The organism is Rathayibacter sp. VKM Ac-2754, from assembly GCF_009807095.1.
Taxonomy (GTDB): domain Bacteria; phylum Actinomycetota; class Actinomycetes; order Actinomycetales; family Microbacteriaceae; genus Rathayibacter.
Map to the genome: position 1 here is coordinate 1 of NZ_WUCC01000008.1, position 115343 is coordinate 115343.

A 115343-nucleotide genomic window follows, 5' to 3' on the forward strand; every position below is an offset into this window, starting at 1 on the left:
GCTCGCCGCGCGGCCGGCGGGACGACGACGCCGTCGGTCGCCACCGAGACCGCGGCGCGGGGCCGGGCGACGAGGTACCCCTCCCCCACCAGCTGATCGACCGCGGCGACGACGGAGCCGCGCGAGACGCCGAGCTGCTCGGCGAGCACACGGCTCGACGGGATCGGATCGCCGGCCCGGTAGCGCCCGTCGAGGACCGCGGCCCGCAGCGCCTCCGCGAGCGTCGCCCGGACCCTGCCTCGCGCGGCCGGCCCGTGCAGCAGCGGACTCTCGAGATCTCCCGACGCCACCAACTCCCCCGATCTGGACCACTCGAATAGTCCTCCGCTGGCATTCTGACAGATCCAGAGCGCCCCGCACCATGGACACCCTCCCCCTCACCGACCGCACCCGCGTCACCCGCCTCCGCGACCGCCAGAGCACCGACCGCGCAGCTCTCGACGCGATCCTCGACGAGGCGCTCGTCGCCCACGTCGCCGTCGTGCGCGACGGGGCCGCGATCGTCCTGCCGATCCTCTTCGCCCGCGACGGCGACCGGCTCCTCCTGCACGGCTCGAGCGGCGGCGGCCTCCTGCGGGCCGCCGCGCGCGGCGCTCAGCTGACCGTCTCGGTGACGCTGGTCGACGGGCTGGTCGTCGCCCGGTCGACCTTCGACAGCTCGATGAACTACCGCTCCGCGATGATCCTGGGCACGGCCGAGACCCTCGAGGGCGACGAGAAGGCGCGGGCGCTCGAGCTGCTCTCGGCCCGCCTGCTCCCGGGTAGGAACGAGGAGGTCCGCCCCAGCACGGCCCGCGAGATCGCAGCGACCCTCGTGCTGCGGATGCCGCTGGGCGAGGCGAGCGTCAAGGTGCGCGCGGCGGGTCCGTCCGACGACGACGCCCAGACCGACGGGGTCTGGGCCGGGGTCGTCCCCGTGGTCACCCGCACGCTGCCGCCGGTCGCGGCGCCCGGCTCCGACGCCCGGGTCCCCGCGTCGGTGACGGCCTTCGTCGACGCCGTCGACTCCGCCGCTCCCGCTTTCCGGTGAGCCGCTACTTCGCGTCCTGACGCGGGAAGACCACCTTCTGCACGACGATGATGACGGAGGCGGCGACCGGGATCGCGACGAGCGCCCCGAGGACGCCCGCGATCGTGCCGCCCGCGACGGCCGCGATGACGACGACCGCGCCGGGCACCGAGACCGCGCGGTTCATGATCCGCGGGCTCAGGAGGTAGGCCTCGACCTGCATGTAGACGAGGTAGTAGATCGCGGCGACCAGCGCGGTGAGCGGCGAGGCCAGCAGGCAGGCGAGCGAGATGATCACGGCGCCCGAGATGGTGCCGACCAGCGGGATCAGCGACCCGAGGAACGCGACGCACGCCAGCAGCGCGGGGACCGGCCCGCCGATGCTCAGCAGCAGGATGAAGGTCAGGATGCCGTTGACGCCCGCGAGCGACACCTGCCCGACGACGTAGCGCCCGACGGCTCCGGTGATCTCGTCGCCGACCTCGTGCGCCTTCGCGCGGTGCGACGCCGGCGCGAAGCGGTACGCGACCGACTTCATCGAGCGCAGCGACGCGAGGAAGTACAGGGTCAGGATGAGCACGATGATCGACCCGGTGACACCGCTCGCGATGCCGGTGCCGACCGCGAGCAGCCCGCCTCCGAGCGAGAGCAGGTTGTTGGGGTCGCCGATGAAGCTCTGCACGCTGCTGATCAGCTGATCGACCTCGACGACGCCCCGCAGCTGCTCCTCGAGATCGAGCACCCACTGCTGTGAGGCGATGTCGGTCACGATCCTGGGCGCGCTGGTCACGAACAGGGTCAGCTGCTCGATCAGGATCGGGATGATGTAGAGCAGGAGCCCGGCGAACAGCAGCACCACCGCAGCGAAGACCAGGGTGATCGCGAGGGGCCGCGGGATCTTCCGCTCGAGCCACGAGACGAGGGGGTCGAGGCCGAGCGCGAAGAACATCGCGACGAAGATGTAGGTGAGCACCGTGCCGAGCTCGACGACGAGACCGCCGAGCACGAGCGCCACGAGCACCCCGAGGCCGCCGAACAGACCGATGCGGAACGAGCGGATCGTGAAGACCGGCTTGTCCGGGTCGGTCGACACCACGATGTCGGGCTCGACAGGAGGCGGGCCGGCCGCCGTCCTGCGCCGGCGGGAGCGGGCGAAGGCGCGCGGGGTCATCATGCGTCGAGCGTAGCGGGACGCGGAGGAGGGCTCTGCGGCGCCGCCCGGGCCTTGACGACGTCCCGGCTCAGGCCTCAGGATCCCTGTCGTCGACCGCGGGATCGTCGCGGTGCAGCGCCGCGTGGTGCTCCCACTCGGCGAGCAGCGTCTCGATCGCGGCGTGGAAGCGGGCCGTCGCCGCCCCGGGTGTCGTGTCGCCGAAGTAGTGGGTCACCCAGCGATCGAGCCGCGCGGCCGACGACTCGTCGTGCTCGACGGCGCCGATCCGGTCGGCGATGGCGGAGGCGTCCTCGGCGCGCAGCCACTCCGCGCCGCCCAGGTACCCGGTCTCGTCGACCTCGGCATCGGGACTCGTCGGCCGGGTGACCATCAGCGGTCGCCCCGTCGCGAGTCGGTCGTAGACCATTGCCGAGACGTCGAGGATCGCGACGTCGGCCGCGGCCAGCTGCCAGCCGAGCTCGGCCCCGGTGTCGTGCACGTGGTGCGCCGACGGATCCGCGGCGTTGGCGGCCGCCAGGAGAGCCACGATGCGGCGGTCGGCAGCGCCGTACTGCGGATCGACGGCACCGCTGCGGGGGTGCGGCCGGTAGATCAGCCGGAACCGCCGGTCGGCGAGCAGGGCCTCGGCGAGCGCCACCCCGTGACTCCGGATCGAGCCGTAGCCGGCCGCGGGCCGGTCGCCCTCCCAGGTCGGCGCGTACAGCACGACCTGGCGCTCGTCGGGCGCGAAGGGCGTGCGCCCGGCGAAATGGTCGGCCTGCGGGCGGCCGATCGCGAGGGTGCGCTTGTCGAAGTCGAAGTCCCAGAGCACCCGGTGCAGCCGGGCCAGGGCCGCGTCCCCCGCGATGAGGCTGTAGTCGTACGCCTTGTACTGATTGGTCGTCATGTACATCTTGTCGCTCTCGCCGTGGTTGACGAAGACGTGCCACCGGCGGCCGTACCGCATCATCTGGAAGTTGCGGGAGTTCTGGTTGACGTAGAGCACGATCCGCAGCGGCTGCGAGGCGATGGTGCTCTCGAGATCTGCGACGGAGCGCACGTAGGCGACGGGCACGGGGCTCTCGCGCAGCAGCACCTCGGCGGCGCTCGCGTTGCGCGAGAGCAGGACGACCGGATGCGTCCGGGCCAGCTCCTGGAGCGGCCGGTACCACTGCCGCACCTGGTAGAGGTTGATGTCGGCGTCGGCGAAGTACACGCCGATCTCGAAGCGGTCGGCCGGCAGCGGTCCCCGGGTCGCGAGCAGGCCCGCGACGGCGTGCCGGGCGCGCCGAGCGGCGAGGAGATCGCGCAGGATCCCGCGCGCGAGACCCGCGTCCGTCCGGAGGCGGTCGAGGACGTCGCGGAGAGCCGGCATCGGAACAGGCTACCCGGGGCGCGGATCAGGCGGGCGTCACCCGGAGCCAGACGAACTGGAGCGGAGCGAGCCGGAACCCCTCGCGGAGGTCGACCGTGATCTCGGTGACGAGGTCGAGGGCCCAGGCGTCGAAGCCGCCGAAGCGCTCCGGATCGATCTCCTGGACGTCGTCCGACACGTTCGCGAGCACGAGGACCGACTCGCCGTCTCCGGGCCGCTGGTAGCCCAGCACGTGGCGGTTGACCGGGTCGAACACCGTGAGCGCGGTGCCGGCGAAGAGCGGCACGGCCTTGCGGACGGCGATCAGGTGCAGGAGTCCGCCGAAGATCTCGCCCGCGTCGGTGCCGGGCGTCTCGCGCTCGGCGTAGCGCTCGGTGGGCCGACGCGGCCGGTTCACCCAGCGCGAGTCGCCCGCGGTCGTCGGGTCGTCGACGTAGCCGTAGTCGTTCAGCTGCCCGACCTCGTCGCCGAGGTAGAGCAGCGGCAGCCCGCCGGTGCTGAGGGCGATCGAGTGGGCCAGGAGCACCCGGTCGATCCCGTAGGCGTCGCCCGCCTCCACTCCGGCGAGGGACGCCGTCGTCCCCGACACCCGGCGGTCGCCGGTGCGGGGGTTCTCCTGGAACGGCACGCCGCGGGCGAAGGTGCCCTCGAAGCGGTCGGTGTAGAAATCGTTGAGGAACCGCCGGTGCCCCGCGGCGTCGATGCCGAGCTCGGCCGCGTCCTCATCGGCGAAGGTCCAGCCGATGTCGTCGTGCCCGCGCACGTAGTTGACCCACGCCGTCCCCTCCGGGAGGGCGTGGCGGCGCTCGAGCGCCTGCGAGAGGAGGCGGACGTCGCGCGTCGCGAGAGCCTCCCAGGTCAGCGCCATCTGCAGCGGGTTGTACGAGAGCTGGCACTCCTCGAGGTCGATGTACTCGACGACCTCGTCCGGGTGCACGATCGCCTCCGACTTGAACAGCAGCGACGGGGCGGCGAGGCGGCAGACCTCGTTGAACGCGCGCAGCAGCAGGTGCGCCTCGGGCTGCGACTCGCTCGTGGTGCCGAGCTTCTTCGCGATGAAGGCGACGGCGTCCATCCGCAGCGCGTCGACCCCCTGGTTCGCCAGGAAGAGCATCTCGCCCGCCATCGCGCGGAACACCTCGGGGTTGGAGTAGTTGAGGTCCCACTGGTAGCGGTGGAAGGTGGCCCACACCCACCGGCCGTCCTCGAGCTGCACGAACGAGCCGGGGTGGTCGTCGGGGAAGATCTCGCGCGTGGTGCGCTCGAAGGCGTCGGGCTGCTCGCGGTCGGGGAAGATCCAGTAGTAGTCCTCGAAGCGCTGCTCGCCCGCGAGTGCCCGGCGGGCCCACTCGTGCTCGTTCGAGGTGTGGTTGAAGACGAAGTCGACGACGAGCGCGATCCCGTGCTCGCGCAGCTCGGAGGCGAGGCGGCGCAGCCCCTCCATGTCGCCGAGGTCCGGCCGGACGCGCCGGTAGCTCGACACCGCGTAACCGCCGTCCGACTCGCCCTCCGGCGCGTCGAAGATCGGCATCAGGTGCAGGTAGTTCAGCCCGATCTCGCGGAAGTACGGGATCTCGGCACGAAGTCCGTCGAGGTCGCCGGCGAAGCGGTCGACGTAGCAGACGCCGCCGAGCGCCTTGTTCGAGAGGTACCAGTCCGGATGCTGCTGCCGCACGGCGTCGAGGGCGCGCAGGTCGGCGGGGCGCTCCTCCCACGACGAGGCGGCGAGCTCGACCAGGGCGACCAGCTGGTCGGCGAGGTCGTCGCGGCCGGCGTAGACCTCCGACAAGAGCTCGACGAGCCGCGGGAGGTGGGCGTCGAGGCGGGCCTGGAACTCGGGGTCCCCAGCCGCGCCCGGGGAGTCGTCGATCCGGCCCCGCACCGTCCGCAGGAGTTCCTGGGGTGTGAGCGCGCCGGAGAGCAGCTGCGTCGAATCGAACACCGTCGTCCTTTCGGGAGCCTCCCGCCCGGCCGGGGGGCGGTTGCCCCGATGCTAGACGATCGGGGGACGCCCGGCGAACGCCATGCGGAGCACCGTCCGCCACGACAGGACGCGCCGCTCTCCCGGGTCCGCTCGCCAGCCCTCCCGCCAGCCGGCGAACCACGCGCCGAGCGCGGCGCGGTCGCGGGCCCAGCGGAGGCACTGGATCGCGGTCCAGGAGCCGACGTAGGCGACGGCGAGCGGCGCAGGAAGGTTCCGCCGCGCGAGCCAGACGCGGTTGCGCGCGTTCAGCCGGTAGTAGTCGGCGTGCCGCGTCGGCTGGATCACCGGGTGCTCGGCGACCAGCTCGCCGGCGTACCAGGTGGTGCGCCCGGTGTCCCACACCCGCCAGGCGAGCTCGATCCCCTCGTGCGCGTAGAAGAAGGGCTCGGCCCAGCCGCCGGTCTGCTCGAAGACGTCGCGGCGCAGCACGACCGCCCCCTCCCACACCGAGAACACGGGGCCGGAGCGGCGCGGGTCGCCCTTGAGGATCCGCGGGATCCAGCGCGTCGGGGCCGGAGTCCCGTCGGTGCTGTCGACACGGGGCTGGACCAGGCCGATCCGCCGGGGTGAGCGCAGGAGCGCGACGGCGTCGGCGAGGAAGGCCGGCGACGGGATGCGCGCGTCGTCGTCGAGGAAGAAGAGGTACTCCCCCGACACCCTCGGGACGCCGGCGTTCCGGCCCGCCGGGATCCCGAGGTTCTCGGGCAGGGCGACGCCGCGGACGCCGTCGGGCAGACCGGTCGGCTCCCAGCCGTTGCCGACGCAGACGACGTCGAGCACGACGCCCTCCTGCGCGAGCACGCTCGCGAGGCCGGCGGCGAGATCGTCGGGCCGGGTGCCCTGGGTCAGGACGACGACTCCGACGCGGGGCTCAGGAGCGGACACGCTTGGAGGCCATGATCGCGACGAAGTGCCCGATCAGGGCGAGGAACGCGAGCGGCAGCAGCGCCGAGACCAGGAAGCGGTCGGCCTCGGAGGCGCCGACGACCAGCCCGACGAGCGAGGCTGCGAAGGCGAGCATCGTCAGCTCGACCGAGTGGTACAGACGGTGGAACGGCACGAACCGCGCGGTGCGGCGGAGGCGGGCGAGCCCCGACGAGGACGGCACCGCCTCGCCCTTCGTGTCGGCCAGCTTCGTGAGCCCGGCGTTCGCGCGGGCCACGTGCACCATGTCGTTGAGCGCCTTGTTCAGCACGATGACGAGGGCGAGCGCCAGCCCGATGGTGGTCCACAGGTAGTCGGCCGGGGCGTCGAACGGCAGCCCGGCCGCGCGGAGGCCCAGCGCGATCGGGATGAGCGCCTCGGTCGTGTAGTGCCCGACCTTGTCGAGGAAGACCCCGGCGGGCGACGAGGTCCGGCGCCAGCGCGCGACCTCGCCGTCGCAGCAGTCGACGAGCATCTGCAGCTGACCGAGGAGGAGGGCCAGGGCGGCACCGGCGATGCCGGGGATCAGCAGGGCCGCGGCGGCGCTCCAGCCGACCAGGATCATCAGACCGGTCACGCCGTTCGCCGAGATCGACGTGCGGAGCAGGACCCAGGTCAGGTAGGGAGAGAACCGCCGCAGGTAGAGCGAGGCGGTCCAGTGCTCGGCGTTCCGGCGCCCGCGCACCTCGGGCGGCTGGGCCACCTCCCGGAGCTCCGCGATCGATCGGGGTCTGGTGGTCGCGGTCATGCGCCCCTCCCTGGGTCGGCCCGGGGCTGGTGGCGGTGGGCGGCGATGTTGCTGGTCAGCCCGGCGAACCCGAGGACGAACCCCGTGCCCCAGGCGACATGGATCGACGGGATCACGACGGCGAACCACAGCATCGCGCGGATCCCATCGGGGCGCGCGACGACGATTGTCGCGGCGGCGACCAGGAGGAGGTAGCCGACGGGCACCGCGAGACCGACCAGCAGCCACGGTGCGGCGCCGACCAGGGCCTGGACGACTCCGCCGAGGCCCGAGAGCAGGCCGAGCGCGAGGAGGGCGACCAGGACGGGCGGGGCGAAGTAGCGCAGGGAGCGGGAGGCGGGGAACAGGCGGGTCAGCTCGCCGCGCCACATCCCGGTCGAGAGGAACTGCCGCAGCAGCGCCCGCATCGACGGGCGGGGGCGGTAGGTGACCGTCAGGCGCGGAGTGAACCAGACGACACCGCCGCCCTCGCGGATGCGGCGGTTCAGCTCCCAGTCCTGGCCGCGCTTGAAGCGTTCGTCGAAGAGCCCCGCCCGCTCGAGCGCGCTGCGGCGGAAGACGCCCAGGTAGACGGTCTCGGCCGGGCCCTCCTGGCCGCCGACGTGGTGGGGGGTGCCGCCGAGGCCGATGCGCGAGCCGTAGGCCCGGGCGACCGCGCGCTGGAACGGGGTGAGGCCCTCCGCCGCCATGACGCCGCCGACGTTGTCGGCCCCGGAGCGCTGCAGCGCCGCGACGGCCTCGCGCGCGTAGTCGGCCGGCAGCACCGAGTGCGCGTCGACGCGCACCACGACCGGGTGCCGCGAGGCGCGGATGGCGGCGTTCAGCCCGGCGGGCGTGGACCCGACGGCGTTCGGCACCACGTGGATCCGCGGGTCGGCCGCGCTCAGCTGGGCCACCAGCTCCTCGGTGCCGTCGATGCTCGGAGCGACAGCGAGGACGATGTCGAACGGCCCGGAGTAGTCCTGGGCCAGCAGGGAGTCGACCGCCGCCCTGACGTGGGTGACCTCGTTCAGCACCGGCATGACGTACGAGACGCCGGGCAGATGGGAGAGGTCGTCCGTCGGTGTCTCGGGCTGCATGGGTCCAGTTCGTGAGGCGGGAGCCCAACCCTAGCAGCCCCCGAGGACACGTCCTCGGGGGCTGCGGTGGCGCTCGGAAGGGGTCAGCTGGTGGCCATCTCGCCCAGCGTCACGTCGACCTCGTAGCTCTGCCCACCCCGGACGTAGGTCAGCTGGACGTCGGCGCCGGCGGCCTGCGCGCGCACCTGGGCGGTGAGGTCGGAGGCGCTCGTGATGGGCGTTCCCGACACCTCCGTCACGATGTCCCCGGCGGCGAGTCCGGCGGCCTGCGCCGCTCCCCCGCTGGTGACCTCCTGGATCGACGCGCCGAGCACGTCGGCCGTCGAGTCGGTGACGCTCGCGCCGAGGAGTCCGTGCGTGGCGGAGCCGTTCGCGATGATCTCCTTCGCGACGCGCTCGGCGATCGCGCTCGGGATCGCGAAGCCGACTCCGATGTTGCCCGACTGCTCGCTCGAGCCCGACGACTGACCGGCGCTGGCGATCGCGACGTTGACGCCGATGAGCTCGCCGTCGCTGTCCAGCAGCGCTCCGCCGGAGTTGCCGGGGTTGATCGCCGCGTCGGTCTGGATGACCGGCAGCGAGATCGTGCTCGTGGCCTGGGTCTGCTCGTTCTGGCCCGGGATGTCGAAGTTGAACGGGCTGTCGGTGCTGCCGCTCGAGCTGTCGCCGGAGTCGTCGGGAGCGGCGGAGGACGCGACCTGGATGCTGCGGTTCAGCGCGCTCACGATGCCGTCGGTGACGGTGCCCGAGAGGCCGAGCGGCGCTCCGATCGCGACGGCGGTGTCGCCGACGTTGATCTCCGACGAGTCGGCGAAGGTGATCGGAGTGAGATCGCTCGCGTCCGTGAGCTTGATCACGGCGAGGTCGAGAGTCGGGTCGGTGCCCACGATCGTCGCGTCGAAGATCCAGCCGTCGCTGGTCGTGACGGTGACGGCGGCGTCCGCGGCCGCACCGTCGAGGGTCACGACGTGCGTGTTGGTCAGGACGTAGCCGTCGTCCGAGAGGACGATGCCGGAGCCCGTTCCCGCTGAGGAACCGCCGCTCACCGAGATGGTCACGACGCTCGGAGTGGCCTTGGCCGCGACCGCGGTCGCCGTCGTGGCGTCCTCGGCGTTGTTGACGGTGATGGTCTGCGAGCCGCCGGAGGAGACGACGCGGGTGGCCGAGCCGTTGGAGGCCGACCAGAGACCGAACACACCGGCGCCCGCCACTCCGCCGACGACGGCGCCGATGGCGAGGGCCGCGACGACGCTGACACCCGCGCGGCGGCGGGGCGCCGACGGGGTCTGCGCGGCCGGCGGCTCACCGGCGGGGCCGAAGGCGCTCGAGCTCGGCGGCTCCTCGGAGCTGTGCACGGTGTGCGGGGCGGGCGGCGCGTACTGGGCGGCCGCCGGGGCGTACTGGCCGTACCGGGGCGAGGGCTGCTCGGGTCGCGCCTGGTTGCCGGCGTCGGAGTTCGGCGTGTAGGGCGGCTGCGGAGTGGTCGCCTCGCGGATCGGCTCGGTGGGCCCGGTCGTCGACGAGGACGCTCCCCCGCGGTCGCCGGACTCTGACGGCGTGGTGGGTTCCTCCGGCTGACGAGGACCCTCGTGACTCTCGGTCATGGGTGCTGCTCCTTCCAAGCGGGGATAGCTTGGCCATCGAACCTGGGCGTTTCTTATGACGGGCCTGCAAGCAGGACATCAATGCGGGAGGTGCACACTGAGAGGGTGAGCATCCATGGATCCTGGACCCGCGCCGCGGCCGGCGCCGGACTTCTCGGCCCCGGCGGCGAGGTCGCCGCCACCGTCTTCAGCGAGATGAGCGCCCTCGCGGCCCGCACCGGGGCGATCAACCTCGGCCAGGGCTTCCCCGACGAGGACGGACCGCGCGAGGTGCTCGAGACGGCGCGGGAGGCGATCGCCTCCGGACTGAACCAGTACCCGCCCGGCCCCGGCTTCCCCGTGCTGCGCACCGCGATCTCGGCGCACCAGCGCCGCTTCTACGGCCTCGAGGTCGATCCCGACGGCGAGGTCCTGGTGACCACCGGCGCGACGGAGGCCCTCGCGGCCACCATGCTCGCCCTCCTCGAGCCCGGCGACGAGGTGGTGACCTTCACCCCGCACTACGACGCCTACGGAGCCCTCATCGCGCTGGCCGGAGGCGTGCACCGCACGGTCGCCCTGCGCGGTCCCACCTTCACCGTCGACCACGACGAGCTGGAGCGCGCCGTCACCGACCGCACGCGCGTGATCCTCGTCAACGACCCGCACAACCCGACGGGCTCCGTCCTCCCCGCCGACACACGCGAGCTGATCGTCCGGCTCGCCGAGCGGCACGACGCGCTGATCGTGACCGACGAGGTCTACGAGCACCTCCGCTTCGACGGCGCGCACGTGCCGATCGCGACGCTGCCCGGTGCGTTCGAGCGCACGCTCACGATCTCGTCCGCCGGCAAGACGTTCAGCACCACGGGCTGGAAGATCGGCTGGATCACCGGGCCGCGCGAGCTCGTCACCGCCGTGCTCGCGGTCAAGCAGTTCCTCACCTACGTCAGCGGGTCGCCGTTCCAGGGCGCGGTGGCGCGGGGGCTCGGGCTCGACGACGTCTTCTTCACGGGGATCGCCGCGACCCTGGAGCGCAAGCGGGACATCCTCTCGGCCGGCCTCTCGGCGGCCGGATTCTCGGTGTCGCCGTCGGCGGGCAGCTACTTCGTGGTGGCCGACGCGGCACCGCTCGGGTTCGAGGACTCCGTCGCCTTCTGCGGCGCGCTGCCCGAGCTGGCCGGCGTCGTGGCGGTGCCGGTCTCGGCCTTCTGCCGGGCCGAGGACGCGGCACCCTACCGCTCGCTGGTGCGCTTCGCCTTCTGCAAGCGCTTCGAGGTGCTCGACAGCGCGGCGGAGCGGCTCGCCGCGATGCGGCCGAGGGGCTGACCGGGCTCGGGGCCGATCGGACTCAGATCGGCTCGACGCGGAAGCGCCGCAGCGCCAGCGCCGGGTTCTTCGTGCGGGCGGCGTCGATCCGCTCGCGCGAGATCCAGGCGACCGCGACGTCCTCGGCCTCGCCGAGGGTCGCGATCTCGACGCCCATCGGGTCGACGATCATGCTCGTGCCCACGCCGATCGGAGGCGTCTGGTCGGCCGCCAGGAGGTAGATCGTGTTCTCGAGAGCGCGAGCAGTGACGAGGACGCGCCAGTGCGCCTCCTTCAGCGGGCCGCGCACCCACTCGGCCGGGGCTGCGACGACCTCGGCGCCCGCGTCGACGAGCCAGCGCGTCACCTCGGGGAAGCGCAGGTCGTAGCAGGTCTGCAGGCCGACGACGAGGCCGCCGACCTCGAAGGTCTGCGGCGCCTCGATGCCGCCCGCGGCGACCCACTCGGACTCGGTCTGACCGAAGGCGTCGTAGAGGTGGAGCTTGCGGTACCGCGCGACGAGGGCACCCTGCTGATCGAGCGCGATCAGGGTGTTCGCGATGCGCCGCTCGCCGTCGACGGCCTCGACCATGCCGGCTACGAGGTGGACGCCCAGATCGCGGGCGATCTCACCGAGGCCGGAGGCGAACGGGCCGTCGAGCGCCTCGCCGGCGGCGACGAGCTCGGGGCCGAGCGGGTCGACGAAGAACGAGCTGTACTCGGGGAGGACGACGAGGCTCGCGCCGCGACCCGCCGCCACCGTCGCGAGACGGCGGATCGTGGCGAGGTTGGCGGCGCGGTCGGCGGTCGGCGCGAACTGAGCGACCGCGACGCCGACGGCCCGGGCGTCGGCCGCCATCAGCTCGGCGGGTAGAGGAAGAGCGGGACGCTCGAGGCGGGGATCGTCCGCGTGTGGTACGCGTGGTCGTTGCCCCAGTTGTACTCCTCGAGCGAGACGCTGCCGTCGGAGTTGACCGACTGCACGTACGCGACGTGGTTGCCGTTGAACCACGCGACGCTGCCGGGGACGGGCGTGGTGCTGGTCACCCAGCCGTGCGACGCCCACTGACCCGCCCAGGCGTAGGCGCTGCCGCCGCCGGGCGTCAGGTTGCCCCAGGTCCACTTGAAGGGGGCGCCGGTGGAGCCCTGATCGCGGTTGAGGCGCCACGCGACGAAGTCGACGCACTCGCGGTAGTAGTAGCGCAGCGGCGAGAGGCCGCCGCCCTGGTCGTCGGTCAGCGCGTCGCGCCACGGATAGTCGTCGCCCTCTTCGCGCGGGGTGACCGAGGTGCTCGAGCCGCTGGAGCCCGTGGCGGAGCTCGTCGCCCCGCCGGTCGTCCTGGCCTCCTCGGCGGCGGCAGCGGCCTCCTCGGCCTCGCGCGCCGCCTTCTCGGCCGCGGCGGCGAGCGCGCGGGCCTGTGCCGCGGCCTCGTCGAGCTGGGCCTGGGTGGGCGCGGTGAAGGAGTCGCGGATCACCTGCTCCTGCACGGCGGCGCCCGACACGGTGAGCTTCTGGTTGCCGAGCGCCTGCACGCGGGCGGCCGCCTCGATGGCGGCCTGCGAGTCGGGTGCCGGGTCGAACGAGTAGGCGGGGAGGGCCATCACCGCGACCATCCCGGCGATCGCGGCGACGGCGACGGTGCTCAGCGCGGCGCGGAGGCCCCGGCGGGAGCGGCGCCGCACGGGGGCGACGGCGGCCAGGACGGGCGCCTTCACGGGTGCGGGTGCGGGCCGGACGACGGGGACCGGGCGGGTGGCGGACTCCGCGTCCCGGCGGCTGCGCCGGGAGGGGTGGACGGTCGACCCGTCCGATCCTCCGGGGGTCGGTACCGAGCTGTCGTCCACCTGTTCGTCCGTCACGCCTGAACCCTTCGCATCCCGACGAGGATACCGTGCGGCTCGCCGCGACACACCAGGCCGAGGCGCGTCATGACGCGCGGAGGGGGTGCGCGAGCTCGTCCGGGCCGAGTCGTGCGAGGACGAGCGTCAGCACCGCGGCCGCCGCGGCGAGGGCTCCGACGACCGCGAAAGTCGGCGCGATGCCGAACGCCTCCCCCACCGGGCCTGCGACGGCCATCGAGACGGGCATCAGGGCGAGCGAGACGAAGAAGTCGAGGCTCGACACGCGACCGAGCAGGGCGGGCGGCACCCGCTGCTGCAGGAGCGTGCCCCAGAGCACCTGTGCCGCGGCTCCGGTGACCCCGTCGACGAAGAGGATCGCGGCGATCAGCCACAGCTGGTCGACGACGCCGAGGAACACGAACGGCAGCACGCCGAATCCCCACAGCAGGACCATCGTCGTGAGGTAGCGCCGCGGGATCGGCCGCGACGAGATCACCAGCGAGCCGATCACGCCTCCGCAGCCGTACGCCGTGAGAGCGAGCGCGTAGCCGGAGGCGCCGGCTCCGGTCTGGTCGCGCACGGCGAAGGGCACGAGCACCTCGATCGGCCCGACCACGAGGAAGACGAGGACGACGGCGAACAGGAGCGTCGCGAGGAGCCACCGGGTGCGCAGCATGTAGCCGAAGCCCTCGCGCAGGTCGCGGAGGGCCGAGCGGATCGGGCCGGTCCCCTCCTCCGTCGTGCGCTGGAAGGGCACGGGACCCATCAGCACCAGCGCGATGAGGGCGAGCGCGTAGCCCCCGGCCGTCACGGCGAAGGCCGCCGACGGCGCGGCGACCGCGATGACCAGCCCGGCGAGGGCGGGGCCGGCCGCACTCTGCGCGACGGGGCGCAGCGCCCCCTCCACTCCGTTGGCCGCGAGGAGCTGCGCCTCGGGCAGCAGCCTCGGGAGGATCACCGAGTAGGCGGGGAAGAAGAAGGCCTCGCCGACGCCGAGCACGAACGCCAGCACGGTGAGCTGCCAGAGGGCCAGCACTCCGGAGGCGTCGAGCGCGACGGCCGCGAGGACGGCGACGATGCGCACCGCCTCGACACCGAGGAGGAGCCGGCGCTGCGGGACGCGGTCGGCCGCGACTCCGCCGAGCAGGACGGCGAGGACGAGGCCGAGCGCCGACGCCGCGGCCACGACCGAGACGTCGCTCGGGCCGCCGCCGAGGGCGATCACCTGCCAGACGAGGGCGACGAGCCAGACTCCGCTCGCCAGCAGCGACGCGGCGAGCGAGAGGGCGAGGAAGCGGTAGGCGCGGGTCTCGAACGGGCGCAGCGCGCGCGGGAGAGCCCTGGCCATGCCTAGCTCCCTCCGCACCCGTGACGCGGGCAGCCGACCAGAGTAGCGTCCGGGGCGAGGCGCAGGCGACGGAGCCGCGCGGAGAGAGGTGCGGCCGTGGTCACGAGCGAGCGGGTCTTCAGCGGGTTCAGCGTCGACAGTGTCGAGGAGGCGGAGCGCTTCTACGGCGGGACGCTCGGCTTCGACGTCTCCGTGAACGGGATGGGGATCCTCGACATCACCCTGCCGGGCGGCGGTCACGCGATCGCCTACCCCAAGCCGACGCATGTGCCGGCGACGTTCACGATCCTGAATCTCGAGGTCGCCGACGTCGACGCCGCTGTCGCCGAGCTGAATCGCGCGAATGTCGCCACGAAGATCTACGACGACGCCGAGACTCCGACCGACGCGACCGGAGTGATGCGCGGCCACGGCCCGACGATCGCGTGGTTCCGCGACCCTGCGGGCAACGTGCTCAGCGTGATCGCCGCGGACTGACGGGAGCCTCCGCGACACCCGTCGAGCTCGGCGGTCCCGGACCCGTCGCCGGTGCCGCTACGCCCTGCAGGGCCCGGCGTTAACGACGAAAGCCGGCCCTTCTCAGGACCGGCTTCCGTCTTCTTGTTGCGGGGGCAGGATTTGAACCTACGACCTCTGGGTTATGAGCCCAGCGAGCTACCGAACTGCTCCACCCCGCGGCACAAGAGAAAACACTACAGGCGCTTTCCGAGAAGTGCAAATCGAGGACGGAGCCGACCGGGGCGGGGTGCGTCAAGGTGGGGACTCAGACGCGCTTGGTCGCGACGATCGACTCGTCGTCGGCGGGCGGGCCGACCTCGAGGCCCGCGCGCTCGAGGGCCTCGGCGAGGCTGCGCAGGGAGTGGTCGACTCGACGGACGTCGGCGTCGACGACGCCCTCGCCCGCGTCGGGATCGAGGACGAACGAGCCGCCCGGCTCGACGAACCACTCGATGATCCGGGCCCACTCGTCGAGGTCGGGCAGCCATGAGACGGCGCTCCGGCTCGTCACGACGAGGCCGAAGGAGTCGGGCTCCGGCAGCATGTGCCGCAGCTCGTAGACGTTCGCGCAGAGGAAGCGCGAGCGATCGGACAGCCCGAGATCCTCCGCGAGGGCGCGGGCGCGTCGGACCACCGGCATCGAGAAGTCGACGCCGATGACCTCCGCGCCGCGCCGCGCGTGGACGAGGCTCCGGGAGCCGTCACCGCTCTGGAGGTGCAGGACGCGGACGCCCGCCTCCTCGTCGGAGGCGGGCGTCGCAGCCAGGAGCGGATCGGGCGAGCCCGGCTCCCTGGACTCCCAGTGCGCGCGGTTCAGGTTGAGCCACTCCCCCGAGCTCAGGTGCTCGCCGCGGTCGACCTGAACCACGGTGCTACTGCGCTTCCTCGGCGGCGAGTGCGCGCTGCAGCGCCTCGGTGAGCTTCTCGTCGGCGGCCGCGAAGGCCGTCAGGTCACCGGCGGTGAGAGCGGCCTGGCGCTCGGCCAGAGCGGCGCTGGCATCGCTCAGTGCCGCCTGCAGCTCCGTCTGGTCGGTCGTACCCGTTCCCGTGTCGGCCGGATCGGTCTCGGTGCCGGTGTCCGTGCCGGGATCGACGGGCGGGGCGGTGCTCGTGTCGACCGGCGTGCCGGTGTCTCCCGCGTCGGCACCGGAGTCGCCGCCGAAGAGGCTGTCGAGCGCCGCGTCGAGCGTGTCCTCGAAGGCGATGTCGTCACCGAATGCGACGAGCACCTTCTGCAGCAGCGGGAAGCTCGTGTTGCCGTTGGAGCTGACGTAGATCGGCTGGACGTACAGCAGACCGCCGCCGACCGGCAGGGTGAGCAGGTTCCCTCGCGTCACCGTCGTGTCACCGCGCTGGAGCAGCGCCAGCTGGTTGGCGACCGTCGGGTCGGTGTTGAACGCGTTCTGCACCTGGCCGGGGCCGGGGACCGTGTCGTCGCTCGGCAGCTCGAGCAGCCGGAGCGTGCCGTAGCCGTCCGCGATCGCGCCCGCGTCGGAGCCCGCATCGGAGTCGGCGACGAGGTAGCCCGTCAGGACGTTGCGGCTGGCCGCACTGCCCGGGACGCTGGCGGGGATGTACGTCGAGTAGAGCGAGTACGAGGGCGTCTCGACGTCGGGCGTCTGCAGCGTCAGGTAGTAGGGCGGCTGCAGGGCGTCGCCGCCCACGCCGGCCGCCGTCGTCGTCGAGTTGCCGCTGGTCGGGTCGTCCGGAGTCGACCAGGCCGCCTCGCGGGAGTAGAACGATCCGGCGTCGGTCACGTGGTACGTGCCGAGCACGGCACGCTGCACCTTGAAGAGGTCCTCGGGGTAGCGGACGTGGCTGAGCAGGTCGGCCGACATGTCGCTGATCGGCTCGACGGTGCTCGGGAAGATCTTCTGCCAGGTCTGCAGCACCGGGTCCTCGGTGTCCCACGCGTAGAGCGTCACCTTGCCGTCGTAGGCGTCGACCGTGGCCTTGACGCTGTTGCGGATGTAGTTGACGTCGTCGGTCGGGAACTGCTGCTGCGTGCTCGTGTCGGCGATCGCCTGCGAGAGGCTCTGCACCTCCGAGTACGGGTACTCGGACGAGGTCGTGTAGCCGTCGACGATCCAGACGACACGGCCGTCGACGACGCTCGGGTAGGCGTCGGAGTCGAGCGTGAGGTAGGGCGCGACCTTCTGGACGCGGTCGACGGGGTTGCGGTCGTAGAGGATCTGCGACTGGTCGTTCACTCCGTCGGACAGGAAGATCTGCTCGGACTGGAACTTGATCGCGTAGACGAGCTTCTTGAAGACGTTGTCGAGCGAAGGGCCGCCCTCGCCGTCGAAGGTCGTGTAGGTCTGCTGCTCGCCCTCGGTGCCCGACGGGTAGTCGAGCTCGATGTTGCGATCGCCCTCGCCGCCGACGATGGAGTAGGCGGGCGAGTTCTCGCCGAAGTAGATCCGCGGCTCGTAGTCGCCGAGCTCGCCGACCGTGGGGACCTGCGACTCGATGAAGACCGGCTCGCCGTCGGCCGAGCGCTGGTTGCCGTAGGCGGCGACCAGGCCGTAGCCGTGGGTGTAGACGAGGGTCTGGTTGTACCAGGTCTGGTTCGTGCCGAGGCCCGCGAGGTTCAGCTCGCGGACGCCGACCACGGCGTCCTGCGTCGCTCCGTCGATCGAGTAGCGGTCTACGTCGAGCGCGTTCTGCTGGTCGCCGAACGAGTAGTACTGGCGGAACTGCTGCAGCTGCGAGAACGCGTCGGTCACGACGGCGGGGTCGAGGATGCGGATGTTGGCCGTCGTCTCGGCGTCGGAGCGCAGGGCGCCCGGCTCGGCGTCGGTCGTCGCGTCGTACGGGATGACCTGCACGTCGTCGACTCCGTAGGCCTGACGGGTCATGTCGATGTTGCGCTGGATGTAGTCCTCTTCGAGCGTGCGCTCGTTCGGCACGACCTGGAACGTCTGGACGACCCAGGGGTAGAGGGAGCCGACGAGCAGGCTCGAGACGATGAGGAGCGCGGTGCCGATGACAGGGAGGCGCCAGCGGCCGATGAAGGCGGTGACGACGAAGAGCACGGCGACCAGGGCCGCGACTCCCGCGAGGATCTGCAGACCGGGGATGACCGCGTTGACGGTCGAGTAGGTCGCTCCGGTGATGCGCGCGCCCTGGTCGGTGAGCGTCGCGTACTGGTCGAGCCACAGGCTGACGGCCTGCACGAGCAGGTAGAGGGCCGCGATGACCGCGAGCTGGATGCGCGAGGACTTCGAGATCCGCACCTCGCGGCCGTTCACGCGGATCGCACCGTAGAGGTACCCGGTGGCCAGAGCGGCGAGACCCGAGATGAGCAGGACGGCCGAGGCGAAGCCGACGAGGCTCTGGTAGAAGGGCAGCTCGAAGAGGTAGAAGGACGTGTCCAGCCCGAACTGAGGGTCGGTGACGCCGGAGGGCGTGCGGTTCCAGAAGGTCAGGCTGGTCTGCCAGCGGGTGGCCGAGGAGACGCCGGCGAAGAGGCCGAGCACCGCGGGGATCCCGAAGGTGGCCAGGCGGCGCAGCGGCTCGACGACCTGCTGGTAGCGGTCGATCTGCGAGTTCAGCTTGGCGTAGACGGGGCGCAGGCGGTACGCGAGCATCAGGCTGATGAAGACCGGCACCGCCATCGCGACGAACCCGATGGCGAACAGCCCGCCGGCCGCCGCCCACTGGGTGGTCAGCACCGACAGGAAGCCCAGCTGGTCGTACCAGAGGATGTCGGTGTAGAGACCGGCGAAGACGAAGAACGCCACCACCAGAACGGCCACCACCACGACTGTGACGGCGAGAACGCTCCGTCTCTTCCGCGGCGGGGTTTCGGTTGCTGTGGAACTCACGGATGCGCCTCTGCTGTCGAGTTGTGAGGGGGGCCTCCCATGCTAGGCGACGCTCGACGGCGCGACCTGAGCGTCGACCCCGATCGCCGTTCGCTCACCGCGGACCGCATCCGCCCCGGTCAGTCGATCGGAGTCGCGCCGTCGCAGGTCGGGAGGCCGGAGACGTCCCCGGCGGCGATGCCCTCCAGCGCCGTCAGCGCCTCGTCGAGGGTCGACACGCTCAGCACGTCGAGCCCGTCGGGCACGTGCCCGACGACCTCGCCGCAGTTCTGGCTCGGCGCCAGGAAGTAGGAGGCGCCGGCGTCGACCGCCCCGAACATCTTCTGGCGGATGCCGCCGATCGGCCCGACCTCGCCCGCCGCGTCGATCGTCCCCGTCCCCGCGACCTGCTCGCCTCCGTTGAGGGAGCCCTCGGTGAGCTTGTCGATGATCCCGAGCGCGAACATCATCCCGGCGCTCGGTCCGCCGACGTCGTCGAGCTGGATGTCGACGTCGAAGGGGAAGTCGAAGGTCGCGCCGGCGACGATGCCGATCACCGCGGTCCCCTCGTTGTCGACGGGGGTGACCTGCACGTCCTGCTGGGCCCCGTCGCGCTCGATCGTCAGGGTGACGGGGGCGGTGGTGCCCGACTTCTGGACCGCATCCCGCAGCGCGGCGACGTCGGCGACGGCCGCACCGTCCACCGCGACGACCTCGTCGCCGGGCTCGAGCACGCCTGTCGAGGGCGAGCCGTCGGGCAGCTGGGCGACCGAGACCCTCTGCCCCACGGGATAGCCGAGATCGGTGAGCGCCGCCGCGATCGCCTCCTGCTGCGAGTCGGTCATCTCGGCCTGGTTGGCCTCGTCGCGCTCCTCGACTGTCGTCGCCGCGGGGAAGATCTGCTCCACGGGCACGACGGCCTTGGTGCGGTCGAACCAGGCGCTCGCGACCTCGACCCAGTTGGGCAGGCTCTCGGGGTTGCCGACGACCGAGACGGTGAGCATGTCGAGCGTGCCCGTCGTGGGGTAGGTGGTCTCGTCGGGGATGGAGATGAGGGGCACGTCGTCGCCGCTCGTGCCGAGGGTGTCGAAGACGGGGCCCGGCTGCTCGATCACGTAGGGCGCCGGAGCGACGCCGAGGGCGACGACCAGGGCGACTCCCGAGAAGAGGACGGCCGGTCCGACCCAGGCGCGTCGACCGCGCGGGGCGGAGGAGCGCGGGTCGTCGGAGAAGAGCGACACGGGGGCCTTCCTGACGGCGATTGCTGAGCGGCTCCGCCGGGATGTTCGCGGCGGGCGGAAGCGGTTCGGGCGGGGACGGTCGTCTTCACGCCGTCGCCCAGGACGCTCGGGCTAACGTAGCCTGCACGACTGGGAGTCGCGTCACCATCGAGGCACGACCCTCCGTCCAGGCCCGTGACGGGCCGTTCGATCCGAACGACGGAAGGGCTGATCCCCATGGCCGAAGGCGACAGCGCAGACCGGATGGGCGGCGGCTCCGAGGACGAGTTCCGCGAGATGCTCCGGCAGTTCCTCTCGGGCAACGGCCCGATCGACCCCTCGCAGCTCGCCGGGGCGGCGGGACTCCCGAACGACCCGGTCGCCCTGCAGAACCTGCTCTCGCAGCTGCAGAGCGCGATGCAGCAGAGCGGCGACGGCGGCATCAACTGGTCGCTCGCTCTCGAGCAGGCGAAGCAGATCGCCCGGGCCGACTCGACCCCCGTCTCCGACAGCGTCCGCGGGCCGATCGACGGGGCCTTCGGAGTCGCGGCCCTGTGGCTCGACGAGGTCGCCTACGTCTCGGAGCTGACCCGTCCGCCGCGCTCGCTCAGCCGGCTCGAGTGGATCGCCCTGACCATGCCCGTCTGGACGCAGCTCGCCGAGCCGGTCGCCCTGAGCATCTCGGACGCCCTCACCGGCGTGATGCGCGACCAGGCCCCGGAGGAGATGCGGGAGATGATCGCGGGCGCCGAGAACATGATGCGGGGCATCGGCGGCACGCTCTTCGCGCTCCAGCTCGGCCAGGTCGTCGGACAGCTCGCGGCCGAGGTCGTCTCGGGCGGCGACATCGGCATCCCGCTGCTCGAGGAGAACGACGCCGCGATCCTCCCGCAGAACGTCGCGGCCTTCGGCGAGGGACTCGACATCCCGGTCGACCAGGTGCAGATCTACCTCGCGGTCCGCGAGCTCGCTCACGCCCGCCTCTTCCGGCACGGCAAGTGGCTCCGGCTCGCGCTCATCTCGCAGATCACCGACTTCGCCCGCGGGATCAGCATCGACACCACCCGCCTCGAGGAGCTCGCCGAGAACTTCGACCCCTCGAACCCCGAGGAGCTGCGCGACGCGATGACCAGCGGCGCGCTCATCCCGCCGAAGACCGAGGAGCAGCTCGCTGCGCACGGACGGCTCGAGACCGTGCTCGCGCTGATCGAGGGCTGGGTCGACGTCGTGACCGCCGCCGCGACCACGCGGCTGCCGAGCGCGGGTGCGATCGCCGAGACGGTGCGCCGCCGCCGCGCCGCCGGCGGCCCCGCCGAGTCGGCGTTCGCGACGCTCGTCGGTCTGGAGCTGCGCCCGCGGCGCCTCCGCGAGGCCGCCGCGATGTGGCAGGCCGTGACCGACGCGGTCGGACCGGAGGCGCGCGACGCCCTGTGGTCGCACCCCGACCTGCTGCCGGGATCGGACGACCTCGACGACCCGGCCGCGCTCGTCGCGCGGCTGACCGCCGAGGCTCGCGGCGAGACTCCGGAGCCCGACGAGATGGACATCGCCCTCGAGGAGCTGCTGAACGGCACGACTCCCCCGGCCGACGGCGACGAGCAGGGGCCGACGGGCGACCGCCCGGTCTGAGCCGGTCCGCTCGGCCTGAGCTCTTCCGCTCGGGCCGGTCGACTCCGCGGGCCTGTGGACAACTCGAGCGGAGGATCGCGCGCCTGGGCCATGATCGCCCGATGGTCCTCCGGCTCGATCCCCGCTACCCGCTCCTCTGGCGCTCGGCGACCGCGATGCAGGTCGGACTCGACCATCCGCACGTCGTCCTCGAGGGGATCGGCTACGCCGAGGAGCTGCTGCTGCACGCCCTGCGTCTCGGGACCAGCGCGGGGACGGCGCGGCTGATCGCGCGGCGGGCCGGCGCCTCCGAGGCCCGGATCGAGCACGTGCTCGCAGCGCTGCGCCCGGTGCTGCTGCGGAGCATCGACCCGGAACCGCCGGTGTCGCCGCGGATCGTCGTCGAGGGAGTCGGAGCCGCGGCCGACGCGCTCCGGACCCTCCTGCGCGGCGAGGGCTGCGATCTGGTGCCCGAGGACGCGGTGCCGGACCTGGCCGTGCTCGTCGCCGACTTCGCCGTGGCTCCAGCGCGAGCGGCGCACTGGCTCGCGGCCGACGTGCCGCACCTCCCGCTGGTCTTCGGCGACGAGTCGGTGCGACTAGGCCCCCTGGTCGAGCCGGGGCGAGGCCCGTGCCTGCACTGCGCCGACCGCGATCGCATCGACCTCGACCCGGACTGGCCGAGGCTGATCATCCAGGTGCTCGGGAGGACGGCCCCGACGCGGACTCCGCTGGCGAGTGCCGCACTGGCGGTCGCAGCGGCCGACGCCGCGCTGCGCCGAGTGCTCGCCGGCTGGACCGGGCTGAGCCGCTCGGTCAGGACCTACTCCGACGCGTCGGGGGCGTTCAGCGAGCGCCCGCTGGAGCCGCACCGCGACTGCGCGTGCCGGAGTCTCGGGGGCCCGCCTCGCGAGAGATCGCCGGTCGGGGGCCGATCTCGGCGAGGAACCGCGACGGCTCCCTCCGCGTGACCCGCCCGACCGTCGAGGCCGACCACGAGAGCCGCAGCCGGCGCCGGGCGCGGGTGATGCCGACGTAGAGGAGGCGGCGCTCCTCGTCGATCGCCTCGAGGCCGTTCGCGTACGAGATGGGGACGAGCCCCTCCGCGAGCCCCATCAGATGCACGGAGTCCCACTCGAGGCCCTTGGCCGAGTGGAAGGTCGCAAGCGTCACCGCCGCGCGATCGGGCTCGTGGTGCCCCTGCTGCCGGGCGAGCAGGTCGTCGGTGAACTGCTTGAAGGTCCACTCGGCCGGGGCCTCGTCGACGAGACGGGCGAGGGTGTCGAGCGACTCCCAGCGATCGCGGACCGCCCCGGGGGCGCTCGGAGGCTCCGCGCTCCAGCCGAGCGAGCGCAGCACGTCGCTCACCGACTTGAACAGCGGCTCCCCCGCGATCGACACCGAGGCGGCGCGCAGCTGCATGACGGCCTGCTTCACCTCGGGCAGGTCGAAGAAGCGCTTGCCCCCGCGCATGTGGGCGCTGACTCCCCGCTCGCCGAGGGCGTGCTCGATCACCGCCGACTGCGAGTTGGTGCGGAAGAGGACGGCGATGTCGGAGGGGCGGATGCCCGCCTCGATGTCCGCGGCCACGCGCGCGGCGATGCCCCGAGCCTCCGCGATGTCGTCGGGGTACGCGTCGACGCTCGGCTCCGGCGCCTCGGCGGGCTGGACGGAGTGCAGGACGAGCGCGCCCGGGCGCCCGCGCATCAGCCGGTTCGCGGTCTGCACGATCGGAGGCGCCGAGCGGTAGTTCTCCTCGAGCCGCACCACGGTGGCCGCGGGCCAGCGCGACGCGAAGTCGAGGAGGTAGTCGGCCTTCGCGCCCGCGAACGAGTAGATCGTCTGGCTGGCATCGCCGACGACGCACAGATCGCTCCGATCGCCGAGCCAGAGCTCGAGCAGCCGCTGCTGCAGCGGCGAGACGTCCTGGTACTCGTCGACGACGAAGAAGCGGTACTGCTCGCGGACCTGCATCGCCATCGCCGGCTCCGACTCGAGCATCCCCGCCGTGACGAGGAGGACGTCCTCGAAGTCGATCTGGCGGCGCTGGTCCTTGAGTCCCTCGTACTCCTCGACCAGCGCGATCGTCTGGTCGAGGGTCAGCCGCCCGGGCTGCGCGCGGGTGCGCGCGGCGACCGCGTACTGCTCGAGCGAGAGCGCCGAGACCTTGCGCCACTCGATCTCGGCCGAGAGGTCGCGGAGGGTCGCGGTGTCGAGCTTGAGGCGGAGCCGCTCGGCCGCGTGCCCCAGCATCCGGGCCTTGTTGTCGAGCAGCTGCGGCATCGTGCCGCCGACGAACTGCGGCCAGAAGTAGCTCAGCTGCGAGAGCGCGGCCGCGTGGAACGTGCGGGCCTGGACGCCTCCGGCGCCGAGCACCCGGAGTCGGGTGCGCAGCTCGGCGGCCGAGCGGCTGGTGAAGGTCAGCGCCATCACCCGGCCGGGCGTGTAGACGCCGGTCGCGACGCCGTGCGCGATCCGGTGCGTGATGGTGCGGGTCTTGCCCGTGCCCGCGCCCGCGAGGACGCAGACCGGGCCGAGCAGCGCCTCCGCCGCCTCGCGCTGCCCCTCGTCGAGCCCGTCGAGGAGGCTCACGCGAGGATCGGACCGTTCTCCAGCTCGCCCCCGTACCAGTCCTCGATCATCGCGCGGGCGATGGAGGAGCGGCCGGGCAGCAGCACCGACTCGAGCGAGTCGTGCAGCTGCTGGCGGGTGAACCAGCGCAGATCGACGATCTCCTCGCCGTCGGGCTTCAACGCGGCGGGCGCCTGGTCGGGCGCGAGTCTGGCGGTGAAGCCGATCATCAGCGAGGCAGGGAACGGCCAGGGCTGCGAGCCGAGGTACTGCGGGTCGACCACGCGCATCCCCGACTCCTCGAAGATCTCGCGGACGACGGCCGCCTCGAGCGACTCGCCCGGCTCGACGAAGCCGGCGAGGAGCGAGAACCGGTCGGCGCCCCACATCGCGTTCGAGCCCAGCAGGAGGCGGTCGTCGTCGTCGAGGACGCAGACGATGATCGCGGGGTCGGTCCGCGGGAAGACCTGGCTGCCATCGGTGGGCGAGCGGCGCACCCAGCCGCCCTGCTCGACGACGGTGGGGTCGCCGTTGCGGGGCGAGTAGCCGTGGGAGGCGTGCCAGTTGACGATCGCGAGCGCCTCGGTGAAGAGACCCGCATCGCGGTCGCTGAGCTTCTCGGCGATCGGGCGCAGCCCGCTCCAGCGCTCCTCGTCGGGCTCGAGCTCGGCGGCCGCCGCGTCGGTGAGCACCGTCGCGATGACGGGAGTGCCGGCGGGCTCCCCCTCGGCGTCGACGGTGGTGCGGCCGAGGTAGACGCGGAGCGTGCCCGCCGTGACGTCCTGGACGCTGCGGAGCACGAGCCGGTCGCCGTCGACCAGGGCCCTGTCCTTCCAGAGCGGCAGCACCCGCGTCGTCTCGTCCCCGAGGAGCTCGTCGTAGAGCGCGGGACGCGCCCGGGTCAGGTAGTCGCGATCGGCGGCCTGGCGCGAGAGCGGGAGGCGATCGGCGAAGGACAGCGGCATGCGTGGCTCTTTTCCAGGGGATGACGTCAGGGGTGCGACGGCGCAGTCCGGGGCTCCGGCCACCGCCTCCGCGACCGCCGGCATCGGCGGGAGTGCGCGTGGCGATCGGGGTGGTCGGGCGTCGAGCGACCTAACCTAGAACCCATGGCCAGATCCCACCTCACTCTAGCCGCGCTGGCCACTTCGGCCGTCGAGGGCCTCGACGTCCGCACCGCGCGCCCGTTCACCCACTCGACGCACGGCGACTTCGACTCCGCCCTCCTGACCACACGCGACGGCGCCCGGCTGGTCGTGCGGGTCCCCACCTCCGCTCTGGCCGAGCAGGAGCAGCTCGGCGACCTCGTCGCCCTGCGCGCGCTCACCGCCGGCATCCGCAGCCGGCTGCCTTTCGATCTGCAGGCGAGCGTCGGCCAGACCACGTTCGACGGCACTCGCGCCGTCGTCTACGAGTACCTCGACGGCGACCGCGTCCTGATCGACGACGTCGCCCCCTCGAGCGGGCTCGCCGACTCCGTGGGCCGGGCGATCGGAGCGATCCACTCGCTGCCGGCCTCGTTCGTTCAGGAGGCGGGACTGCCCGTCTCGTCCGCCCGAGACAGCGTGAACGAGACGGTCGCCGTCATCGAGCGCGCGGCCGACACCGGCCACGTGCCCGCCGCTCTGGTCGCCCGTTGGGAGTCCGCCTCGTCGGACGACTCCCTGTGGCAGTTCGATCCGACGGTCGTGAACGGCTCGATGACCTCCGACTCCTTCCTCCGCTCCGGCGAGGTCGTCACAGGCGTGCTCGGCTGGGCGGCGCTGCGGGTGGGCGATCCCGCGCGCGATCTGCACTGGCTCCTCAGCGCGCCCGACTCGGGCACGGCCCTGTCGGCGTACGCCCGGATGCGGGCCGGCGCCGTCGACCGCGCGGTCCGTCAGCGCGCTCAGCTCTACGCCGAGCTCGAGCTCGCGCGCTGGCTGCTGCACGGCACCGAGACCGGCGACGCCACGATCGTCGACGACGCGGTCGGCATGCTCGACACGCTCGTCGACAGCGTGCTCGGCGACCTGTCGGCTCCGCTCTCGACCGACACCGGCCCGGTGCTCGAGGTGTCGGAGGTGGAGGAGCTGCTGAACCGCACGCCGGGCGCCCGCACCGACTCCTCCGCTCACGGCCGCGGGCTGGCCCCCGTGGCCGAGGAGAGCGACTCCGCGAGCTCCCGCTCCGAGTAGAACCGCTCGGGGCGCAGCACGAGGTCGTCGGCGATGAAGTAGAACACGGCGTCGACGCTCTCGAGCGGGACGCCGCGCCACCGCGCGAAGGCCAGGCGGTAGAGCGCCAGCTGGAACTGCTTGAGCTCGAGATCGGCGGCGTCCTTCGGGGCGCGTCCGGTCTTCCAGTCGACGATCTGGTGGCCGTCCGCCGTCGGGTACACCGCGTCGAGCTTGCAGACGACGACGTGACCCGCGAGCTGCAGGTGGATCTCGATCTCGACGGCCTCCGGTCGCCGGTCGGCCCACTCCGAGCGCTCGAAGGTCTCGATGAGCGCGGCGAGCTGCTCGTGCTCGATGCTCGTGCCGCCGGTGCCGTCGAGCTCGTCGGGGAAGGTGTCGACCGCCTCCGCGCCGCCCTGGACCCCGAAGCGATTCTCGACCCAGGAGTGGAAGGTCGTGCCGAGGCGCGTCTGCCGGTAGGGCCGCTCGGGCATGGGCCGGCGCAGCTGCGCGGTGACCTCGGCGGGGGTGCTCACGATGTCCTTGAAGCGCGACGCGGGGATGCGGGTGGGGAGGGCGACGCGCTCGCCGCCGCTCAGGCGCACCGCCCGCTCGGCGAGGAGGAGGCGGATGTCGTTCCCGCGCGCGCCGACGAGAGCGGGCTCGGCGAGGCGGACGCGCTCGGCGGCGGCGCGGACGCGGTCGCCGCGGGCTCCGAGCGGGTCGTGGGGCCAGCGGAAGGTGCGCGGCGCCTGCTCGAGCGGGTTCTCGAGGTTCTGCGGCTCGGGCGGGAGCTCGGGGATCGTGTCGGCGTCCGCGAGGTCGCGGAGGAACACCCCGGGACCGCGGGGCTTCGACTGGCCGGCCCACCACGACCCGCTGAGCAGCAGGCGGTGCCGTGCGCGGGTGACGGCGACGTAGGCGAGGCGGCGCTCCTCCGACTCGTTGCGCTCGCGCAGGGTGTCGCCGAACGCGGTCATCGCGTCGACCACCTCCTTCTGCGTCGCGCAGCCGCGCCAGGCGAGATCGGGCAGCTCGGCGGCGTCGCCCCGGAAGGCGTAGGGCATCGCTCCGAGCCGCACCCAGCCGCGGAAGCCCTCGATCGGCGTACCCGGGAGCTCGCCGTCGACGAGTCGGGGCACCGCAACGAGATCCCACTCGAGGCCCTTCGACCCGTGGATCGTGAGCAGCTGCACGGTGCCGGGCTCCGGATCCTCGGGGCGCGGGGCCAGGCCGTCGCGCTTGTCGGCGAGGACCAGCCAGCGGAGGAAGCCGCGCAGCGAGGATCCGGTGCCGGCGCCGCGGTCGTCGGTCTGCAGGTAGCCCGCCGCCGCCTCGCGGAACGCCTCGAGGTTGGCGCGGCCGTCGCCGCGGGTCTCGTTCGCCTCGACCTCGATGTCGAGACCGAGCTCCTGCTCGACCAGGGTCACGAAGTCGAGCAGGTCGAGCCCGGCGCGGGCGCGGAGGCGGGCGAAGAGGCTCCCCGCGTCGTGCAGGCGCCGGAGCCCCTCCTCGCTGAAGGCGCTCAGGGCGGAGTGGTCGAGCCGGCCGTCCTCTCCCGGGCGCCGCGCGGCGATGAAGTCGAGCGCCTCGACGATCGAGCCGCCCTCGCCCTCGGTGACGGAGGCGCGCATCCGCTCGCGGACCTCCTCGGGCAGCAGGCGGTGCGCGTGGTCGCGGGAGGCGAGCCAGGAGGCGAGGTCGCGCAGCGCCTTCAGGTCGCGGACGCCGAGGCGCCAGCGGGCCCCGGCGAGCAGGCGCACGAGCTCGCTGCCGGCCGCCGGATCGTCGACGACCGTCAGCGCGGCGACGAGGTCGGCGATCTCGGGCTGCCGCAGCAGGCCGCCGATGCCGAGGATGTGGTAGCGGACGCCGTGCCGCGAGAGTGCCGCGGCGAAGCGGTCCATGTGGGCGCGCACCCGGAACAGCGCCGCCGCCGACGGTGGCTCGGGAGTCTCGGCCAGGCGTCCGGCGAACCACCGCGCGACGTCGTCGGCCTCCTCGTCGATCGTCTCGGGGAACGTCAGCTCGACCGGGTGACCGCTCGCGCCGGGGCCCGCGGCCAGCCGGTCGACGGGCACCGCGCTCCCGGCGGCGAGGGGCGCGACGATCGCGTTCGCGGCGGCGAGCACTCCGTGGCCGTTCCGCCAGCTGGTCGAGAGGGAGAAGCGGTGCGCCGAGCCGAAGTCGGCGGCGAAGCGCCCGAGGCCCTCCGCGCTGGCCCCCCGCCAGCCGTAGATCGACTGGTGCGGATCGCCGACGGCCATCACACTCTGCTCGGCGAACAGCCGGGCGAGCAGGCGGGTCTGCAGCACGGAGGTGTCCTGGTACTCGTCGAGGAGCACGACGCGGTAGCGGGCGCGGTGCTCGTCGATGATCCGGGGGACGCGCTCGGTGATGCGCAGGGCGAGGGCGACCTGGTCCGAGAACTCGACGAAGCCCCGGTCGGCCTTCGCCTCCTGGAAGCGCTCGGCGAGTGCCGTCAGCACGGGCAGCGCCCCGACCGCTTGCAGGGCGCGCTCGAGCTCGCGGTACATCCCGCTGCCGCTCGAGCCGCGGGGCAGCTCTCCGAGCCGGAGGAAGTCCTCGGCGAAGGCGGCGACCTCGCCGGGGTCGGCGAGGTTGTCGGCGAGGTCGTGGGCGAGCGAGACCACGAGATCGGTCAGCCGGTCGAGGCTCGCCTCGACCTCGAGGATCCGCGGGTCGACCGTGTCGGCGACGACGCCGCGGGCGAGGTGCCAGGCCGACGCCTCGGACAGGACCGTCGCGTCGCCCTCGCGGCCGATCAGCGCGGCGTTGTCTCGGAAGATCGTGTTGGCGAAGGCGTTGTAGGTCGAGACCGTCGCCGCCTCGAACGGATCGGGCGCGGTCTGCCCTGGGGCGAGCGGCAATAGGCCCGCCGCGCCGAGCTGGTCGATGCGACGGCCGATCCGCTCGCCGAGCTCGGCGGCGGCCTTGCGGGTGAAGGTCAGCCCGAGGACGTCGGACGGCGCCGCCAGCCCGTTGGCCAGCAGCCACAGCACGCGGTTCGCCATCGTCTCGGTCTTGCCGCTGCCCGCTCCGGCGACCACGAGGGCCGGCGCGAGCGGCGCCTCGATGACGGCGCGCTGCTCGGCGGTGGGCGGGCGCAGGTCGAGGCGCTCGGCGATGGTCAGGGCGTCGATCACGGCTGCTCCTCCTCCTCGTCGTGGGGCTCGTCGTCGTGGGGCTCGTCGTCGTCGGGCTGGTCGTCGTCCCGGTCGACGCGGAGGAGCTTGTCTCCCGACACCTCCGGCACCGCGTGGATCCGGTAGCGCAGCGCATCGCCGGGTGAGAAGGGCACGGCGTCGAGCAGGCCCGAGAACTCGGCCGCCGCCATGCCGACCGCCGCGGCCACGACGCGCTCGCGCAGGCGGGCGAGCTCCTCCTCGCCGAAGCGCGGCTGCTCGACCTCGCGGTAGGTCTTCCCGCGGACCCCCTTGGCGACGAAGAGCAGCTTGGCACCGCCCTCGGCCGCCGAGCCCGCCGCCTCGATCGCTCCGCTCGCGACCGCGAGCTGGTAGCTGCCGAGCTGAGCGTGATCGGCGATGTCGGCCTGCCGGGGCGTGCTGCGCCCGGTCTTGAGGTCGACGATCGTCACCGCGCCGTCGCGATCGCGCTCGACCCGGTCGATCGAGCCGCGCACCCGCGCCGGCGGCACTTCGATCTCGAACTGCTGCTCGCGGCCGAGCACCTCGCCACCGGCGCGCTCGAAGTCGGCGAGGTAGTCGGCGAGCCCCTCGACCAGTCGCCGGGTGAGGCGCTTCTGCCGCTCCCCCAGCCACGGCGACTCGAACACGAGCTCGGGCCAGCGCGCCTCGAGGGCCGACCACAGCGCCTCGGTGTCGGGCTCCTCGGCGTTCTCGAGCACCCAGTGCACGAGCGTGCCGACGCCCATCGCGGTGCTCGTCGTCGAGCCGGAGACGGCATCGACGAACCAGTCGAGCGGCGACTTCTCGAAGGCCTCGAGGCGGCTGGGCGACACCGAGACGGGACGCTCGGGATCGTCGAGGTCGAACAGCGGCTCGCTCGTCGAGGGCTCGAGCACGCCGTACCAGGAGGAGGGGTCGGCCCCCGCGACCTCAGCGAGCGCGAGGGCGCGCAGCCCGCGGATCGCCGAGGGCGCCTCGGCGGAGTTCGGGGTGGTCGCCGTCCGGCGGAGCCCCGCGACGGCCCCCCGCAGCGTCAGCGGCACGGCGGACGCGGCATCCAGGCGCGGCGCGTCGGGAGGGGTGAGCCGGAAGAAGAGGGACGGAGTCTCGTCCTCGCCCGCGACCGCGCTCAGCACGAGCTGGCGCCGGGCGCGGGAGGCGGCGAGGACGAACATCCGCAGCTCGTCGTCGAGCGTCGCCTTGCGGGCGTCGAGCGGCAGGGCGCCCTCGCCCCGCGAGGCGCGGACGAGGCCGTCGGGGTCGAGGAGCGAGCCGCGCTGCCGGAGGTTCGGCCACACGCCGTCCTGGAGCCGCGCGATCACGATCACGTCGAACTCGAGGCCGACGACCGAGGAGGGCGTGCCGATGAGCACGGCGTCCTCGAGCGAGCGGGGGGCGAGCGAGTCCTCCGGCACCTCTGCCTCGAGGATCTCGGTGACGAATCCGGCCGCGGAGTCGCCCGCCGCGCGCTCGACGAAGCGGCGCGCGGCGCTGAACAGAGCGACGACCCCGTCGAGGTTGCGGTTCGCCTCGGCAGCGGTGAGCCCCGTGCCGAGCGAGAGCTCGCGCCAGGACGACGCGACTCGGCTCGACTCCCAGGCCGACCACAGCAGCTCCTCGATCGATCCGCCCTCGTCGTGGAGGCGGCGCACCCTGTCGATCGAGACGGCCAGGCGCTCGGCCTGCCGGGCGGGCGCGGAGTCGATGGTGGCGAAGCGACCGGGGGCCGACAGCGCCTCGACGAGGAGCGGATCGCTCGCGCGGATCCCGTCGCCCGCGAGCTCCTCGGCACGCAGTGCGAGCCGGAGGCGCCGCAGCCCGAGGCGGTCGACGCCGCCGAAGGGCCCGAGCAGCAGCTCCGCGGCGAGCTCGGCGTCGAGCGGACGCTCGCCGATCGCCACGCCGACGAGCACGAGCAGCGAGCGTGCAGCGTGGTCGTCGCGGAGCGCCCGGCCGGCCAGCACCGAGCGGGTCGGCACCTCGGCGACCGCGAGCGCCTTCACGAGCGGCTGCACCGCCGCTCCGGAGCGGACGACGACGGCCATCCGCCGCCACGGCACCGCGTCTCGCAGCCGCCGCTCGCGCAGGAGCCGCGCGATCGTGGCCGCCTCGCGCGCGGGCGTCGGCGCGTGCAGGACGAGGACCGGCTGCGGGGCGCCGTCGGGATCGGGTTCGGCCACCGCTGCCCGCTGCCGCCCGGCGGCGGCGGTGCCGATCCGCTCGGTCGCCGCGGTCACGAGGGAGCGCAGCGCCGCCGAGTGGCGGTGCACGCGGTCGAGGACGAGCGTCTCGGCGTCGCGCACGCCGAGGGTGCTCGCGAAGCGGCCGAGCGTGTCGGAGGCGGCGCCGCGGTAGGCGCTCGTGGCCACGTCGGGGTCGCCGAACGCGATCACCGTCACCCCTCGCTCGGCGAGCGCCCGGAGCAGGACGACCGTCGACTCGCTCGCCTCCTGCATGTCGTCGACCACCACGAGACGGAGCGCGCTGATCCGCTCGCCCCCGCCGCCGTCGCGGATCGCCTCGGCCGCGAACGCCGCGAACTCGGCCGCGTCGAGGCGGGTGCCGGCCTCGGGCGCCATCCAGTCGACGACGTCGCGGAGCTCGTCGAGGACCGCCGCCGCCGCAGTCCACTCGCCGCGGTCGGCGTCCACCGCCAACCGGCGGACGGCGGCCGAGTCGAGACCGTGCTCGGTCGCCCGCATGCCGAACTCGCGCAGCTCGGTGCGGAAGGTGCGGAGGCGCAGCACCTCGGGACTGAACTCGTCGGGCCATCGCGGGCCCGTCCCGTCGACGAGGTGCCCCTCGAGCAGCTCGGAGAGCAGGGCGTCCTGCTCTCCGCCCGTCAGGAGCGTCGGCCGCTCGACCCCCCGCTCCTTCGCGGAGGCGGTCACCGCCTCGAACGCCAGCGACGTCGCCGTCCGCGCCAGGGGGCCCCTGGTCGGCACGTCGAGGCGCAGCGCCAGGACATCCCGGAGCGCCGTGGCCGCCGTCCGGCTGGCGGCCAGCACCACGACAGCCTCGGGCGCGTACCCGCGCTCGAGCACCCTCTCGGCCACGAGCTCGACGATCGTCGTCGTCTTGCCGGACCCCGGCGCCCCGAGGACCGCGGCGCTGCGCCCCTCCGGCAGCTCGAGCACCGCACGCTGCGACGCGTCGAGCGGCCCCGGCGCGGTGCCCGCGAGGGGCGGCGCGGAGGGGGCGATCGGAGATCCGGGAGCAGTCACGCGACCACGCTAACGAACACCTCCGACACCGGCGCCGAGCCCGCGGGGCGGCTGATCCGCTCCGCGCCCGACTCGTCCCGCGGCCGCCTGCGCGACACCGATCCGCTCAGCGCGAAACCCGCGTCGGCGCCCTCGCGCGGTGCCGTATCGTGACAGCACGTCCCCTCCCGAAAGGCACTGCTGGTGGAAATCCGTATCGGAATCGTCAACACCCCGCGCGAGCTCAACTTCGAGTCCTCGATGTCCGTGACCGAGGTCGAGAAGACGGTGACCACCGCCCTCGAGGCCGGCACCAAGGTCCTCCGCCTGCGCGACGAGAAGGGCAAGATCTACATCATCCCGACCGAGACCATCGCCTTCGTCGAGGTCGGCTCCGAGGAGTCCCGCCGCGTCGGCTTCGTCGCCTAGCCCCGCGCACCGCGGCGAGCCATGGAACTCCTCTTCGTCACCCTGGGCGGCGTCCTCCTCGGACTCGCCGCGCGCTACGCGCTCCCCCACCGCCACCTGCACGGCTCCGTCGTGGTCCCGGCGGTCGGCGGGATCGTCGCGGCGGTCGTCTGGGTCGCGCTGACCTGGGCGGGGCTCGCATGGGACGGCGGGCTCATCTGGGTGATCACCCTGGTGGCGGCCGCCCTCGCCGTCGTGCTCGTCGATGTGCGCCTCGGGCGAGCCCGCGAGCGCCACGACGAAGCCGCGCTCGAGGCGATGCTCGCGGGCAGGGTCGCGCCCTAGGGCGGAGCCGCCGCAGAAGAGGGACGGGCCGTCGAGATCCTCGACGGCCCGTCCCTCTTCTGCGTCAGGCGGTCAGGCCGAGCGCATCCATCCGTCGCGTGTGCGAGGCGATGAGCTCGGTGAACACCGGCTCGATGCGCGACTCGTCCGAGTCGTGGTTGCCCGATCCCATCAGGGCCGAGCGCGCCACCAGCAGGGTGTCGCCCACGAGGCGCCGCCCCCACACGGCCAGCCGCGAACCGAGCCGGTCGTCTGCGGCGATCTCACGGCGGAGGATCGCGATCAGCCCGTCGATGCCGGTCTCGGCTCCGAGGGTCTGGGCGATCCTCGGGCCCACGTCGTTCGGCAGACCGCCGGTGAGGCGGATGAAGAAGTCGTCCAGCAGCCCCGCGGTGATGTACGCCGACAGCAGCGTCTCGTGCAGGTCGGCGCCGCGCGTCAGGCGCTCGAACGTGTCGATGGCGGGACGGAACGGGGCCATCGCCTCCCCCGGCTCGACCTCGCGGCGGCGCAGCTCGGCGACCACGGCGTGGTGCTTCGCGAGCGCGGTGCCGGCGGCGGCCGAGATGGCCTCCTTGTCGGCGAGGTCCTCCGTCGAGGCGACGGCGCGGGCCAGAGCCTCGAAGATGGCGAGCTGGAGGTACGCCACCTGCCCGAGGTAGGGCACGACCTCGGGGGTCAGATCGGCGAGGTCGACGCGGTCGCGCCGGGTCGAGGACTCCCCGCGCGGAGTGAGGCGAGGGAGGTCGCCGGCGGGACGTCGACGTCGGAACCAGGCTGCCATCCGATCAGTGTAGAGCGCGTCGGCGACGCCTTCCGGGCCCCCGGAGGCGGGTGCCGGTAGACTCGCCGGGACGTCACCGGCGCTGGATCGGTGACCTAAGCGCCCGGAGTCGTACAGGGCGTGGACCGTACAAGACGTAAGGCGCTTCGCTCCGTGACATTCTCCGATCTGAACATCGACGACGACATCGTCGCCGCCCTCGCCTCGAAGGGCATCCTCGAGCCGTTCCCCATCCAGGAGCAGACGATCCCCCTGGCCCTGCAGAAGCAGGACATCATCGGGCAGGCCAAGACCGGCACCGGCAAGACGTTCGGATTCGGCCTGCCGCTGATCCAGGCGCTCGGCACCGACCCCGAGCCCGGCGTCAAGGCGCTCATCGTCGTCCCCACGCGCGAGCTCGCCGTCCAGGTGACCGAGGACATCGAGCTCGCCGCCTCGAACCGGCCGACCAAGATCGTCTCGATCTACGGCGGCAAGGCGTACGAGGGCCAGATCGAGCAGCTCAAGGCCGGCGCCCAGATCGTCGTCGGCACGCCGGGGCGCCTCCTCGACCTCGCCGGTCAGCGCCTGCTGTCGCTCGCGAGCGTCCAGGTGATGGTGCTCGACGAGGCCGACAAGATGCTCGACCTCGGCTTCCTCAGCGACATCGAGAAGCTGTTCGCGCAGACCCCCGCCACCCGCCACACCATGCTGTTCTCGGCGACGATGCCGGGCGCGATCGTGGCTCTGGCCCGCCGCTTCATGAACCGGCCGATCCACATCCGCGCGACCGACCCCGACGAGGGCATCACGCAGGCCAACATCAAGCACATCGTCTACCGGGCGCACTCGCTCGACAAGGACGAGGTCATCGCGCGCATCCTGCAGTCGGAGGGTCGCGGCAAGACCGTCATCTTCACCCGCACCAAGCGCGCGGCCGCCCGCATCGTCGAGGAGCTGAACGACCGGGGCTTCAACGCCGCGGCCGTGCACGGCGACCTCAACCAGGAGCAGCGCGAGAGGGCGATGGCGGCGTTCAAGGCCGGCAAGAAGGACATCCTCATCGCGACCGACGTCGCGGCGCGCGGCATCGACGTGAACGACGTCACCCACGTGATCAACCACACGATCCCCGACGACGACCAGACCTACCTGCACCGCGTCGGGCGCACCGGCCGCGCGGGCAAGACCGGCATCGCCGTGACCTTCGTCGACTGGGAGGACCTGCACAAGTGGGCCCTCATCAACCGCGCCCTCGAGTTCGGCCAGCCCGACCCGGTCGAGACCTACTCGTCGTCGCCGCACCTCTACACCGACCTCGACATCCCCGTCGGGACGAAGGGCCGCCTGAAGCCCACCCCGATCCCCGCCGAGGCCAAGGCCGACGCCCGCCCCGAGCGCTCGACGCGCCAGCGCGAGTCGCGCGAGCCCCGTCGCCGCAGCGCCGACGTCGCTGCCCCGCAGACCGGCCCGGCGCCCTCGAGCGAGAGCAAGGAGCACCACGACGGCAACAGCGCCCCGCGCCGTCGCACCCGCTCCCGCAACCGCGCTCCGCGACCCGACTCTCCCCAGGTCTGACCGGCACCCCTCAGGTCCGACTCACCGAACCGCCCCGCGAGAACTCGTGGGGCGGTTCGTCGTCAGCGGCCGGCCGCGGCGCGGATCGCGTCGACCGTCGCGCGGTCGGTCGTGTTCTCGCCGAGCCGGTTCGGCTTGCCCGTACCGTGGTAGTCGCTCGATCCCGTCGTGACCAGCGAGTAGCGCTCGGCCAGCTCGCGCAGCCTCCGCTTCCCGTCGGGAGTGTTCTCGCGGTGCTCGACCTCGAGCCCGAAGAGCCCGGCCTCGACCAGCTCCGGGAGCATCCGCTCGACGGCGATCCCGCGTGCGCTCGCCGCGGGGTGCGCGATCACCGGCACCCCGCCCGCGGCGCGCACGAGGCGGACGGCGTCGACCGGGTCGGGTGCGTAGTGCGGCTGGAAGTAGCCGCCGCGCCAGTCGAGGATCCCCGCGAACGCGGCGGAGCGGTCGGTGGCGAGTCCGCGCGCGACCAGGGCGTCGGCGATGTGCGGACGGCCGATCGTCGCGCCGGGGCTGGTCTGCGCGAGGACGTCGTCCCAGGTCAGGTCGTAGTCGGCGCCGATGGCGGTGACGATGGCCTCGGCTCGGTGGACGCGCTCGGAGCGGATCCGGGTCGTCTCGGCGAGCAGATCCGGGTCGTCCGGATCGACGAGGTAGGCCAGCACGTGCACGCTCGCCCAGCCGGCCCGCGACGAGAGCTCCATCCCGGGGACGAGCTCGATCCCGGCCTCCTCGGCCGCGGCGATCGCGGCGGGCCAGCCGGCGGTCGAGTCGTGATCGGTCAGCGCCACTCCGGCGAGCCCGGCCGACGCCGCCGCCCGCACGAGGACCTCGGGCGGCTCCGTGCCGTCGGAGACGAGGGAGTGGGTGTGGAGGTCGAACCGGCCTCCCGCGACATGCATGCGGACCATCGTAGACGCGGGTCGGCGGGCCCCTCGGGCCTGGATGCCCTAACCTGAGCCGGGATGGGGACGAGACTGGTGAAGTTCGCGGTGGCAGCCGCGGTGGCGATCGTGCTGATCGTGGTGGCCGCCCCCGGCTTCTTCGGGATCGTCCGGGAGGCGCCCTTCGCGCAGCTCGTGTCGTTCCGGCTGGCCACGGCCCTCGGCGCCGTCGGAGTGGTCGTCGTCCTCGTCGTGATCGCCGTTCTCGTGCGGCCCGTCCGCCGCCTCGCGCTCGCCCTCGGGGCGCTCGGGCTCGCCTTCGCACTGGTCCTCTCGGGTCTCCAGGCCTTCCGCGGCGGCGACTCCACGCCTCCGCGCGCCCACCGCCTCGCCGATCTGCGCGTGCTCAGCTGGAACGTGCTCGACGCGGTACCGGTCGAGACGATCGCCGCCGTCGCGACCGAGAGCGCCGTCGACGCGCTGGCACTGGTCGAGGTCTCGCAGGAGTCGGCGCAGGGGGTCGTCGACGCCCTCGGCGCGGCGGGTCTGCCGATGACCCTGCACTACGCCGCCGGCGACGAGGGGGTCGCGGGGACCGCGCTCCTGCTCGCCGCCTCCCTCGGCAACTACACGGTCGATGCCGAGAGCGTGCCCACCGGGACCCTCGCCTCCCTCGTCGCCCGCCCCGACACCCCCGATCGGCCGGTCATCGCCGCGGTGCACGCGGCGCCGCCGATCCCCGCGCTGATGGACGACTGGAGCAGCGACCTCAGCCGCATCGCCGCCCTCTGCAGCACCGAGGACGACGTCGTCGTGCTCGGCGACCTGAACTCGACACTCGACCACTGGAGCGGGATCCCCGGTACCTCCGATCTGGGCGCCTGCTCCGACTCCGGAGCGCTCGCGAACTCGGCGGCCGTCAGCACCTGGCCGACGTCGCTGCCGGCGCTGCTCGGGGCGCCGATCGATCACGTCCTCTACTCGGGCCGCTGGGACGTATCGGGCTACTCCGTCCTCGACGATCACGACGAGGACGGAAGCGATCACCGTCCGGTCCTCGTCCAGCTCTCGGTGCGCGGGATGGTCAAGGACTCGTCCTAGGGCCTGGTCGTTCGCGGAGGAGGACAATGGACTCCATGACCGACACGGACCAGACGACCGAAGCCCGCTCGACTCCCGACCCCGCCGCCGCACCCACGCCGCGTGCGACGACGAACCGGTCGACGACTCCGGCCTCCGACCGCTTCCGCGACTTCATCGCCTCGGGCTGGGCCGAGCGCGCCGAGCCGCTCCCCGAGCCGCGCGAGCAGGCCGCGTTCGCCGCGCGACGCCGGGAGCGCCTCTCGGCCCTGCACACCGGCGAGCGCATCGTCGTCCCCGCCGGCCGGCTGAAGCAGCGCGCGAACGACACCGACTACCCCTTCCGCGCGCACTCCGCATTCACCTGGCTCACCGGCTGGGGCGCCGACTCCGAGCCGGGCGCCGTGCTCGTGCTCGAGCCGGGCGAGGGCGGTCACACCGCGACGCTCCACTTCCGCGAGCGCGCCGGCCGCGACTCCGACGAGTTCTACGCCAACTCCGAGATCGGCGAGTTCTGGATCGGCCCGCGCCCCTCGCTGGCGCAGGTGTCGAGCGACCTGGGCCTCGAGGCCCGCGGCATCGACGAGCTCGATGCCGTTCTGGACGCCCGCGACGACGTCCCCGTCGCCCTCCTGAGCGAGGCCGACCCGCTGGTGACCGCCCGCCTGCAGCGCGACGGCGGTTCCGAGCGCGACGACGCCCTCGAGCGCGACCTCTCCGAGCTGCGCCTGGTCAAGGACGCCTACGAGATCGCCGAGCTCCGCGCCGCCGTCGCCGCGACCGCCCGCGGCTTCGAGGACGTGCTCTCCGACCTGCCGCGGATCGTCGCGCACGAGCGGGGCGAGCGCCTGATCGAGGGCGTCTTCAACGGCCGCGCCCGCGCCGACGGCAACACGGTCGGCTACGACACGATCGCGGCCGCGGGAGCGCACGCCTGCATCCTGCACTGGACCCGGAACGACGGACCCGTGCGCCCCGGCGACCTGGTCCTGCTCGACGCCGGTGTCGAGCAGGAGAGCTACTACACCGCCGACATCACGCGCACGTTCCCCGTCGACGGGCGATACACCGAGGCGCAGCGCCGGGTGCACGAGACGGTGCGCGAGGCGGCCGACGCGGCCTTCGCGATCGTCCGGCCGGGCATCCGCTTCCGCGAGGTGCACGCCGCCGCGATGGCCGTGATCGCCCGCCGCACCGCCGAGTGGGGCCTGCTCCCCGTCAGCGCCGAGGAGGCTCTCGAGGCCGACAACCAGCAGCACCGCCGCTACATGGTGCACGGCACCAGCCACCACCTCGGGCTCGACGTGCACGACTGCGCGAAGGCCCGGCGCGAGATGTACCTCGACGGCGTCGTCGAGGAGGGCATGGTCTTCACGATCGAACCGGGCCTCTACTTCCAGCCCGATGACCTCACCGTTCCCGAGGAGCTGCGCGGCATCGGCGTGCGGATCGAGGACGACGTGCTGGTGACGTCCGACGGCGCCGAGAACCTCTCGGTCGGCATCCCCCGCTCGGCCGACGACATCGAGGAGTGGATGGCGCGACTCGCGCGCTGACCGCGTCAGGCGGCGAGGGCTCGGCGGACGAACGAGCCCTCGGCCGCGGCGAGCGCGAGGCCCTCGAGCAGGGTCGCGAGCTGGCCGCTCGGCGCGGCGGGATCCTCCGGGTGCCACTGCACCGCCAGCACCGGCGCCGAGCGGTGCTCGATGGCCTCGACGACCCCGTCGTCGGCGACCGCCGCCACCTGCAGCCCGGGGGCCAGCACATCGACCGCCTGGTGGTGCGCGCTCTGCACGGCGAGCTCGTCGGCACCGAAGAGGTCGCCGAGCGAGGTCATGGGCGCGAGGGCGACCGCATGGCGGTGCATCCGCTCGTGCGCGGGGGCCGCGGCGTTCACGTGCGCGGCGTCGGGTCCGAGGTCGGGGACGAGGGTGCCGCCGAGGGCGACGTTGACGATCTGGAGTCCGCGGCAGATCCCGAGCAGCGGGGTGCGGCGGGCGATCGCGCGGTGCACGAGAGCGATCTGCGCGGCGTCGGCCCGCTCGGCGTGCGGTCCCTCGCCCGGGTAGCCGCGCGCCACTCCGTAGCGCTCGGGCGCGATGTCCTCGCCGCCGGCCAGCACGATCGCGTCCGCACCGGCGGTCTGCTCGAGCAGCGCCGCCGAGCCGAGGTCCTCGGCGGCGAAGCGCCGCGCCTCCCAGCCGAGCTCGCGGGCGACGGCGAGGAGGCGGCCGTTCAGGACCTGCACGTAGGCGTGGTACTCGTCGCGACCGGGTCGCGCACGGGTGACCTCCACGATGGCGAGCGTTCCTGGCATGCGTCCCATCCTGGGGCGCCCGTGCGGCGCGGTCGACCCGCGGCGACACGGTCTGTAACACGGGGCCCGTACGATCGCGGAGTGACCCCGCCGCTCCCGACCCTGCCGGAGCGGCTGCAGCGCCTCCGGTCCGACGTCTCCGTCCTCGCGACCACCTCCTCCGAGCGCCAGGTGCGGCCGCTGCGCGAGGCACTCGACGCGGTCGCCGACGGCGCGTCCTCCGCCCTGCTCGACGCCGTCGAGGGGCTGACCGCTCTGCTCGCCACGGCGGAGGCGCAGCTCAGCGGTCTCGAGCGCTCGGTCAGGGACGACCTCGACCGGGCGGCGACGCTCTCCGATGTGCGCACCGCGGCGCAGCTCGGATCGGCCGCCGACGTCGCGACGGCGTGCGCCGCCGCCAGCGCGCTGCTGCTCGACGCCGACGAGGCCCGAGCAGCCGGCTCACTGCACGACCCGGCCGCCGTCCTCGCCCTGCTGATCGAGGCGGACGCCGTGCTGGACACCGTCGTCGCCGGCTACCGCGAGCCGCGGACGCGAGCCGAGCGGCAGCTCCTGCTCTTCGAGGCCGCGCGGACCGCCGCCCGCCTCGGGGCCGACGCGGCGTCGCTCCTCGGCCTCGTGCACGGCGATCGCGTCACCGCAGCACCCCGGATCCTCGCGGAGGAGACGACCGACCGGCTCGCGAAGGCGGCGCGACTCGCCGCCACCGACCCCGCCGCCGCCCTCGAGCTGGCGCGCGGCGCCGTCGACCGGGGGCGCTCGGCGCTCGACGAGGCTCTCGTCGATCTCGACGCCCCGCGCTGAGCGCGGCCGGCCGGACGGGGGCCCGGCGCACGCCTCGACCCGGCGATCGTGCGTGCCATAGTGAATCCCATGGCGTCCTTCCTCGTTGTCCCGCAGTGGCAGGGCTCCGCGTCGACGCGGGCCATGCGCCTGGTCGACGGAGCCGAGGCGATCCGCGGCGATCTGCCCTCCTCCGCGACGATCGTCGTCGACGTGCCGCCCGAGGCGGGCGACGCCCAGGACACGGGCGTCCGCCGCTACGCCTCGGTCGCGACCACCACCGAGCGGATGCGCGAGGCGCTCCTCGGCCGCACCGGCCCGATCGTCACCATCGGGGGCGACTGCGGCGTCTCCTTCGCCGCCCTCGGCCACGCCGTCCGCGTCTCGGCACAGCCGGTCGCCGTGGTCTGGTTCGACGCGCACCCCGACGCGAACACCCCCGCGACCTCGCCGAGCGGCGCCTTCTCGGGCATGGTCCTCTCGGCCGCGCTCGGGCACGGCGTCGGCCTGCTCAGCGCCGCCGCCGACGAGCGGGTCCCGGCCGAGCGCGTCGTGCTGGCCGGTGTCCGCTCGAGCGACCCCGGCGAGCTCGAGGGCCTGCTCGAGAGCGGCGTCCGGCACCTCCCCGTCGACGCGCTCGATCCGGAGTCGCTCGTCGCCGCCGTCGAGGCGACCGGCGCCGGCGCGGTGTACGTGCACATCGACCTCGACGTCCTCGACCCGGCCGACCTCGCGGGTCTCTTCGACCCGGTGCCCTTCGGCGTCCCCGCCACGCGCCTGATCGCCTGCCTCGAGGCGCTGCGCGCGCGATTCCCGCTCGCGGGCGGGGCCGTCACCTCCTTCGCGCCAGCCTCTCCCGCGGCGGCCGTCGACGACCTGTCCACGATCCTCCGGATCGTCGGCGCGCTGACCCGCGGGGTCTGAACGGCCTACCGGGCCCGAGCGATCCGCGGGGCCTGAGGGACCCCCGTCAATCCCCGTCGGCAGCCGCCCCAGTGTCGGTGGCACCCGGCAAGATGGAGGGACGCGACCCGAGAGGCGGAACGATGACTGCGATCCCCCCGCGCGAGCGCGTGCGCACCGAGCGCCGCGGTCACGCCCTCGAGATCGTGCTCGACCGCCCCGAGAAGCGCAACGCCGCCGACTTCGCGATGCTGAGCGCCCTCGCCGCCGCCTACGGAGAGCTCGACCGCGAGCCGGAGCTCCGGGTCGGCGTGGTGCTCGCCGAGGGCGAGCACTTCACCGCCGGCCTCGACCTCGCCGACATCGGACCCCGACTGGGCTCGGGCGGCCTCGACTTCGTTCCCGAGGGCGGCCTCGACCCGTGGGGGCTGCGCACCCGTCCGGTCTCCAAGCCGGTCGTCATCGGCCTGCAGGGCACCTGCCTCACTCTCGGCATCGAGCTCGCGCTCGCGAGCGACGTGGTCGTGGCCGAGGAGTCGACCCGCTTCGGCCAGGTCGAGGTGTCCCGCGGCATCCTGCCCTTCGGCGGCGCCACCCTGCGCTTCCCGCGCGCCGCCGGCTGGGGCGACGCCCTCCGCTGGATCCTCACGGGCGACACCTTCGACGCCGCGGAGGCCCGCCGCATCGGGCTCGTGCAGGAGGTCGTCCCCGACGGGACGGTCGGCGAGGCCGCTCACACCCTCGCCGAGCGGATCGCCGCCCAGGCACCGCTCGCCGTGCAGGCGGCCCTCGCGAACGCCCGTCTCGCCGTCTCCGACGGCGACGCGCAGGCCGCCGCCGCGCTGCCGGCCGAGCTGGCCCGCCTCGCGGCGTCCGACGACGCCCGTATCGGCATGGAGGCCTTCCTGGCCCGCACGACCGCGGAGTTCACCGGCCGATGAGCGACGAGACCCTGATCAGCGCACCCGCGGGCACCGGCGGCCACTCCGCTCTCGAGGCGCAGCGCGAGCGCGCGGCGCAGCAGCTCGAGATCCGCCTGCGCTACGGCGACCAGGTCTGGGAGCTGCGCGAGGTCGACCACTTCGCCGTCTTCTCCCGCCGGAGCCGGGCACGCAGGGCCGCGCGCACGCTCGTCGCCTCCGGGTACGAGATCGCGATCTCGCGGCTGAGGCTCCGGCACGTCCTGGTGGCGAGCCACCACGCCGCCGTCGACGAGGAGGCGACCACCGCCTTCCTCCGCCAGGTCGTCGACGCGGTCGAGCGCGAGGGCGGGCGCTACGACGGCTGGCGGGCCGAGATCGTCCCCGCGCACTGATGCGCGAGCGGCAGACATCCAGCGGGGCGCCCGACGCGCCCGCGACGAAGCGGGAGAGATCATGAGCACCGACCGAACCACCACCACCACCGACGACTTCGACCTGATCGTCATCGGAGCGGGCCCGGTCGGCGAGAACATCGCCGACCGCGCCGTCCAGGGCGGCCTCACCGCCGCGATCGTCGAGAGCGAGCTCGTCGGCGGCGAGTGCTCGTACTGGGCCTGCATGCCCTCGAAGGCGCTGCTGCGCGCGCCGATGGCGCTCCGCGCCGCTCGAGACCTGCCGGGAGCCGCGCAGGCCGTGACCGGCGGAGTCGACGTGGCGGCCGTGCTCGCGCACCGCGACTCCGTCACGAGCGGCTGGGACGACCACGGTCAGGTGCAGTGGCTCGAGGGAGCGGGCATCACGCTCGTCCGAGGACACGGGCGCCTGAGCGGCGAGCGCGAGGTCAGCGTGACCGCACCCGACGGGTCGGTCCGGGTGCTGCGCGCCCGCTCGGCGGTCGCCGTCGCGACCGGCACCACCGCGGTCGTCCCCGACGTGCCGGGCCTGCGCGACGCCGCCCCGTGGACGAGCCGCGAGGCGACCAGCGCCGAGTCGGTGCCCGCACGCCTCGTCGTCGTCGGCGGCGGAGTCGTCGCCTGCGAGATGGCCACGGCCTACGCGGGCCTCGGCTCCTCCGTGACCCTGCTGGCCCGCAGCGGGCTGCTCGCCGCGTTCGAGCCGTTCGCGGGCGAGCTCGTCGGCGACGCCCTCCGCGAGCTCGGGGTCGACGTGCGGATCGGCGCCTCCCCCGCGTCGGTCGAGCGCCGCGACGACGGCACCGTCGCCGTGACCCTCGACGGCGGCGACGTCGTCGAGGCCGACGAGATCCTCGCCGCCACCGGGCGCGCTCCGCACACCCGCGACGTGGGGCTCGAGACCGTCGGGCTCGAGCCCGGCTCCTCGCTGAGCGTCGACGACACGATGCTCGTCCTCGGCGCCGACGGCACGCCCGTGGGCGGAGGATCGCCCTGGCTCTACGGAGTCGGCGACGTCAACCACCGCGCTCTACTCACCCACCAGGGCAAGTACCAGGCCCGTGCGGCCGGTGACGTCATCGTCGCGCGGAGCACCGGTTCCGCCGTGCACGACGCACCGTGGGGCGCGCACGTCGCGACCGCCGACCACGAGGCCGTGCCGCAGGTCGTCTTCACCGACCCCGAGGTCGCCTCCGTCGGCCTCACCGCGGCCGCCGCCGAGAAGGCCGGCTACCGCACCCGCGTCGTCGACTACGAGATCGGCTCCGTCGCCGGCGCCTCGCTCACCGCTGTCGGCTACACGGGCACCGCCCGGATGGTCGTCGACGAGGAGCGCTCCGTCGTCCTCGGGGTGACGTTCGTCGGCAAGGAGGTGGGCGAGCTCGTGCACTCGGCCACGATCGCGGTCGTCGGCGAGGTCCCGCTGTCGCGACTCTGGCACGCGGTGCCCTCCTACCCGACGATCAGCGAGGTCTGGCTCCGGCTGCTCGAGACCTACGGACGCGACAGCGCGTGAGCCTCCTGCAGTCGGCCTCGCTGAGACGCGCGGTCGCCGAGGTCGCCCTCGACCCCGCGATCACCCGGCCCGGCTACCTCTTCGCCTGCGCCGTCGGGCTCACCTGGGGCGCACTCTGGAGCACCGGCCGCATCGAGCGCCGCAACGGACTGGTCGTCTTCACGGGCATGCCCTCGTGGTCCTTCGGCCGCGGCGGCTCCTGCGTGGGCACGAGCTACTACACCGACACGAACGCGTCGGACCGCGTCCTCGAGCACGAGGCCGTTCACAAGCAGCAGTGGCAGCGATGGGGCATGTGGTTCCCGTTCGCCTACCTCCTGGCGGGTCGCGATCCGCTGCGCAATCGATTCGAGATCGAAGCCGGTCTCGAGAAGGGCGGATACCTCCGTGGTCGCTGACATGAAGGGGCGCGTCGTCGTGCTCACCGGAGCGAGCTCCGGCATCGGCAAGGTCGCTGCGGCGGAGCTCGCCTCGGCGGGCGCCACCGTCGCCGTGGTCGGCCGGAACGCCGAGCGCACCCGCGCGGTCGCCGCCTCGGTGGGGGGCGAGCCGTTCCTCGCCGACTTCGACCGGCTCGACGACGTGCGCTCGCTCGCCGATGCGCTGCTCGCCCGCTACGACGGCATCGACGTGCTCGCCAACAACGCCGGCGGGCTCCTCTCCGAGCGCGGCGAGACAGCCGACGGCCACGAGCGCACCATCCAGAGCAACCACCTCGCTCCGTTCCTGCTGACGCGGCTGCTGCTCCCCCGCCTGATCGAGACCGGTCGCGAGCGGCCCGGGGCGCGCGTCGTGTCGACGGCGAGCCTCGCCAACCGCTTCGGGCACCTCTCGCTGCAGGATCTCGATCGCCGGAAGGGTCCGTGGCTCGGCGGCTGGCGCGCCTACGGCACGTCGAAGCTCGCGACGATCCTGTTCATCCGCGAGCTCGCCGAGCGGCTGCTCCCCACCGCCGTGGACGCCTACTCGTTCCACCCCGGCTTCGTCGCCACCGGGTTCGGCTCGGACTCGCGCTTGATGAACGTGATGTCGTCCCTCACCCACGGCTCCTACGGCATCACCGCCGAGGCCGGTGCCGTGCCGCTCATCACCCTCGTCTCGGAACCCGACGTCGGGGCCGCGAGCGGCACCTACTTCGACGGCCTCAAGCCCGGAGGCGCCCTCGCCGCCCAGGCCCGCGACCGCCAGCTCGGCCGCGACCTCTGGACCCTCTCGTCGCGCCTGGTGGGCGTCCCGCCCACCCTCTGACCACCGGCGGCCGGCACTCCGGCCGAGTCGGCGCCGGTCACCCGCCCATGCTGGTCGAGCAGCCCTGCAGGGGCGTAACGAGACCCACCAGCGTCAACAGGTCGGGCCTCTGCCCTGACCTTCTGACGGACGTGGATCTCGATACGCCCGCTCCGCGGGCTACTCGATCAGCGGGCTCATGGTGCCGCCACGCTGCATGCGGGTCGAGCCCACAGCCCCGCAGGGGCGTACTGCATGCTGGTCGAGCAGCGCCGCAGGGTCGCACTGCATGCTGGTCGAGCAGCGCCGCAGGGTCGCACTGCATGCTGGTCGAGCAGCCCCGCAGGGGCGTATCGAGACCGACCAGCGTCAACAGGTCAGGGTTCAGCCCTGGCCTTGTGACGGACGCGGATCTCGATGAGCCCGGGCTACTCGATCAGCGGGATTGCTGCGCCGTCCTGATCTAGTTCGCTTCGGAGCGGCCGGTGCGCCAGTACCCCATGAACGCCACGCGCTTGCGGTCGAGGCCGAGCTCGGTGACGAGGCAGCGGCGGATGAGCTTGACGGCGCCCGCCTCGCCCGCGATCCACGCGTAGAGGCCGGGGTCCGTGCTCTCCTCGGGCACCTCCCACAGGATCTCGCTGTCGACGTCGACGTCGGACACCTCGACTCCGCGATGGTGCGCCGTCAGGAAGCGGGTCGCCCAGGCGCGAACGGAGGTGCCCAGGAGGGCGCCGGGAGCCGTGCCGGGCGCCCGGACCAGCCAGGTGACGCTCACTCCCGCGGGGTGACGCAGCACGAGCCGGTCCTCCGCGGTGGGCACCTCGAGGAACGCCGCCCCGGACGCGTCGTCGGCGAGGCTCTCGAGGATGGCGCTGATGGCCGGAACCGCGGTCTCGTCGCCGGCGAGGAGCAGCGTGGTCGCTGCTCCCGGGTGCCACTCGACGCCTCCGCCGGCGATCTCGGAGCGGGAGTCGGGGGCGACGATGACCACGCGGGCGCCGGGCGCCGCCGACTCGACCCACGCCGAGGCGGGACCGGTGTCGCCGTGCGCGACGAAGTCGACGTCGACCTCGGCGAGCTCGGGCCGGGTCGCCCGGATCGTGTAGGTGCGGAGCGGGTTGCGCTGCTCGTCGGGCAGCTCGCGCCAACGGAGGTACCAGTCGGGCGCGAGGCCGTCGGGGCCGCCGGCGTCGGCCACCGAGCCCATGAAGTCGTCCGCGCTCGAGGTCGCCGTCGGCACCACGAGCTTGATCCGCTGGTCGGGGCCGGTGCAGCCCACGGCGGCGAGCTCGTCGCCGGTCAGGGTGACGCGGATGAAGTGGGGGGCGATCCGGGTCGCGCGGGCGACGGTCGCGAGGAACGGCCGGTAGGCCGGGCGGGCGGGGGCGTCGGTCGTCGGAGGCATCGATCCAGTATCGCACGGAAGGTTAGGCTCACCTAACCCTGCATCGTCAGATCGAGCGGGTGACGTGCTCGGCCGAGGTGCGCAGGCGCGCCTCGACGTCGGCGGCGAGCTCGGCGACGAGCGGCCCGGCTCCACCGATCCAGGCGCAGAAGTCGTGGCGGTCGTCGGCCCACGGGTAGTCGCGGTCGATCACCGACATCTCGCCGACCCACGCGCGCACCGCGCGGTCGAGGGCCTCGCCGCGGCCGCAGAGTGCGCCGGTGCCGGGAGCGCCCGAGCGCGTCGACCGGCCGAGCCAGGTCACGCAGACGCGGCCGGGTGCGGCGAGCGGCGGGAGCCCGCGGGCGTCGTCGACCTCGATGAAGACCTGTCCGCGCGCGTTCGCCGGGAGCTCGTCGAGCAGGCTCTGGATCCACGGGACGACGGTCTCGTCACCGGCGATCAGGAACTGCTTGGCGTCGACCGGCAGCGCCTCCACGGCGTCCGTCTCGCGTCCCTCGTACATGCACATCGAGAGCAAGTATAGGCATGCCTAACCTAAGCGACAACGGCCGGAGCCTGATGATCGGCCGGGCATCACCACTGCGGCGGATGGCGCCTCTGCCAGCGCGCCCGCCGCTCGAGCTGCGCGCCGATCGAGAGCAGCACCGCCTCCCCGCCGGGTCGCCCGATCAGCTGGATCCCCATCGGCAGCCCCTCGGCGGTCGTGCTCAGCGGCAGGGTGATCGCGGGCAGCCCGCTCACGTTCACGAACGACGTGTAGGGGGTGTACTGCACCTGCTGCTCGAAGTTCCGCTCCGGATCGTCGGCGGAGTACCAGCCGACCGGGCGGGGTGGCATCGTGAGCGAGGGCGTCAGCACGGCGTCGTACCCCGAGAAGGCCGCGATCACGGCGCGCTCGTAGGCCGAGAGCACCGATGCCGCCTCCATGATCCCCCGGGCGGAGCGACGGCGCCCCTCGGTGACGAGCCAGCGGGTGAGCGGCTCGAGCAGGTCGAGATCCGCACCCTCGATCGGCAGGGTGGCCGCACCGCTCTGCCAGAGCGCCCGGAAGGCGGCCGGGTACGCGGTGCTCGGAGGCAGTGCCGCCTCCTCGAGACCGTGTCCGAGCGCGTCGAGCGCCGCGATGCCCTCGTCGAGGGCTGTGCGCGCCTCGGGAGCGAGCCCGATCTCGTAGGCCTCGTCCCAGGGCGACTGCGTGAGGACGCCGATCTGGAAGCGTCCCTCTCCGCGCACGGCAGCGCCGAGGAACGACCGCTCCCTGTCGCCCGGTGCCGTGAGCGCGTACCGCTCGGGGATCGCTCCGTTGCGGCGCTCGAGCAGCCCCTCGAGCAGGAGCCCGGCGTCGGCGACCGAGCGGGTGATCGGGCCCGCGACGGTGAGTCCGCCGACGCCGCCGATCCCGGACAGCGCGGGAACGCGCCCGCGAGAGGGCTTCAGACCGACGAGCCCGCACGCCGCGGCCGGGATGCGGATCGAGCCGCCCCCGTCGGAGGCGGGCGCGAACGGCAGCAGACCGGCCGCCACCGCGACCGCCGCTCCCCCGCTCGACCCGCCGGCTCCGAGCCGGGTGTCGTAGGGCGTGACGGCCGGAGGCCCCACCCGGCTCTCGGTGTACGACGGCATGCCGAACTCGGGCGCGGCCGTCTTGCCGAGGCTGACCGCCCCGGCGGCGTCGAGCACGTCGACGATCTCGTCGGAGGCGTCAGGTACGAAGTCCGCGCGCAGCCGCGATCCGAAGGTGGTGCGCACCCCGGCGCGGCGCCAGAGGTCCTTGTCGCCGCTCGGCAGCCCCCAGAGAGCCGCAGTGCGCGGCAGCGATCCGGAGGCGAGGGACGCGGCTCGCGCGCGCGCCGCCTCCGCCGTCACGGTCGTGAACGCACCGAGCTCGCCGTTCAGCCGCTCGATGCGGGCGAGGTAGTGCTCGGTCAGCTCGAGCGGCGTGACCTCGCCGCGCTGCAGCCAGTCCCACTGCTCCTGCGCGCTGAGGTGGTGGAGTTCGAACATGGGACGACCCTATTCCGCGGCTCCTGGAAGCCTGCGGAACAGGGTCGTCGGTCGGTCTACGCGGCGCGGCTGCCGGACTCGCGGGCGCTCTCGTCGAGGCCGAATCGACTCCCGGGTGCCACGAACGTGTCGCGGTCGACCCGCGCGCCGGTCGCGATGACGGCGGAGTCGCCGATCCGCGAGTAGCTCCCGATCCGCGCGCCGGGGCCCACGATCGCCTCGGGCCCGACGTGCACGTTCGCGCCGATGAAGGCGCTGTGCCCGATCATGGCGTCGCGGTCGATCCAGCTGCCGGCGCCGATCCAGGCGCGCTCGCCGACGTTCGCCCCGGGCTCGACGTACGCACCCGTCTCGACGAACGCCGTCGCTGCCACTCGCGACCCCGGTGCGACCATGCCGCGACCGTTCGCGTGACGGCGGTAGACGATCTCGTCGTCGCCGCCGCGGGTTCCGCGTGCCTTGCTGGTACCTGTTCCTGCCATATGCCTCGTGCTCCTCCGAGCGTCCCTGGGGGCGGTGCTCCGAAGCCCCGTCCCGTCATCGGTAGACAACAGCGAGAACTGCTCAGGCATTCCCCCGACGAGGGCCGCAGCCGCGCCGGTCAACGGAGTACGAGATCGTCGTCAGGACCGAGAGGAAGGGCCTCGAGGCCGGATCCGATGACCGCATCGATGCACTCCTGCGTGCCGCCGACGACCGTGCTGTCGTAGTCGACCTCGGTCACCACGAACCAGGAGCGGTCCTCCGGCCACCAGACAGCCGGAGTGCGCTCACCGGCGAATCCCACCACATCCTCGACGGCGCCGTGGAACAGCGCGAGACCGCGCAGAGACCATGTGAACCTCGCGGCCTCGCGGGGCGGGACCGAGTCGGCCCAACCCTCCCAGAGTCCGAACCAGCAGGAATGAGGGGTCGTCGTCTGCTCCTTCAGAACGGCGGAGAGGCGTCGCGCGTCGTCGAGCAGGAGGAAGCCGACTCGTGGCGCCAGCCCCGAGGGCTCGCCCTCCAGGGAGAGGTCGATGTGCTCCCATTGAACTGTCGGCGACATCGGGACGCCCGCACGAGCAGCGAGAGACGACCACGTCTCGGGGGCGACGGAGTGCAGCACCCTCGCGAACGCGGGGTACGTCGCAGGAACCAGCTGACGGACGGTGAGACCGCCACTCGTCGACCCTCGGCTCACCCATTGTGCGGCATCGGCGTCGGACCAGGCTTCAAGCATTCAGTGTCCTTCCTCGGCAGTGGCGCTGATCCGGTAGTACACCGCCCCGTCGCCGGCTGTCGAATCGACGCTGTCGACGGACGAGCTCCTCGAGCAGTCGACCGTCCTTGCCGCACCGCCGCCCTCGAGGTTCTGTACCCGCGGGGAGAAGCCGGCGGGGAAGGTCACCGTTCCCGACCCGACTCCCCAGTACCTCGCGTTCTTGCAGGGCTCGGCCGCATTCGACGCGACGTAGAAGTCGTTGTACTTCTGCTTCCAGCCGTTCGCGGACTGAGTGCCCCGAAGACCGGTCGATGAGTAGATCGAGTCGACTCCGGACGTGCACTTGATATCCGAAGTGACATTGATCGTCCCGCCAACATGAGAGGAGTTGTGCGGATAGTGGACTTTCAAAGTGCAGGTGATGACGCGGCCCCCGGGCCCGGAGGCAGCCTCCGCCGGAGGCGCTATCGCCAGACTCGTGAGCGAGAGCGCGGCGAGAGCCGCACCGATCACACGCATCTTCATGGACAGGATCATCGTTGCCTCCAGTTGTCAGGTCGCGGTGTTCTTCAGATTCCGCCACCACCCACAACATGAGCAATCCTCCACAAAAGGGGACGGGGGCCGCTCAGCGCTCCTCGACGCGATCGGCCAGCGCCGTCACGATGGCGCGGAAGCGCTCGGGGGCAGCGCGGAGCCGCCGGCGCGCCAGGACGCCGGCGAGTGCCGACGAGGCGGTCGACGCGACGACCTCGAACTCGACGCGCGTCCCTTCCTCATCCGGCAGCACGCGCCACTGCTCGGCGCCGAGCACGGGGAGCCGGCGCTGCAGCCCGTCGTCGTCTCGCGTGTAGCCGCCGCCGTCCTCGGCCTCGAGGAGGTCGGCGAGGGCTCCGAGCACGAGCGCCGGCTCGGCGTGGAGGATCGAGGCGAGGGCGAGGAGGCTCTGCATCGCCGCAGTCTCGCACGCCGAGGCGTCAGGAGCGGGCGTCGAGCACCCGCCGGAGCCAGTCGAACGAGGCCTTGGGCACCCGATCGGCGCCACGGGTGTCGAGCGCGACGAGTCCGTGCGGCCGGGTGTAGCCGTGCTGCCACTCGAACGCGTCGACCAGCGTCCACAGCTGCACCGACTCGAGCGGCAGCCCCTCGTGGACGGCCTGGGCGAGCGCGCCGAGGTGCGCGCCGATCCAGCGGATGCGCTCGGTGTCGACGATCGCCCCGTTCCGGTCGATGCTGTCGGGGTAGCTCGCTCCGAGTGCCGTGACGACCAGCGGAGGGAGGGTGTCGCCGTAGCGCTCGACGAGCCTCCTGAGGACGGCCACCGGCGCCCACGGGGCGGACGGCGAGCCGTCGCCGGTCCGGTCGAGCTCGGGCCACGGCCGCTCGTGGAAGGGCAGGGTCGGCGGGGCGCCCACTCCGACGGGCGCGGCCGGGTCGCGCCCCGCGGCGATGCGCTGCGGAGCGAGGGGCGCGACGGCGTAGAAGTCGAGCGGTGCGCTGATCCGCTCGAGGTCGCGCGGATCGACCCGCTCCAGCTTCTCGAGGAACGGCGGCAGCTCCCCCGGCCCTGCCGGGTAGGCGCCGGTGAGGACCGCGTCGGCGACCAGCCTGTTGCGCAGGACGTCGGCCAGTGCGGCCCAGGCGCCGTCCTCCTCCGACTCGGTGGCCGGTTCGACCGGCGCCAGAGCGTCGACGAGTCCGATGCGCCCCGAGACCTCGGCGGCCCGGAGCGCCTCGACGGCGACACCGTGGCCGAGGAGCTGGTGGTGCAGCGCGGGCAGGGCGTTGAAGAGCCGCCCCGCTGCGGGAGCCTGCCGCGTGAGCGCGTAGCCCTCGAGCATCACCGTCGACGGCTGGTCGAGAGTGATCCAGTCGGCCACTCGGTCGCCGAGGCGCGAGCCGACCTCGAAGGCGAGGTCGCCGAAGCGGAGCGCCGTGTCGCGGTTCATCCAGCCGCCGCTGAGGGCGGAGGGCGTGTCGCGGTGGTGGAGGGTGAGCGCGACCCGGATCCCCGCCTCTGCGAGCGCGTCGAGCACCCGGTCGTAGAAGCCGAGACCGCCGTGGTCGATCGGCCCGCGGCCCTCGGGCTGGAGGCGCGTCCACGCGATCGAGAGGCGCAGCTCGTCGATGCCCAGATCGACCAGCAGGGCGAGGTCGTCGCGCCAGCGGAGGAGGAAGTCGGTCGCGATCTCGGGAGTCGCCTCCTCGGCGATCGTCCCGCGGCGGAGGGCGAAGTCGTCCCACACCGACCGCCCGCGGCCGCCGGTCTCGAGCGAGCCCTCGGTCTGGAAGGCGCTCTGCGCGAGCCCGACGCGGAGCCCCGGCGGGAGGAGCCGGCCGAGCTCGCGTGGATCGTCGAAGCGCACCGCCTCGGCGCGCACCCGCCGCCGATCGCGCCCGCGTGCCTCGTCCTCGCTCATCCGTGCCTCCGAGCCGTAGTGGGATGGGTATATTGTCGCGGAAGCGCTCTCCCGCCCCGGACCACGGCTCCCCCGCCCGGCGGACCCGCCTCCCTCCCTCGGTGTACATCTCGCAACGACGGTGCGGCGCGCTTGACACTGCCCGCGCACCCCCGTGCAATGGACGCAACTGTGATAGCGAGCGTCGACGTGGCAAGGCCGGGGGGTTCATCGGGCGTCCCGATGGGTCGGCTCCGCCGATCCCGCAGGAGCGGCGCCCGTCGACGCGGGGCGTTCCTCGCCGTTGTCCTGGCGACTCTCGGAGCCGCCGCGGTCCTGCTCGCCCCGTCCGCGCAGGCGGCGGCCCTCACGATCACCGCCCCCGCCTCGGGCACCGTCCTCCCCAGCCGCTCGGTGACCGCGACCGGCACCGGGACGGCCGGCGATCAGATCCAGATCAGCACGCAGAACGGCGGAGACCCGGTCTGCATCACCACCGTTGCGACGGATGAGACCTGGTCCTGCTCGTTCGAGCTCGACGACGGCCGCTTCGCGCTGACGGCCGTCGAGCTGCTCGCCACCGGCGGGACGACCTCGGCGAGCGTCGGTGTCGCCGTCCTGGGCCCGCCCGTGATCGAGTCGGTCGACGGCTCGGCGACCTCGGCCGGGTCGGTCAGCGGGACCGCCTACCCCGGTGCGAGCGTCGCCGCGACCTCCGACGGCGGCGCCTCGTGCCTGGCCACCGCCGACTCCGCCGGACGCTGGTTCTGCCAGCTCGCCCCGGCACCGGCCGCCGGGAGCCACCGCGTCACGGCGACGCAGACCGCCTCCTTCGCGGGCGGCGCCGTGTCGCCCCCGAGCGCGGCCGTGACACTGGTCGTCGACACCGTCGAACCGGAGGCGCCCACCGTCACGTCTCCCGGCGCGGGCGCCGCGCTGCCACTCGTCGGAGCCGTGTACACGGGCACCGGCGTCGACGGCACGCGCGCCTTCGTCTACGTCGACCGCGTCAACACCTGCGACGCCCCGGTGACCGGCGGAGTCTGGACCTGCACGGGCGGCACCGTCACCGCCGGTGCGCACCGCGTCTCCGCCATCGCGGGTGACGCGGCCGGCAACTACAGCTCGCCGAGCCCGTGGCTCGACGTCACCTTCGCCGCGGCGGCGACCCCCACTCCCTCGGCGACCGCGCCGACCCCGAGTGCGACCGCGACCGCGCCGGGGACCGCGAACCCGTCGACCGTTCCCGGATCGACGTCGCCGACCCCGAGGTCGACCACGCCCCGCCCCACGGCCACCTCGACCCCGACGCGACCCGGCCAGAGCTCCCCCGCACCGCAGAGCACGCAGGCGCCGGGCGCGACCGCTGCTCCGGCACCCGGCGCAGCGCCCACCGACGCACCCCCCGCCGCGCCCGCGCCCGCGCCGGCGGACGGCGGATCGGCCCCCGGCGGCTGGAGCGCCGCGACCGGCATGACCACCGCGCTCTCCTCCGGCGCCCCGCTCGTGACGATGGCCGACTGGGTGCGCTCCCTCGCTCTGGCGCTCGCCTCGCTCGCCCTCGTGATCGTCCCGGCCCGCCTGGCGGTCGCGGGCCGAGCCCCTCGGGTGCCGCGCACCTGGCAGCTCACGGGCCGCAACCGCGCCCGAGTCGAGTTCGACGACCGGCCGGAGCGTCCCGCCCCCTCGCCGCGCGCCATGGTGATCGGGATGATCGGCAGCGCCGCGGGGCTCGTCCTGCTCTCCGGACGCGTCGACGGACAGCCCGCCTACCTGAGGCTCCTGATCGCGGTGATCGTCGCGGTCGCACTCGTGAACGCCGTGGCGGCCGCGGTGCCGGCGCTCCTCGGCCGACGCCTCGGCCTCCCCGGCATCCGCATCGTCGGCGCGCCCCGCGCTCTGGTGCTCGTCGCCGGCGCCGCGCTGCTCTCGCGCTTCGCCGGTCTCGACCCCGCGTTCCTCTTCGGCGTCGTGATCGGGCTCCTCCTGCCCGACGCGACGACGGCCGTCGACAGGGCGAAGCTGGCGACCGCGCGCGTCGTCGCGCTGCTCGCTCTCGGCGGACTCGCCTGGGGCGCCTCCGACCTCGTGCCGGCCGACGGCTCGTTCACCGCGGTGCTCGCCGCCGAGGTGCTCAGCGCGACCACGCTGCTCGCCGTGGGCTCGAGCGTCGTCCTGCTCTTCCCGGTCGGCCGCCCGGCGGGTCAGAGCATCCTGCGCTGGTCGCCGGCCCTCTGGCTCGGGCTGACCCTGCTGTCGACGACCGTGCTCTTCCTCCTGCTCACCCCGACCATCAGGGCGTGGTCGAGCGACGGAGGCGCGGCACCGGCGGTGCTCGCAGTCGTCGCCTTCAGCGCGGTGTGCACGTCGATCTGGGCGTGGCGCCGCTTCGTCGATCCGGAGTAGCGGCCGCCTCAGCCGATCGTGGCGAGCTCGCGCACGTCGTCGTCCGGGAGGACGTCGGCCACGGCGCCGACGACGAACTCCCCGAGCGTCGCGATGCCGTCGTAGACGCTGAGGAACGCGGTGTCGGCCGCATCCCGCCCGGTGGCGATCCGGACGAGGCTGGGGCGCGGAGCGAGGGTGGTCGCGTCGACCACGTGCCACTCCCCGTCGACCCACGCCTCGGCGACCGCGTGGAAGTCCATCGGCGCGAGGCCGGGCGCGTAGACGGCGACGAGCCGCGCCGGGACGTCGAGCGCCCGCAGGAGGGCGATCACGAGGTGCGCGAAGTCGCGGCAGACGCCGCGGCGGGCGAGGAAGGTGCGCTCCGCGCCGTCGGTCGGCAGGCTCGAGCCGGGCACGTACGCCAGACGGGTGCCGACCCACGAGCTGACGGCGGCGAGCAGGTCCTGGCCCGAGAGCCCCGAGAACTCGGCGTGGGCGGTCGCCGCGAGGATGTCGGACTCGGCGTAGCGGCTCGGGCGCAGGTAGCGCAGCCGGTCGACCTCCTCGCCGTCGAGCGGGCCGAGGCGCCCGTCGATGCTCGCGCTGTAGTCGACGACCAGGCTCCCGCGCTCCGCCTCGAGGACGTGCAGCCGGGTGCCGTGCTGGTCGAGGACCTCGCGCGGAGTCACGGGACGCCCGTCCAGGGACATCGACAGCGTCTCGGGGGCGCCGTACGCCGATGCGACGGTGATCGAGAAGACGAGCATCGCGGGCTGCGCGACGTCGAGGGTGAGGTGGGCCGAGACGTCGCGCTTCATGATCGCTCTTCCTGGAGTGAAGGGGATGGGCGGTGCAGGTCGGGCTGGCCCGGGCGCGTCAGGCGCCCTGCTCGCCCTTCGGCGGCGGCGTGGGCGCGGCGTCGGGCTCCTGGACGAGCTGGAGCCCGCCGGACGAGTTCGCCGACACCGTGAGCAGGTCGATCCACGTGCGGTTGATCGAGGGCACGCGCCCGCCGAAGTACTTGAAGTAGAGCGGTACCGTCGGGTCGAGCCAGATGCTCGACCGGCCGTCGCCCACGGCTGGATCGTCGCGCCACGAGAAGAAGAAGCTCTCGCGCCGCCGCAGCTTGTTGGCGATCACGATCTGGACGTGCGTGAGCGTTCGGTCGTCGAACTCGATCTCGACGCCCGAGGCGCCGTAGAGCAGCTTCCCCATGGAGGCCTCCTGCCGCCCGTCGCCGGGCGGTGCGTGACGGTGCCCGCGGGCACGAGAGGAGGGTCGCACTCGTCGAGCGCGTCCCCCGGTGATCCGGCCGTCCCGCGCTCCCGCTCCGGCAGCGCGGGCGCTCCGAACGGGCGCGAGGACCGCCTTCGCTCGACTCTAGGGGAGGCGGGCTCGCCGGGCTGGGGATTGACGGTATCGAGACCGAACGGTAGCCGCCGAGCGACCCGCCGGAGCCGCTCCCGGCGATGTCGGAGGTCGGACGTACGGTACCCGCATGATCGAATGCGGAAGCTGCGGAACCGACTCCCTCGTCCTCGACCGCTCCGGAGCGAGCGACCTCGACGACCTCGTCGTGCTGTGCGCCGAGTGCGCGCCCGGCGAGATCACGGGAGCGCTCGAGGCGGCGCTGCTGAGCGCGCCCGTCCTCGAGAAGAGCGCCCACGCGCGTGCCGCGTGACTGAGCACTGATCGGAGCGAGCGCTCTTCGTCGCGGTACGAGCGCGTACCAGCACCGGCGACTCCACGTCGGACAACGGCGTGGTGCTCGTCCGCAGGTCGATTCAGTGGTGGATCCGTTCGTCCTGGACGACCGGATCCGGCTTCCTATTGGCGGCGCCGACCCCCTGACGCGCTGTCTCGTTCACCGGGGCTCGCTCGACGATGTAGCCGCACGAAGGAGTCGGGCCTCGTCGAGCGCGTGCGCCGGCGCGAGGGGGGACGCGAGCTATCCTCGTATCTTCGAGTGAGATGCGGGAGAGAAGCGTGGTCGAGTTCTGGCAGACCTGGTGGCTGCGTGTCGAGTGGCTGAGCCTGGTGGCCAGCGTCCTCTGAGGCCTCTGGATGCTGGCTGTTCTGCCTGCCTCCGTCATCCTCAGTACCCCCGATCACGTCACGTCCAGCGAAAGGCGCTGGCTTCGCATCCTCGGTTGGGCGAGCGTCATCAGTGGCCCGGCGAGGCCGAAGGCGTATGGGAGAGGCGCCGCGTGAAAGAGGTATTGCGCCCAATACGAGACGACCTTCCGAACGGCCGAACGCACTCATCGCGCCCGCTTCGCGATCCCGGTCCTTCTCGCGGAGGTGTCGGTCGCGGCCGCTCTCGCGCAGCTGGCGCTGACGCTCGTGTGCCTCATTCCCTATTCGACGATCTGGTTCCCGATCTCTTTCGCGCTCGCCGTTTTCGGTTGTGCCCCGTTCTTCGTCACGATGTCTCTGCGGAATCGCCGTTGGCGCAACCGCCAGCCATTCGAATGGAGCTTCTTCGAGCAGATGCTCTGGGTTCAGAACGCTTCGAAGGACTGCCCGCTCGCTGCAGATGCGCGACGTACTGATGCCCTCGACCTGGTCGAGAGACACCTCATCGAGAGATTCGCTCGCACTCCGCTCGACCTGCCGTCACAATCTGCGCGGGCCCGGCGTTGGCAGTCGGCCTCTCTTGCCGTCATCGCGCAGCGGCCCCTTCTCGAGGACCCTGCCACCGCCGTCGAGGACTCACAGCAATGGTTCGAGAGGTGCATCGAGCTGGTTCTTCCACCCCGGAAGAAGAGCCGTCACCGGGGCGCCTCCTTCGGCGAGGGACAGCTTCCGAAGCCCCTGCCCAAGCTCAAGCAGGATACCGCCCTCCAGGCTCCCTGGGTGATCGTCGTTCTCTACACGAACGTGCTCATGCTTCTCAGTGCCACATTCGCCGAAGACATCGGAGCTGAAGTCCGTGATCTCATCGCCGCTCCGATCACCGCGGATATCACGAGCACAATGAATGAGGTCATCACGAGTCTGACAGGCCTCGCAGCCCTGGTCGCCGCCGTGATCCCGATCGTCAGAGGATCTCGGAGATCCATTGTGCGCTGATCCCGGCGGATTCGGACGCCTGACGGGACGAAGCGGACCGTGGAGGCGCGCGAAGGTTCCCGTGCGGCCTCCTGGAGAAGGGCCCGGGACATGATTCGGCCTCTGCCGTCCGGATAGTGGAGAGCAGTTGGAGAGCCACGCGTCTGGTCGGAGAGCCGAACAAGATATCCGAGGCGATTCTGTGCTGATCGCCTACGTGGATGAGTCCTACAACCAGGATTACTACTTCATCGGTGCCGCCGTGACGACGAAGGAGAAGTGGGACGAACTGGAGCGGGAGTATCAACACCTGCGGCAGCGAGTGACCGCAGAGCCCGGCGTTCGACTAGACGTGGAGTTCCACGGGCACGAGCTGATGGGCGGCTCGGGCGACTGGAAGCCGTTGCGCGGCAAGCATCGAGAGGCGGCGGACATCTATGCGGCTGCTCTCGCCATCGCGCGGTCCGCTGGCGTGCACTACCTCTTCCGCGGTGTGGACGTGCAGCGCTTGAACACCCGATACCAGCTCCGGAGGAAGCCGCACGGGATCGTTCTTCAACACCTTCTCGAGCGGATCAACGACTATCGCCGCGACTGCTTCTCCTCGGACCACGGGAAGGTCGTCGTCGTGGCAGATGAGATCGCGACCCAGGAAGATCACCGGCGGCAGTTCGAGAGTTACCAATTGCTCGGAACCCCAGGTTATCGATCGAGCAAGCTCGATCTGATTTCGGCCCCGATCCACTTCGCATCGTCGAAGGACACCGGAGGGTTGCAGACTGCCGATCTCGCCGTGTACCTGCATCGACGGAGGAAGACAGTGATGGAGATCCACCCTAAGTCTGCGAAGACGATGACTCGACTGGGCGGGGTGCTGGACGACTCGACGTCTCACGACCGGGTCTGGACTCCTTGAGGATCCAGCCGCTCAACGACTAAGGCCCCGCTGAGCGGGGCCTTAGGCTGGCAACGTTCCGTCATCCGACCCGTTGTGCCTCCAGGATACACCTGGATGAGGACTCCTGGTCGGCGCAACAGCATCGCAGAGAGTGCCCCCACTGGGACTCGAACCCAGACTGAAACGATTTTAAGTCGTCTGCCTCTGCCGTTGGGCTATGGGGGCGGCCGGTGGGAGACGCGAGCGATCGCTCCTCCCACCGGTGACGTCAGGACTTGGCGGGCTCGCCGCCCACCGGGACCGGAGCGCCGGCCGGGCCGGGCGTCTCGGCCGGAGCGGCTGCGGCGGGAGCAGCCGGACGCGGGCGCGAGGCGTAGGTCTCGAAGGAGCCGCGCGGGTTCTCGCGGGCCTCGATCGAGGCGATGTCGCGGTCGAGCACGAGGTTGGCGGCCCAGCCGCCGACCACGCGGAGCTTGCGCTCCCACGAGGGCATGGCGAGACCGTGGTAGCCGCGGTGCATGACCCAGGCCGGGAAGCCCTTGATCGCGATCTTGCCGGACTGGAAGACGCCGACTCCGATGCCGAGACCGGCGACCGCTCCCTGGTTCTTGTGGAAGTAGTCCTTCGGGGTCTCGCCACGGAGGACGGCGACGATGTTCTTCGCCATCAGCTTGCCCTGGCGAACCGCGTGCTGGGCGTTGGGGACGCAGTAGCCGCCCACTCCGCCGCCGGTGAGGTCGGGGACGGCCGTCGCGTCGCCGGCACCCCAGGCGCCCTCGACGAGGACGTCGTCGTGGCCGACGCGGAGGTCGGCGCGCACCCGGAGGCGGCCCCGCTCCTCGATCGGGAAGTCGGAGTTCTTGATCGACGGGTTCGCCATGACGCCGGCGGTCCAGATGATCAGGTCGGACTCGAACGTCTGACCGGTCGACAGCTCGATGACGCCGCCCTCGGCCGACTTCAGCTGGGTGTCGAGGTGCACGGTCGCGCCGCGCTGGTCGAGGTTCTTGAGCACCCAGTGGCTCGTCTCGAGAGCGACCTCGGGCATGATCCGCCCCATCGCCTCGACGAGGTGGAACTGGGTCTCCTCGAAGTCGATCTCGGGGTAGCGCTTGAGCAGCGCGCTCGCGAAGGAGCGCAGCTCGGCGAACACCTCGATGCCGGCGAAGCCGCCGCCGACGACCGTGACGGTCAGCAGGCGCGATCGCTCGGGGCCTGCGGGCAGGGTCGCCGCCTTGTCGAAGTTGGTGAGGATGCGGTCGCGGATCGCGGTCGCCTCCTCGATCGTCTTGAGGCCGATCGCGTTGTCGGCGACGCCCGGGATCGGGAACGTGCGCGAGACCGAACCGGCGGTGACGACGATCTGGTCGTACTCGAAGTCGTAGGGCTCGCCGACCGTCGGGGTGATCGTCGCGGTCTTGCTCGCGTGGTCGATCTTGGTGACCTTCGCGGCGAGGATCGCGGTCTTCTTGAGGTGGCGGCGGAGCGAGACGATCGCGTGACGCGGCTCGATCGAGCCGGCCGCGACCTCGGGCAGGAACGGCAGGTACGCCATGTAGGGCAGCGGGTCGACGATCGTGACCTCGGCCTCGTTGGGGCGCAGGTACTTCTCGAGCTTCCACGCGGTGTAGAAACCGGCGTAGCCGCCTCCGACGATCAGGATTTTGGGCAAAGTACTCTCCAGAGGAATGGACCATGCGGATCACCCTGCGCAACGCGAAGTGCCCGCTCTCGACGCGGGTGGCAGCACTGACCCCGACTGGGAATCAGCTTAGCGAAGAGCGCGCCGATCGGCAGGTCGAGTAGGCGCTCGGCCTCAGCCCTCGACGAGCGCTCCCTCGAACGGCCGGCACTCGCAGCGCTCGGGCGACCAGTCGGCGCGGGCGAGGGCGAGATCGCCGATCGGATTCACTCCGGGCCCGGCGGCGAGGGAGTGACCGGCGAGCGCGTGCAGGCACTTGACCCGGGTCGGCATCCCCCCGGAGGAGATCCCCGCGATCTCGGGAACGGAGCCGATGCTCTCGCGGTCGGCGAGGAACGCCCGGTGCGCGGCGGCGTAGGCGTCGCGCAGCGCCTCGTCGGCGGCCAGCAGGTCGTTGTACTCGACCATGACCTGGGTCGCCTCGAGCTGCGAGATCGCGACCGTCGCCGCCGGGTGGGTCAGGTAGTAGAAGGTGGGGAACGGCGTGCCGTCGCTCAGGCGCGGGCTGGTGGAGACCACGGTCGGGTTGCCGCAGACGCAGCGGGCGCTGATCCCGACGACGTCGCGGGCGGGGCGGCCGAGCTGGGCCGAGACCACGGCGATGTCGCGCTCGGTGGGCGGATCGAAGGGGGGCGTGGTCACGGCGGGCTCCAGAGGATCTGCGGGAAGAACGCTCCAGTTTACGCCGGGGCCGCTCAGGGGGCCGGATCGAGCTCCGCGGTGCTCGGGTCGCCGAGGCCGGCGACCGCGATCGAGGACAGCAGCGACCCCGCCCAGTCGGTCGCCGTCTCCTGCACGGAGTCGCTCGCGGGCTGCTCGGCCTGCTGAGCGACGGCGATGTCGTCGAGCACCAGGTAGCTGACCTCTCCCGGCATCACGAAGTAGAGCCGCTCGCGCGCCTGCGCACGGATGTAGGCGGGGTCGGACCAGCGACTGCGCTCCTCGTCGAGGTTCTGCGACTGGGTCTTGGCCGCGTCGACCGAGCGCTGCAGCTCCGAGATCTCGGCGCGCTGCTCGACGAAGTTCTTGATGCTCGGGGCGAGGACGACGACGGCCATGATCATGATCCCCATCACGAGGAGCGTGAAGCCGGAGCCGCGCACGCCGGCGAGCCAGGCGGAGGAGGGAGCGGCGGGGGGCTGGCGGGGGCGCGGACCGCGCGCGGAGGCGGGGCGCGAGGACGACGGACGGGAGCCGGTCCTCGGTGAGCGTCCGGGGGTCGACGTCGTGGGCTTCGGCTTCGACGGCTTCGACGCCGTCGGCTCCGTCTTCGGGGAGCTCTGCCTGGGGGCGCTGCCCGGGGCGGCGGGGCGGCGGGGCGGACGGGCCATGGTGCCTCCTCTGGCGGGCAGCGGCTGGGGCGGGAACGGGAGCGGCCCCGGTGCCCGCAGCGCAGTGCTGGGGCTCCGGGGCCGCTCCGGCGGGGAGAGACTACGCGGTGAAGCGCGGGAACGCGGAGCGACCCGCGTAGGTCGCGGCGCCTCCCAGGATCTCCTCGATGCGCAGCAGCTGGTTGTACTTCGCGACCCGGTCGGAGCGCGCGGGGGCGCCCGTCTTGATCTGGCCGCCGTCCACCGCGACCGCGAGGTCGGCGATGGTCGTGTCCTCGGTCTCACCGGAGCGGTGCGAGAGGATCGCGGTCATGCCGTTGCGCTGGGCGAGCGCGACCGCGTCGAGCGTCTCGGTGAGCGTGCCGATCTGGTTGACCTTGACGAGGATCGAGTTGCCCGCCTTCTCGGCGATGCCGCGGGCGAGGCGCACGGGGTTGGTGACGTAGAGGTCGTCTCCGACGAGCTGCACCTTGTCGCCGATCTCGGCGGTGAGGTGGGTCCAGCCCGCCCAGTCGTCCTCGTCCAGCGGGTCCTCGATCGAGACGAGCGGGTAGTTCGCGACGAGGTCGGCGTAGTACGCCGAGAGCTCCTCGGCCGAGAGCTTCTTGCCCTCGAACGTGTAGGCGCCGTCCTCGAAGAACTCGGACGAGGCGACGTCGAGCGCGAGGCCGATGTCGGTGCCGGGGGTGAATCCGGCCGACTCGACGGCCTTGAGGATGAAGTCGAGCGCCTCGCGGTTGGTGGGCAGATCGGGGGCGAAGCCGCCCTCGTCGCCGAGGCCGGTGGCGAAGCCGGCCTTCTTGAGCTGCGACTTGAGGGCGTGGTAGATCTCGACGCCCCAGCGCAGGCCCTCGGAGAAGGACTCGGCGCCCAGCGGGACCGCCATGAACTCCTGGATGTCGACGCCGGTGTCGGCGTGCGCGCCTCCGTTGATGATGTTCATCAGCGGGACGGGCAGGGTGTGCGCGTTCGGGCCGCCGACGTAGCGGAAGAGGTCGAGGTCGGCCGACTGCGCGGCGGCCTTGGCGACCGCGAGGCTCACGCCGAGGATGGCGTTCGCGCCCAGGCGCGACTTGTTCTCGGTGCCGTCGAGCTCGATGAGCTCGGCGTCGACGAGGCGCTGGTCGGTCGCGTCGAAGCCCTCGATCGCCGGGCCGATCTCGTCGATGACGGCGTCGACGGCCTTCTGCACGCCCTTGCCGAGGTAGCGGCCGGCGTCGCCGTCGCGCAGCTCGTAGGCCTCGAAGGCACCGGTCGAGGCGCCGGAGGGGACGGCCGCTCGCGAGGACGCGCCGTCCTCGAGCAGCACCTCGACCTCGACCGTGGGGTTGCCACGGGAGTCCAGAATTTCTCGGGCGACGACTGCCTCGATAAGGGCCACAACTATCTCCTCTTGACGGGTGGGCTCCCAGGAGGGCGGGAGCGGTCGGGAAGGAGTCTACTGACCGCCCCGGACCGCGGGAGGAACAGTGGGGGTCGAACAGGAGCGCCCGTAGACTCCCAGGGCCGTCCCGCGCCAGCCGACCGGAGGATCCCCGTGACCACGACCGCCGCCGCCCTCGTCGAGAGCCTCACCGAGGTCGTCCCCGACTTCCCGAAGCCCGGGATCCTGTTCCGCGATCTCACCCCCGTCTTCGGTGACGGACCGGCGCTGCGGGCGGTGGCCGACGCTCTGATCGAGCCGTACCTCGGCCGGATCGATGCGATCGCGGGGGTGGAGGCGCGCGGATTCCTGCTCGCCGCGGCCGCCGCCTACTCCGCGGGGCTCGGCGTCGTCACGATCAGGAAGCCCGGCAAGCTGCCCCGCGCGGTGCTGCGCGAGGACGCGACCCTGGAGTACGCGACCACGACGCTCGAGGTGCACGAGGACGCGATGCCCGCCGGCTCGCGACTCCTGCTCGTCGACGACATCCTCGCCACCGGCGGCACGCTCGACGCGAGCTGCCGTCTGATCGAGCGCGCCGGCTGGAGCCTCGAGGGCATCGCGGTCGTCATGGAGCTCGACGGCCTCGGCGGTCGCGAGCTGCTGGCGGGCCGCCGCATCGACGCGATCGTCACCGTCTGACGCGGGGCCACCCGTGGGGATCCGCTCTGCGAGATGCCGATCGGGTGGGCGACACGCCGATGGCCGTGTTCCCGAGTGGCATCTCGCGGAGCAGGACGAGCGGGGCGGGGCTCAGGACAGCGAGAGCGACATCCGCGACAGGACGAGGGTCTCGATGACCTGGACGACCATGTAGAGGATCAGCGAGACGCCGGTCACGATCACGACGGCCGACCAGATGTCGTCGAACCGGGCCTGCGCCGTCCAGCCGGCGATGCCGCCGCCGAGGCCGTTGCCGGTCGAGAGCCACTCGGCCAGGAGCGCTCCCGTGATCGCCCCGGGCACCGAGACGCGGATCGCGGCGAACAGCGAGGGAAGGGCGCCCGGGATGGCGACCTTGCGGATCGCGGTGAACGTCGAGCCTCCGTAGACCGAGACCACGTCGAGCATCTGCGGCGAGGCGTTGTTGAGGCCGAAGGCGATGGTGACGAGCGCCGGGAAGAGCACCACGATGCCTCCCACCACCGCCACCGAGGCGACCGTGCCCTGACCGAAGACCAGGATGATCAGCGGAGTCATCGCGATCAGCGGGACCGAGCGCAGCAGGAGCGCGAACGGCATCAGAGCGTGCTCGATGCCCTTCGAGAGGCGGAAGAGGATCGCGACGACGATCGCCGTGGCGAGCCCCGCCGCGAATCCGATGAAGGAGTCGCCCATCGTGACGGCGAAGAGCCCGCCGAGCTCCGCCCGGTGCTCGGCCGCGCTCTCGTCCGTGAACAGGTGCGCCCAGACGTCCCACGGGCCCTTGATCACGTACGGCGAGACGCCGCTGAACAGGATGACGCCGATCCAGATCGCCAGGACGATGAGCACGGTCGACAGCGCGATCAGCGCGCTCTTGCGCAGGCTCTTGAGGGTGGCGCCGAGCGCCGCGTTGCGCAGCTGACGGCGCAGCTCGTCGACCGCGAGGATCGAGGTCTCGGTGGACTGGACGGTCCGATCGGTGGTCGTCGTCATGGTCAGGCTCCCTTGCCGGAGGACCAGGGGGCGACGAAGCGCCCGATCAGTCCCACGATCGCATAGCCGAGCAGCGCGACACCCGCGCAGAGGAGGAAGAGCGCCCACACGCGGGGCGAGTTCAGCGAGACCTGGGCGGCGACGAGGATCGGGCCGACTCCGGTCTCGATCTTGCCGAAGTACTCCCCCAGGATCGCGCCGAGGAAGGCGGCCGGCACGGCGATCTGCAGGGCCGACAGGATGTTCGGCAGGGCCGCGATCAGGCGGACCTTGCGCAGCTGCGTGAGGCGCGTGCCTCCGTAGACCGTGACGACATCGAGAGAGGCCTTGTCGGCGGCCTTGAGGCCGAGCAGGCTGCCGACCACCGTGGTGAAGAAGACCGAGAGGCCGGCCAGGAAGATCGCGGTCGCGCTCGGCTGACCGGGGGCGTCGGCGCCGCCGAGGATCAGAAGGACGAGCGTGCCGATGGCGACGATCGGCACGCAGTAGGTGACGACCGCGAGCTGGGAGACGACGCCCTCGAGCCACGGCAGGACGAGCACGAGGGCAGAGAGCACCAGGGCGATGAGGTTGCCCCAGAAGTAGCCGACCGCCGCCTCGCCGATGGTCACCGAGAAGTTGCGCCAGTAGAAGCCGAAGCCGTCGTCGATCGCGACCTGGACGACCTGCGGAGGGGTCGGCACGGCCGCGTAGGTGGTGCCGGCCGCCGGAGCGGTGATCAGGGCGATGACCCACCAGACGGCGACGATGCCGACGACGCCGATCAGCCCGGAGGCCCAGGGCGGGAGGGAGAAGACGCGCCGCGCGGCGGGCGGGGCGCTGGTCGTGAGCGCCATCAGTGCTCGTCCGCCGCCGCGCCGTCCGAGCCGAAGAGCAGCTCGGACGCCTGGTCGACGTAGGCGTGGAACTCGGGGGTGCGCTGCATCTCGGGGGTGCGCGGCCTGGGCAGGTCGATCTCGATGATCTCCTTCACCCGGCCGGGACGCGGGCTCATCACGGCGACGCGGTCGGAGAGGAAGATCGCCTCGGAGATGCCGTGCGTGACCAGGAGGGTCGTGGCCGGCTTCTCGGTCCAGATGCGCAGCAGCTCGAGGTTGAGCTTCTGCCGGGTCATGTCGTCGAGCGCGCCGAACGGCTCGTCGAGCAGCAGGACCTCGGGCTTGAGGATCAGGCAGCGCGCGATCGAGACGCGCTGGCGCATGCCTCCGGAGAGCTGCGCCGGCTTCGCCTTCTCGAACCCGCGGAGGCCGACGAGGTCGATCAGCTCGTCGATGTAGGACTGGTCGACGGACTTGCCCGCGATCTCGAACGGGAGGCGGATGTTGGACATCACGCTGCGCCAGGGCAGCAGGGCGTGGTCCTGGAAGGCGATGCCGAGCTTGTTGTCGCGCCGCAGCTCCTTCGGGGTGCGGCCGTCGACCCGGATGGAGCCCGAGGTGGGCTCCTCCAGCCCCGCGAGGATGCGGAGGATCGTCGACTTGCCGCAGCCCGAGGGGCCGAGGAGCGCGAGGAAGCTGCCCTGATCGGTGTGCAGGTCGGTGTCCTGCAGCGCCGTCACGCTGCGGGCTCCCATCCGGAACGTCTTCGACAGGCCGTGGATCTGGATGCCGGTGCCGCCGGCACCCTGATCGCTCAGGGTGCCGGCGTCGGTCGTATCGGTCACGAGTGGTGCCCTTCGTGGAGGTGGATCAGGTTCCCGGTGGCGTCGGGTCCGGCGCCGCCGGGGTCAGGCGGCCTCAGGCCGAGTAGTCGACGAGCTCGGGGTTCTCCTCGTAGACCTCGGCGAGGAGGGACATGTCGAAGAGATCGGAGGCCTCGATGTCGATGCCGGCGCCCGCGAGGGAGGAGATGGTCTCGGACTGCAGCTCCTCCGAGATGGTGAAGAGGCCGTTGGCCGCGGTCTCGTCCGAGACGACGAGCTCCTCGGCCTGGATGGTCGCGCCCTGCTTGGAGGCGGCCTCGTCGAGACCGAGGTCCTTGCCGTAGGTCTCGACGGCGAGCATGGCGCCCGCCTCCGGGTCCTTGACCGCGTCGGTCCAGCCCTTGATCTCGGCGACGAGGAACGCCTTGACGGCGTCGCGCTTCTCGGCGATGGTCTGGTCGGTGACCGTGAAGGTCTCGGCGACGAACGGGAGGCCGTTGTCGGCGAACGGCAGGTTGACGACCTCGTAGCCCTCGTTCGCCACGACGATCGACTCGTTGGTCAGGTAGGCGATGAAGCCGTCGACCGTGCCGTTGATGAGCACCGACGGGTCGTACTCGACCGGGACGACCGTGAGGTCGGACTCGGAGAGGTCGTTGGCGGCGAGCAGCGCCTGGAAGAGCGAGGTGTTCGACGCCTGGACGCCGATCTTCTTGCCCTTGAGGTCGGCGGCGGTGGCGATGTTGCCCGCGGTCGCGATGGAGAGGACCGTGAAGGGGTTCTTCTGGTAGGTGGCGCCGATGATCTTCAGCGGTGCCTCCTGCTCGGCGATCACGGTGCCGACCGAGACCGCGTCGCTCAGCGCGACGTCGGCGGAGCCGGAGAGCAGCTCGGCGGTGCCGGTCGACGGGCCGGCGGTGAGCGTGACGCTCGAGAAGCCGGCGTCGGTGTAGTAGCCCTCGGAGTCGGCGAAGAACTCGCCCGAGAACTCCTCGTTCTTGATCCACGAGAGCTGGACCTTGAGGGTGCCGAGGTCGGCGCCGTCGGTGGAGCCGCCGGCAGCGGCGTCGGAGGAGCAGGAGGCGAGCACGGAGGCGCCGCCGATGGCGAGACCCGCCACGCCGGCCATGCGGAGAAGGCTGCGGCGGTCGAAGTTCGGCGTGCGGAAGGGCGACAGGGTCAAGAGGACTCCTCGGGTAGGTGCGTCAGCGCTGAAGCGGTGATGCTGCTGTGATGCGGGTGCTGGGGTGCGCGGGTCGCGACGTGACGCCCGCCCGGGCGCGCCAAGCCGCGCCGATCGGGTGCCTCGACGCTATCCTCGGGAGATTTCTCAGGTGTGTCCGCAGATTTCGCGGGGATTAAGGCTCTCACGGATCGGACAACTCTCGGACCGATCCGCCGTCTCGTCCCGGCGGATCGGGTGAGACGCCTCTCAGCTGGCGGGAGAGCTCAGCCGAGGGTCTTGAAGGTGAGCGCCTCGATCGCCGAGGCGTCGCGCGGCACGAGGGCGAAGCGCGTGAAGCCCGCGGCCGCGGCGCGGTCGAGCAGCGGGGTCAGGTTCTTCGACCGGCGCTCGAGGCGCACGCGGGAGCCCTGGCCGATCAGCTCCTGCTTCAGCACCAGCAGCGTCTCGGGGGCGGCGTCGCGCTCGTGGACGAGGACGACCGCGTCCTGACGCTCGCGAGTGGGCACCTCGATCAGTTCGACGATGCGCTCGAAGCCGATCGAGAAGCCGCAGGCCGGGACGTCCTGGCCGAGGAACCGGCCAATCATCCCGTCGTAGCGTCCTCCCCCGCCGACGGACGAGCCGCTGGAGGGGTGCGCGATCTCGAAGATCGTCCCGGTGTAGTAGCCCATGCCGCGGACGAGGGTGGGGTCGAAGCGGAGCGAGACGCCCGCGGGCAGCGAGCGCAGCGACCGGGCGAGCGTCACGAGCGCGAGCACCGCCTCCTGATCGATGCCGTCGGGCAGGACGTCGAGGATCGCCTGCTCCTCGAGCAGGACTCCCCCGGCGGCGACGGACTGCTCGATGCGCGCGAGGTAGCCGCCGAGGACCGCGGCCGAGTCGGCGCCGTCGGCCTCGAGCTCGGCGACGACCCCCGAGGCGCCGATCTTGTCGAGCTTGTCGATCGAGATGAGGGCGGGTCCGACGCGCTCGGGCGCGAAGCCGCAGTACTCGAGGATCCCGGTCAGGATCCGCCGGTCGTTGATGCGGATCGTGCAGTCGCGCAGGCCCAGGGTGTCGAGCGCGGCGGCGGTCGCGGTGATCAGCTCGACCTCGGCCAGCTGACCTGGCTCGCCGATGATGTCGATGTCGCACTGCACGAACTGGCGATAGCGGCCCTTCTGCGGGCGCTCGGCGCGCCAGACGGGGGCGATCTGCACGGAGCGGAACACAGCCGGCAGCTCGGCGCGGTGCGTCGCGTAGAAGCGGGCGAGCGGCACCGTGAGGTCGAAGCGGAGTCCCAGGTCGGCGAGCGCGGACGCGTCGTCGGCGTCGGCCGCCGCGGCGAGGTCGTCGTGCGAGATCCCGCGGCGCAGGACGCTGAAGGCGAGCTTCTCGTTGTCGCCGCCGAGGCCGGAGTGCAGGCGCTCGAAGTCCTCGACGACCGGGGTCTCGATCTCGTCGAAGCCGTGCGAGGAGTAGACGCGGCGGATGACTCCGAGCGCGTGCTCGCGCTTCGCCTTGTCGGCGGGGAGGAAGTCGCGCATGCCGCGGGGCGGGGTGATCGGGGAGGCCATGAGGGCGATTCTTCCAGACCGGCGCGCGCGACTTCCGTGTCGGAGGGGTCGGCTAGGCTCGCGGCGCCCGCGGGATCAGGGGTCCGCGCGGGCGGACGGGGAGGGTCCGATGGCTGTGCAGGAGAGACACGAGGGCATCGTCGCCGAGGGGGTCTCGCGCGCGTTCGGCTCCGTCCACGCGGTGCGGGACGCGAGCTTCGAGGCGCGACCCGGCGAGGTGACGGCGCTGATCGGCCCGAACGGGGCGGGCAAGACGACGCTGATGCTCCTGCTGGCCACGCTGCTGCGGCCCGATGCGGGCGTCCTCCGGGTCGCGGGGCGCGATCCCGTCGAGGATCCGGCCGCCGTCCGGGCGGCCCTCGGCTGGATGCCGGACGTGCTCGGATCGTGGGCGTCGCTGACGTCCCGGGCAACCCTCCGCACCACGGGGCTGCTCTACGGGCTCTCCCGCGACGCGGCCGAGGAGCGGGCGCTGCAGCTGCTCGCCGACGTCGACCTCCTGGAGTTCGCCGACCGGCCGACGCGGGTGCTCTCGCGCGGGCAGAAGCAGCGGCTCAGCCTCGCCCGGGCCCTCGTGCACGACCCGTCGGTGCTCGTGCTCGACGAACCCGCCTCCGGGCTCGATCCGGGCGCGCGGATCGCGCTGCGCGACCTCGTCCTCCGGCTCGCCGGCGAGGGGCGCACCGTGCTGGTGTCGAGCCACGTGCTCGCCGAGCTCGACGAGATGGCGACGGCGGCGGTGTACCTCGACGCCGGCGCGACGGCCTCGAGCGAGGCGGTCGCCCGGGCGGCCCGGTCGCTCCGCGCCTGGCGGATCGATGCGGTCTCGCCGCGAGGGGCCGACCTGGCAGCCTCCGTCGAGAAGCTCACGGGGGTGCGGGTGCAGGTCGAGCGCGACGCGGTGCTCGTGCCGGTGGCCGACGACGCGTCCGCGGCCCTCCTGCTCGGCCGGCTGGTCGCCTCCGGAGTCGCGGTGAGCCGGTTCGCCCCGGCCGTCGGCGAGCTCGAGCACACCTTCTCGGATCTCACGCGCGCGAACTCGGAGGAGGCACGATGACGGCCGTCGATGCCCGCCCGCTGCCGTTCCTCCGGGGCGTGCGGATCGTGCTGGGGCTCGAGCTCGCGCAGCGGGTCCGCGGAGCCTCGTCGTTCGTGCTGCTCGGGCTCTTCTTCGTGCTGGTCGGCGCCGTCACCGCGCTGCTCATCGTGGCGACCGGCGTCCTCTCGGGGAGCGGAGCGAGCGTCGGCGGCTGGATCTACTCGATCCTGATGTACTTCGTGCTGCTGCTCGGCAGCCTCGTGACTCCGGCGCTGTCGGGCACCGCCGTGAACGGCGACCGCGACGCCGGGACGCTCGCGACCACGCAGGTGACCCTCGTCACCACGACCCAGCTGGTGATCGGCAAGTTCGTCTCGGCCTGGCTCGTGGCGCTCGCCTTCCTCGCGAGCACGGTGCCGTTCCTCCTGATCGCGGTGCTCGTCGGCGGAGTGGCGCCCGCGTCGGCCGTCGTGTCGGTGCTCGTGCTCTCGGTGCAGCTCGGCGTGGTCGCGGCGATCGGAGTGGGGCTGAGCGGGATCCTCGACCGGCCGTTGATGTCGGTCGTGACGACCTACCTGCTGGTGGCCGCGCTGAGCGTCGGATCGCTGATCGCGTTCGGGCTGCTCACCGCGGTGACCCAGACCACGCAGCGGACGGTGTTCATCGGCTCGACTCCGGGCAGCGAGAACTACTGCGGTCAGAGCTACGAGACGCCGGTCGCCCGGGCGGATCTCTACTGGGGGCTGCTCGCCGTGAATCCGTTCGTCGTCCTCGCCGACGCGGTGCCGCCCGAGCTCGGTCAGTACGGCCAGCCGGAGGATCTGTTCGGGTCGATCTCGCTCCTCGTGCGCCAGGCCCAGATCGCACCGGAGGAGGTCGTCGAGATCGAGTGCCGCGACTACTCCTCCTCAGCCGCGCGGACACCGGAGGAGGTGTTCGACGAGACCGTGCCGTCGTGGTTCGTCGGGCTCGCCCTGCAGCTCGTGCTGGGCGTGGGGCTGATCCTCGGGGCGATCAGGCGCACGGCGACGCCCGCGGCCCGGCTGCCGCGCGGGCGGCGGGTGGCCTGAGGAGGGGTGCCGGTTCGGCTCGTCGGACGAGGTTCGGCTCGTCGTTCGAGTGGATTCCTGCGAGCCGAGCGTGAGTCCACGAGCCGGAGGTCGATCGGAGGACTCCTGCCGTCCGGTGGTGAGCGGCTACTCCTCGCGGCGGTCCTGCTCGACGGCGCGGATCTCGTCCTGCAGGTCGCGGACGGCAGTGCGGAGGGCGCGCTCGGCGTCGAGTCCGCGGGCGCGGGAGGAGGCGACGATCGCCAGCAGCAGCGGGCCGAGGTCGTCCTCGGAGTCGATCGGCAGCGGTCCCTCCCCCGCGTCGACGATGCCGAGGGTGGTCGCCTTGCCGATGACCTTGTCGGCGAGCGCGAGGGCGGGCATGCCCTGCGGGATGCCGTCGAGCACGCTCGTGCGGTGCGGCTTCTCGACCCTCTTCAGCTCGTCCCAGACGGCGATGACGTCGTCGGCGGTCTCGGCGGTCGCGTCACCGAAGACGTGCGGATGGCGGCCGATCATCTTGGCGTTCATGTGCGCGGCGACGTCCTCGATCGTGAACGGCTCCGGGCCGTCGGCGGCGAGATCGGCGTGGAACAGGACCTGGTATAGCACGTCACCGAGCTCCTCGACGAGGTCGTCGCGGTCGCCTGCCTCGATCGCGTCGACCAGCTCGTGCGACTCCTCGATCAGGTAGCGCACGAGCGACTGGTGGGTCTGCTCGGCGTCCCAGGGGCAGCCGCCCGGGGCGCGGAGGACGTGGACGGTGCGGATGAGCTCGTCGAGCCGGGGATGGGCGGTCATCGGGACATCCTCGCATCCGCTCCCCGGCGCGCCGATCACGCGCTCGCCAGTCGGCGGCGGGCCACGAGGAGGCAGCCGGCGGCGACGATCGGGGCGAGCGCGACCAGCGGAGCAGCGGCGACGACCGCGACGGCGGCTCCCGCGCTCACCATCGGCGCGGCGAGGTTCCAGAGCAGCACCACCGCTCCCGCGCCGTCGCCGATCGGCAGCGGGACGGGCGAGAGCAGCGCCGGCGGGAGGGCGCCGCGAGTGGCGTCCATCGCGCGGGCGGCGACGGCGACCAGGGCCACGGCGACCGCAGGGGCGAGCGCGGCACCCGGGACGAGGGCCGCACCGAGCACGGCCAGCGCGACCGCCAGCACGAGGGGCAGCATCCCGTGCAGCAGGAGCAGCTCGAGCGGAGGCGGCGCGACGAACGCGGTCTGGCCGGCGGTCTCGGCGGCGTGCCGGAAGCCGTCGCTCCACACTCCCGCTCCGAGATAGGCGAGGACACCTGCCGCAGCCGCGGGGACCGCGAGCAGCGACGGCGGGGCGACGGCCGCCACCGCCACCGCGACTCCGGCGGCGAGGAGGGCGAGGCCGGCCGCGGCGGAGCGGCCCGGAGTGCGCAGGGCGCCGATCGCGTCGCGCACCACGACCGTGAGGGCGAAGGGGCCGACCCGGACGGCGTGGACGCCCCGGTTGCGGCGAGGGAGCGAGCGGTAGCCGGAGAGAGAGTCGGCGATGTCTCCCGTGGCGGCGCCGGTCACGGCCGCACGCCAGCGTCGCGACTGCGCGAGGAGCGTCGGTCCCGAGGCGGAGTCGAGCAGCCGCGGCGCGACGGGCAGGACGAGGACCGCCAGGGCGACGACCGCCAGAGCCGCACCGAGCGCCGCGGTCGGCGGTCCCGCGACGGCGAGCGCGACCAGCCCACCGGGGGTGATTCGGGCCGCTCCCGGAAGCAGGAGGGCGACGAGAGCGGACAGCGCGAGCCCGGCGGCGAGCGCCGCGGAGCGCGACGGGGCGAGGCACTGGCCCGCGAGGGCCGCCACCGTGACGGCCACGCCGAACGCGGCACCGGCGAGCGCCGCCGGGAGCAGGGGCGAGCCGGAGGCCAGCGCCACCGCGACGGCGGCGAGCGCGACGCCGGTGAGGGCCACCGTGCCGGACACGGCCACCGCACGCCGCAGGACCAGCCAGCGACGCGCCTCCGTCTCGAGGAGCAGCGCGATGGGATGGGGCTCGTCGACGGCCGGACCCCGCGCACGCCCGAGCACGACCGCGGCCGGCAGCGCGGCTCCCGCGACCAGCGAGACCAGAGCGACGAGGTCGGCCTCGGCGAGCGCCCGGCCGACCGCCGGGTCGACGAGCGCGAGGGCGATCGCCCGCGCCGTCGGCAGGACGACGACGAGCAGCAGCATCGCCGCGAGGTAGCCCGAGTAGGCGCCCGCACTCCGGCGTCCCGCTCGGGAGCGGTACGCCGAGTGGACGGCGGCGATCGTCACGATCGGCCCAGCTCGAGCACGCGGGTCGCGACTCCGCCCGTGATGACGGAGCTGTGGGTCGCGATGACGACGGCCCGGCCGGGCGCCGCCTCCCCGAGCACGTCGACCACGAGGGGCACCCGGTCGGCGTCGAGTCGCTGCTCGGGCTCGTCGAGCAGCAGCACATCGGACGGACGGGCGAGGACGAGCGCGAGCGAGAACGACTGGCGCTGTCCGGAGGAGAGCTCGTGCGGGAAGCGGCGGGCGAGCGGTGCGAGGGCGAGGGAGGCGAGCCCGCGCGCGGCCTGTTCCCGCGCCTCCGGGGCTCTCGCTCCCCAGGACACCGCCACCATCGCGAGGTGCTCCTCGAGGGTGAGGTCGCGCTCGAGCGGCGGTGTCTGGACGAGGGCTGCCACCGCGCGGCGGTGCGAGGCCGTGCGCTCGTCGGCGGGACGGCCGGCGACCTGCGCGACGCCCGAGGTCGGCGGGAGGAGCCCCGCGATCACCCGGAGCAGCGTGGTCTTGCCGCTGCCGTTGGGTCCGGTGACCGCGACGACCTCGCCCGGCTCGACCTGCAGCGACACCGGGGCCAGCAGCGTGCCCTCGGCGGTCTGCACCGACACCTCCCGCAGGTCGATGAGCGGCCCGGCGACGGGCGGGACCGGGGCCGGACGGCGGGCGGCGAGGAGCGGAGGCATGTCCACCATCCTCGGGGGTGCGAGAGCGCCCGCGCCGCCGACGACACCTCGCGGTCATCGGCGCGAAACACGGCAGCGCTACCGTGTCGGCGGGTGCGCCGTGCACCCAGGAACAGGATCATCGTGCCCGACACCATTTCTCCCGAGCGGGGCGCACCCCCGAGTGCTGAGCTGCACATCCACATCGAGGGGACCATCGAGCCCGAGCACATCGTCGAGATGGCGCGCCGCAACGGCGTCGCGCTGCCGACGGAGGATCTCGACGCCCTGCGGGCGCGCTACTCCTTCACCGACCTCGGCTCGTTCCTCGATCTGCACTACTCGAACCTCACCGTGCTCAAGACCGAGCGCGACTTCTTCGAGCTCGCGACCGGCTACCTCGACCGCGCGAAGGTCGCCAACGTCCGCCGGGCCGAGATCTTCTTCGACCCGCAGACGCACCTGGGCAACGGGACCCCGCTCGAGGTGATCATGGGCGGGCTCACCCGCGCGCTCGGCGCGAGCGAGGAGACTCACGGGATCTCGACCGACCTCATCATGTGCTTCCTCCGCGACCTCGGCGCCGAGGCGGCCGACGAGATGCTGACCGCGATCCTCCCCTGGCGCGAGCACATCATCGGCGTGGGGCTCGACTCGAACGAGGTCGGCTTCGGTCCGGAGCTGTTCGTCGACGTCTACGCGCGCGCCGCCGCGGAGGGACTGCACCTCGTCGCGCACGCGGGCGAGGAGGGCGGACCCGAGACGGTCGCCCAGACGCTCGAGCTGCTGAAGGTCGAGCGGATCGACCACGGGATCCGGGCGATGGAGGATCCGGCGGTCGTCGCGATGCTGCGCGTCGAGGGCATCCCGGTGACGGTCTGCCCGCTCTCGAACGTCGCGCTGCGCGCGGTCGACACGATGAAGGAGCACCCGCTGCCCGCGATGCTCGAGGCCGGGATGATCGCGACCGTGTCGAGCGACGACCCGCCCTACTTCGGCGGCTACGTCGACGCGAACTACCGCGCGCTGGTCGAGGAGCTCGGGATGACCGACGCGCAGCTCGAGACGCTCGCGCTGAACTCCTTCGACGCGGCCTTCATCTCGGACGCCGACCGCGACCGCTGGAAGGCCGAGGTCCGGGCGCACTTCGGCCACTGAGGCCCGCCGCGAGTCTCCCTCGGGGTTGCGTGCGCCCGAGCGGAGACCCGCGGGTCGGATCAGTCGGTGTGGTCCTCGAGGTCGGGCTCGGCGCGGGCGATGTCGGCGACCTCCTCCTCGGGGCGCGGTGCGATCGTCTCGTCGGCCTCGAGCTCGGGGATGCTCGGCTCGTCGGGCGCGGGGACGTGCGGGGCGGGGGTCTCGTCGGGAGTCGACATGCTGGTCCTTCGGTCGGCGGTCCGCTCAGCGTAGGCCTGCGCCGCCCCCGGGCGAGCTCCGCCCCGGCTCGGGACGGTCGGGTGCCGTGCGCCCGAGCGGAGACTCGCGGAGGGGGTCAGCTCGCGACGGTCGCCGGCTCGGGGAAGAGGGCGTCGAGGAGGGTGCGCACCCACTCGATCAGGGCCCGGTCGCCGAGCGGCACCCCGTCGAGGACCGGCATCGGCACGACGACCGCGTTCGCCTGCTGGAGGTACTTGGCCGCCGGGTACATCCGGCGCAGTCGCACCTGGATGGAGTCGGCGAGGTGCGCCGGCGCCACGCGCACGTTCGAGCCCATGGCCACGACGTCGCTGAGGCCGGCGGCCTGGGCGCGCATGCGCAGGCGCGACACGAGGATCAGGTTCTCCACCGCCTCCGGGAGATCGCCGTAGCGGTCGGTGAGCTCCTCGACAACCAGATCGATGCTGCCCTCCTTCGCGTTCGGCGACGAGGCGGCCGAGAGCTTCTGGTACGCCTCGAGGCGCAGCCGCTCGCTGTCGACGTACTCCTCGGGGATCCGCGCGTCGACCGGCAGCTCGAGCCGCAGCTCGGGCTGCCCCTCGGCCACGTCGCCGCGGAAGGTGTCGACGGCCTCGCCGATCATCCGCAGGTAGAGGTCGAAGCCGACGCCCTGGATGTGCCCGGACTGCTCGCCGCCCAGCAGGTTGCCGGCGCCCCGGATCTCGAGGTCCTTCAGCGCGATCTGCATGCCGCCGCCGAGATCGGAGTTGGCGGCGAGGGTCTGCAGCCGGTCGTGCGCGGTCTCGCTGAGCGGCTTCATCTCGTCGTAGAGCAGGTAGGCGTAGGCGCGCTCGCGGCCTCGGCCCACGCGACCGCGCAGCTGGTGGAGCTGCGAGAGACCGTACTTGTCGGCGCGGTCGACGATGAGCGTGTTCGCGTTCGGAATGTCGAGGCCGGTCTCGACGATGGTGGTCGAGACCAGGACGTCGAACTTGCGCTCCCAGAAGTCGACGATGATCCGCTCGAGCTGCGTCTCGCTGAGCTTGCCGTGCGCGACCGCGATGCGCGCCTCCGGAACGAGCTCGGCCAGCTGCGAGGCGACCCGGTTGATGGTCGAGACGCGGTTGTGCACGAAGAAGACCTGCCCCTCGCGCAGCAGCTCGCGACGGATCGCGGCCGAGATCTGCTTCTCGGAGTACGGGCCGACGAAGGTCAGGATCGGGTGCCGCTCCTCGGGCGGGGTGGCGAGCGTCGACATCTCGCGGATGCCCGTCACCGCCATCTCGAGCGTGCGCGGGATCGGCGTGGCGCTCATCGAGAGGATGTCGACGTCCTTCTTCAGCGCCTTGAGCTTCTCCTTGTGCTCGACTCCGAAGCGCTGCTCCTCGTCGATCACGAGCAGGCCCAGGTCCTTGAAGGCGATGTTGTCGGAGAGGAGGCGGTGGGTCGCGATGACCATGTCGACCGTGCCGTCGGCCAGGCCGTCGATCGTCTCCTTCGACTCCTTGGGCGTCTGGAAGCGGCTGAGCGCGCGGAGGTGCACCGGGAATCCGGCGAAGCGCTCCTGGAACGTCTCGAGGTGCTGGCGCACGAGCAGGGTCGTCGGGACGAGCATCGCGACCTGCTTGCCGTCCTGGATCGCCTTGAAGGCGGCGCGCACGGCGACCTCGGTCTTGCCGAAGCCGACGTCGCCCGAGAGGAGGCGGTCCATCGGGATCGGCCGCTCCATGTCGGCCTTCACCTCGTCGATCACGGTGAGCTGATCGGGGGTCTCGGCGAAGGGGAACGCCTCTTCGAGCTCGCGCTGCCACGGGGTGTCGGGCGGGAACGCGTGCCCGCGCGACGCCATCCGCGCCGAGTAGAGCTTGACGAGTTCGACCGCGATGTCGCGGACGGCTCGGCGCGCCTTGCTCTTGGCCTGCGCCCAGTCGCTGCCGCCCATCTTGCTGAGCGCCGGGGCCTCGCCTCCGACATAGCGGGAGAGGAGGTCGAGCTGGTCGGTCGGGACGAGGAGCTTGTCGCCCGGGAAGCCGCGCTTGCTGGGCGCGTACTCGAGCACGAGGTACTCGCGGCGGGTCTTGACGGCGTTGCGCCCGCCGCTCGAGACCTCGCGCTGCGAGAGCTCGACGAACCTGCCGATGCCGTGCGTGGCGTGCACGACGTGGTCGCCCGGCGAGAGCTGCAGCGGATCGACGACGTTCTTGCGCCGCGAGGCGAGCTTCTTGACGGCGCGCGAGTCGTAGCCGGCCGCGCGCCCGTAGAACTCGGTGTCGGTGAGCAGGGCGAGCTTCGCCTCCGCCACCTCGAAGCCGTGGTCGACGGACGCCTGCAGCACGTACGCGAGACCGGCATCGAGGGAGCCGGGCAGGTCGGGGACGATGCGGGCGGCGACCTCGTGCTCGGCGAGCACCTGGTCGGTCCGCTCGACGGTGCCGGGGCCCGGCGCGGTGAGGACGACGGTCCAGCCGTCGGCGAGGCGCGCGCGGACGTGCGCGAGCGCGCCCTCGACGCTGCCGCCGAAGCCGGGCACGGGCTCGCCCTCGACGCGCACGGCGAGGATCTCGTCGATCCCCAGGTCTTCGGGGAGGACCTCGGCCTCGCCCGCCGCGGGGCCCTGCCGGAAGGTGCTCATGGTCCACCAGGGGTGGTCGGGGGCGTCGGCCCCAGGGGCGCTGAACTTGACGGCGTCGCGCAGGGCGCCGAGCGAGATGAACTCGCCCGAGGCGAGGTCGATCGGAGCCTCGGCACCGGCGGTCGCGGCGCTCCACGCGGCCTGGAGGAACTCGCGGTTCGTCTCGGCGAGGCTGATGGCGCGGGTCGCGACGCGCTCGGGGGCGAGCACGGCGACGGCCGCGCCGGCGGGCAGGTAGTGCGAGATCGGCACGAGCCGCTCGAGCAGCGCCGGGGCGAGCGACTCCATGCCCTCGACCGGGATGCCCTCGGCGATCTTGGCGAGCAGGCCCGAGAGGCTGGGGAACTCGTGCAGCATCTCGCGGGCGCGCTGACGCACCGCCGGCACCAGGAGCAGCTCGCGGCTCGGCGGCAGGACGACCGAATCGGCCTCGCCCGGCAGCGAGCGCTGATCGGCGACCGAGAAGCCGCGGATCGAGTCGACCTCGTCGCCGAAGAAGTCGACGCGGCTCGGGTGCTCGGCGACCGCGGGGAAGACGTCGAGGATGCCGCCGCGGACCGCGAACTCGCCGCGGCGGGTGACCATGTCGACGCGCGCGTAGGCGAGGTCGACGAGTTCGGCGGAGATGCGGCCGAGGTCGTACCCGCGGGTGCCCTTCACCAGGCGGATCGGCTCGATGTCGGCGAGATTGTCGGCGACGGGCTGCAGGGCGGCGCGCACGGAGGCGACGACGACCAGCGGGCGCTCCCCCGTCCACTGCTTCATCCGGCGGAGCGCGTCGAGGCGGCGCCCCACGATCTCGGCGCTCGGGCTCAACCGCTCGTGCGGCAGCGTCTCCCACGCGGGGAACTCGACCACCTCGGCCTCGGGCAGCACGCAGCTGAGGGAGGCGCGGACGTTCTCGGAGTCGCGGCCCGTCGCGGTGACGACCAACGCAGCCTGCGGGCGTCCGGCCTCGGCCCGGCGCTCGAGGAGCCCGGCGAGCAGGGGGACGCGGAGCCCGTCGGCCACGGAGAAGTCGGCATCGCGCACCGAGTACCCGAGAGCGTCGTCGAACGTGGAGGCGCGCGAAAGCGCCGAGATGATCTCGTTGAGGGGCACTGTGCGATGGTACTGCGGACCTCTGACATCGGCCCTGTGGGCCGCTGTCGGAGGTCCTCCGTCTGCGCCGGTCCCCGCCCGGCGCAGCGCAGTCGGCTCGCTCACGTGGTGCGTTCCGCAGAGCGGGGTGCGTCGGCTGCTCCGAATCGCTTGGCACGCGATTCGGAGTCGCGCCGCTGCCTCACGAGTGCGGCCGTCCGGTTGGCGCGCGTGGTGCAGGCCCCTCGCTCGCTTCCTGGGGAGTGGAGCGTTCCCTTCGCCGCGAAGGGTCGGGTCGAGGGAGCTGAGGCGACCATTCGCGACGATTCGGAGGCGCGATCAGGCGGGTGGAGTCGGCCAGACGGGTCGGGCCTTCGAACGCCGGCGGCTACGCGCTGGTGTGGAACTTCAGCTGCGCGGCCGAGAGGCCCGACTCGGCGATGAGCTCGACCGCGTCGGCCGCATCGGCGACCAGGATCGGGAGCGTCTCGCGCTCGGGGCCGGCGAAGTCCTTCAGCACGAAGTCGGCGGCGCTCTGCCGGCCGGGCGGGCGCCCGATGCCGACGCGCACGCGGAGGAAGTCGGCTCCGCCGGTGGAGGCGAGGATGTCGCGGATGCCGTTGTGGCCGCCGTGGCCGCCGCCCTGCTTGAGGCGGAGGGTGTCGAACGGGATGTCGAGCTCGTCGTGCACCACGATCAGGCGAGCAGGCTCGAGGGAGTAGAAGTCGAGCAGCTGCGCCGTCGGGCCGCCCGAGAGGTTCATGAAGCTGTTCGGCTTGCCGAGCACCAGCTTCGGCCCGCCGGGGCGGAGGAAGCCCTCGGCGACGACCGCGTTCGCGCGGTTGTGGCGGCGGAACGATCCGCCGATCCGCGTCGCGAGCTCGTCGAGCACCATCTGGCCGACGTTGTGCCGGTTGCGGGCGTACTGCGCGCCCGGATTTCCCAGACCGACGACCAGCCAGGTGTCACCCATGTCGTTCCCTCTCGTGGACAGAGCTCTCTTAGTGGCGCCCGGAGCCCGGACGCGGAACGGGCCCGCACGCGATCGCGGCGGGCCCGTTCGAGCGGGTGGTGTCGCCGACTACTCGGCGGACTCGGCGACGACGTCGCCGGTGGCGGGCGCCTCGTCCTCGCCCTCGCCCAGGTCCTGCTCGACCTCGGCGGTCACGTTGACCACGAGCGCCTCGGGGTCGGTGAGCAGCGTCGCGTTGTCGAGGAGCTCGATGTCCTTCGCGAGGATCTGGGTCCCCTCCTCGAGGCCCTCGACCGACACCACGATGTTCTGCGGGATCTTGGTGGCGTCGACCTCGAGCGAGAGCGTGTTGGCCTCGAGCGAGACGAGCGTGCCGGGAGCGGCCTCGCCCTCGACGTGCACGGGGATGTCGACGACGACCTTCTCGCCGAGCTTGATGACCACGAGGTCGATGTGCTCGATGATCTGGCGCACCGGGTCGCGCTGGATGTCCTTGACCAGCGAGGTCTGCGCGACGCCGTCGATGTCGAGCTCGAGGATCGCGTTCGCCTTGCGGGTCAGCAGGAGGATCTGGTGGCCGGGCAGCGTGACGTGCTGCGGCTCGGTGCCGTGGCCGTAGAGCACGGCGGGGATCTTGTTCTGGGCGCGGATCTTGCGGGCCGCTCCCTTGCCGAACGAGGTGCGGACCTCGACGACGACCTTGTTGGTCAGTTCAGCCATGATGTTCTCCTCGGCAGCGCAGTGCGCCACCTGATCGGGTCGTGGCCTGCGGCCACGGACGGGGTTTCGACTCGAACGCATGTCAGCGTGAGGAAAAGTCCGGGGCGACCCTCTCGGGGCGCTTCGCCTGCTTCCACCGCGTCGATCACGGATGCACTCGCGCATCCCTCGCCGAAGTTCAGCTGCTCACACTACCGGTCGACGTGCGCTCCCGCCACCGCTCCGCCGAGCACCCAGCCGCGGTCGCTAGCGTGCGGGCATGACGACTGACGACTTCGGCTCGTACGTGGAGAAGAACGGCTTCCACCGCGACACCAACTACATCCCGACGCGCATCACGGCCGACGGCCGCGACGGCTTCCCGGTCGAGGCCGGCCGATACCGACTCGTGGTCGCGCGCGCGTGTCCGTGGGCGAACCGCGCCGTGATCGTGCGCCGCCTGCTCGGCCTCGAGGACGCGCTCTCCATGGGGATCTGCGGCCCGACGCACGACAAGCGCAGCTGGACCTTCGACCTCGATCCCGGCGGCGTGGATCCGGTGCTCGGCATCCCCCGCCTGCAGGACGCGTTCCTCAAGCGCTTCCCCGACTACCCGCGCGGCATCACCGTGCCGGCGATCGTCGACATCCCGACCGGCGAGGTCGTCACCAACGACTACCCGGTGATGACGCTCGACTTCTCGACGGAGTGGACCGCGTTCCACCGCGAGGGCGCTCCGGACCTCTACCCCGAGAAGCACCGCGACGAGATCGACGAGGTCGCCGAGCTCGTCTTCCACGACGTGAACAACGGCGTCTACAAGTGCGGCTTCGCCGGCTCGCAGAAGTCGTACGAGCGCGCCTACGACCGGCTCTGGGCCCGCCTCGACTGGCTCGAGGAGCGCCTGTCGACGCAGCGCTACCTCGTCGGCGACACGATCACCGAGGCGGATGTGCGCCTCTTCACGACGCTCGCGCGCTTCGACGCCGTCTACTACAGCCACTTCAAGGCCAACCGGAACCTGCTCTCGGCGATGCCGGCGCTCTGGGGCTACGCGCGCGACCTGTTCGCGACTCCGGGATTCGGCGACACGATCGACTTCAGCCACATCAAGTCGCACTACTACGAGGTCCAGCGCGACATCAACCCGACCGGAGTGGTGCCCAAGGGCCCAGATCTGTCGGGCTGGCTCGTGCCGTCAGGCCGCGAGGAGCTCGGCGGCCGCCCGTTCGGCGACGGCACTCCTCCCCCGCCCCCGATCGAGTCGGAGCGCGTGCCCGCCGGACACGGAGCCTGACGCCGAGGGGACCCCGGACCGTCGAGACAGCCTGCCCTCGAGGGCGGCCTCGACGGTCCGGGGTCCCCTCGCCGCACAGCCGTGCGCCGCGATCGCGACGGACGTGCGCCGCGACCCGGGCACCGCGGAGGGGCGCGGCGATAGCCTGGAGATCCTGAACGCGTACGTCGAGGAGAACCGTGTCTGACAAGCCCACCGCCACCGCCAACATCGGAGTCGTCGGTCTGGCGGTGATGGGCTCGAACCTCGCCCGCAACCTCGCCAGCCGCGAGGGCAACACCGTCGCCGTCTTCAACCGCTCCTACGGGCGCACCGAGACGCTGATCACCGAGCACCCCGAGGCCGGCTTCGTCGCCTCGGAGACGATCGAGGACTTCGCCGCCTCGCTCAGCACCCCGCGCACCGCGATCATCATGGTCCAGGCGGGCCGCGGCACCGACGCCGTGATCGAGCAGCTGACGAAGGTGTTCGAGCCCGGCGACATCATCGTCGACGGAGGCAACGCCCTCTTCACCGACACCATCCGCCGCGAGAAGACGGTCCGCGAGACCGGCATCCACTTCGTCGGCACCGGCATCTCGGGCGGCGAGGAGGGCGCGCTGAAGGGCCCGTCGATCATGCCAGGCGGCTCGGTCGAGTCGTACAAGACGCTCGGCCCGATCCTCTCCTCGATCGCCGCGGTCGCCGAGGGCGAGCCCTGCGTCACGCACATCGGCACCGACGGCGCCGGCCACTTCGTCAAGATGATCCACAACGGCATCGAGTACGCCGACATGCAGCTCATCGCCGAGGCGTACGACCTGCTCCGCACCGTCGGCGGCCACGAGCCCGCCGCGATCGCCGAGGTCTTCGACGCGTGGAACAAGGGCGACCTCGAGTCGTACCTGATCGAGATCACCGCCGAGGTCCTCCGCCAGGTCAACGCCGACACCGGCAAGCCCTTCATCGACGTCGTGCTCGACCAGGCCGGCTCGAAGGGCACCGGAGTCTGGACCGTGCAGAACGCGCTCGACCTGGGCGTGCCCGTCGGCGGCATCGCCGAGGCCGTCTTCGCCCGCGCCGTCTCCTCGAAGCCCGAGCAGCGCGCCGCCGTGCAGAAGCGCGTCACCTCGCGCCCGACCCCCGTCGCCCTCTACGACGGCTTCGAGGACGACGTCCGCGCCGCCCTCTACGCCTCGAAGGTCGTCGCCTACTCGCAGGGCTTCGACGCGATCATCGCCGGTGCCGAGAAGTACGGCTGGGAGATCGACAAGGGCGCCGTCGCGAAGATCTGGCGCGCGGGCTGCATCATCCGCGCCCAGTTCCTCAACCGCATCGTCGACGCGTACGCCGAGGACGCGAGCATCACCACGCTCCTCGAGGACCCGTACTTCGCCGAGGCCGTCGCCAACGGCGAGGCCGCCTGGCGCCGCATCGTCTCGACCGCCGCGCTCTCGGGCGTCCCGATCCCCGGCTTCGGCGCGGCGCTGTCGTACTACGACTCGCTCTCGTCGGTGCGCCTCCCCGCAGCGCTCGTGCAGGGCCAGCGCGACTTCTTCGGCGCGCACACCTACCAGCGCGTCGACAAGGAGGGCACCTTCCACACGCTGTGGTCCGGCGACCGCACCGAGGTCGAGCAGGACCCCTCGACCCACTAGTCGGCGACACGGCGAAGGCGCTCCCGCACCGAGGTGCAGGGGCGCCTTCGTCGTCGCGGTCAGCGCAGTCCGGTCAGCGCAGCCAGACGGTGGTGTCCGGAGGCAGCACGCCGTCGAGCGGTCCGCTCGCCAGGAGCACCTCGCCCTCGGGCAGCGCGGCAGCGGTGTCGCCGAAGTTCGTCACCGAGCGCCAGCCGTTGGGGCGCGCGAAGTGCAGGACGCCCTCCTGGCCGTCCCGCCACTCCAGCTGCTCGTCGGTCTGCAGCGCGTGCCGGAGCGCGAGGGCGCGGCGGTAGAGCGACAGGGTCGACTCCTCCCGCAGCTCCTCGGCCTCGACGGAGGCGTCGGCGAACCAGGTGGGCTGCGGCAGGTGCGCGCCGCCCGGACCGAAGCCGAAGGAGGTGCCCGTCGACTCCCACGGCAGCGGCACCCGGCAGCCGTCGCGACCGACGTCGGTCCCGCCGCTGCGGAAGAAGGTCGGGTCCTGGCGCTCGGCGTCGGGGATGCCGGCGACCTCGTGCAGGCCCAGCTCCTCGCCCTGGTAGAGGTAGGCCGATCCCGGCAGGGCCAGCAGGAGGAGGGTCGCGGCACGGGCGCGGCGGAGCCCCTTCTCGCGGTCGAGGGCCGGCTCCTCCCCTCCGCTCAGCAGCCACTGCTTCGCGGGGGCGACCGGAGCCTCGCCCTGCGCGGGCAGGCCGTAGCGGGTCGCGTGCCGCACCACGTCGTGGTTCGAGAGCACCCACGTGGTCGAGGAGCCCGACTCCGCGGCCAGCTCGAGGTTGAACGAGATCAGGCGGCGCACGGTGTCGGCGTCGAAGTCGGCCTCGAGCAGGTCGAAGTTGAAGGCCTGGCCGAGTCCTTCGGGGCTCGCGTAGCGGGCCCGCCTCGACGCGTCGACCCACGCCTCCGCCACCGCGGTGCGCGGCGGATCGTAGGAGTCGAAGAGCGCCCGCCACTCGGCGTACACCTCGTGCACCTCGTCGCGGTCCCAGAAGGGGTGGCTGCCGTCGAGGCGCTGCTCGACGAGCTCGGCGGAGGCGGCGAGCGGCTCGGTCAGATCCTTCACCAGCGAGTGCGCGACGTCGATCCGGAAGCCGTCGACCCCGCGGTCGGACCAGAAGCGGAGAGTCCGGAGGAAGTCGTCGCGGATCTCGCGGTTCGCCCAGTTCCAGTCGGGCTGCTCCCTCGCGAACAGGTGCAGGTACCACTGTCCGTCACCGACCGGCTCCCAGGCCGGGCCCCCGAAGACCGACTCCCAGTCGCTCGGCGGCAGGGCTCCGTCGGTGCCGCGGCCGTCGCGGAACACGTAGCGCTCCCGCTCGGGCGATCCCTTCGGGGCGGCGAGCGCCTCCTGGAACCACGGGTGCAGGTCGGAGGAGTGGTTCGGCACGATGTCGACGATCACACGGAGGCCCGCCTCGTGCAGCAGCGCCGTCATCTCGTCGAACTCGGCGAGCGTCCCGATCCGCGGGTCGACGTCGCGGTAGTCGGCCACGTCGTAGCCGCCGTCGGCGAGCGCCGACGGGTAGAACGGGCTGAGCCAGACCGCGTCCACCCCGAGCTCCCTCAGGTACGGGATGCGCTGGATGATCCCCGCGAGATCCCCGATCCCGTCCCCGTTCGCATCCGCGAAGCTCCGCGGGTAGATCTGGTACACCGCCGCCTGCCGCCACCACAGCGCGTCGTCCTTCGTCCCGCTCCTCGTGAGCACCGTGTCTGTCACGTGTTTCCTTCCCTTGATTGGTCTGTTTCGTTCACGCCACCCCGCTGAGGACGTGGACCTCGTTACGCCCGCTGCGCGGCCTACTCGATCAGCAGAGGCTGCCCCTGCGGCTCACGCGCAGCGCGGCCTTCCCCTGCTCGCGCACAGCGCGGCTTTCCCTGGCTCGCGCGCAGCGCGGCCCACCGCCTACCGCGTCCCCCGGAGCTGAGCCCGCGGGTCTCGGGGTGGTCAGCTGCAAGGCGGAGGAGGGCGCGATACCGGCGGTATCGCAACCGACGACAACGCCGCAGATGGCCGCCCCGAGGCCCGCGTGCCCTACTTGATGGCGCCCTGAGTAACGCCGGACATGACCCAGCGCTGGGTGAAGAGGTAGACGATGATCGCCGGCGCCATCGCCATCAGGTAGGAGGCGAAGGCGACGTTGTAGTCGTTGCTGAACTGGGTCTGGAAGATCTTCTGCAGCACCGGCAGCGTCTGCAGCGACGGGTCGGAGGTGATCAGCGACGGCATCATGAAGTCGTTCCAGGAGGCGAGGAAGGCGAAGATGCCGACCGTCGCGCTCATCGGGGCGAGCAGCGGGAACACCAGCCGCCAGAACACCTGGTTCGTCGACGCCCCGTCGAGGCGGGCGCTCTCCTCGAGCTCCTCCGGCAGCGAGCGGAGGAACGCGGTGAACAGCATCACGCTGAACGAGAGCTGGAACATCACGTGCAGGATCGCGACGCCGATCGGGTTGTCGAGGCCGACGAGCCCGGTGAGCGACACCTGCGAGAGCGCGAGCACCGGGAACGGCAGGAACATCGCGGCCAGCAGGTAGAAGAACGACCAGCGGTAGAAGCGCTTGTCCCAGTTGCGCGAGATGGCGAACGCGGCCAGCGCGCTGAGGACGATGGTGCCGCCGACCGTGATCGCCGACACGAGCACCGAGATCGCGAAGCCGCGCGGGAAGTCGGTGAGGTTCCACGCCTGCACGAAGCCGTCGACCGAGAACGGCAGCGGGATCGAGAAGGCGTTGCCGTCGACCGCCTGCGCCGTGGTCTTGAAGGCCATCGTGAGCGTGACCCAGAGCGGGCCGATCACCGAGAGGGCGCAGATCGCGAGCACGATCGTGAGGAGGAGGCTGGAGCGCTTCCGCCGGGCGCCGCGGCGGGCGTCGGCGTTCACCGCCGGCCGGGTTCCGGGGAGGGACGGGGCGAGGGGGACCTGGCTGGTCATCAGAAGGCCGCCTTTCCGCGCGAGACGCGCAGTTGCACGAGCGCGATCACGAGCGCGATGAGGAAGAAGATCGTGGCGTTGGCCATCTGGTAGGCGTAGTCGCCGCTGGTGAAGCCCGAGAAGATCGTCATCGCGACGCTGCGGGTCGAGGTTCCGGGGCCGCCGTCGGTGAGGCCGACGATGATGTCGTACGAGTTGAGGAAGTTCTTGAAGCCGATCACGAGGTTGATCACGACGTAGCCCGCGACGAGCGGGAGGGTGATCGAGCGCAGCTGACCCCAGGCGGAGGCGCCGTCGAGCGATGCGGCCTCGTAGACGTCTCCGGGGATGGAGAGCACCCCGGCGATGTAGATCAGCAGGGCGGAGGGGACCGCCTGCCAGGCGGTCACGATCACGATCGCGAGCCACGCGAGGTTCGGGTCGGCCAGCATGCTGCTGGCGAGCGGCGTGAAGGCGATCGACTCGGCGAAGGCGGGCAGCGAGTTCGAGAACAGGAAGTTGAAGACGAACGCGATGATGATGCCCGAGACGACCATCGGCAGCACGAACACGGCGCGGAGGGCGACCTTGCCGCGGATCTGCGACGTGAGAGCGATCGCGAGCAGGAACGCGACGACGTTCACCGCCACGACGGTGACCAGGGCGAGCAGGACCGTGAAGCCGTAGGAGGCGGCGATCGCCGGGTCCGAGAACAGTGCGACGTAGTTCGTCAGTCCGATGAAGGACCACTCGCCGAAGCCGATCGAGTCGGTGAAGCTGAAGAAGACGCCCATCGCCGCGGGCAGGGTGATCGCGAGCGTGAAGAGCACGAGCGCGGGCAGCAGATACAGGAGGAAGGTCCTGTCGGTGCGCTGCCGGCGCCGTTGCGGGGCGGCCGGGCGGGGCGCCTCGGTCGGGCGCGCCTCCGCTCGGGTGGGGGCCTGGAGTGCCATGGGTGTCTCGTCTCTGAGAGGTGGTGGGAAGCGGGGGGTCAGGAGCGGAACGCGATGCGCGCCCAGTCGGCGTCGACGGTGCGCAGCGTCGACGCGGGGTCGGAGCCGAGCACGATGCCCTGGAGGTAGTTCTGCAGCGGGATGTTCTGCGGCACGAGCTGCGAGGCCCCGAGGCTGAACGCGGCGCGGTCGTAGAACTCCTGCAGCTCGACGAGGGTCGGCTGCGTCACCGGGGGCGCGTCGGTCGTGACGCCGAACGCGTTGTTGTCGGCGTTGTACGCGTCGATGATCTCGGGCTGCATCAGGAAGGCCAGGAACTCGCGCGCCGCCTCCTTCTTCTCGGAGGCCTCGGGGATCCAGAGGGCGAGGTCGACGTTGACCCGCACCCGGCGGTCGTCGGGATCGTCGGTCATCGGCAGCGGGAACGCGCCGATCGAGAGGTCGGGCGCCGTCTTGGCGATCTCGCTCAGCGCCCACGGACCCTGGAACAGCATCGCGGCCTCGCCGTTCGAGAACGCGAGGTTGCCGTCTCCGTAGGCGCGGCTCGCCGCGTTGGGGTTCGAGTACGCGGCGACCTGCAGCATCTGGTCGACCGGGGCGGCGAAGTCCTTCTCGAACGACACCGGGGAGCCGGCTCCGACGTCGGCGCCCTGCTCCTTCAGCTGCGAGAAGAAGGCCTCGAGGTCGACGGTGCCGCCGACGGAGTAGTCGAACAGGCCCTGCGCGACCGTCCACGGATCCTTGTAGGTGCCGTAGATCGGGGTGATGCCCGCGGCGGTGAGCGCCTCGCAGACCGCGAGGAACTCGGTCCACGTCGTCGGCACCTCGAGCCCCTGCGCCGCGAAGATCTCGCGGTTGTAGAGCACCGCGGCCATCATCAGCGAGTACGGCAGGACGCTCGTGCGATCCGGGTAGGCCGCGGTCTGCTCGATCAGCGGCTGGATCGCGGGATTGATCCGCTTCGCCTCCGGCATGTCGGACAGATCGCTGAGGGCGCCCCGCTCGACGAAGCGCGCCACCTCGAAGTTGTAGTTGAGGCAGCCGAGGTCGGGCGGGTTGCTCCGCACGAAGCCGGCCGAGAGGTTCGAGGAGAAGTCGTGGACGACGCGGATCCGCGACTGCGACGCGTGGAAGCGGTCGATCACGTCGCCGAAGTAGCCGATGACCTCGGGCTTGGACTGGAAGAAGGTGATCTCGGTCACGCCGCCCGAGGAGCCGGGCGAGGCGCAGGCCGACAGGCCGAGCGCCGCGGCGCCGGCTCCCGCGGCCGCGAGGAGGGCGCGCCGGCTGAGTCCGCCGGCGGTGGAGGGTGAAAGGGGCACGTCGTCGTCTCCCGTGGATCGTGGATAAGTTGCTGTGTCGACTAAATCTAATGAGAAAATCTAGTACGCGATGTACTGTTGCAGCCGATCCGCCCGGGGTCAAGAGGGAGGTGCAGCGGATGTCCGAGGTCACCACGTTCTCGTTCCAGCGGCGCCGCAACGCCCTCGAGGTCCTCGGGCAGGCCTGGAGCGGAGCGCCCCTCACCGCCTCCGATCTCATCGAGCGCACCGGACTGACCCGCTCGACCGTGATCGCCGTCTGCGACGACCTCATCGAGCTCGGCTGGCTCCAGGAGCTCGAGAACCAGCGCGCCGCCGGCGACTACGTCAAGGGGCGACCGGCCCGCCGGTACTCACTCCGGCGCGACGCAGGGGTGGTCGTCGGCGTCGACGCCGGTCAGCACAGCGTCGGGGTCTTCGTCGCCGACCTGCTCGGCGAGACCGTCGCCCGGCGCACCGAGCCGGTCGCGCACGAGCACGTCGAGGACATCCCCCGCGAGCACCGCATCGCCGACATCGAGCGGGTCCTCGACCGCACCCTCGCCGAGGCGGGGATCAGCGACTCCGGTGTCCTCGCGATCACGTTCGGCGTCCCCGCACCGGTCGACGCCCGCGGTCGCTCGCCCGAGGGCGACAACGACTTCTGGGGCGTGATGAACCCCGGGCTCGCCGACCGGTTCGCCGACCGCGGCTGGGAGGCGGTGGTCGACAACGACGCCAACCTCGCCGCCCTCGCCGAGGGGTGGCGCGGAGCGGCCGTCGATGCCGACGACTACCTCGCCCTGCTCTCCGGCGAACGGCTCGGCGGAGGCGTCGTCCTGGGCGGACGCCTGCTGCGCGGTGCCCGCGGACTCACCGGCGAGATGCGCTACCTCGACCTGGTCGAGGGCGTCGGCTCGGCCGAGGGCATCGCGGCGCTCGCCCGGCACTGGGCGCACGAGGCGCTGGCCGTCCCCGGGCATCCCGCATCGCTCCTCGATCGGAGGGACGCTCCTGGAGCGGAGCAGGTCTTCGCCGCCGCGGAGGCGGGCGACCCGCTCGCTCAGGAGGTCGTCGACCGGCTCGCCGAGCGCCTGACGAACGTGGCCGCGACCCTGGCGAACCTGCTCGACGTCTCGCTCATCGTCGTGGGCGGCGCACTCGCCGCCTCCGCTCAGCCGCTGCTCGCCGACGTGGCACGGCGGCTGGTCGGCCGAGTGCACGCCCCGGCGCCGCGGATCCTGGCCTCCACACTCGGCGACCAGGCCGTCGCGCTCGGCGCTGTGCGCTCCGGTCTCGACCGGGTGCGAGCGGATCCGCTGTCGCTGCGACTCCCGGGCCGCGCCCTCGACGAGGTGTCGGGCGCCGGACGCTGAGCGGTCAGCGCCGGAACGCGCGGACGATCAGGAGCCCCGCGAGCACGATGGCCACCGCGGCGGCCGTCGCCGAGGGCAGGGCCAGCAGGAGCAGCAGCGCCATCGCGGCCCAGACGACCGCGGCCCAGGACACTCCCCTCGCGCCCCGGTCGAGGCGGCGGAGGGTCGACGCGACCAAGGCCGCGCCGATCGCGAAGGCGAGCAGCGCATCCGCGTCGAGGATCACCACGGCGAGCACCGAGACGAGGCACACCACGAGCTGGACCGCCGACGGCACGCCGGTCCGGCGGTTGCGGGCGGCGAACGGCCGGGGGATCTCGCCCTCGTCGGCGAGGCGCACCAGCGCCGAGGCGTCCCGTCTCGCCAGCACGACGAGCGCGAGGAGGGAGGCGACCACCGCCGCGATCGCGACCGGCACCTCCGCCGCCGTCCCCGCCACGGAGGCGCGCAACGGGGCCGCGGCCGCCGCGAGCGTCCCGGGCCCCACGAGGAGCAGGAGCCCGGTGCCGATCAGCGCGGCGAGCACGGCGGTGACGGCGATGCGGATCAGCGAGCCGCCGGTCCTCGATCCGGGCGCCGCCGTCGGGAAGAGGAGGAGCAGGAAGGCGGCCGCCGAGACCGCCCCCTCGGGACCGCCGAGGATCAGATCGGACGACGCCGCGCTCGGAGGGGTGACCAGCACGATCACGACCGCGGCGAGGAGGAGGAGTCCGACGAGCGCACCGAGGGTCACCGCCAGGCGCTGGCGGAGCACTCCCCCGCGCACGACGAAGAGCGTGACCGCGACCAGGAGGAGGATCGCGACCGGGCGAGCGCTCGCGCCGACCACCGACTCGGCGGCCGTGAGCGCGAGGGCGGCGGAGCCGAGCGCCCGGCCCGCGAGCCCCAGCCACTCCCCCGTCGGCCCGTCTTCCGCGGCCCGGCCTGCGTCCGCGAGGACGCCGAGGATCGCCGCGACCGTCGCGATCGCGAGCCCGAGGAGCAGCCACCAGCCGGCCTCGAGCGCCGCGGGCGACCAGACGAGGAACAGCCCCGCGAGCCCCACCACCCACACCGGCTCTCGCGGCGCACGCTTCGGACCCCCCGTCCGGGTCTGATCCGATCGCACAGCCACTCGCTCACCCTAGCGATCGCCCACCTCGTCGGTCCCGCCGTGGCCGGGAGGCGAGAGCGGAGCGAAGGTCCCCTCCTCGCCGATCGGCCCACCTCGTCGATGGAGCCCACCCTCTCCTCGCTGATCGAGTAGCCCGCGCAGCGGGCGTATCGAGATCCACATCCGTCAGAAGGGCAGGGCTGAAGCCTGGTCTGCTGACGCCGGTGGGTCTCGATACGCCCCTGCGGGGCTACTCGACCAGCATGCTCGGCGCCGGCTTCTCCTGCCGCCCTCCGCGCTGATCGAGTAGCCCGCGCAGCGGGCGTATCGAGATCCACATCCGTCAGAAGGCCGGGACTCAAGCCCGATCTGCTGACGCCGGTGGGTCTCGATACGCCCCTGCGGGGCTACTCGACCAGCAGGCTCGGCACGGACGCCGACTTCTCCCGCCGCCCGCTCGCTGATCGAGTAGCCCGCGCAGCGGGCGTATCGAGATCCACGTCCGTCAGAAGGGCAGCCGAAGCCTGATCTGCTGACGCCGGTGGGTCTCGATACGCCCCTGCAGGGCTACTCGACCAGCATGCTCGGCGCCGACTTCTCCCGCCGCCCGCTCGCTGATCGAGTAGCCCGCGCAGCGGGCGTATCGAGATCCACATCCGTCAGAAGGGCAGCCGAAGCCTGATCTGCTGACGCCGGTGGGTCTCGATACGCCCCTGCGGGGCTACTCGACCAGCAGGCTCGGCACGGACGCCGACTTCTCCCGCCGCCCGCTCGCTGATCGAGTAGCCCGCGCAGCGGGCGTATCGAGATCCACATCCGTCAGAAGACAAGGGCCGAAGCCTGATCTGCTGACGCTAGTGGGTCTCGATACGCCCCTGCGGGGCTACTCGACCAGCAGGGCGGAGCCACTCCACGCCCGAAGCCGCTGAGCGCGCCTCGGGGCGGTCGATCGCAAGGCGGACGAGGAAGCGATACCGGCGGTATCGCGACCGAGGACAACGCCGCAGATGGCCGTGCCGAGACCCGCTACGCGTCGCCGTCGAACATGGAGGTGACGGAGCCGTCATCGAAGACCTCGTGGATCGCCCGCGCGAGCAGCGGGGCGATGGGGAGGATCGTGAGGCGGTCCCAGCGCTTCTCCTCGGGGAGGGGGAGGGTGTCGGTGACGACGACGGAGTCGATGAACTCGGAGCTGAGCAGCTCGCGGGCCGGGTCGGAGAAGACCGCATGGGTCGCGGCCACGACGACTCCGACGGCGCCGGCGGCCTTGAGGGCCTCGGCCGCCTTGGCGATGGTGCGGCCGGTGTCGATGAGGTCGTCGACGAGGAGGCAGACGCGGCCGGCGACCTCTCCGACGATCTCGTGGACCGAGACCTGGTTGGCGACCTTGGGGTCGCGGCGCTTGTGGATGATCGCGAGCGGCACGCCGAGCTTGTCGCTCCAGATGTCGGCGACGCGGACGCGGCCCATGTCGGGCGAGACGATGGTGAGGGTCGACGGGTCGAGCTTCTCGCGGAAGTGCTCGAGGAGCACCGGCATGGCGAAGAGGTGGTCGACGGGCCCGTCGAAGAAGCCCTGGATCTGCGCGGCGTGCAGATCGACCGACATGATCCGGTCGGCTCCGGCGGCCTTGAAGAGGTCGGCGACGAGGCGGGCCGAGATCGGCTCGCGGCCGCGACCCTTCTTGTCCTGCCGGGCGTAGGGGTAGAACGGTGCGACGACCGTGATGCGCTTGGCCGAGGCGCGCTTGAGCGCGTCGACCATGATGAGCTGCTCCATGAGCCACTCGTTGATCGGCGAGGTGTGCGACTGCATGACGAACACGTCGCCTCCGCGGACGCTGTCGCCGTAGCGCACGTACAGCTCGCCGTTGGCGAAGGTGCGGCCCTCGGTGTTCACGAGCTCGGTGCCGAGCTCGGCGGCGACCTGCTCCGCCAGCGCCGGGTGCGCCCTCCCCGAGACGAGGACCAGGCTCTTCTTGTTGCTGGCGGTAATGGCCGTCACTGTGCTCCGCTTCCTCCGGTGGCCGGCTCGGTGCCCGTGGGCTCCGACGCCAGGGCTGCCTCGGCGGCGGTGGCCGACGCGGTTCCCGGGCGGTGGGTCTGCACCCATCCGGCCATGTTGCGCTGCGGAGCGACGGTGATCCCGAGGGCTCCGGCTGGGATGTCCTTGCGGATGACCGTGCCGGCGCCCGTGTACGCTCCGTCGCCGATTCTAACCGGGGCGACGAAGACGTTGTGCGACCCGGCCCGCACATGGGACCCCACTATCGAGGCGGCCTTGGTCACTCCGTCGTAGTTGGCGAAGATCGAGCCGGCGCCGATGTTCGACTCCTCGCCGATCGTCGCGTCGCCGACGTACGAGAGGTGGGGCACCTTCGAGCCGGCGCCGATGGTGGCGTTCTTCGTCTCGACGTAGGTGCCGATCTTGCCGCGGGCGCCGAGGACGGTGCCGGGACGGAGGTAGGAGAACGGCCCGACCTGGGCGCGGGCGCCGATCACGGCGAGGGTGGCGTCGGAGCGCTTCACCACGGCGTCCTCGCCGATCTCGCACGCGTCGAGGGTGGTGTCGGGGCCGATGATCGCGCCGGAGGCGATGACGGTCGGTCCCTTGATCTGGGTGCCGGGGAGGATCTCGACGTCGGGTGAGAGGACGGCGTCCACGTCGATCCAGGTGGTCGCCGGGTCCTGGATCGTGACCCCGGCGAGCTGCCAGCGCCGCACGATGCGGGCATTGAGCTCGAGCGCCGCGTCGGCGAGCTGGGCGCGGTCGTTGATGCCGGCGACGAGCCAGCGGTCCTGCACGGGGACGGCCTCGATGGCGCGACCCGCTGCCTTGAGCGCGGCAGCGGCGTCCGTCAGGTACTTCTCGCGCTGGGCGTTGTCGGTGCCGATCGCGCCGATCACCGAGCGGAGGGCGGCGGCGTCGAACGCGTACACCCCGGCGTTGGTCTCGGTGAGGGCGAGCTCGGCGTCGCTCGCGTCCTTCTGCTCGACGATGGAGGCGAATCCGCCGTCGCCCGCGCGCACGATGCGCCCGAACCCGGTCGGTTCCTCGAGCACGCACGAGAGCATCGTCAGCGCGTTCGCAGCGGCGAGGTGCTCGTCGACGAGGCGGCGGAGGGTCGTGGCGTCGAGGAGGGGGACGTCGGCGCTGAGCACCACGACCGTCCCGTCGAAGTCGTCGGGCAGCGCCGCGAGGCCGAGCTCGACCGCACGGCCGGTGCCGGGCACCTCGTCCTGATCGACCACGAGGGCCGCGGGGGTGTGCTCGAGGACCGCCTCCGCCACCCGCGCGCGCTCGTGGCGGACGACGGTGACGACGTGGGCGGCGTCGAGGGAGGCCGCGGTGTCGAGGACGTGCCCGAGCAGCGGGCGACCCGCCAGCCGGTGCAGGACCTTCGGGGTGCGGGACTTCATCCGGGTGCCCTGACCGGCGGCCAGGATCACGACCGCGAGCGTGCTGTCGACCATGTCTCGTTCTCCTCCGGGGCCGACCCGCGCGGGTGGACCCTGCTCCGCCACCAGGATTCGAACCTGGACCGGACAGCTCCAAAGGCTGCCGTGCTGCCGTTACACCATGGCGGACCGCGCTCGCGCGCGCCGTCCATCCTGCCATCCGCCCGCGCTCGACCCGCACTCCGCGGCGCCGGGCGGGAGGGTCGAGTCCCCCACCTCCGTCGCCGCGCGGACCGCGATGCGGTGCTCGAGGGCGGCGAGGCCGTCGACGTGCTCGTACAGCGACGGGTTCCCGACCCCGAGCCGATCGGCGACGGCGCTCGTGCTGAGCCGGCCGAGCCCCCGCTCGTCGGCGAGGGCCGCGCCGGCCTCCGTGACGATCGCGGCGTCGAGCCCGGCTCTAGGCGCGGCGCGTGGCGGCGAGGGTCCTGCCGAGGAAGGGCAGGAGCAGTCGGAGCAGCTCGTCGGGGGTCTCGGTGTGCGGGTAGTGGCCGGCGCCGTCGATGACGGCGAGCTCGCCGAGGCCGGCGGGCAGGTCGGCGAGGATCCGCTCGCCCTCGGCGCGCGGGTCGGCCCAGTCGGGGTCGGCGCCGCCCTCGACGATGAGCACCGGGCACGTCACGTTGCCCAGCTGGGCTCCGGCGTCGGCCGGAGTGGTCGTGGTCATGGCCTTCAGCACGCGCATCCGCTCGGGGCGGCTCAGGCTCGTCTCGATCCGGGCGCGCTCGCGGGCCCAGTCGACGGGCTTCGTGGGGATCGCCAAGTCGAGGTAGGCGAGCCACCCCTTCAGGCTGCCGGTCATCATGACCTTCGCCAGCTCGATCGTGCCGGCGCGGTGCTTCTTCACCCGCAGGAGCCCCCCGAAGTCCATCGACTGCTTGCGCGTGAAGGGAGCGAGCTCGGCGAGGCCGACGACGAGGTCGGGCGCCGTGGCGGCGGCGATCGTCGCCGCACCGCCGCTGATCGACTGGCCGACGAGGACGGCCGGGCCGCCGAGGTGGCGGACGAGGGCGACCAGGTCGCCGGCGATGTCCGTACGGCTGTAGCCCTTCCAGTCGACGCTGGACTCGCCGCATCCGCGGAGGTCGACGTTGGCGACGCGGTAGCCCGCGGCGACGAGGGCCGGGACGATGAAGCGGTAGGAGTGGCGGCTGTCGCCCATGCCGTGGGCGAGCACCACGAGGGGTCCCTCTCCCGTCAGGTCGTACGCGATGGTGCCTTCGTCCAGGGTCAGGAACTCGGTCATGTCGTCCTCCAGTCGGCTAATGCGGATAGCCACAAGCTAGAGGCTATAGCCGTTGATGTCAACAGCGGTCGCCGCCGGCACGACGGAGGGCGTCCACCCGCCAGAATGGAGGGGTGAGTGCGAATGACGAGGTCGACGGGATCGTCGACGCCTGGGTGCGCGAGCGGCCCGACCTCGACTTCACTCCCCTGCAGGTCTTCTCGCGCATGCGGAGGCTCGCCAAGCAGCTCGAGCGCGCCCGCGGCATCGCCTTCGGCCGCTCCGAGCTCGAGACGTGGGAGTTCGACGTCCTCTCGGCGCTCCGCCGCGCCGGCGCTCCCTACCGGATGAGCCCCAAGCAGCTGCTGCAGGCGACCATGGTCACCAGCGGCACCATGACCAACCGCATCGACCGCCTGGTCGAGCGCGACCTGGTCGAGCGCCTCGACGACCCGAACGACGGCCGCGGCGTGCTCGTGCAGATGACGCCGTCCGGGCTCGCCCGCGTCGACGCCGCGATCACCCGCCTGGTCGACGCCGAGCAGGAGCTGCTGGGCGCGCTCACGCACGCGCAGCAGGAGCGGCTCGCGCAGCTCCTCCGGAAGCTCTCACTCGACTTCGGCTGAGCGCGACGTCAGCCAGGAGTTCCGCTCGCGCACCATGGCGCGCGAGCGGAACTCTGAGCCGATGGTGCGCGGGCCTCAGGCCTCGAGCAGCTCCGAGAGCTCCAGCCAGCGCAGCTCGAGCTCGGCGGTCTCGTCCGCGTAGGTCCGGAGCTTCGCGTTCAGCTCGAGGATGCCGTCGTAGTCGTCCGGGTCGTGGGTCGCCATCTTCTCGTGCACCGCGGCTGTGAGCTGCCCCAGCTTCGAGAGACGCCTGTCGATCGCCGACACCTCCTTCGTCGCGGTGCGGCGCTCGGCACCCGCGAGACCGGGAGCGGCGGCGGACGCGCCTCCCGACGCGGCTGCCGGCGCCCCCTTCTCGAGGGCGCGGCGCAGCTCGAGGTACTGCTCGACTCCGCCCGGCAGGTGCCGGAACGCGCCGTCCATCACCGCGTACTGCTGGTCGGTGACGCGCTCGAGCAGGTACCGGTCGTGCGAGACGACGAGCAGGGTGCCGGGCCAGGAGTCGAGGAGGTCCTCGATCGCGGCCAGCATGTCGGTGTCGAGATCGTTGGTGGGCTCGTCGAGGATGAGCACGTTCGGCTCGCTGAGCAGGATGAGCAGCAGCTGGAGGCGGCGGCGCTGGCCACCCGAGAGGTCCTTGACCGGCGTCGAGAGCTGGGCGCTCGAGAAGCCGAGGCGCTCGAGCAGCTGGCCCGGCGTCATGTCCTTGCCGCCGATGGAGTAGCTGGTGCGCTGCTCCGCGATGATCTCCCGGACCGGCTGGTGCTGCACCTCCGTCAGCTCGCGCAGCTGCTGGTCGAGGATCGCGACGCGGACCGTCGTGCCGCGCTTGACCCTGCCGCTGGTGGGCTGGACGCTTCCGGCCACCAGCCCGAGGAGCGTGGACTTGCCGGCCCCGTTCACGCCGAGGATGCCGGTGCGCTCGCCCGGAGCGATCCGCCACTCGATGCGGTTCAGCACGGTGCGCTCGCCGTAGCGGACGGTGACGTCGAGCAGGTCGACGACGTCCTTCCCCAGGCGCGAGACGGCGAGCTGCGAGAGCGACACCGAGTCGCGCACCGGAGGCTCGTCCTCGATCAGCTGATTGGCCGCGTCGATGCGGAACTTGGGCTTCGCCGTGCGGGCGGGCGCGCCGCGGCGGAGCCAGGCGAGCTCCTTCTTCATCAGGTTCTGGCGCTTGGCCTCCATCGTGGACGCCATCCGGTCGCGCTCGACGCGCTGCAGGATGTAGGCCGCGTAGCCGCCCTCGAAGGGCTCGACGATGCGGTCGTGCACCTCCCAGGTCGCGGTGCAGATCTCGTCGAGGAACCAGCGATCGTGGGTCACGACCGCGAGCCCGCCGGAGGAGACGGCCCAGCGGCGCTTGAGGTGCTCGGCGAGCCAGGCGATGCCCTCGACGTCGAGGTGGTTGGTGGGCTCGTCGAGGAACACGACGTCCCAGTCGCCGACGAGCAGCTTCGCGAGCGCGACCCGACGGCGCTGGCCTCCGGAGAGGGATCCGACGATGCCGTCCCACGGCACGTCGCGCAGCAGCCCGGCGATCACGTCGCGGGTGCGTGCATCACCGGCCCACTCGTGCTCGTCGAGGCCGCCGACGACGGCCTGGGCGACGGTGAGGTCCTCGTCGACGGTGTCGGCCTGGTCGAGCATGCCCAGGGTGACGCCGCGGCGGTGCGTGACGCGACCGCTGTCGGGCTCGATGCGCTGCGCGAGGAGGCGGAGGAGCGTCGACTTGCCGTCGCCGTTGCGTCCGACGATCCCGATCCGGTCGCCCTCCTCGATGCCCAGGGAGACGTCGTCGAAGATGACCCGCGTGGGGTACTCGAGTCGGAGCGCCTCGGCGCCCAGCAGATGTGCCATAGGGATCCAGCCTAGGCGCTCCAGCAGGGCCGGCATCACTGAGCGGGCCTCCGCGCGGTGGGATGCAAGGCGGAGGAGGGAGCGATACCGGCGGCATCGCGACCGACGACAACGCCGCAGACCGCCCTGCGGAGGCCCGCTCAGGCCACGGTGATCGTGCGCATGTGCCAGCCGGAGGCTCCGTCGGGGGCGGGGGGCGCCTCCTCCGAGGTCTGCACCAGGCCCTCGGAGTCGGTCGCGCGGACCAGGAGGACGTGGTCGCCGGCGATCGCCTCCCACTCGTAGACCCACTGGATCCAGGTGTCGGCGGTGACGGCCTCGGCGAGGCGCGCGGGCTGCCACACGCCGCCGTCGACCTGCACCTCCACGCCTGCGATGCCGGTGTGCGGCGCCCAGGCGACTCCGGCGACCGCGACGGTGCCGGCGGCGACCGCCTGGCCCTGCCGTGGCACGTCGATCCGGGACTCGATCTTGATCGGGCCGCGCTCGGTCCAGCCGCGAGTCGACCAGTAGGCGACGTCGTCGGCGAAGGTCGTGACCTTGAGCTCGGTGACCCACTTCGTCGCCGAGACGTAGCCGTAGAGCCCGGGCACGACCAGGCGCGCCGGGAAGCCGTGCTCGACCGGGAGCGGCTCGCCGTTCATCCCGACCGCCACGATGCTCGGCCGGCCCTCGTCCTGCAGGACCTCGAGCGGGCTGGAGGCCGTGAATCCGTCGACACTGCGCGAGAGGACCATGTCGGCGCCCGCGAGCGGCCGGGCGCGGGCGAGGAGGTCGCGGATCGGGTAGCCGAGCCAGAGAGCGGTGCCGATCAGGTCGCCGCCGACCTCGTTCGAGACGCACGAGAGGGTGACCAGGTGCTCCTCGAGCGGGAGGGCGAGCAGCTCGTCCCAGGTGATCGTCACCTCCTCCTCGACCATGCCCGTGATGCGGAGCGACCAGTCGGCCGGGTCGACGGACGGCACCGAGAGCGCGGTGTCGATCCGGTAGAAGTCGGCGTTCGACGTCAGGTAGGGCGTGATCCCCTCGATGTCGTCGAGCATCGCCGCGGCTGGGACGGCGGGCGCGGTGCTCGCGGGGGCGGGCAGCTTCACGGCCTCCCGCACGGCGGTCACGGCGGCGGAGGCGGCGGTCACCATCCGGGCACCGACGCCCACCACGACGGCGGCGGCGCCGGCGATGCCGACCAGGCGGAGGAAGGAGCGGCGGTCGGTGCCGCCGCGCGCGGGCTCCTCCTCCCAGCCGCGGAGGCGGGCGGCGGCGGCCCGCAGGAACGCGGCGCCCACGACCATGCCGGCGACGCTGGGGGCGGCGGCGAGACCCGACGCGCCCTCGCGGGTGACGGCGGCCAGGGCGCCCAGGCCCGCGACGGCGGCGAGCACGAGCACGCCTAGCGGAGGCCTGCGGTACTCGAGCAGTCCGGCCGCGACCGCGAGGAGCGCGACGGCGACGCCCACCGACACCAGCAGGACGACCTTGTCGCCCGTGCCGAACAGCGCGATGACGGTGTCCTTGACGCCGGGCGGCACGATGTCGATGACGAAGCCGCCGACGGCGACGAGCGGGCTGCCTCCCGCGCCGGTGAACACGGCCACGAGCTCGGCGCTCGCAAGGGCGACTGCGGCGGCGACGATCCCCGAGAGGATCGCGAGGAGTGCGGCTCGTCTGGGGGACATGAGCGGCACTCTAGGCCACGAGTCCGGGCCTTGACTGCGGGTCGGGGCTGCGAGCGCGGACCGCGACTAGCCGGAGACGATGCGCGCGCCGTGCACCGGACCGGTCACGCGGACGGCCCGCAGGCGCGCGCCGGTCAGCTCGCGGTGCAGATCCTCGGCGGCGTCGGCGTCCGGCGCCAGGAAGGCCACGGTCGGCCCGGAGCCGGACACGAGGCCGCCGAGGGCTCCGCGCCCCTCCCCCAGCTCGAGGATCCGCGCGAGACCCGGCTGCAGGTGCAGCGCCGGGGCCTGCAGGTCGTTGTGCATCGCGTCCGCGAGCATCGCCGCGTCTCCCGCGCGCAGGGCCTGCAGCACGTTCGGGTCGATGCTCGGGGTCGCCGCGATCGGGCGGAAGTCGCGCAGGTGCCGCTCGCGATGGCGGTCGAGCTCGCTGTACACCTCGGGGGTCGACAGGCCCTGCTCCGACAGCACGAGGACCCACTCGAAGCGGCCCTTCGCCAGCGCGGGGCTCAGCTCGTCGCCGCGACCGACGCCGATCGCGGTGCCTCCGGTGAACGAGAACGGCACGTCGGCGCCGAGGCTCGAGGCGATGCCGAGCAGCTGCTCACGGGTGCACGCGGTGCCCCAGAGCGCGTCGCAGGCGAGGAGGGTGGCGGCGGCGTCGGCCGAGCCGCCTCCCATGCCCCCGGCGATCGGGACGTTCTTCTCGATCGCGAGGTGCACGCCTCCGCGGTACCCGGTCGCCCTGGCGAGCGCACGGGCCGCCTTGATCGCGAGGTTCGATCCGTCGGTCGCGAGATCGTCGGTGTCGATCGAGCCCGAGAACTCGACCGAGAAGTCGGGGGCGTCGCTCGCGTAGACGTCCTCGTAGAGCGACAGCGACTGGAACGCGGTCGCGAGCTCGTGGTACCCGTCGTCGCGGACCGCGCCCACCTTGAGGTAGACGTTGATCTTGCCTGGCGCCCGCGCGTGGACCCGGGTCGACGTCGCGCGAGGGGCCATGGCCTCCACGCTACAGGGTGGCGGAGCGGGTCTCGTCCCGGTCGGAGGGCGCCTCGTCGTCGGTCTCGTCGTCCAGGTCGTCGTCGGTCGCGGGCGGCACCGAGCCGCCCCTGATCGGCACGCGCGCCGGGTCGAGCGAGCGTCCGAGAGCGACGAACTCGTCGACGCCGAGCTCCTCGCCGCGCGCCGTCTGCGGCACGCCCGCGGCCTCGAGCGCGGCGATGGCGGCGGCGCTGTCGCCGAAGAGCGACGAGAGCGACTGGCGGAGCATCTTCCTCCGCTGGGCGAAGGCGGCGTCGACCACCGCGAACACGGCCCGGCGCAGGGTCTCGTCGCCCGGCTCCTCGCCGCGCTCGAAGCCGACCAGCACGCTGTCGACGTTGGGGACCGGCCAGAAGACCTGGCGCGAGACGGTGCCTCCGGTCGTGAACGAGCCGAACCAGGCCGCCTTGACGCTCGGACCGCCGTAGACCTTGGAGCCGGGTGCGGCGGCCAGGCGGTGCCCGACCTCGGCCTGCACCATCACGACACCCGAGCGGATGCTCGCGAAGTGCTCGAGGAAGTGCAGGAGGACCGGCACCGAGATGTTGTACGGGAGATTCGCGACGAGCCGCGCCGGCTCGCCCGGCAGGTCGAGCACGCGCATCGCGTCGGCGTGCACCACCTCGAGCTCGGCGCCGGGAGCCATCAGCTCGACCGTGCGGGGCAGCTGCTCGGCGAGGCGGCCGTCGATCTCGACCGCGACGACTCCGGCGCCCGCCTCGAGCAGGCCCAGGGTCAGCGAGCCGAGGCCCGGGCCGATCTCGACCACGGTCTCGCCGGCCTGCACCCGCGCCAGCTTCACGATGCGGCGCACCGTGTTGGCGTCGTGCACGAAGTTCTGGCCGAGCTTCTTGGTCGGCGTGACGTCGAGGATCTGCGCGAGGTCGCGGATCTCGGCCGGGCCGAGCAGTCGCGGAACGCTCGCGATCGACGGCTCGGCGGCGTGGCGTCCGCTCATGCGAGCGGTCCGACGGGCTCCGTCGGCTCGGAGCCGACCTCTCCGCCCCACTCGCCGTAGACCTGCTCGGTGTTGGAGGCGATCGTCGCGGCGAGGTGTCCGACGTCGGTCTCGAGGTACTCGGCCATCGCGCGCACCGTGTGCGGCATGAGATACGGCGCATTGGGGCGGCCGCGGAACGGACTCGGCGTGAGGAACGGCGCGTCCGTCTCGACCAGGATCAGGTGCCGCGGAGTGACCGCGAGCGCCTCGCGCAGCGCATCCGCGTTCTTGAAGGTCACGTTGCCGGCGAAGGAGAGGTACCAGCCCTCCTCCGCGCACATCCGCGCCATCTCGGCGTCGCCGGAGAAGCAGTGGAAGACGGTGCGCTCGGGGGCGCCGACGCGGCGGAGGGTGTCCATCACCTCGCGGTGCGCGTCGCGGTCGTGGATCTGGAGCGCGACCCCGGTCTCCTTCGCGATGCGGATGTGCTCCTCGAACGAGCGGTACTGGGCCGGACGACCGCTCTCTCCGGTGCGGAAGAAGTCGAGCCCGGTCTCGCCGACGGCGCGGACGCGCGGCTGGGTCGCGAGCTCGGCGATGACGGCGAGCGCGTCGTCGAGCTCGCCGCGCGCGTCGAGCTCGGGCGCCTCGTTGGGGTGGATCGCGACGGCGGCGAGCATCCGCGGCTCGGAGGCGGCCATCTCGGCCGACCAGCGGCTGGTCTCGACGTCCGTGCCGACCTGGACGACTCCGCGGACGCCGACGGTGGAGGCGCGGTCGAGCTGCTCGCGGTAGTCGAGGGGCTCGAGGCCGTCCGCGATCTCGAGGTGCGTGTGGTTGTCGTAGACGGGGACCACGAGCGCTTCGGGCAGCGGCGGGTACGTCAGGTCGCGGCCCGAGGTGTTCTCGCGGGCGCGGACGTGCTGGCTGTCGGTCATGCGCTCCAGGCTAGCGGGGTGCTCCTGACGGTTCGCGAGGGAACCCCGGACCGTCGAGGCCGCCCGGTGGTGCCGGCTCCCTCGACGGTCCGGGGTTCCCTCGATGCCGATCCGACGGCACCGCCGGGGTCAGACGGCCGGCACCTCGATGCGCGGGAAGAGGGGGGCGAGGGCCCCGACCGTCGTGCCGACGGGCAGCTGGCCCCACTCCCCCGCCTCGCGGAGGCGCTGCGCGGTGAGCGCGCCGAGGGACTCCTCGACGCCGAGCGCCTCCCAGAGCAGGGTCGTCGCGCGGGGCACGACCGGCGAGAGCAGCACGGCGAGGGCGCGCAGCCCCTCCGACGCCGTGTAGAGCACGGTGCCGAGGCGCTCGCGGTCGCCCGCCTTCGCCAGTGCCCACGGCTCCTGCTCGGTGATGTAGCCGTTGAGCTCGTCGACGATGGTCCACACCGCCGTGATGGCGTCGTGGATCGCGAGTGCGTCGATCGCGCGGTCGGCCGTGGTCGCCGCCTCCGCGACGGTGCGCCGGACGCGCTCCTCCGCCTCGGTCGGCGCGCCCGACTCGGGGACGACGCCGTCGTAGTAGCGGTGCAGCATCGCGATCACCCGGGAGGCGAGGTTGCCGAAGCCGTTCGCGAGCTCGGCCTGGTAGCGGGCCGACAGGTCCTCCCACGAGAACGAGCCGTCCTGCCCGAAGGTGATCGCGCGCATGAAGTAGTAGCGGAACGCGTCGGAGCCGAAGGTGTCGGTGATCTGCTCGGGCGCGATGCCGGTGAGCTTCGACTTCGACATCTTCTCGCCGCCGACGAGCAGCCAGCCGTGGCCGAAGACCTGCTTGGGCACCTCGAGCCCGGCGGCCATCAGCATCGCGGGCCAGATCACCGCGTGGAAGCGGAGGATGTCCTTGCCGACGATGTGGGTGGCGGGCCAGCGGCGCTCGAACTCGGCCTCGTCCTGGCCGTAGCCGACGGCGGTGATGTAGTTGAGCAGCGCGTCGAACCAGACGTAGACGACGTGCGAGTCGTCCCACGGCACCTTGACGCCCCAGTCGAAGCTCGAGCGCGAGATCGACAGATCGGCGAGACCCGCGCGCACGAAGCTGACGACCTCGTTGCGCGCCGACTCCGGCTGGATGAAGTCGGGGCGCTCCTCGTAGAGCGCGAGCAGGCGCTCGGTGTACTGGCTCATCTTGAAGAAGTAGTTCTTCTCCTTGAGCAGCTCGACAGGCTTCGAGTGGATCTTGCAGACGTACTGCCCGATGTAGTCGCCGGTGCCCTCCTCGAGGTCCGAGAGCTGCTTGTACTCCTCGCAGCCGACGCAGTAGTAGCCCTCGTACTCGCCGGTGTAGACGGCGTCCTCGTCGTAGAGCTTCTGCAGGAAGCGCTGCACGTTGACCTCGTGGCGCTCATCGGTGGTGCGGATGAAGTCGTCGTTGGCGATGTCGATGGTCTCGAGCAGCGGCTGCCAGGCGGTCTGCACGAGGCGGTCGGCCCACTCCTTCGGCGTCGTGCCGTTCGCGGTCGCCGTGCGCAGGATCTTCTGGCCGTGCTCGTCGGTGCCGGTGAGCAGCCAGGTGTCGTCACCCGCCTGGCGGTGCCAGCGCGTCAGCACATCGGCGGCGACCTCGGTGTACGCGTGCCCGATGTGCGGGACGTCGTTCACGTAGAAGATCGGGGTCGTGAGATAGAAGGAGGCGCCGTCGGACATGGCGACCATCCTATTCTTCGCGCGGGACGCCTCCCGGTATGTGACGCCGGGGCCGCGCAGCGCTCAGGCGCGGCGGGAGGCGAGCGCCGCCTCGTAGAGGGCGCGGCGCGAGAGGCCGGTGTGCTCGGCGACCTCGGCCGACGCCTCCTTGAGGCGGTCTCCCGCCGCGACCCGCTCGAGGACGGCGAGCAGGGCGTCCTCGAGCGACGCCTCCCGCACAGGGGCGCCCTCGACCACGAGGCAGATCTCGCCGCGCAGCCCGCCGGCGGCCCACTCGGCCAGCTCGGCGGCCGGGCCGCGGCGCACCTCCTCGAACATCTTCGTCAGCTCGCGGCAGACGACGACCCGGCGCTCGGGGCCCATCACCTCGACGAGATCCGCGAGCGCGTCGCCGATGCGGTGCGGCGACTCGAAGAAGACCATGGTGCGGCGCTCGTCGACCAGGGCGCGGAAGGTCGAGATCCGCTCCCCGTGCTTGCGGGGCAGGAAGCCCTCGAAGCTGAAGCGGTCGGTCGGCAGGCCCGAGACGGCGAGCGCCATCAGAACCGCCGAGGGCCCTGGCAGCGCGGTCACGGCGACACCCGCGGCGACCGCGGTCTCGACGAGGTGGTAGCCCGGGTCGGACACCGTGGGCATGCCCGCGTCGCTGAGCACGAGGAGGTCCTCCTCGCGGGCGAGCTCGACCAGCTCGGCCGAGCGCTCGCGCTCGTTGTGGTCGTGCAGGGCGTAGAGGGTCGGCCGGTTCTCGATGCCGAGGGCGCGCAGGAGCTGGATCGTGACGCGGGTGTCCTCGGCCGCGATGTGCTTCGTGGTCGAGAGCGCCTCCACCAGCCGCCTCGAGGCGTCGCCGAGGTTTCCGATGGGCGTGCCGGCGAGGATGATCATGCGGCCATCCTCCCAGCCGGGAGTCTCGCGGGGGCCCTGGGCCGAGTCGCCGCCGCGGCCCGCTCGGCCGGATGTCGACGGATCCGGCCGATCCGCGCGATCTCGCGGAGGGCGGGTGTCGCCGCCCGGTTAGCATGGCCGAGTGACGGACCGACCGCAGCGCGACTTCGACGACCTGCTCCTCGACTCCGCCGGATCGACGCGATCGGTACCGCTCGATCCCGCCGAGACCGCGGCGTCGACCCCGCGGGTGCGCCCCGACGTGCCGCGCGGCTCGTGGTTCGACGACGTCTTCGGGCGCCTCGTCACCACCCCCGGACGACGCCGGCTCTACGACCTGGGGCTCCCGCTGCTGGTCGTCGTGGTCGCCGCGGTCCTGCGGCTCTGGAACCTCGGCCACCCCCGCACGCTCGTCTTCGACGAGACCTTCTACGTGAAGGACGCCTGGACGCTCTGGAACCTCGGCTTCGAGGGCGCCTGGCCCGAGAACTCCGACCCCGGCTTCGCGACCGGCACCGTCGACGTCTTCACCGGCGCTCCCTCGTTCGTGGTGCACCCGCCGCTGGGCAAGTGGATCATCGGGCTCGGCATGGGCGTGCTCGGTGCCGACGACAGTGTCGGCTGGCGGATCTCGACGGCGTTCGTCGGGATCCTCGCGGTCGCCCTGGTCATCGTCATCGCGAAGCTGCTCTTCCGCTCGACGCTGATCGCCTCTCTCGCCGGCCTCTTCCTCGGGCTCGACGGCCACGCGATCGTGATGTCGCGGGTGTCGCTGCTCGACGGCATCCTGATGTTCGTGGCCCTGTGCGGAGTCGCGGCCGTCCTCCTCGACCGGCGCTGGGCCGAGCTGCGGCTGGCCGAGAAGGTGGCGGCCGGCGCCCTGCCGACCTGGGGGCCCGTGCTCTGGTGGCGGCCGTGGCTGCTCACCGCCGGTGTCTTCTTCGGCCTCGCCGCCGGGGTGAAGTGGACCGGGATCTACTTCCTCGCCGCCTACGGCCTCTACTCGGTCCTGGTCGACGCGATGATGCGCCGCCGGGCGGGCGTGCCGTTCTGGGGCAGCGGCGCGGTCCTCAAGCAGGGGCCGGTCACCTTCCTCCTGGTGGTGCCGATCGCGCTCGTGGCCTACCTCGCGACCTGGCTCGGCTGGCTGCGCACCTCCGGCGGCTGGGCGCGGCAGTGGGCGACGGAGGCCCCGGGCAACGCCTGGACGGGCGCCCTCGCGTGGGTGCCCGACTGGGCTCAGAGCCTCTGGCACTACCACGTGCAGATGTACGACTACTCGATCAACCTGCGGGCCACGCACCCCTACCAGGCGAGCCCGCTGACGTGGCTGCTGATGCAGCGCCCGACGAGCATGTACTTCGTCGACCAGGCGACCGGGGTCGACGGCTGCGCGGCGGCGCGCTGCGACGAGGCGATCACCTCGGTGGCGAATCCGCTGATCTGGTACGCCGGAGTGATCGCCCTCGGCTACCTGCTCTACCGCTTCGCCCGCTACCGCGAGTGGCGCGCCGGCTTCGTGCTGATGGGGATCGTCGCCGGCTACCTGCCGTGGATGCTCTACCTCGACCGCACCGTCTTCCAGTTCTACTGCGTGGTCTTCGAGCCCTACATGATGCTCGCGCTCGCCCTGACGGCTGGGATCGTGCTCGGCTCCCCCGGCGACGAGAGACGCAGGCGCACCACGGGGATCGTGGTCGTCGGAGTCTTCGTCGTGCTCGCAGCGGCGCTGACGGCCTACTTCTATCCGCTCTGGACGGGTCAGCAGACCTCGTTCGCGTTCTGGCAGGCGCACATGTGGCTGCCGTCGTGGGTCTGAGCACGGCGCTCCGTCGCCTCGGACCGGGAGTCGCGGTCTGCGCGCTCGCGGCGCTGATCGCGTCCGCGGTGCACGCGGCGTTCCCCGCGGTGCCGATGCTGACGGCGGCGGTGGCGCTCGGGATCCTCGTGGGGCAGCTCCCCGCCGCCCGGGCGGCGCTCGGCCGCCTCGCCCCGGGGCTGAAGTTCTCGTCGCGCACCCTGATGCGCACGGGGATCGTGCTGCTGGGGCTCAAGCTCTCCCTCGTCGACATCGCCGGGCTCGGCGCGGGGGCGATCCTCGTGGTCGTCGGGATCGTGCTCGCCACCTTCGCGTTCACCTACGCCCTCGGGCGGGCGCTGCGGCTGCCCGGCAAGGAGCCGCTGCTGCTGGCCGCGGGGTTCTCGATCTGCGGCGCGTCCGCGATCGGCGCGATGGCGGGAGCGACGCGGGCGAAGGAGGAGGAGCAGGCCACTCCGATCGCGCTGGTGACGCTCTGCGGGACCCTCGCGATCGCCGTCCTGCCGGCGCTGCAGCAGCCGCTCGGCCTCTCGGACGTCGCGTACGGGCACTGGGTCGGTGCCTCGGTGCACGACGTGGGGCAGGTGGTCGCGACGGCTCAGGTCGCCGGCGCCTCGGCGCTCGCGATCGCCGTCGTCGTCAAGCTGACGCGGGTCGTGATGCTCGCGCCGATGGTCGCGGTCGCGGCGGCGCTCTCCCGGCGCGCGGGCGACGGCGGCACCGGGGCGCGACCGGCGATCGTGCCGCTGTTCGTCGTCGGGTTCCTCGCCGCCGTGCTGGTGCGCTCGTTCCTCCCGGTGGCACCCGAGATCCTCGCCGCCGCCGATGTCGCGCAGACCTGGCTGCTCGCCGCCGCGCTGTTCGCGCTCGGGAGCGCCGTGCGGCTCCGGTCGCTGGTGACGACCGGATGGCGCGCGCTGGTCGTGGCGTTCGCGTCGTGGACGGCCATCGCGGCAATGGCGCTGGCGGCGGTGCAGGCGGCGGGCTGATCCGGCGTCCTCGAGTGGGGGCGGCGCGTTCTGTTACGGGATGCGACGCTCCCGGCCCGGAGGTGTCGGTAGCGGCGGCTAACGTCGATCCCATGGCAGATCGCGAGTACGGCTTCAAGACGCGTGCGATCCACGCGGGCAACATCCCCGACCCGGTGACCGGAGCGCGCGCGCTGCCGATCTACCAGACGAGCGCGTTCGTCTTCGACGACACCTCCGACGCGGCGGCGCGCTTCGCCCTGCAGAAGTACGGCAACATCTACTCCCGCCTGTCGAACCCGACCGTCGCCGCGTTCGAGGAGCGGGTCGCGAGCCTCGAGGGCGGCCTCGGAGCCGTCGCGACCGCCTCCGGCCTGTCGGCGCAGTTCGTCACCTTCGCGGCGCTCGTCGGAGCGGGCGATCACGTCGTCTCCTCCGCGAACCTCTACGGCGGGTCGATCACGCAGCTCGACGTGACGCTGCGGCGCTTCGGAGTCGACACCACGTTCGTGCAGTCGAGCGACCCGGCCGACTACGCCGCGGCGATCACGGACAAGACCAAGGTGCTCTACGCCGAGACCATCGCGAACCCCTCCGGCGAGATCGCCGACATCGAGGGCCTCGCCGCGGTCGCGCACGCCGCGGGCATCCCGCTCATCATCGACTCGACCGTCGCGACGCCCTACCTGGTGAGGCCGATCGAGTGGGGCGCCGACATCGTCATCCACTCGGCGACCAAGTTCCTCGGCGGGCACGGCACGACCCTCGGCGGCGTCGTCGTCGAGTCGGGCCGCTTCCACTACTCGCACGAGAAGTTCCCGCTGCTGCACGACGCCGTCGCCTCCTACGGCGGGCTCTCGTGGGACGGCAACTTCGGCGAGTACGGGTTCCTCACCCGGCTGCGCGCCGAGCAGCTGCGCGACATCGGACCGGTCCTCGCGCCGCACTCGGCCTTCCTGCTCGCGCAGGGCGTCGAGACGCTGCCCTACCGGATCCAGGCGCATGTCGACAACGCCCGCCGCGTCGCGGAGTGGCTCGACGCCGACGAGCGGATCGAGGCGGTCTACTGGGCGGGCCTCCCCGAGCACCCGCACCACGCCCGCGCCCAGAAGTACCTGCCCAAGGGGCCGGGCTCGGTCTTCAGCTTCGTCGTCAAGGGCGGCCGCGACGTCGGCCAGACCTTCATCGAGTCGGTCGACCTCGCCAGCCACCTGGCGAACATCGGCGACGCCAAGACGCTGATCATCCACCCCGCCTCGACCACGCACGCGCAGCTCACCGAGCAGCAGCTGCTGCACGCCGGCGTCCTGCCCGGTCTCGTGCGCCTCTCGGTCGGCATCGAGGACGCGGACGACATCATCTACGACCTCGACCAGGCGCTGACCCGGGCGGTCGAGAAGCACGGCACCCCCGATGCTCCGACCGAGCTCCCCGACGACGTCTCGGTCACCGTCGACTCCCCGACCGTGGAGGTCTGAGCCATGACCACGACCGATGACACCGTCGTCGCGCAGCTGACCAACGGGCTGAGCTGCTCCGTGCCGGCGAACTCGCCGCTCGCGAAGCTGCTGAAGTCGCAGCGCACCTGGGTCGGGCCCGACGCGAAGCAGCGGCTCGACATCCTCCGCCGCGCGAAGACCGTCGCGATCGTCGGAGCGTCGCCGAACCCCGCGCGCTCGTCGTACTTCGTGTCGACCTACCTGCAGCAGTCGAGCGACTACGAGCTGTTCTTCGTGAACCCGAACGCGACCGAGATCCTCGGGCAGCCGGTCTACAGGAGCCTCGCCGATCTGCCCGTCGTGCCCGACATCGTCGACGTGTTCCGCAAGGCGAGCGACATCCCCTCGGTGATCGACGACGTGGTCGCGATCGGCGCGCCGACGGTCTGGGTACAGCTCGGCATCTGGAACCAGGAGGCGGCCGAGTACGGCGAGTCGAAGGGCCTGACGGTCGTGATGGACCGCTGCATCAAGGTCGAGCACGCGCGCTTCCACGGCGGGCTGCACCTCCTGGGCTTCGACACCGGCCAGATCACGGCGCGCAAGACGATCCGCTGACCCGGCCGGGCCGCCGCCGGCACCTCCGGCTCGCAGAATCGCGTTCGGCTCGCGGGAATCCTCGATTCCCGCGAGCCGAACGTCGTCTCACGAGCCGGAGGCGCCTCCGACCGCCGCGCGAGGAGGCGCGTCAGTCGCCCTTCACGTTGACCAGCTGCCGGAGCGTGCGGCGCACCTCGACGAGATCCGCCGCGTCGGCCATCACCCGGTCGATCGGCTTGTAGGCCGCCGGGATCTCGTCGACGAAGGCGTCGGTGTCGCGGTACTCGATGCCCGCCATCGCCTCTCGCAGCTGCTCGTGCGTGAAGGTGCGCCGCGCCGCCGACCGCGAGTACTCGCGTCCCGCCCCGTGCGGCGACGAGTTCAGCGACACCGCGTCACCGCGCCCGACCACCACGTAGGAGGCGGTGCCCATCGACCCCGGGATGAGCCCGGGTCGCCCCGCATCGGCCTGGATCGCGCCCTTGCGGCTCACCCAGACCTCCCGGCCCCAGTGGCGCTCCTTCTCGGTGAAGTTGTGGTGGCAGTTGATCCGCTCGGCCTCCACCACCGGCGACCCGGTCCACTCCGCGAGCTGGCGCACGACGCGGTCCATCATCTCCTCGCGGTTGAGCAGGGCGAACCGCTGAGCCCAGCGGAGCTCGGCGATGTAGCGGTCGAACTCGGCCGTCCCCTCGACCAGGTAGGCGAGATCGGGGTCGGGGAGGCCGATCCAGTGCCGCGCGCAGTACTCCCGCGCGACCTCGATGTGCGCACTCGCGATCCGGTTGCCCACGCCCCGCGATCCGGAGTGCAGGAACAGCCACACCGCGCCCGTCTCGTCGGCGCTGACCTCGATGAAGTGGTTGCCGCTGCCGAGAGTTCCGAGCTGCAGCGCCCACTGCTTCGAGTAGCGGGCTGGATCGAAGCCCGCCTCGGCGGCGAGCGCCTCCAGCTCGGCGATGCGCGGCGCCGCGGTGGCGACGATCTTCCGGTTCGACGCTCCCGCCGACAGCGGGACCGCCCGCTCGATCTGGCGACGCAGCTCGCCGAGGTCGAGGCCGGCCAGGTCGTCGCGCGTGAACTGCGTGCGGACGGCGATCATGCCGCAGCCGATGTCGACTCCGACCGCCGCCGGGATGATGGCGCCGAGCGTCGGGATGACCGAGCCGACGGTCGCCCCGCGCCCGAGGTGCGCGTCGGGCATCAGCGCCAGGTGGGGGAAGATGAACGGCATCTCGGAGGCCGTGAGGGCCTGCTGCCGCGCGCTGTCGTCCAGGATGCTGGCCCAGGACACGAGCCGCTTCGTGATTCTCTGCATGGTCCTTCCTCTCGTGAAGGCCCGGCGGACGCCGGGATAGGGGGGAGACGCGTTCGGGGCGGCGGGATGCCGCGAGCCGGTCACGCGTCGACTCCCCTGCAGAGGAGGACGACGGGGAGGGCCCTGGAACCGATGGCGCCGAAACCGATGTCGTCCGGGGCCGTCGGCGGATGCCTACGGGTGCCGGACGACTCCGGGCTGGAGGTGCGCCTGAGCGCGCTTCGAGCATTCGAGCTCGACCGCGCCGGAGAGAGCGCGGAGGCGGTCGGCGTCGAGCAGCGCGGGGCGGGTCGATCGATTCGCGGTCACGGGCTGCTCCTTCCGGGCGTCGGGGTGGCGCGCTCCGGCGGCGCGCCCGGGCGAAACTAGCAGCCCGGGCGTGTCGCGTGCAACCCGGGCGTGTCGGACCGCAGTTCCTCAGCGGAGAAGCGTCCTCCGCCTCGACGGCGAGCACCTCCCCCTCGAGTCGCAGAGTCCTCCGCATCCCGTGCACGGTGTCTGGGCGACCCCTCCGTATGCGGAGGCGTCGCCCGTCGCAGGAGTAGGCAGGACGGGCAAGGGACAACGGCGACTCCGCCGATCGTGACAACGAATCAGGCCGTCTCGACGGCCGCGAAGAGGTGTACGCAACGATGAGAACCTTCACTTCCACTCCGCCCACGACGACCGCTCGACGGCCCGTCCGGCGACTGCTGATAGCCGGGGCCACGTGCGGTGCCCTGGCCTTCGGGTCGTTCGCCGCGGCGCCGGCGGCCTTCGCGGCCGACCCTCCGGTCGCTGTGCAGGCGACCTCCGCGGCCGCCTGGACCGTCGTGGCCGAGGGCGAGAACAGCGCCAACGCGCAGACGGTGCAGCACCTGCTGAACGCCGCCGGGTACCCCGTCGACGCCGACGGCGTCTTCGGCCCCGCCACCGCCGCCGCGGTCACGTCGTTCCAGACCGACCGCGGTCTCTCGGCCGACGGCATCGTCGGCGAGCAGACCTGGTCGGCCCTCATCACGACGCTCTCCTCCGGCGACACCGGCGAGGCCGTCTCCGGGCTCCAGGTGCAGCTCGACAAGACCGGCGCGGGGATCACCGTCGACGGCTCCTTCGGACCCGCCACCCTCTCGGCGGTGCAGAGCTTCCAGTCGGCGGCCGGGCTCACGGTCGACGGCGTCGTCGGCCCGCAGACCTGGCAGTCCCTCGTCGGCTCCGGATCGGGGACCACGCCCGAGCCCGGTCAGCCCGGCGAGACCTTCGCCACCCTGAGCGAGGAGCAGCTCACGAACGTGCGCGTCATCATCGCCGAAGGGAAGACCGCGGGCGTCCCCGAGTACGGCTGGGTGGTCGCGATCGCCACGGCGATGCAGGAGTCGCGACTGCGCAACCTCTCGGGCGGCGACCGCGACTCGGTCGGGCTGTTCCAGCAGCGCCCGTCGGCCGGCTGGGGAGACCCCGCCGCCCTCGTCGACCCGGTGTACGCCTCGCGGGCGTTCTACGGAGCGGCGAACAGCCCCACCTCGAACACGGGCCTCACGGACGTGGCCGGGTGGGAGTCGATGTCGGTGACCGAGGCGGCGCAGGCCGTGCAGGTCTCGGCGTACCCGGACGCCTACGCCCAGTGGGAGACGCTGGCGCGCGAGGCCGTCGCGAGCGAGGGATGAGGACCATGACCATGACCACTCTGGATCACACCACCACCACCACCGCACCCGTCGCCGCAACGCCGGCGCGGAGCCTCCGATCGCGCGTTCTCGCCGTCGTCACGGCGGTGCTGCTCGCCCTCGGCGTCGTCGTCGGCGGTGCGACGAGCGCGCAGGCCGCCGACTGGCCCGTTCTCTCCTCCGGCTCGAGCGGCGAGGACGTGACCACCGCGCAGTACCTGCTGCGCGCCTCCGGCCAGTCGCTCGATGTCGACGGCGCCTTCGGACCGGGCACGCAGTCGGCCACCACCTCGTTCCAGTCCGGCAAGGGCCTCGCGGCGGACGGCGTGATCGGCGCGGCGACCTGGAGTGCGCTGACCGTGACCGTGCAGAGCGGCAGCTCGGGTGACGCGGTGAGCGCAGCGCAGACGCAGCTGAACGCGAACGGAGCCTCGGTCGCGGTCGACGGCGCCTTCGGGGCCGCGACGACCGCTGCCGTGCAGAGCTTCCAGAGCTCGGCCGGCCTGACCGCCGACGGCATCGTCGGACCCGCCACCTGGAAGGCGCTCATCGCGGGCACCGGAGGCGGCACCACGCCTCCCCCGAGCGGTGACGCCGCGGCGACGGCGCAGGCGATCCTCGACAACCCCGGCATCGAGCTGTACGAGCTGAGCCCGGACGCCGCCTCGACGTCGCTCGCGAACATCCGCGACACCGCTGCCGGGCAGCCGGCGAAGACGAGCCCGGAGAGCGATGTCGGTGTCACGTCGGTCGCGCTGAACCCCGCCATGCTCGACGCCCTGCTCAAGCTCAACACGCAGTACGGGCACACCCTGCGGGTGACCTCCATCGCCGGCGAGGACCACTCGTCGACGTCGGGCCACTACACCGGCGACGCGGTCGATATCGACCTCATCGACGGCGTGCGGGTCTACGAGGGCGCCGATCACCAGGCTATCCAGAACGCCTGCGACGAGATGGGTGCGACGCTCACCCTCGGCCCCGGCGACGCGGGCCACTCGGACCACGTGCACTGCGAGTTCTGATCCCGTGACGACGACGGGGGCGGGCGCCTGGACAGGGCGCCCGCCCCCGTCGTCGTGGGCGGCGTAGTCTCGGGTCATGAGCGCCTACGTCTCCGTCCTCGACCTGTTCAGCGTCGGGATCGGGCCGTCGAGCTCGCACACCGTCGGTCCGATGCGGGCCGCGCTGGCGCTCGCGGAACGCCTCCGCTCGGCGGGTCTGCTCGGCCGCGTGAGCCGGATCGGCTGCACCCTCTACGGATCGCTC

At 72.4% G+C, this 115343-nt stretch carries 100 protein-coding genes, 3 tRNA genes and 1 pseudogene (1 of these 104 running past the window's edge); 36 read left to right on the top strand and 68 right to left on the bottom strand.

The annotated features are described in order from the left end of the window. The coding region (locus tag GRS92_RS19190) for a winged helix-turn-helix domain-containing protein (RefSeq protein WP_327437446.1) at window positions 1-290 on the bottom strand (290 nt) is incomplete at its 3' end. Window positions 291-361: 71 nt separating this feature from the next. On the opposite strand from GRS92_RS19190, the gene GRS92_RS13655 reads away from it, so the two are divergent. Then, a complete protein-coding gene (locus GRS92_RS13655) occupies window positions 362-1030 on the top strand; it encodes a pyridoxamine 5'-phosphate oxidase family protein (protein ID WP_159857313.1) in 669 nt (222 codons plus the stop codon). Between the two features lie 4 nt (window positions 1031-1034). Here GRS92_RS13655 and GRS92_RS13660 read toward each other — a convergent pair whose 3' ends face one another. The 7 genes from GRS92_RS13660 to GRS92_RS13690 form a co-directional block, all read right to left on the bottom strand. Beyond that, entirely contained in the window at window positions 1035-2183 is a 1149-nt protein-coding gene (locus GRS92_RS13660) for an AI-2E family transporter (RefSeq protein ID WP_235022032.1), read from the bottom strand. Between the two features lie 67 nt (window positions 2184-2250). Then, on the bottom strand, window positions 2251-3537 hold the full coding sequence (locus tag GRS92_RS13665; protein ID WP_235022033.1) for a hypothetical protein: 1287 nt from the start codon (window positions 3535-3537) through the stop codon (window positions 2251-2253). 25 nt (window positions 3538-3562) lie between these two features. Further along, window positions 3563-5419, bottom strand: a complete 1857-nt coding sequence (locus tag GRS92_RS13670) for an amylosucrase (protein WP_235022044.1) — start codon at window positions 5417-5419, stop codon at window positions 3563-3565. A gap of 111 nt (window positions 5420-5530) precedes the next feature. Then, on the bottom strand, window positions 5531-6406 hold the full coding sequence (locus GRS92_RS13675) for a glycosyltransferase family 2 protein (RefSeq protein ID WP_159857315.1): 876 nt from the start codon (window positions 6404-6406) through the stop codon (window positions 5531-5533). Then, window positions 6393-7193, bottom strand: coding sequence for a CDP-alcohol phosphatidyltransferase family protein (locus GRS92_RS13680; RefSeq protein WP_159857317.1), 801 nt, complete (start codon window positions 7191-7193; stop codon window positions 6393-6395). Before GRS92_RS13680 ends, GRS92_RS13675 begins: the two co-directional genes overlap by 14 nt. Continuing rightward, window positions 7190-8272, bottom strand: a complete 1083-nt coding sequence (locus tag GRS92_RS13685) for a glycosyltransferase family 2 protein (protein ID WP_159857319.1) — start codon at window positions 8270-8272, stop codon at window positions 7190-7192. Before GRS92_RS13685 ends, GRS92_RS13680 begins: the two co-directional genes overlap by 4 nt. Window positions 8273-8355: 83 nt before the next feature. Beyond that, the gene (locus tag GRS92_RS13690; RefSeq protein WP_159857321.1) at window positions 8356-9876 is read right to left on the bottom strand and encodes a S1C family serine protease; all 1521 of its coding nucleotides are present in this window, start codon (window positions 9874-9876) and stop codon (window positions 8356-8358) included. Window positions 9877-9981: 105 nt separating this feature from the next. Here GRS92_RS13690 and GRS92_RS13695 point away from each other — a divergent pair, with 105 nt between their 5' ends. Beyond that, window positions 9982-11184: a pyridoxal phosphate-dependent aminotransferase gene (locus tag GRS92_RS13695; RefSeq protein WP_159857323.1), complete on the top strand. Its 1203-nt coding sequence runs from the start codon at window positions 9982-9984 to the stop codon at window positions 11182-11184. A gap of 22 nt (window positions 11185-11206) precedes the next feature. Here the strand turns inward: GRS92_RS13695 and GRS92_RS13700 are convergent, their stop codons facing one another. The 3 genes from GRS92_RS13700 to GRS92_RS13710 all read right to left on the bottom strand — a co-directional run bounded on the left by GRS92_RS13700 (window position 11207) and on the right by GRS92_RS13710 (window position 14353). Beyond that, window positions 11207-12022, bottom strand: a complete 816-nt coding sequence (locus GRS92_RS13700) for a carbon-nitrogen hydrolase family protein (RefSeq protein WP_159857325.1) — start codon at window positions 12020-12022, stop codon at window positions 11207-11209. Continuing rightward, entirely contained in the window at window positions 12022-13023 is a 1002-nt protein-coding gene (locus GRS92_RS13705) for a CHAP domain-containing protein (protein WP_159857327.1), read from the bottom strand. Before GRS92_RS13705 ends, GRS92_RS13700 begins: the two co-directional genes overlap by 1 nt. Window positions 13024-13090: 67 nt before the next feature. Continuing rightward, window positions 13091-14353 carry an MFS transporter gene (locus GRS92_RS13710; protein ID WP_159857329.1) on the bottom strand — a complete coding sequence of 421 codons (1263 nt, stop codon included), beginning with the start codon at window positions 14351-14353 and terminating at the stop codon, window positions 13091-13093. A gap of 96 nt (window positions 14354-14449) precedes the next feature. Between GRS92_RS13710 and GRS92_RS13715 the strand changes: the two genes are divergently transcribed. Next, entirely contained in the window at window positions 14450-14830 is a 381-nt protein-coding gene (locus tag GRS92_RS13715) for a VOC family protein (protein WP_159857331.1), read from the top strand. Window positions 14831-14956: 126 nt separating this feature from the next. On the opposite strand, the gene GRS92_RS13720 is transcribed toward GRS92_RS13715, so the two are convergent. The 4 genes from GRS92_RS13720 to GRS92_RS13735 all read right to left on the bottom strand — a co-directional run bounded on the left by GRS92_RS13720 (window position 14957) and on the right by GRS92_RS13735 (window position 19898). Further along, window positions 14957-15030, bottom strand: a tRNA-Met gene (locus tag GRS92_RS13720). An 86-nt stretch (window positions 15031-15116) separates the two neighbouring features. Further along, window positions 15117-15719 (bottom strand): class I SAM-dependent methyltransferase, encoded by a 603-nt coding sequence (locus GRS92_RS13725; protein WP_159857333.1) that lies wholly within the window; start codon window positions 15717-15719, stop codon window positions 15117-15119. Window positions 15720-15723: 4 nt separating this feature from the next. Beyond that, window positions 15724-18678, bottom strand: a complete 2955-nt coding sequence (locus tag GRS92_RS13730) for a UPF0182 family membrane protein (RefSeq protein WP_204162405.1) — start codon at window positions 18676-18678, stop codon at window positions 15724-15726. Between the two features lie 119 nt (window positions 18679-18797). Next, a complete protein-coding gene (locus GRS92_RS13735; RefSeq protein ID WP_159857337.1) occupies window positions 18798-19898 on the bottom strand; it encodes a YlbL family protein in 1101 nt (366 codons plus the stop codon). 216 nt (window positions 19899-20114) lie between these two features. On the opposite strand from GRS92_RS13735, the gene GRS92_RS13740 reads away from it, so the two are divergent. Further along, on the top strand, window positions 20115-21506 hold the full coding sequence (locus GRS92_RS13740) for a zinc-dependent metalloprotease (protein WP_159857339.1): 1392 nt from the start codon (window positions 20115-20117) through the stop codon (window positions 21504-21506). 825 nt (window positions 21507-22331) lie between these two features. Here GRS92_RS13740 and GRS92_RS13745 read toward each other — a convergent pair. After that, window positions 22332-24077 carry an ATP-dependent helicase gene (locus GRS92_RS13745; protein WP_159857341.1) on the bottom strand — a complete coding sequence of 582 codons (1746 nt, stop codon included), beginning with the start codon at window positions 24075-24077 and terminating at the stop codon, window positions 22332-22334. Beyond that, window positions 24074-25021, bottom strand: coding sequence for an NAD(+) diphosphatase (nudC, locus tag GRS92_RS13750; RefSeq protein ID WP_159857343.1), 948 nt, complete (start codon window positions 25019-25021; stop codon window positions 24074-24076). The genes GRS92_RS13745 and nudC overlap by 4 nt, the downstream gene beginning before the upstream one ends. A gap of 144 nt (window positions 25022-25165) precedes the next feature. On the opposite strand from nudC, the gene GRS92_RS13755 reads away from it, so the two are divergent. After that, the gene (locus GRS92_RS13755; protein ID WP_159857345.1) at window positions 25166-26233 is read left to right on the top strand and encodes a phosphotransferase; all 1068 of its coding nucleotides are present in this window, start codon (window positions 25166-25168) and stop codon (window positions 26231-26233) included. Here GRS92_RS13755 and GRS92_RS13760 read toward each other — a convergent pair. Together GRS92_RS13760 and GRS92_RS13765 are read right to left on the bottom strand one after the other, a co-directional pair. Then, window positions 26170-29382, bottom strand: coding sequence for an ATP-dependent DNA helicase (locus tag GRS92_RS13760; protein ID WP_159857347.1), 3213 nt, complete (start codon window positions 29380-29382; stop codon window positions 26170-26172). The two genes, GRS92_RS13755 and GRS92_RS13760, sit on opposite strands and share 64 nt — an antisense overlap. Further along, on the bottom strand, window positions 29379-32609 hold the full coding sequence (locus GRS92_RS13765) for an ATP-dependent DNA helicase (RefSeq protein ID WP_159857349.1): 3231 nt from the start codon (window positions 32607-32609) through the stop codon (window positions 29379-29381). Before GRS92_RS13765 ends, GRS92_RS13760 begins: the two co-directional genes overlap by 4 nt. A gap of 183 nt (window positions 32610-32792) precedes the next feature. Between GRS92_RS13765 and GRS92_RS13770 the strand changes: the two genes are divergently transcribed. Both GRS92_RS13770 and GRS92_RS13775 read left to right on the top strand, forming a co-directional pair. Continuing rightward, window positions 32793-33017, top strand: a complete 225-nt coding sequence (locus GRS92_RS13770; RefSeq protein ID WP_056042082.1) for a DUF3107 domain-containing protein — start codon at window positions 32793-32795, stop codon at window positions 33015-33017. A gap of 21 nt (window positions 33018-33038) precedes the next feature. After that, a complete protein-coding gene (locus GRS92_RS13775; RefSeq protein ID WP_159857351.1) occupies window positions 33039-33341 on the top strand; it encodes a hypothetical protein in 303 nt (100 codons plus the stop codon). A 64-nt stretch (window positions 33342-33405) separates the two neighbouring features. Here GRS92_RS13775 and GRS92_RS13780 read toward each other — a convergent pair whose 3' ends face one another. After that, window positions 33406-34125, bottom strand: coding sequence for a ferritin-like fold-containing protein (locus GRS92_RS13780; RefSeq protein WP_159857353.1), 720 nt, complete (start codon window positions 34123-34125; stop codon window positions 33406-33408). A 153-nt stretch (window positions 34126-34278) separates the two neighbouring features. On the opposite strand from GRS92_RS13780, the gene GRS92_RS13785 reads away from it, so the two are divergent. Further along, window positions 34279-35682 carry a DEAD/DEAH box helicase gene (locus GRS92_RS13785; RefSeq protein ID WP_159857355.1) on the top strand — a complete coding sequence of 468 codons (1404 nt, stop codon included), beginning with the start codon at window positions 34279-34281 and terminating at the stop codon, window positions 35680-35682. 62 nt (window positions 35683-35744) lie between these two features. Here the strand turns inward: GRS92_RS13785 and GRS92_RS13790 are convergent, their stop codons facing one another. Beyond that, a complete protein-coding gene (locus tag GRS92_RS13790) occupies window positions 35745-36584 on the bottom strand; it encodes a PHP domain-containing protein (RefSeq protein WP_159857357.1) in 840 nt (279 codons plus the stop codon). A 63-nt stretch (window positions 36585-36647) separates the two neighbouring features. Here GRS92_RS13790 and GRS92_RS13795 point away from each other — a divergent pair, with 63 nt between their 5' ends. Continuing rightward, on the top strand, window positions 36648-37667 hold the full coding sequence (locus tag GRS92_RS13795) for an endonuclease/exonuclease/phosphatase family protein (protein WP_159857359.1): 1020 nt from the start codon (window positions 36648-36650) through the stop codon (window positions 37665-37667). Between the two features lie 26 nt (window positions 37668-37693). Further along, entirely contained in the window at window positions 37694-39202 is a 1509-nt protein-coding gene (locus GRS92_RS13800; RefSeq protein WP_159857361.1) for an aminopeptidase P family protein, read from the top strand. 5 nt (window positions 39203-39207) lie between these two features. Here GRS92_RS13800 and GRS92_RS13805 read toward each other — a convergent pair whose 3' ends face one another. Continuing rightward, on the bottom strand, window positions 39208-39963 hold the full coding sequence (locus GRS92_RS13805) for a gamma-glutamyl-gamma-aminobutyrate hydrolase family protein (protein WP_235022035.1): 756 nt from the start codon (window positions 39961-39963) through the stop codon (window positions 39208-39210). A gap of 81 nt (window positions 39964-40044) precedes the next feature. Here GRS92_RS13805 and GRS92_RS13810 point away from each other — a divergent pair, with 81 nt between their 5' ends. The 7 genes and pseudogenes from GRS92_RS13810 (at window position 40045) to GRS92_RS13840 (ending at window position 45749) form a co-directional block, all read left to right on the top strand. Then, window positions 40045-40767: a hypothetical protein gene (locus GRS92_RS13810; protein ID WP_159857365.1), complete on the top strand. Its 723-nt coding sequence runs from the start codon at window positions 40045-40047 to the stop codon at window positions 40765-40767. A gap of 33 nt (window positions 40768-40800) precedes the next feature. Next, window positions 40801-41670 (top strand): annotated as a pseudogene (locus GRS92_RS13815) (arginase family protein); the annotation flags it as partial. A 122-nt stretch (window positions 41671-41792) separates the two neighbouring features. Next, complete coding sequence (locus tag GRS92_RS13820) at window positions 41793-42590, top strand: crotonase/enoyl-CoA hydratase family protein (protein ID WP_159857367.1); 798 nt, start codon at window positions 41793-41795, stop codon at window positions 42588-42590. Further along, a complete protein-coding gene (locus tag GRS92_RS13825) occupies window positions 42587-42964 on the top strand; it encodes a ribonuclease E inhibitor RraB (RefSeq protein ID WP_159857369.1) in 378 nt (125 codons plus the stop codon). The genes GRS92_RS13820 and GRS92_RS13825 overlap by 4 nt, the downstream gene beginning before the upstream one ends. Before the next feature lie 61 nt (window positions 42965-43025). Next, window positions 43026-44501 (top strand): dihydrolipoyl dehydrogenase family protein, encoded by a 1476-nt coding sequence (locus GRS92_RS13830; RefSeq protein WP_159857371.1) that lies wholly within the window; start codon window positions 43026-43028, stop codon window positions 44499-44501. A gap of 5 nt (window positions 44502-44506) precedes the next feature. Beyond that, window positions 44507-44899, top strand: a complete 393-nt coding sequence (locus tag GRS92_RS13835) for a Fe-S oxidoreductase (protein ID WP_235022045.1) — start codon at window positions 44507-44509, stop codon at window positions 44897-44899. Then, the gene (locus GRS92_RS13840; RefSeq protein ID WP_235022037.1) at window positions 44889-45749 is read left to right on the top strand and encodes an SDR family NAD(P)-dependent oxidoreductase; all 861 of its coding nucleotides are present in this window, start codon (window positions 44889-44891) and stop codon (window positions 45747-45749) included. Before GRS92_RS13835 ends, GRS92_RS13840 begins: the two co-directional genes overlap by 11 nt. Window positions 45750-46191: 442 nt before the next feature. Here the strand turns inward: GRS92_RS13840 and GRS92_RS13845 are convergent, their stop codons facing one another. The 8 genes from GRS92_RS13845 to GRS92_RS13880 all read right to left on the bottom strand — a co-directional run bounded on the left by GRS92_RS13845 (window position 46192) and on the right by GRS92_RS13880 (window position 52767). Continuing rightward, window positions 46192-47136 carry a siderophore-interacting protein gene (locus GRS92_RS13845; RefSeq protein WP_159857373.1) on the bottom strand — a complete coding sequence of 315 codons (945 nt, stop codon included), beginning with the start codon at window positions 47134-47136 and terminating at the stop codon, window positions 46192-46194. Between the two features lie 46 nt (window positions 47137-47182). Next, on the bottom strand, window positions 47183-47641 hold the full coding sequence (locus tag GRS92_RS13850) for an SIP domain-containing protein (RefSeq protein ID WP_159857375.1): 459 nt from the start codon (window positions 47639-47641) through the stop codon (window positions 47183-47185). Between the two features lie 71 nt (window positions 47642-47712). After that, complete coding sequence (locus tag GRS92_RS13855; RefSeq protein WP_159857377.1) at window positions 47713-49143, bottom strand: amidase; 1431 nt, start codon at window positions 49141-49143, stop codon at window positions 47713-47715. Between the two features lie 56 nt (window positions 49144-49199). Then, window positions 49200-49625 carry a hypothetical protein gene (locus GRS92_RS13860; protein WP_159857379.1) on the bottom strand — a complete coding sequence of 142 codons (426 nt, stop codon included), beginning with the start codon at window positions 49623-49625 and terminating at the stop codon, window positions 49200-49202. A 119-nt stretch (window positions 49626-49744) separates the two neighbouring features. After that, window positions 49745-50365, bottom strand: a complete 621-nt coding sequence (locus GRS92_RS13865) for a hypothetical protein (protein ID WP_159857381.1) — start codon at window positions 50363-50365, stop codon at window positions 49745-49747. Then, the gene (locus tag GRS92_RS13870; RefSeq protein ID WP_159857383.1) at window positions 50366-50884 is read right to left on the bottom strand and encodes a hypothetical protein; all 519 of its coding nucleotides are present in this window, start codon (window positions 50882-50884) and stop codon (window positions 50366-50368) included. 91 nt (window positions 50885-50975) lie between these two features. Next, on the bottom strand, window positions 50976-51299 hold the full coding sequence (locus GRS92_RS13875) for a hypothetical protein (RefSeq protein ID WP_159857385.1): 324 nt from the start codon (window positions 51297-51299) through the stop codon (window positions 50976-50978). Between the two features lie 25 nt (window positions 51300-51324). Continuing rightward, on the bottom strand, window positions 51325-52767 hold the full coding sequence (locus GRS92_RS13880; RefSeq protein WP_159857387.1) for a glycoside hydrolase family 1 protein: 1443 nt from the start codon (window positions 52765-52767) through the stop codon (window positions 51325-51327). Window positions 52768-52989: 222 nt separating this feature from the next. Here GRS92_RS13880 and GRS92_RS13885 point away from each other — a divergent pair, with 222 nt between their 5' ends. Further along, complete coding sequence (locus GRS92_RS13885; protein ID WP_159857389.1) at window positions 52990-55152, top strand: hypothetical protein; 2163 nt, start codon at window positions 52990-52992, stop codon at window positions 55150-55152. 8 nt (window positions 55153-55160) lie between these two features. On the opposite strand, the gene GRS92_RS13890 is transcribed toward GRS92_RS13885, so the two are convergent. After that, window positions 55161-55952, bottom strand: a complete 792-nt coding sequence (locus tag GRS92_RS13890) for a transglutaminase-like domain-containing protein (protein ID WP_159857391.1) — start codon at window positions 55950-55952, stop codon at window positions 55161-55163. 58 nt (window positions 55953-56010) lie between these two features. Further along, entirely contained in the window at window positions 56011-56349 is a 339-nt protein-coding gene (locus tag GRS92_RS13895) for a DUF7882 family protein (RefSeq protein WP_056042036.1), read from the bottom strand. A 283-nt stretch (window positions 56350-56632) separates the two neighbouring features. Here GRS92_RS13895 and GRS92_RS13900 point away from each other — a divergent pair, with 283 nt between their 5' ends. The 3 genes from GRS92_RS13900 (at window position 56633) to GRS92_RS13910 (ending at window position 59101) form a co-directional block, all read left to right on the top strand. Then, the gene (locus GRS92_RS13900) at window positions 56633-56815 is read left to right on the top strand and encodes a hypothetical protein (protein ID WP_159857393.1); all 183 of its coding nucleotides are present in this window, start codon (window positions 56633-56635) and stop codon (window positions 56813-56815) included. A gap of 620 nt (window positions 56816-57435) precedes the next feature. Further along, a complete protein-coding gene (locus GRS92_RS13905; RefSeq protein WP_159857395.1) occupies window positions 57436-58206 on the top strand; it encodes a hypothetical protein in 771 nt (256 codons plus the stop codon). Window positions 58207-58387: 181 nt separating this feature from the next. Beyond that, entirely contained in the window at window positions 58388-59101 is a 714-nt protein-coding gene (locus tag GRS92_RS13910) for a DUF3800 domain-containing protein (RefSeq protein ID WP_159857397.1), read from the top strand. A 134-nt stretch (window positions 59102-59235) separates the two neighbouring features. Here GRS92_RS13910 and GRS92_RS13915 read toward each other — a convergent pair. From GRS92_RS13915 to eno, 5 genes are all read right to left on the bottom strand, one after another. Then, window positions 59236-59308, bottom strand: a tRNA-Leu gene (locus GRS92_RS13915). 43 nt (window positions 59309-59351) lie between these two features. Next, complete coding sequence (locus GRS92_RS13920) at window positions 59352-60755, bottom strand: NAD(P)/FAD-dependent oxidoreductase (RefSeq protein WP_159857399.1); 1404 nt, start codon at window positions 60753-60755, stop codon at window positions 59352-59354. A 144-nt stretch (window positions 60756-60899) separates the two neighbouring features. Continuing rightward, window positions 60900-61427, bottom strand: a complete 528-nt coding sequence (locus tag GRS92_RS13925; protein WP_159857401.1) for a DUF501 domain-containing protein — start codon at window positions 61425-61427, stop codon at window positions 60900-60902. Window positions 61428-61480: 53 nt separating this feature from the next. Beyond that, window positions 61481-62116, bottom strand: coding sequence for an FtsB family cell division protein (locus tag GRS92_RS13930; protein ID WP_159857403.1), 636 nt, complete (start codon window positions 62114-62116; stop codon window positions 61481-61483). Between the two features lie 100 nt (window positions 62117-62216). Next, window positions 62217-63497 (bottom strand): phosphopyruvate hydratase, encoded by a 1281-nt coding sequence (eno, locus tag GRS92_RS13935; RefSeq protein ID WP_159857404.1) that lies wholly within the window; start codon window positions 63495-63497, stop codon window positions 62217-62219. A gap of 156 nt (window positions 63498-63653) precedes the next feature. Between eno and GRS92_RS13940 the strand changes: the two genes are divergently transcribed. Further along, complete coding sequence (locus tag GRS92_RS13940) at window positions 63654-64181, top strand: adenine phosphoribosyltransferase (RefSeq protein WP_442966238.1); 528 nt, start codon at window positions 63654-63656, stop codon at window positions 64179-64181. Window positions 64182-64292: 111 nt separating this feature from the next. Here GRS92_RS13940 and GRS92_RS13945 read toward each other — a convergent pair whose 3' ends face one another. From GRS92_RS13945 to hisS, 5 genes are all read right to left on the bottom strand, one after another. Then, window positions 64293-65177 (bottom strand): ABC transporter permease, encoded by an 885-nt coding sequence (locus GRS92_RS13945; protein WP_204162059.1) that lies wholly within the window; start codon window positions 65175-65177, stop codon window positions 64293-64295. 2 nt (window positions 65178-65179) lie between these two features. Then, window positions 65180-66013: an ABC transporter permease gene (locus GRS92_RS13950; protein WP_159857406.1), complete on the bottom strand. Its 834-nt coding sequence runs from the start codon at window positions 66011-66013 to the stop codon at window positions 65180-65182. Next, on the bottom strand, window positions 66013-66750 hold the full coding sequence (locus GRS92_RS13955; protein WP_159857613.1) for an ABC transporter ATP-binding protein: 738 nt from the start codon (window positions 66748-66750) through the stop codon (window positions 66013-66015). Before GRS92_RS13955 ends, GRS92_RS13950 begins: the two co-directional genes overlap by 1 nt. Before the next feature lie 163 nt (window positions 66751-66913). Then, window positions 66914-68002, bottom strand: coding sequence for an ABC transporter substrate-binding protein (locus GRS92_RS13960; RefSeq protein WP_235022038.1), 1089 nt, complete (start codon window positions 68000-68002; stop codon window positions 66914-66916). A 266-nt stretch (window positions 68003-68268) separates the two neighbouring features. Then, complete coding sequence (gene hisS, locus GRS92_RS13965; protein ID WP_159857408.1) at window positions 68269-69561, bottom strand: histidine--tRNA ligase; 1293 nt, start codon at window positions 69559-69561, stop codon at window positions 68269-68271. Between the two features lie 109 nt (window positions 69562-69670). Here hisS and GRS92_RS13970 point away from each other — a divergent pair, with 109 nt between their 5' ends. Together GRS92_RS13970 and GRS92_RS13975 are read left to right on the top strand one after the other, a co-directional pair. Beyond that, window positions 69671-70618: an ABC transporter ATP-binding protein gene (locus GRS92_RS13970; RefSeq protein ID WP_159857410.1), complete on the top strand. Its 948-nt coding sequence runs from the start codon at window positions 69671-69673 to the stop codon at window positions 70616-70618. Next, the gene (locus GRS92_RS13975; RefSeq protein ID WP_159857412.1) at window positions 70615-71670 is read left to right on the top strand and encodes an ABC transporter permease; all 1056 of its coding nucleotides are present in this window, start codon (window positions 70615-70617) and stop codon (window positions 71668-71670) included. Before GRS92_RS13970 ends, GRS92_RS13975 begins: the two co-directional genes overlap by 4 nt. A gap of 126 nt (window positions 71671-71796) precedes the next feature. Here GRS92_RS13975 and GRS92_RS13980 read toward each other — a convergent pair whose 3' ends face one another. The 3 genes from GRS92_RS13980 to GRS92_RS13990 are packed head-to-tail and all read right to left on the bottom strand — an operon-like array spanning window position 71797 to window position 74611. Next, on the bottom strand, window positions 71797-72450 hold the full coding sequence (locus GRS92_RS13980; protein ID WP_159857414.1) for a MazG family protein: 654 nt from the start codon (window positions 72448-72450) through the stop codon (window positions 71797-71799). A 35-nt stretch (window positions 72451-72485) separates the two neighbouring features. After that, window positions 72486-73934: a hypothetical protein gene (locus GRS92_RS13985; protein ID WP_159857416.1), complete on the bottom strand. Its 1449-nt coding sequence runs from the start codon at window positions 73932-73934 to the stop codon at window positions 72486-72488. Beyond that, entirely contained in the window at window positions 73931-74611 is a 681-nt protein-coding gene (locus GRS92_RS13990) for an ABC transporter ATP-binding protein (RefSeq protein ID WP_159857418.1), read from the bottom strand. Before GRS92_RS13990 ends, GRS92_RS13985 begins: the two co-directional genes overlap by 4 nt. A 123-nt stretch (window positions 74612-74734) precedes the next feature. Between GRS92_RS13990 and GRS92_RS13995 the strand changes: the two genes are divergently transcribed. Then, complete coding sequence (locus GRS92_RS13995) at window positions 74735-75748, top strand: adenosine deaminase (RefSeq protein ID WP_235022039.1); 1014 nt, start codon at window positions 74735-74737, stop codon at window positions 75746-75748. Between the two features lie 59 nt (window positions 75749-75807). Here GRS92_RS13995 and GRS92_RS14000 read toward each other — a convergent pair whose 3' ends face one another. The 4 genes from GRS92_RS14000 to GRS92_RS14015 all read right to left on the bottom strand — a co-directional run bounded on the left by GRS92_RS14000 (window position 75808) and on the right by GRS92_RS14015 (window position 81372). After that, window positions 75808-75966 (bottom strand): hypothetical protein, encoded by a 159-nt coding sequence (locus GRS92_RS14000; protein ID WP_159857420.1) that lies wholly within the window; start codon window positions 75964-75966, stop codon window positions 75808-75810. 116 nt (window positions 75967-76082) lie between these two features. Then, window positions 76083-79700: a transcription-repair coupling factor gene (gene mfd / locus GRS92_RS14005; RefSeq protein ID WP_159857422.1), complete on the bottom strand. Its 3618-nt coding sequence runs from the start codon at window positions 79698-79700 to the stop codon at window positions 76083-76085. 367 nt (window positions 79701-80067) lie between these two features. After that, complete coding sequence (pth, locus tag GRS92_RS14010) at window positions 80068-80652, bottom strand: aminoacyl-tRNA hydrolase (RefSeq protein WP_159857424.1); 585 nt, start codon at window positions 80650-80652, stop codon at window positions 80068-80070. 108 nt (window positions 80653-80760) lie between these two features. Beyond that, the gene (locus tag GRS92_RS14015) at window positions 80761-81372 is read right to left on the bottom strand and encodes a 50S ribosomal protein L25/general stress protein Ctc (RefSeq protein WP_159857426.1); all 612 of its coding nucleotides are present in this window, start codon (window positions 81370-81372) and stop codon (window positions 80761-80763) included. Window positions 81373-81631: 259 nt separating this feature from the next. Here GRS92_RS14015 and GRS92_RS14020 point away from each other — a divergent pair, with 259 nt between their 5' ends. Both GRS92_RS14020 and gndA read left to right on the top strand, forming a co-directional pair. After that, entirely contained in the window at window positions 81632-82648 is a 1017-nt protein-coding gene (locus GRS92_RS14020) for a glutathione S-transferase family protein (RefSeq protein WP_159857428.1), read from the top strand. Window positions 82649-82827: 179 nt separating this feature from the next. Then, window positions 82828-84285 (top strand): NADP-dependent phosphogluconate dehydrogenase, encoded by a 1458-nt coding sequence (gndA, locus tag GRS92_RS14025; protein WP_159857430.1) that lies wholly within the window; start codon window positions 82828-82830, stop codon window positions 84283-84285. 73 nt (window positions 84286-84358) lie between these two features. Here the strand turns inward: gndA and GRS92_RS14030 are convergent, their stop codons facing one another. The 4 genes from GRS92_RS14030 to GRS92_RS14045 all read right to left on the bottom strand — a co-directional run bounded on the left by GRS92_RS14030 (window position 84359) and on the right by GRS92_RS14045 (window position 89477). Further along, window positions 84359-86008 (bottom strand): glycoside hydrolase family 13 protein, encoded by a 1650-nt coding sequence (locus tag GRS92_RS14030; RefSeq protein WP_159857432.1) that lies wholly within the window; start codon window positions 86006-86008, stop codon window positions 84359-84361. 315 nt (window positions 86009-86323) lie between these two features. Next, complete coding sequence (locus tag GRS92_RS14035; protein WP_159857434.1) at window positions 86324-87223, bottom strand: carbohydrate ABC transporter permease; 900 nt, start codon at window positions 87221-87223, stop codon at window positions 86324-86326. Then, on the bottom strand, window positions 87223-88155 hold the full coding sequence (locus GRS92_RS14040; protein ID WP_159857436.1) for a carbohydrate ABC transporter permease: 933 nt from the start codon (window positions 88153-88155) through the stop codon (window positions 87223-87225). Before GRS92_RS14040 ends, GRS92_RS14035 begins: the two co-directional genes overlap by 1 nt. Window positions 88156-88193: 38 nt before the next feature. After that, the gene (locus GRS92_RS14045) at window positions 88194-89477 is read right to left on the bottom strand and encodes an ABC transporter substrate-binding protein (protein WP_159857438.1); all 1284 of its coding nucleotides are present in this window, start codon (window positions 89475-89477) and stop codon (window positions 88194-88196) included. Window positions 89478-89596: 119 nt separating this feature from the next. Between GRS92_RS14045 and GRS92_RS14050 the strand changes: the two genes are divergently transcribed. Then, window positions 89597-90832 carry an ROK family protein gene (locus GRS92_RS14050; RefSeq protein ID WP_159857440.1) on the top strand — a complete coding sequence of 412 codons (1236 nt, stop codon included), beginning with the start codon at window positions 89597-89599 and terminating at the stop codon, window positions 90830-90832. Between the two features lie 4 nt (window positions 90833-90836). On the opposite strand, the gene GRS92_RS14055 is transcribed toward GRS92_RS14050, so the two are convergent. The 6 genes from GRS92_RS14055 to GRS92_RS14080 form a co-directional block, all read right to left on the bottom strand. Then, entirely contained in the window at window positions 90837-91880 is a 1044-nt protein-coding gene (locus GRS92_RS14055) for a hypothetical protein (protein WP_159857442.1), read from the bottom strand. 1071 nt (window positions 91881-92951) lie between these two features. Next, window positions 92952-93929, bottom strand: a complete 978-nt coding sequence (locus tag GRS92_RS14060) for a ribose-phosphate diphosphokinase (RefSeq protein ID WP_159857444.1) — start codon at window positions 93927-93929, stop codon at window positions 92952-92954. After that, window positions 93926-95398, bottom strand: a complete 1473-nt coding sequence (glmU, locus tag GRS92_RS14065; RefSeq protein WP_159857446.1) for a bifunctional UDP-N-acetylglucosamine diphosphorylase/glucosamine-1-phosphate N-acetyltransferase GlmU — start codon at window positions 95396-95398, stop codon at window positions 93926-93928. The genes GRS92_RS14060 and glmU overlap by 4 nt, the downstream gene beginning before the upstream one ends. A gap of 42 nt (window positions 95399-95440) precedes the next feature. Further along, window positions 95441-95512 (bottom strand) — tRNA-Gln (locus tag GRS92_RS14070). Next, window positions 95498-95764, bottom strand: coding sequence for a TetR family transcriptional regulator (locus tag GRS92_RS14075; protein ID WP_159857619.1), 267 nt, complete (start codon window positions 95762-95764; stop codon window positions 95498-95500). The genes GRS92_RS14070 and GRS92_RS14075 overlap by 15 nt, the downstream gene beginning before the upstream one ends. 19 nt (window positions 95765-95783) lie before the next feature. After that, the gene (locus GRS92_RS14080; protein ID WP_159857448.1) at window positions 95784-96629 is read right to left on the bottom strand and encodes an alpha/beta fold hydrolase; all 846 of its coding nucleotides are present in this window, start codon (window positions 96627-96629) and stop codon (window positions 95784-95786) included. A gap of 113 nt (window positions 96630-96742) precedes the next feature. On the opposite strand from GRS92_RS14080, the gene GRS92_RS14085 reads away from it, so the two are divergent. Next, a complete protein-coding gene (locus GRS92_RS14085; protein ID WP_068251926.1) occupies window positions 96743-97234 on the top strand; it encodes a MarR family winged helix-turn-helix transcriptional regulator in 492 nt (163 codons plus the stop codon). A gap of 75 nt (window positions 97235-97309) precedes the next feature. Here GRS92_RS14085 and GRS92_RS14090 read toward each other — a convergent pair whose 3' ends face one another. From GRS92_RS14090 to rsmI, 7 genes are all read right to left on the bottom strand, one after another. Then, complete coding sequence (locus tag GRS92_RS14090; RefSeq protein WP_159857450.1) at window positions 97310-99094, bottom strand: ABC-F family ATP-binding cassette domain-containing protein; 1785 nt, start codon at window positions 99092-99094, stop codon at window positions 97310-97312. 140 nt (window positions 99095-99234) lie between these two features. Further along, window positions 99235-100770 carry a molybdopterin-dependent oxidoreductase gene (locus GRS92_RS14095; RefSeq protein ID WP_159857452.1) on the bottom strand — a complete coding sequence of 512 codons (1536 nt, stop codon included), beginning with the start codon at window positions 100768-100770 and terminating at the stop codon, window positions 99235-99237. 66 nt (window positions 100771-100836) lie between these two features. Continuing rightward, entirely contained in the window at window positions 100837-101772 is a 936-nt protein-coding gene (locus GRS92_RS14100; RefSeq protein WP_159857454.1) for a 4-(cytidine 5'-diphospho)-2-C-methyl-D-erythritol kinase, read from the bottom strand. Window positions 101773-101782: 10 nt separating this feature from the next. Then, window positions 101783-102772, bottom strand: a complete 990-nt coding sequence (gene rsmA, locus GRS92_RS14105; protein ID WP_159857456.1) for a 16S rRNA (adenine(1518)-N(6)/adenine(1519)-N(6))-dimethyltransferase RsmA — start codon at window positions 102770-102772, stop codon at window positions 101783-101785. Next, window positions 102769-103692 carry a TatD family hydrolase gene (locus tag GRS92_RS14110; RefSeq protein ID WP_159857458.1) on the bottom strand — a complete coding sequence of 308 codons (924 nt, stop codon included), beginning with the start codon at window positions 103690-103692 and terminating at the stop codon, window positions 102769-102771. Before GRS92_RS14110 ends, rsmA begins: the two co-directional genes overlap by 4 nt. Window positions 103693-103821: 129 nt before the next feature. Further along, window positions 103822-105399 carry a methionine--tRNA ligase gene (gene metG / locus GRS92_RS14115; protein ID WP_159857460.1) on the bottom strand — a complete coding sequence of 526 codons (1578 nt, stop codon included), beginning with the start codon at window positions 105397-105399 and terminating at the stop codon, window positions 103822-103824. Window positions 105400-105462: 63 nt separating this feature from the next. Further along, window positions 105463-106284, bottom strand: a complete 822-nt coding sequence (gene rsmI / locus GRS92_RS14120; protein WP_159857462.1) for a 16S rRNA (cytidine(1402)-2'-O)-methyltransferase — start codon at window positions 106282-106284, stop codon at window positions 105463-105465. A 142-nt stretch (window positions 106285-106426) separates the two neighbouring features. On the opposite strand from rsmI, the gene GRS92_RS14125 reads away from it, so the two are divergent. The 4 genes from GRS92_RS14125 to GRS92_RS14140 all read left to right on the top strand — a co-directional run bounded on the left by GRS92_RS14125 (window position 106427) and on the right by GRS92_RS14140 (window position 111128). Further along, a complete protein-coding gene (locus GRS92_RS14125; RefSeq protein ID WP_235022040.1) occupies window positions 106427-108103 on the top strand; it encodes a dolichyl-phosphate-mannose--protein mannosyltransferase in 1677 nt (558 codons plus the stop codon). After that, window positions 108094-109092 (top strand): YeiH family protein, encoded by a 999-nt coding sequence (locus GRS92_RS14130; protein WP_159857624.1) that lies wholly within the window; start codon window positions 108094-108096, stop codon window positions 109090-109092. Before GRS92_RS14125 ends, GRS92_RS14130 begins: the two co-directional genes overlap by 10 nt. Window positions 109093-109184: 92 nt before the next feature. Next, window positions 109185-110549 (top strand): O-acetylhomoserine aminocarboxypropyltransferase/cysteine synthase family protein, encoded by a 1365-nt coding sequence (locus tag GRS92_RS14135; RefSeq protein ID WP_159857464.1) that lies wholly within the window; start codon window positions 109185-109187, stop codon window positions 110547-110549. 3 nt (window positions 110550-110552) lie between these two features. Continuing rightward, window positions 110553-111128, top strand: a complete 576-nt coding sequence (locus GRS92_RS14140) for a CoA-binding protein (protein ID WP_159857466.1) — start codon at window positions 110553-110555, stop codon at window positions 111126-111128. A gap of 130 nt (window positions 111129-111258) precedes the next feature. Here GRS92_RS14140 and GRS92_RS14145 read toward each other — a convergent pair whose 3' ends face one another. Further along, window positions 111259-112428 carry an RtcB family protein gene (locus GRS92_RS14145; protein WP_159857468.1) on the bottom strand — a complete coding sequence of 390 codons (1170 nt, stop codon included), beginning with the start codon at window positions 112426-112428 and terminating at the stop codon, window positions 111259-111261. Between the two features lie 174 nt (window positions 112429-112602). After that, window positions 112603-112737, bottom strand: coding sequence for a hypothetical protein (locus GRS92_RS19135; RefSeq protein WP_268817151.1), 135 nt, complete (start codon window positions 112735-112737; stop codon window positions 112603-112605). A gap of 323 nt (window positions 112738-113060) precedes the next feature. Here GRS92_RS19135 and GRS92_RS14150 point away from each other — a divergent pair, with 323 nt between their 5' ends. The 3 genes from GRS92_RS14150 to GRS92_RS14160 all read left to right on the top strand — a co-directional run. Continuing rightward, window positions 113061-114074 carry a peptidoglycan-binding domain-containing protein gene (locus GRS92_RS14150; protein ID WP_159857470.1) on the top strand — a complete coding sequence of 338 codons (1014 nt, stop codon included), beginning with the start codon at window positions 113061-113063 and terminating at the stop codon, window positions 114072-114074. A gap of 11 nt (window positions 114075-114085) precedes the next feature. Further along, window positions 114086-115099: a peptidoglycan-binding domain-containing protein gene (locus tag GRS92_RS14155; protein WP_235022041.1), complete on the top strand. Its 1014-nt coding sequence runs from the start codon at window positions 114086-114088 to the stop codon at window positions 115097-115099. A 76-nt stretch (window positions 115100-115175) separates the two neighbouring features. Then, window positions 115176-115343 carry the 5' portion of an L-serine ammonia-lyase gene (locus GRS92_RS14160; protein WP_159857474.1) on the top strand. Its footprint extends 1212 nt past the window's final position, so 168 of the gene's 1380 nt are visible here — the first part of the coding sequence; its start codon is at window positions 115176-115178; its stop codon lies beyond the right edge, outside the window.

Coding starts and splice junctions, on each gene's coding strand:
- GRS92_RS14050 (WP_159857440.1), top strand. CDS start 89,597: ATGTCCGAGGTCACCACGTTCTCGTTCCAGCGGCGCCGCAACGCCCTC.
- glmU (WP_159857446.1), bottom strand. CDS start 95,398: ATGGTCGACAGCACGCTCGCGGTCGTGATCCTGGCCGCCGGTCAGGGC.
- GRS92_RS13990 (WP_159857418.1), bottom strand. CDS start 74,611: ATGCCTCCGCTCCTCGCCGCCCGCCGTCCGGCCCCGGTCCCGCCCGTC.
- GRS92_RS14020 (WP_159857428.1), top strand. CDS start 81,632: ATGACGACTGACGACTTCGGCTCGTACGTGGAGAAGAACGGCTTCCAC.
- GRS92_RS13970 (WP_159857410.1), top strand. CDS start 69,671: ATGGCTGTGCAGGAGAGACACGAGGGCATCGTCGCCGAGGGGGTCTCG.
- GRS92_RS13805 (WP_235022035.1), bottom strand. CDS start 39,963: ATGCCAGGAACGCTCGCCATCGTGGAGGTCACCCGTGCGCGACCCGGT.
- GRS92_RS14100 (WP_159857454.1), bottom strand. CDS start 101,772: ATGGCCCCTCGCGCGACGTCGACCCGGGTCCACGCGCGGGCGCCAGGC.
- GRS92_RS13945 (WP_204162059.1), bottom strand. CDS start 65,177: ATGACGACGACCACCGATCGGACCGTCCAGTCCACCGAGACCTCGATC.
- GRS92_RS13830 (WP_159857371.1), top strand. CDS start 43,026: ATGAGCACCGACCGAACCACCACCACCACCGACGACTTCGACCTGATC.
- GRS92_RS13795 (WP_159857359.1), top strand. CDS start 36,648: ATGGGGACGAGACTGGTGAAGTTCGCGGTGGCAGCCGCGGTGGCGATC.
- GRS92_RS13660 (WP_235022032.1), bottom strand. CDS start 2,183: ATGATGACCCCGCGCGCCTTCGCCCGCTCCCGCCGGCGCAGGACGGCG.
- GRS92_RS13690 (WP_159857321.1), bottom strand. CDS start 9,876: ATGACCGAGAGTCACGAGGGTCCTCGTCAGCCGGAGGAACCCACCACG.
- GRS92_RS13885 (WP_159857389.1), top strand. CDS start 52,990: ATGGGTCGGCTCCGCCGATCCCGCAGGAGCGGCGCCCGTCGACGCGGG.
- GRS92_RS14155 (WP_235022041.1), top strand. CDS start 114,086: ATGACCACTCTGGATCACACCACCACCACCACCGCACCCGTCGCCGCA.
- pth (WP_159857424.1), bottom strand. CDS start 80,652: ATGGGTGACACCTGGCTGGTCGTCGGTCTGGGAAATCCGGGCGCGCAG.
- GRS92_RS14000 (WP_159857420.1), bottom strand. CDS start 75,966: ATGTCGACTCCCGACGAGACCCCCGCCCCGCACGTCCCCGCGCCCGAC.
- GRS92_RS13955 (WP_159857613.1), bottom strand. CDS start 66,750: ATGGGAGCCCGCAGCGTGACGGCGCTGCAGGACACCGACCTGCACACC.
- GRS92_RS14090 (WP_159857450.1), bottom strand. CDS start 99,094: ATGGCACATCTGCTGGGCGCCGAGGCGCTCCGACTCGAGTACCCCACG.
- GRS92_RS14140 (WP_159857466.1), top strand. CDS start 110,553: ATGACCACGACCGATGACACCGTCGTCGCGCAGCTGACCAACGGGCTG.
- GRS92_RS13930 (WP_159857403.1), bottom strand. CDS start 62,116: ATGGCCCGTCCGCCCCGCCGCCCCGCCGCCCCGGGCAGCGCCCCCAGG.
- GRS92_RS13950 (WP_159857406.1), bottom strand. CDS start 66,013: ATGGCGCTCACGACCAGCGCCCCGCCCGCCGCGCGGCGCGTCTTCTCC.
- GRS92_RS13700 (WP_159857325.1), bottom strand. CDS start 12,022: ATGGCGGCCGACGCCCGGGCCGTCGGCGTCGCGGTCGCTCAGTTCGCG.
- GRS92_RS13865 (WP_159857381.1), bottom strand. CDS start 50,365: ATGCTTGAAGCCTGGTCCGACGCCGATGCCGCACAATGGGTGAGCCGA.
- GRS92_RS13895 (WP_056042036.1), bottom strand. CDS start 56,349: ATGGGGAAGCTGCTCTACGGCGCCTCGGGCGTCGAGATCGAGTTCGAC.
- nudC (WP_159857343.1), bottom strand. CDS start 25,021: ATGCCGCTGTCCTTCGCCGATCGCCTCCCGCTCTCGCGCCAGGCCGCC.
- GRS92_RS13845 (WP_159857373.1), bottom strand. CDS start 47,136: ATGCCTCCGACGACCGACGCCCCCGCCCGCCCGGCCTACCGGCCGTTC.
- GRS92_RS14040 (WP_159857436.1), bottom strand. CDS start 88,155: ATGGCACTCCAGGCCCCCACCCGAGCGGAGGCGCGCCCGACCGAGGCG.
- GRS92_RS13710 (WP_159857329.1), bottom strand. CDS start 14,353: ATGGCCAGGGCTCTCCCGCGCGCGCTGCGCCCGTTCGAGACCCGCGCC.
- GRS92_RS13900 (WP_159857393.1), top strand. CDS start 56,633: ATGATCGAATGCGGAAGCTGCGGAACCGACTCCCTCGTCCTCGACCGC.
- GRS92_RS13800 (WP_159857361.1), top strand. CDS start 37,694: ATGGACTCCATGACCGACACGGACCAGACGACCGAAGCCCGCTCGACT.
- GRS92_RS13790 (WP_159857357.1), bottom strand. CDS start 36,584: ATGCATGTCGCGGGAGGCCGGTTCGACCTCCACACCCACTCCCTCGTC.
- GRS92_RS13685 (WP_159857319.1), bottom strand. CDS start 8,272: ATGCAGCCCGAGACACCGACGGACGACCTCTCCCATCTGCCCGGCGTC.
- GRS92_RS13855 (WP_159857377.1), bottom strand. CDS start 49,143: ATGTTCGAACTCCACCACCTCAGCGCGCAGGAGCAGTGGGACTGGCTG.
- GRS92_RS13665 (WP_235022033.1), bottom strand. CDS start 3,537: ATGCCGGCTCTCCGCGACGTCCTCGACCGCCTCCGGACGGACGCGGGT.
- GRS92_RS13880 (WP_159857387.1), bottom strand. CDS start 52,767: ATGAGCGAGGACGAGGCACGCGGGCGCGATCGGCGGCGGGTGCGCGCC.
- GRS92_RS14015 (WP_159857426.1), bottom strand. CDS start 81,372: ATGGCTGAACTGACCAACAAGGTCGTCGTCGAGGTCCGCACCTCGTTC.
- GRS92_RS13680 (WP_159857317.1), bottom strand. CDS start 7,193: ATGACCGCGACCACCAGACCCCGATCGATCGCGGAGCTCCGGGAGGTG.
- metG (WP_159857460.1), bottom strand. CDS start 105,399: ATGTCCGACGGCGCCTCCTTCTATCTCACGACCCCGATCTTCTACGTG.
- rsmI (WP_159857462.1), bottom strand. CDS start 106,284: ATGATCATCCTCGCCGGCACGCCCATCGGAAACCTCGGCGACGCCTCG.
- hisS (WP_159857408.1), bottom strand. CDS start 69,561: ATGGCCTCCCCGATCACCCCGCCCCGCGGCATGCGCGACTTCCTCCCC.
- GRS92_RS14145 (WP_159857468.1), bottom strand. CDS start 112,428: ATGCAGAGAATCACGAAGCGGCTCGTGTCCTGGGCCAGCATCCTGGAC.
- GRS92_RS13890 (WP_159857391.1), bottom strand. CDS start 55,952: ATGAAGCGCGACGTCTCGGCCCACCTCACCCTCGACGTCGCGCAGCCC.
- GRS92_RS13825 (WP_159857369.1), top strand. CDS start 42,587: ATGAGCGACGAGACCCTGATCAGCGCACCCGCGGGCACCGGCGGCCAC.
- GRS92_RS13980 (WP_159857414.1), bottom strand. CDS start 72,450: ATGACCGCCCATCCCCGGCTCGACGAGCTCATCCGCACCGTCCACGTC.
- GRS92_RS13740 (WP_159857339.1), top strand. CDS start 20,115: ATGGCCGAAGGCGACAGCGCAGACCGGATGGGCGGCGGCTCCGAGGAC.
- GRS92_RS13860 (WP_159857379.1), bottom strand. CDS start 49,625: ATGGCAGGAACAGGTACCAGCAAGGCACGCGGAACCCGCGGCGGCGAC.
- GRS92_RS14095 (WP_159857452.1), bottom strand. CDS start 100,770: ATGTCCCCCAGACGAGCCGCACTCCTCGCGATCCTCTCGGGGATCGTC.
- GRS92_RS13655 (WP_159857313.1), top strand. CDS start 362: ATGGACACCCTCCCCCTCACCGACCGCACCCGCGTCACCCGCCTCCGC.
- GRS92_RS13780 (WP_159857353.1), bottom strand. CDS start 34,125: ATGGCAGCCTGGTTCCGACGTCGACGTCCCGCCGGCGACCTCCCTCGC.
- GRS92_RS14080 (WP_159857448.1), bottom strand. CDS start 96,629: ATGACCGAGTTCCTGACCCTGGACGAAGGCACCATCGCGTACGACCTG.
- GRS92_RS13875 (WP_159857385.1), bottom strand. CDS start 51,299: ATGCAGAGCCTCCTCGCCCTCGCCTCGATCCTCCACGCCGAGCCGGCG.
- GRS92_RS14110 (WP_159857458.1), bottom strand. CDS start 103,692: ATGACCGACAGCCAGCACGTCCGCGCCCGCGAGAACACCTCGGGCCGC.
- GRS92_RS13975 (WP_159857412.1), top strand. CDS start 70,615: ATGACGGCCGTCGATGCCCGCCCGCTGCCGTTCCTCCGGGGCGTGCGG.
- rsmA (WP_159857456.1), bottom strand. CDS start 102,772: ATGAGCGGACGCCACGCCGCCGAGCCGTCGATCGCGAGCGTTCCGCGA.
- GRS92_RS14035 (WP_159857434.1), bottom strand. CDS start 87,223: ATGACCAGCCAGGTCCCCCTCGCCCCGTCCCTCCCCGGAACCCGGCCG.
- GRS92_RS13850 (WP_159857375.1), bottom strand. CDS start 47,641: ATGTACGAGGGACGCGAGACGGACGCCGTGGAGGCGCTGCCGGTCGAC.
- GRS92_RS13755 (WP_159857345.1), top strand. CDS start 25,166: ATGGCCAGATCCCACCTCACTCTAGCCGCGCTGGCCACTTCGGCCGTC.
- GRS92_RS13870 (WP_159857383.1), bottom strand. CDS start 50,884: ATGATCCTGTCCATGAAGATGCGTGTGATCGGTGCGGCTCTCGCCGCG.
- GRS92_RS13820 (WP_159857367.1), top strand. CDS start 41,793: ATGACTGCGATCCCCCCGCGCGAGCGCGTGCGCACCGAGCGCCGCGGT.
- GRS92_RS14150 (WP_159857470.1), top strand. CDS start 113,061: ATGAGAACCTTCACTTCCACTCCGCCCACGACGACCGCTCGACGGCCC.
- GRS92_RS14135 (WP_159857464.1), top strand. CDS start 109,185: ATGGCAGATCGCGAGTACGGCTTCAAGACGCGTGCGATCCACGCGGGC.
- GRS92_RS13775 (WP_159857351.1), top strand. CDS start 33,039: ATGGAACTCCTCTTCGTCACCCTGGGCGGCGTCCTCCTCGGACTCGCC.